Origin of the sequence: Pseudomonas sp. TKO26, assembly GCF_003225665.1 — a bacterium.
GTDB lineage: Bacteria > Pseudomonadota > Gammaproteobacteria > Pseudomonadales > Pseudomonadaceae > Aquipseudomonas > Aquipseudomonas saponiphila.
On the sequence record NZ_QKLN01000021.1, the window covers coordinates 1 to 108,412 of the forward strand.

At 64.6% G+C, this 108,412-nt stretch carries 84 protein-coding genes and 4 pseudogenes; 46 read left to right on the forward strand and 42 right to left on the reverse strand.

Annotated features, from left to right (window positions below):
* A partial coding sequence (locus tag DNK59_RS22815) for an MFS transporter (RefSeq protein ID WP_110724720.1) occupies positions 1-1,021 on the reverse strand: 1,021 nt, incomplete at its 3' end.
* A gap of 319 nt (positions 1,022-1,340) precedes the next feature.
* Between DNK59_RS22815 and sstT the strand changes: the two genes are divergently transcribed.
* Positions 1,341-2,573 (forward strand): serine/threonine transporter SstT, encoded by a 1,233-nt coding sequence (gene sstT, locus DNK59_RS22820; protein ID WP_110724721.1) that lies wholly within the window; start codon positions 1,341-1,343, stop codon positions 2,571-2,573.
* Positions 2,574-2,638: 65 nt separating this feature from the next.
* Here sstT and DNK59_RS22825 read toward each other — a convergent pair whose 3' ends face one another.
* Together DNK59_RS22825 and DNK59_RS22830 are read right to left on the reverse strand one after the other, a co-directional pair.
* Positions 2,639-3,148 carry a DUF1993 family protein gene (locus tag DNK59_RS22825; RefSeq protein ID WP_092312759.1) on the reverse strand — a complete coding sequence of 170 codons (510 nt, stop codon included), beginning with the start codon at positions 3,146-3,148 and terminating at the stop codon, positions 2,639-2,641.
* 71 nt (positions 3,149-3,219) lie between these two features.
* Entirely contained in the window at positions 3,220-4,248 is a 1,029-nt protein-coding gene (locus tag DNK59_RS22830; RefSeq protein ID WP_110724722.1) for an AraC family transcriptional regulator, read from the reverse strand.
* A gap of 175 nt (positions 4,249-4,423) precedes the next feature.
* On the opposite strand from DNK59_RS22830, the gene DNK59_RS22835 reads away from it, so the two are divergent.
* Together DNK59_RS22835 and DNK59_RS22840 are read left to right on the forward strand one after the other, a co-directional pair.
* Positions 4,424-6,943 (forward strand): alpha/beta hydrolase fold domain-containing protein, encoded by a 2,520-nt coding sequence (locus DNK59_RS22835; protein WP_110724723.1) that lies wholly within the window; start codon positions 4,424-4,426, stop codon positions 6,941-6,943.
* A 217-nt stretch (positions 6,944-7,160) separates the two neighbouring features.
* Positions 7,161-7,811 (forward strand): YceH family protein, encoded by a 651-nt coding sequence (locus DNK59_RS22840; RefSeq protein ID WP_110724724.1) that lies wholly within the window; start codon positions 7,161-7,163, stop codon positions 7,809-7,811.
* A gap of 120 nt (positions 7,812-7,931) precedes the next feature.
* On the opposite strand, the gene DNK59_RS22845 is transcribed toward DNK59_RS22840, so the two are convergent.
* Positions 7,932-8,750 carry a shikimate 5-dehydrogenase gene (locus tag DNK59_RS22845; protein WP_110724725.1) on the reverse strand — a complete coding sequence of 273 codons (819 nt, stop codon included), beginning with the start codon at positions 8,748-8,750 and terminating at the stop codon, positions 7,932-7,934.
* A gap of 254 nt (positions 8,751-9,004) precedes the next feature.
* Between DNK59_RS22845 and DNK59_RS22850 the strand changes: the two genes are divergently transcribed.
* Entirely contained in the window at positions 9,005-9,364 is a 360-nt protein-coding gene (locus DNK59_RS22850) for a hypothetical protein (protein WP_060840205.1), read from the forward strand.
* A gap of 276 nt (positions 9,365-9,640) precedes the next feature.
* Positions 9,641-9,835: a hypothetical protein gene (locus DNK59_RS22855; protein ID WP_016965586.1), complete on the forward strand. Its 195-nt coding sequence runs from the start codon at positions 9,641-9,643 to the stop codon at positions 9,833-9,835.
* A 78-nt stretch (positions 9,836-9,913) separates the two neighbouring features.
* On the opposite strand, the gene DNK59_RS22860 is transcribed toward DNK59_RS22855, so the two are convergent.
* Positions 9,914-10,975, reverse strand: coding sequence for an AI-2E family transporter (locus DNK59_RS22860; protein WP_110724726.1), 1,062 nt, complete (start codon positions 10,973-10,975; stop codon positions 9,914-9,916).
* A 159-nt stretch (positions 10,976-11,134) separates the two neighbouring features.
* Here DNK59_RS22860 and yegQ point away from each other — a divergent pair, with 159 nt between their 5' ends.
* Positions 11,135-12,460, forward strand: coding sequence for a tRNA 5-hydroxyuridine modification protein YegQ (gene yegQ / locus DNK59_RS22865; RefSeq protein ID WP_110724727.1), 1,326 nt, complete (start codon positions 11,135-11,137; stop codon positions 12,458-12,460).
* A gap of 48 nt (positions 12,461-12,508) precedes the next feature.
* Here the strand turns inward: yegQ and DNK59_RS32560 are convergent, their stop codons facing one another.
* The 3 genes and pseudogenes from DNK59_RS32560 to DNK59_RS22875 form a co-directional block, all read right to left on the reverse strand.
* On the reverse strand, positions 12,509-13,330 hold the full coding sequence (locus DNK59_RS32560; protein ID WP_371920316.1) for a methyl-accepting chemotaxis protein: 822 nt from the start codon (positions 13,328-13,330) through the stop codon (positions 12,509-12,511).
* Between the two features lie 36 nt (positions 13,331-13,366).
* Positions 13,367-14,188, reverse strand: a pseudogene (locus DNK59_RS32565) (cache domain-containing protein); the annotation flags it as partial.
* A 169-nt stretch (positions 14,189-14,357) separates the two neighbouring features.
* Positions 14,358-15,674 carry a Na+/H+ antiporter family protein gene (locus DNK59_RS22875; RefSeq protein WP_167365689.1) on the reverse strand — a complete coding sequence of 439 codons (1,317 nt, stop codon included), beginning with the start codon at positions 15,672-15,674 and terminating at the stop codon, positions 14,358-14,360.
* Positions 15,675-16,239: 565 nt separating this feature from the next.
* On the opposite strand from DNK59_RS22875, the pseudogene DNK59_RS32570 reads away from it, so the two are divergent.
* Together DNK59_RS32570 and DNK59_RS32575 are read left to right on the forward strand one after the other, a co-directional pair.
* Positions 16,240-17,310, forward strand: a pseudogene (locus tag DNK59_RS32570) (HAMP domain-containing protein); the annotation flags it as partial.
* A 267-nt stretch (positions 17,311-17,577) separates the two neighbouring features.
* Positions 17,578-18,168 (forward strand): annotated as a pseudogene (locus tag DNK59_RS32575) (methyl-accepting chemotaxis protein); the annotation flags it as partial.
* A 170-nt stretch (positions 18,169-18,338) separates the two neighbouring features.
* On the opposite strand, the gene DNK59_RS22885 reads toward DNK59_RS32575, so the two are convergent.
* From DNK59_RS22885 to DNK59_RS22900, 4 genes are read right to left on the reverse strand one after another with little or no spacing between them, the layout of a single operon-like run.
* A complete protein-coding gene (locus DNK59_RS22885; RefSeq protein WP_110724730.1) occupies positions 18,339-19,652 on the reverse strand; it encodes a sensor histidine kinase in 1,314 nt (437 codons plus the stop codon).
* Entirely contained in the window at positions 19,649-20,317 is a 669-nt protein-coding gene (locus DNK59_RS22890) for a response regulator transcription factor (protein ID WP_092312729.1), read from the reverse strand. The genes DNK59_RS22885 and DNK59_RS22890 overlap by 4 nt, the downstream gene beginning before the upstream one ends.
* Complete coding sequence (locus DNK59_RS22895) at positions 20,317-20,631, reverse strand: PepSY domain-containing protein (protein ID WP_110724731.1); 315 nt, start codon at positions 20,629-20,631, stop codon at positions 20,317-20,319. The genes DNK59_RS22890 and DNK59_RS22895 overlap by 1 nt, the downstream gene beginning before the upstream one ends.
* Positions 20,631-20,951, reverse strand: a complete 321-nt coding sequence (locus DNK59_RS22900; protein ID WP_110724732.1) for a PepSY domain-containing protein — start codon at positions 20,949-20,951, stop codon at positions 20,631-20,633. Before DNK59_RS22900 ends, DNK59_RS22895 begins: the two co-directional genes overlap by 1 nt.
* A gap of 162 nt (positions 20,952-21,113) precedes the next feature.
* On the opposite strand from DNK59_RS22900, the gene DNK59_RS22905 reads away from it, so the two are divergent.
* The 13 genes from DNK59_RS22905 (at position 21,114) to codA (ending at position 34,241) form a co-directional block, all read left to right on the forward strand.
* Positions 21,114-22,193 carry a patatin-like phospholipase family protein gene (locus DNK59_RS22905; RefSeq protein ID WP_110724733.1) on the forward strand — a complete coding sequence of 360 codons (1,080 nt, stop codon included), beginning with the start codon at positions 21,114-21,116 and terminating at the stop codon, positions 22,191-22,193.
* A 129-nt stretch (positions 22,194-22,322) separates the two neighbouring features.
* Positions 22,323-22,679 (forward strand): 6-carboxytetrahydropterin synthase QueD, encoded by a 357-nt coding sequence (gene queD / locus DNK59_RS22910; protein WP_011062303.1) that lies wholly within the window; start codon positions 22,323-22,325, stop codon positions 22,677-22,679.
* Positions 22,680-22,812: 133 nt separating this feature from the next.
* Positions 22,813-23,319: a nucleoside 2-deoxyribosyltransferase gene (locus DNK59_RS22915; protein ID WP_110724734.1), complete on the forward strand. Its 507-nt coding sequence runs from the start codon at positions 22,813-22,815 to the stop codon at positions 23,317-23,319.
* Between the two features lie 141 nt (positions 23,320-23,460).
* Positions 23,461-24,321 carry a MurR/RpiR family transcriptional regulator gene (locus DNK59_RS22920; RefSeq protein ID WP_110724735.1) on the forward strand — a complete coding sequence of 287 codons (861 nt, stop codon included), beginning with the start codon at positions 23,461-23,463 and terminating at the stop codon, positions 24,319-24,321.
* A gap of 32 nt (positions 24,322-24,353) precedes the next feature.
* Positions 24,354-24,911, forward strand: coding sequence for a D-alanyl-D-alanine dipeptidase (gene ddpX, locus DNK59_RS22925; protein ID WP_110724736.1), 558 nt, complete (start codon positions 24,354-24,356; stop codon positions 24,909-24,911).
* A gap of 149 nt (positions 24,912-25,060) precedes the next feature.
* Positions 25,061-26,635, forward strand: coding sequence for an ABC transporter substrate-binding protein (locus DNK59_RS22930; protein ID WP_092312704.1), 1,575 nt, complete (start codon positions 25,061-25,063; stop codon positions 26,633-26,635).
* A gap of 118 nt (positions 26,636-26,753) precedes the next feature.
* Positions 26,754-27,770, forward strand: a complete 1,017-nt coding sequence (locus DNK59_RS22935; RefSeq protein ID WP_092312701.1) for an ABC transporter permease — start codon at positions 26,754-26,756, stop codon at positions 27,768-27,770.
* 1 nt (position 27,771) lies between these two features.
* On the forward strand, positions 27,772-28,668 hold the full coding sequence (gene ddpC, locus DNK59_RS22940) for a D,D-dipeptide ABC transporter permease (RefSeq protein ID WP_092312699.1): 897 nt from the start codon (positions 27,772-27,774) through the stop codon (positions 28,666-28,668).
* Positions 28,665-29,660: an ABC transporter ATP-binding protein gene (locus DNK59_RS22945; RefSeq protein ID WP_110724737.1), complete on the forward strand. Its 996-nt coding sequence runs from the start codon at positions 28,665-28,667 to the stop codon at positions 29,658-29,660. Before ddpC ends, DNK59_RS22945 begins: the two co-directional genes overlap by 4 nt.
* Positions 29,657-30,628 (forward strand): oligopeptide/dipeptide ABC transporter ATP-binding protein, encoded by a 972-nt coding sequence (locus DNK59_RS22950; RefSeq protein WP_110724738.1) that lies wholly within the window; start codon positions 29,657-29,659, stop codon positions 30,626-30,628. The genes DNK59_RS22945 and DNK59_RS22950 overlap by 4 nt, the downstream gene beginning before the upstream one ends.
* Before the next feature lie 101 nt (positions 30,629-30,729).
* A complete protein-coding gene (locus DNK59_RS22955; RefSeq protein ID WP_110724739.1) occupies positions 30,730-31,353 on the forward strand; it encodes an NUDIX hydrolase in 624 nt (207 codons plus the stop codon).
* A 178-nt stretch (positions 31,354-31,531) separates the two neighbouring features.
* Positions 31,532-32,803, forward strand: a complete 1,272-nt coding sequence (codB, locus tag DNK59_RS22960) for a cytosine permease (protein WP_110724740.1) — start codon at positions 31,532-31,534, stop codon at positions 32,801-32,803.
* 181 nt (positions 32,804-32,984) lie between these two features.
* Positions 32,985-34,241 carry a cytosine deaminase gene (codA, locus tag DNK59_RS22965; protein ID WP_110724741.1) on the forward strand — a complete coding sequence of 419 codons (1,257 nt, stop codon included), beginning with the start codon at positions 32,985-32,987 and terminating at the stop codon, positions 34,239-34,241.
* A gap of 13 nt (positions 34,242-34,254) precedes the next feature.
* On the opposite strand, the gene DNK59_RS22970 is transcribed toward codA, so the two are convergent.
* The 3 genes from DNK59_RS22970 to DNK59_RS22980 all read right to left on the reverse strand — a co-directional run bounded on the left by DNK59_RS22970 (position 34,255) and on the right by DNK59_RS22980 (position 37,216).
* Entirely contained in the window at positions 34,255-34,914 is a 660-nt protein-coding gene (locus DNK59_RS22970) for a hypothetical protein (protein ID WP_110724742.1), read from the reverse strand.
* Positions 34,915-35,023: 109 nt separating this feature from the next.
* On the reverse strand, positions 35,024-36,019 hold the full coding sequence (locus tag DNK59_RS22975) for a diaminopimelate epimerase (RefSeq protein ID WP_110724743.1): 996 nt from the start codon (positions 36,017-36,019) through the stop codon (positions 35,024-35,026).
* A gap of 198 nt (positions 36,020-36,217) precedes the next feature.
* Positions 36,218-37,216 carry a cyclase family protein gene (locus DNK59_RS22980; protein WP_110724744.1) on the reverse strand — a complete coding sequence of 333 codons (999 nt, stop codon included), beginning with the start codon at positions 37,214-37,216 and terminating at the stop codon, positions 36,218-36,220.
* Between the two features lie 98 nt (positions 37,217-37,314).
* Between DNK59_RS22980 and DNK59_RS22985 the strand changes: the two genes are divergently transcribed.
* Positions 37,315-38,205, forward strand: coding sequence for a LysR family transcriptional regulator (locus DNK59_RS22985; protein ID WP_110724745.1), 891 nt, complete (start codon positions 37,315-37,317; stop codon positions 38,203-38,205).
* A 3-nt stretch (positions 38,206-38,208) separates the two neighbouring features.
* Here DNK59_RS22985 and DNK59_RS22990 read toward each other — a convergent pair whose 3' ends face one another.
* Positions 38,209-38,679, reverse strand: coding sequence for an Lrp/AsnC family transcriptional regulator (locus tag DNK59_RS22990; protein WP_110724746.1), 471 nt, complete (start codon positions 38,677-38,679; stop codon positions 38,209-38,211).
* A gap of 351 nt (positions 38,680-39,030) precedes the next feature.
* Here DNK59_RS22990 and DNK59_RS22995 point away from each other — a divergent pair, with 351 nt between their 5' ends.
* The 3 genes from DNK59_RS22995 to DNK59_RS23010 all read left to right on the forward strand — a co-directional run bounded on the left by DNK59_RS22995 (position 39,031) and on the right by DNK59_RS23010 (position 41,956).
* Positions 39,031-40,182: an MFS transporter gene (locus DNK59_RS22995; RefSeq protein WP_110724747.1), complete on the forward strand. Its 1,152-nt coding sequence runs from the start codon at positions 39,031-39,033 to the stop codon at positions 40,180-40,182.
* A gap of 823 nt (positions 40,183-41,005) precedes the next feature.
* Positions 41,006-41,455 carry a hypothetical protein gene (locus DNK59_RS23005; RefSeq protein WP_110724748.1) on the forward strand — a complete coding sequence of 150 codons (450 nt, stop codon included), beginning with the start codon at positions 41,006-41,008 and terminating at the stop codon, positions 41,453-41,455.
* Positions 41,456-41,509: 54 nt separating this feature from the next.
* The gene (locus DNK59_RS23010) at positions 41,510-41,956 is read left to right on the forward strand and encodes a GNAT family acetyltransferase (protein ID WP_110724749.1); all 447 of its coding nucleotides are present in this window, start codon (positions 41,510-41,512) and stop codon (positions 41,954-41,956) included.
* An 11-nt stretch (positions 41,957-41,967) separates the two neighbouring features.
* Here the strand turns inward: DNK59_RS23010 and DNK59_RS23015 are convergent, their stop codons facing one another.
* Positions 41,968-42,384, reverse strand: coding sequence for a hypothetical protein (locus tag DNK59_RS23015; RefSeq protein ID WP_092312649.1), 417 nt, complete (start codon positions 42,382-42,384; stop codon positions 41,968-41,970).
* 141 nt (positions 42,385-42,525) lie between these two features.
* Positions 42,526-43,341 carry a helix-turn-helix domain-containing protein gene (locus DNK59_RS23020; protein WP_110724750.1) on the reverse strand — a complete coding sequence of 272 codons (816 nt, stop codon included), beginning with the start codon at positions 43,339-43,341 and terminating at the stop codon, positions 42,526-42,528.
* A gap of 537 nt (positions 43,342-43,878) precedes the next feature.
* Between DNK59_RS23020 and DNK59_RS23025 the strand changes: the two genes are divergently transcribed.
* The 5 genes and pseudogenes from DNK59_RS23025 (at position 43,879) to DNK59_RS23045 (ending at position 46,045) form a co-directional block, all read left to right on the forward strand.
* Positions 43,879-44,196, forward strand: a complete 318-nt coding sequence (locus DNK59_RS23025) for a YXWGXW repeat-containing protein (protein WP_110724751.1) — start codon at positions 43,879-43,881, stop codon at positions 44,194-44,196.
* A 36-nt stretch (positions 44,197-44,232) separates the two neighbouring features.
* A pseudogene (locus tag DNK59_RS23030) lies at positions 44,233-44,826 on the forward strand (RNA polymerase sigma factor); the annotation flags it as partial.
* A complete protein-coding gene (locus DNK59_RS23035; RefSeq protein ID WP_110724753.1) occupies positions 44,823-45,260 on the forward strand; it encodes a hypothetical protein in 438 nt (145 codons plus the stop codon). The pseudogene DNK59_RS23030 and the gene DNK59_RS23035, both read left to right, overlap by 4 nt.
* A complete protein-coding gene (locus DNK59_RS23040) occupies positions 45,257-45,736 on the forward strand; it encodes a periplasmic heavy metal sensor (RefSeq protein WP_110724754.1) in 480 nt (159 codons plus the stop codon). Before DNK59_RS23035 ends, DNK59_RS23040 begins: the two co-directional genes overlap by 4 nt.
* Before the next feature lie 93 nt (positions 45,737-45,829).
* Positions 45,830-46,045 carry a YXWGXW repeat-containing protein gene (locus DNK59_RS23045; protein WP_092312631.1) on the forward strand — a complete coding sequence of 72 codons (216 nt, stop codon included), beginning with the start codon at positions 45,830-45,832 and terminating at the stop codon, positions 46,043-46,045.
* A 7-nt stretch (positions 46,046-46,052) separates the two neighbouring features.
* On the opposite strand, the gene gcvA is transcribed toward DNK59_RS23045, so the two are convergent.
* On the reverse strand, positions 46,053-46,928 hold the full coding sequence (gene gcvA / locus DNK59_RS23050; protein WP_092312628.1) for a transcriptional regulator GcvA: 876 nt from the start codon (positions 46,926-46,928) through the stop codon (positions 46,053-46,055).
* A gap of 196 nt (positions 46,929-47,124) precedes the next feature.
* Between gcvA and ampC the strand changes: the two genes are divergently transcribed.
* From ampC to DNK59_RS23065, 3 genes are all read left to right on the forward strand, one after another.
* Positions 47,125-48,294: a class C beta-lactamase gene (gene ampC, locus DNK59_RS23055; RefSeq protein ID WP_110724755.1), complete on the forward strand. Its 1,170-nt coding sequence runs from the start codon at positions 47,125-47,127 to the stop codon at positions 48,292-48,294.
* 326 nt (positions 48,295-48,620) lie between these two features.
* On the forward strand, positions 48,621-49,343 hold the full coding sequence (gene pcsA / locus DNK59_RS23060) for a phosphatidylcholine synthase (protein WP_110724756.1): 723 nt from the start codon (positions 48,621-48,623) through the stop codon (positions 49,341-49,343).
* Positions 49,344-49,391: 48 nt separating this feature from the next.
* On the forward strand, positions 49,392-50,054 hold the full coding sequence (locus DNK59_RS23065) for a LysE family translocator (RefSeq protein ID WP_256596589.1): 663 nt from the start codon (positions 49,392-49,394) through the stop codon (positions 50,052-50,054).
* 40 nt (positions 50,055-50,094) lie between these two features.
* On the opposite strand, the gene DNK59_RS23070 is transcribed toward DNK59_RS23065, so the two are convergent.
* Positions 50,095-50,877, reverse strand: coding sequence for a sulfite exporter TauE/SafE family protein (locus DNK59_RS23070; RefSeq protein ID WP_110724758.1), 783 nt, complete (start codon positions 50,875-50,877; stop codon positions 50,095-50,097).
* A 322-nt stretch (positions 50,878-51,199) separates the two neighbouring features.
* Between DNK59_RS23070 and DNK59_RS23075 the strand changes: the two genes are divergently transcribed.
* Entirely contained in the window at positions 51,200-53,821 is a 2,622-nt protein-coding gene (locus DNK59_RS23075; protein ID WP_110724759.1) for a hypothetical protein, read from the forward strand.
* Between the two features lie 105 nt (positions 53,822-53,926).
* Here the strand turns inward: DNK59_RS23075 and DNK59_RS23080 are convergent, their stop codons facing one another.
* The 11 genes from DNK59_RS23080 to DNK59_RS23130 all read right to left on the reverse strand — a co-directional run bounded on the left by DNK59_RS23080 (position 53,927) and on the right by DNK59_RS23130 (position 68,667).
* The gene (locus DNK59_RS23080; RefSeq protein ID WP_110724760.1) at positions 53,927-54,457 is read right to left on the reverse strand and encodes a DUF3087 domain-containing protein; all 531 of its coding nucleotides are present in this window, start codon (positions 54,455-54,457) and stop codon (positions 53,927-53,929) included.
* A gap of 565 nt (positions 54,458-55,022) precedes the next feature.
* Complete coding sequence (locus DNK59_RS31715) at positions 55,023-55,583, reverse strand: hypothetical protein (protein ID WP_146249932.1); 561 nt, start codon at positions 55,581-55,583, stop codon at positions 55,023-55,025.
* The gene (locus tag DNK59_RS31720) at positions 55,570-57,747 is read right to left on the reverse strand and encodes a M23 family metallopeptidase (protein WP_146249933.1); all 2,178 of its coding nucleotides are present in this window, start codon (positions 57,745-57,747) and stop codon (positions 55,570-55,572) included. Before DNK59_RS31720 ends, DNK59_RS31715 begins: the two co-directional genes overlap by 14 nt.
* 46 nt (positions 57,748-57,793) lie before the next feature.
* Positions 57,794-59,824 carry a type VI secretion system tip protein TssI/VgrG gene (tssI, locus tag DNK59_RS23095; protein WP_110724763.1) on the reverse strand — a complete coding sequence of 677 codons (2,031 nt, stop codon included), beginning with the start codon at positions 59,822-59,824 and terminating at the stop codon, positions 57,794-57,796.
* Between the two features lie 193 nt (positions 59,825-60,017).
* Positions 60,018-61,502, reverse strand: a complete 1,485-nt coding sequence (locus DNK59_RS23100) for a PepSY domain-containing protein (protein WP_110724764.1) — start codon at positions 61,500-61,502, stop codon at positions 60,018-60,020.
* A gap of 86 nt (positions 61,503-61,588) precedes the next feature.
* Positions 61,589-63,757, reverse strand: coding sequence for a TonB-dependent siderophore receptor (locus DNK59_RS23105; protein WP_110724765.1), 2,169 nt, complete (start codon positions 63,755-63,757; stop codon positions 61,589-61,591).
* Positions 63,758-63,874: 117 nt separating this feature from the next.
* Entirely contained in the window at positions 63,875-64,261 is a 387-nt protein-coding gene (locus DNK59_RS23110) for a DUF2946 domain-containing protein (protein ID WP_110724766.1), read from the reverse strand.
* Between the two features lie 316 nt (positions 64,262-64,577).
* On the reverse strand, positions 64,578-64,973 hold the full coding sequence (locus DNK59_RS23115; protein WP_110724767.1) for a DUF6124 family protein: 396 nt from the start codon (positions 64,971-64,973) through the stop codon (positions 64,578-64,580).
* Positions 64,974-65,313: 340 nt separating this feature from the next.
* On the reverse strand, positions 65,314-66,225 hold the full coding sequence (locus DNK59_RS23120) for a universal stress protein (protein ID WP_110724768.1): 912 nt from the start codon (positions 66,223-66,225) through the stop codon (positions 65,314-65,316).
* A gap of 89 nt (positions 66,226-66,314) precedes the next feature.
* On the reverse strand, positions 66,315-67,388 hold the full coding sequence (locus tag DNK59_RS23125; protein WP_110724789.1) for an NAD(P)-dependent alcohol dehydrogenase: 1,074 nt from the start codon (positions 67,386-67,388) through the stop codon (positions 66,315-66,317).
* Positions 67,389-67,536: 148 nt separating this feature from the next.
* A complete protein-coding gene (locus DNK59_RS23130; RefSeq protein ID WP_110724769.1) occupies positions 67,537-68,667 on the reverse strand; it encodes an MFS transporter in 1,131 nt (376 codons plus the stop codon).
* Positions 68,668-68,766: 99 nt separating this feature from the next.
* Here DNK59_RS23130 and DNK59_RS23135 point away from each other — a divergent pair, with 99 nt between their 5' ends.
* Positions 68,767-69,531 (forward strand): helix-turn-helix transcriptional regulator, encoded by a 765-nt coding sequence (locus DNK59_RS23135; RefSeq protein WP_110724770.1) that lies wholly within the window; start codon positions 68,767-68,769, stop codon positions 69,529-69,531.
* A 19-nt stretch (positions 69,532-69,550) separates the two neighbouring features.
* Here DNK59_RS23135 and DNK59_RS23140 read toward each other — a convergent pair whose 3' ends face one another.
* The 3 genes from DNK59_RS23140 to DNK59_RS23150 form a co-directional block, all read right to left on the reverse strand.
* Positions 69,551-70,993, reverse strand: coding sequence for a mechanosensitive ion channel family protein (locus DNK59_RS23140; protein ID WP_110724771.1), 1,443 nt, complete (start codon positions 70,991-70,993; stop codon positions 69,551-69,553).
* Between the two features lie 210 nt (positions 70,994-71,203).
* Entirely contained in the window at positions 71,204-71,830 is a 627-nt protein-coding gene (gene ycaC / locus DNK59_RS23145) for an isochorismate family cysteine hydrolase YcaC (protein ID WP_092312576.1), read from the reverse strand.
* A 146-nt stretch (positions 71,831-71,976) separates the two neighbouring features.
* Positions 71,977-72,852, reverse strand: coding sequence for a pirin family protein (locus tag DNK59_RS23150; RefSeq protein ID WP_110724772.1), 876 nt, complete (start codon positions 72,850-72,852; stop codon positions 71,977-71,979).
* A 97-nt stretch (positions 72,853-72,949) separates the two neighbouring features.
* Between DNK59_RS23150 and DNK59_RS23155 the strand changes: the two genes are divergently transcribed.
* On the forward strand, positions 72,950-73,858 hold the full coding sequence (locus DNK59_RS23155; protein WP_092312570.1) for a LysR family transcriptional regulator: 909 nt from the start codon (positions 72,950-72,952) through the stop codon (positions 73,856-73,858).
* A 91-nt stretch (positions 73,859-73,949) separates the two neighbouring features.
* On the opposite strand, the gene DNK59_RS23160 is transcribed toward DNK59_RS23155, so the two are convergent.
* The 5 genes from DNK59_RS23160 to DNK59_RS23185 all read right to left on the reverse strand — a co-directional run bounded on the left by DNK59_RS23160 (position 73,950) and on the right by DNK59_RS23185 (position 80,985).
* Complete coding sequence (locus tag DNK59_RS23160) at positions 73,950-74,402, reverse strand: response regulator (RefSeq protein ID WP_092312567.1); 453 nt, start codon at positions 74,400-74,402, stop codon at positions 73,950-73,952.
* 327 nt (positions 74,403-74,729) lie between these two features.
* Positions 74,730-75,446, reverse strand: coding sequence for an MgtC/SapB family protein (locus DNK59_RS23165; RefSeq protein ID WP_092312564.1), 717 nt, complete (start codon positions 75,444-75,446; stop codon positions 74,730-74,732).
* Positions 75,447-75,569: 123 nt separating this feature from the next.
* Complete coding sequence (gene mgtA, locus DNK59_RS23170; protein ID WP_110724773.1) at positions 75,570-78,335, reverse strand: magnesium-translocating P-type ATPase; 2,766 nt, start codon at positions 78,333-78,335, stop codon at positions 75,570-75,572.
* 680 nt (positions 78,336-79,015) lie between these two features.
* Complete coding sequence (locus DNK59_RS23180) at positions 79,016-80,353, reverse strand: lysine N(6)-hydroxylase/L-ornithine N(5)-oxygenase family protein (RefSeq protein WP_110724775.1); 1,338 nt, start codon at positions 80,351-80,353, stop codon at positions 79,016-79,018.
* Positions 80,354-80,502: 149 nt separating this feature from the next.
* Positions 80,503-80,985 carry a sigma-70 family RNA polymerase sigma factor gene (locus tag DNK59_RS23185; RefSeq protein ID WP_110724790.1) on the reverse strand — a complete coding sequence of 161 codons (483 nt, stop codon included), beginning with the start codon at positions 80,983-80,985 and terminating at the stop codon, positions 80,503-80,505.
* 315 nt (positions 80,986-81,300) lie between these two features.
* On the opposite strand from DNK59_RS23185, the gene DNK59_RS23190 reads away from it, so the two are divergent.
* The 5 genes from DNK59_RS23190 (at position 81,301) to DNK59_RS23210 (ending at position 86,701) form a co-directional block, all read left to right on the forward strand.
* A complete protein-coding gene (locus DNK59_RS23190) occupies positions 81,301-82,473 on the forward strand; it encodes an efflux RND transporter periplasmic adaptor subunit (RefSeq protein WP_110724776.1) in 1,173 nt (390 codons plus the stop codon).
* On the forward strand, positions 82,474-84,447 hold the full coding sequence (locus DNK59_RS23195; protein WP_110724777.1) for a MacB family efflux pump subunit: 1,974 nt from the start codon (positions 82,474-82,476) through the stop codon (positions 84,445-84,447).
* A gap of 7 nt (positions 84,448-84,454) precedes the next feature.
* Positions 84,455-85,846: an efflux transporter outer membrane subunit gene (locus DNK59_RS23200; protein WP_110724778.1), complete on the forward strand. Its 1,392-nt coding sequence runs from the start codon at positions 84,455-84,457 to the stop codon at positions 85,844-85,846.
* Positions 85,847-85,945: 99 nt separating this feature from the next.
* Positions 85,946-86,245, forward strand: coding sequence for a DUF3349 domain-containing protein (locus tag DNK59_RS23205; RefSeq protein WP_110724779.1), 300 nt, complete (start codon positions 85,946-85,948; stop codon positions 86,243-86,245).
* Between the two features lie 18 nt (positions 86,246-86,263).
* A complete protein-coding gene (locus DNK59_RS23210) occupies positions 86,264-86,701 on the forward strand; it encodes an SMI1/KNR4 family protein (RefSeq protein WP_110724780.1) in 438 nt (145 codons plus the stop codon).
* Positions 86,702-86,711: 10 nt separating this feature from the next.
* On the opposite strand, the gene DNK59_RS23215 is transcribed toward DNK59_RS23210, so the two are convergent.
* On the reverse strand, positions 86,712-88,340 hold the full coding sequence (locus DNK59_RS23215) for a twin-arginine translocation signal domain-containing protein (protein ID WP_110724781.1): 1,629 nt from the start codon (positions 88,338-88,340) through the stop codon (positions 86,712-86,714).
* Positions 88,341-88,547: 207 nt separating this feature from the next.
* Here DNK59_RS23215 and pvdM point away from each other — a divergent pair, with 207 nt between their 5' ends.
* From pvdM to DNK59_RS23230, 3 genes are read left to right on the forward strand one after another with little or no spacing between them, the layout of a single operon-like run.
* Positions 88,548-89,921, forward strand: a complete 1,374-nt coding sequence (pvdM, locus tag DNK59_RS23220; protein ID WP_110724782.1) for a pyoverdine-tailoring dipeptidase-like protein PvdM — start codon at positions 88,548-88,550, stop codon at positions 89,919-89,921.
* A 21-nt stretch (positions 89,922-89,942) separates the two neighbouring features.
* Positions 89,943-91,253 carry an aminotransferase class V-fold PLP-dependent enzyme gene (locus DNK59_RS23225; RefSeq protein ID WP_110724783.1) on the forward strand — a complete coding sequence of 437 codons (1,311 nt, stop codon included), beginning with the start codon at positions 89,943-89,945 and terminating at the stop codon, positions 91,251-91,253.
* A gap of 48 nt (positions 91,254-91,301) precedes the next feature.
* Positions 91,302-92,195: a formylglycine-generating enzyme family protein gene (locus DNK59_RS23230; RefSeq protein ID WP_110724784.1), complete on the forward strand. Its 894-nt coding sequence runs from the start codon at positions 91,302-91,304 to the stop codon at positions 92,193-92,195.
* A 56-nt stretch (positions 92,196-92,251) separates the two neighbouring features.
* Here DNK59_RS23230 and DNK59_RS23235 read toward each other — a convergent pair whose 3' ends face one another.
* Positions 92,252-93,085, reverse strand: a complete 834-nt coding sequence (locus DNK59_RS23235) for a formyltransferase family protein (RefSeq protein ID WP_110724785.1) — start codon at positions 93,083-93,085, stop codon at positions 92,252-92,254.
* Between the two features lie 200 nt (positions 93,086-93,285).
* Here DNK59_RS23235 and DNK59_RS23240 point away from each other — a divergent pair, with 200 nt between their 5' ends.
* Positions 93,286-94,938: a cyclic peptide export ABC transporter gene (locus DNK59_RS23240; RefSeq protein WP_110724786.1), complete on the forward strand. Its 1,653-nt coding sequence runs from the start codon at positions 93,286-93,288 to the stop codon at positions 94,936-94,938.
* Positions 94,939-95,033: 95 nt separating this feature from the next.
* Positions 95,034-97,508 carry a TonB-dependent receptor gene (locus DNK59_RS23245; protein WP_110724787.1) on the forward strand — a complete coding sequence of 825 codons (2,475 nt, stop codon included), beginning with the start codon at positions 95,034-95,036 and terminating at the stop codon, positions 97,506-97,508.
* Between the two features lie 381 nt (positions 97,509-97,889).
* Here the strand turns inward: DNK59_RS23245 and DNK59_RS23250 are convergent.
* Positions 97,890-108,412, reverse strand: a 10,523-nt coding sequence (locus DNK59_RS23250; RefSeq protein WP_110724788.1) for a non-ribosomal peptide synthetase, incomplete at its 5' end; no start/stop codon positions are given.

The following is a 108,412-nucleotide window of genomic DNA, read 5'->3' on the forward strand; positions in this document are numbered from 1 at the left end:
CCCCCAGGCCGATCCCCAGGTTGGCCCCGGCGATGTTCAGCGACGCGGCGAATGCCGGCGCTTGCGGCGCGGCCTTGATCAGGCGCACATGGCTGACCAGGAACATCGCGGCCTGGGTCACGCCCCAGACGCCCATGGCCGCCGCCAGCCCCAGGGTCGAATCAATGCTCGGCACCAGGGCCAGCATGCCGCCGATCATCAAGGCGCAGAACACCATGGAGGCGATCAGCGGATGGCGGTCCACGGCCCGGCCGCCCAGGGAATTGCCGATCAGCCCCACCGCGCCAAAACCCATCAGGCACCAGCCCACCAGGGTGCCGTCGAAACCGGCCAGGCGTTCGAGGATGTCCGCCAGGTAGGTATAGGCGGTGAACATGCCGCTGAACACCAGGATCGACAGCAGCACATGCCCCTGCATCAGCGGGCTGCGCAGGATGCGAAACTGCGCCCGCAGGCTCGCTTGCGGGTTGTGCGGCCTGGTTTTCGGCAGATAGACCCACAGCAGCAGGGCCTTGGCGAAGGCCACCAGGGCCAGGATGCCAAAGGCGCTGCGCCAGCCGAACGCATCGGCAATCAGGGTGCCCACGGGAATCCCGAACACCGTGGCACAGACGATGCCGAAGCCGATCTTGGCGATGGCGCGCCCGGCATGATCCGGGCCGACGATATCCACCGCCGTTTCACTGGCCAGGGCCCAGAACACCGGCAACCCCAGGGCCGGCACCAGGCGTGCCAGGGCCATTACCCAGATGTTCGGCGCCAGGGCCGCCAGGGTGTTGGCCAGGCCAAACATCAGCAGCACGCTGATAAACAGCTGCTTGCGCGGAAAACGCGCGAAATACGCCGTGAGGAAGGGCCCGAACGCCGCGACGGTAAAGGCGAACAGGGTCACCAGCAAGCCGGCCTGCGACACGCTGACCTGCAAGTCCCGGGCTATCGACGGCAACAGGCCGACGATGACGAACTCCGTGGTCAACACGGTAAAACCCGCGGCGGACAACAGCAGGATGGGCAACAACATCGAAAACTCCAGAAACAACGACAGCAGCGACAGCCCGAAGGGCCCGCTGACTGGATAGAAAAAGGGGTGGCGAATCTTAACAGAGTGGGTACGGGTCAGGGCAACCGCGCCGGCACCGGGCGTCGCAGGTGGCAGATCGTCACATCGACGCAGGAAGCCCGGGCGCCTGTGATAAAGTCCGCCCCCTGCCAAAAACAGTGGTTGTCGTACTGGCTTGCCCGTCAGGCCAACCGATCGCCCGTTGCCCTTTGCCACCGCATCCCTGGATGCCGGCTCAGCCCCGGCATGCACTGCACATTAAAAAAACAGAGATACCGCTATGAGCGCTGCACCTCCTTCCTTCCTCCACACCCTCAAACGCCTGAGCCTGGTGACCCAGATCGTCATCGGCCTGATCGCCGGGATCGCCCTGGCCCTGCTGGCCCCCGAAGTGGCGAAGTCCACCACCTTCATCGGCAAGGTCTTCGTCTCGGCGCTCAAGGCCGTGGCACCGATCCTGGTGTTCGTGCTGGTCATGGCCTCCATCGCCAACCACAAGCACGGCCAGGAAACCCATATCCGGCCGATCCTGGTGCTCTACCTGCTGGGCACCTTCGCCGCGGCGGTGGTCGCGGTGATCGCCAGCAGCCTGTTCCCCTCGTCCCTGGTCCTGGCCTCCCACGACGTCGCCGTGAGTGCCCCCGGCGGTATCAGCGAAGTGCTGCAAAGCCTGCTGCTGAGCGTGGTGGACAACCCGGTCAGTGCCCTGATGAACGCCAACTTCATCGGCATCCTGGCCTGGGCCATCGGCATGGGCGTGGCCATCCGGCATGCCGGCGAGACCACCCGCGCCGTACTCGATGACCTGTCCAACGGCGTGACCGTCATCGTGCGCGTGGTGATCCGCTTCGCCCCCCTGGGGATCTTCGGCCTGGTGGCCTCGACCCTGGCCACTTCCGGCTTCGACGCCCTGCTCGGCTACCTGCACCTGCTGGCGGTACTGATCGGCTGCATGCTGTTCGTGGCCCTGGTGATGAACCCGCTGATCGTGTTCTGGAAGATCCGCCGCAACCCCTTCCCGCTGGTGCTGACCTGCCTGCGCGAGAGCGGCATCACCGCCTTCTTCACCCGCAGCTCGGCCGCCAACATTCCGGTCAACCTGGAACTGAGCAAGCGCCTGGGCCTGCATGAAGACACCTACTCGGTGTCCATCCCCCTGGGGGCCACCATCAACATGGCTGGCGCGGCGATCACCATCACCGTGCTGACCCTGGCCGCCGTGCACACCCTGGGCATAGCCGTGGACCTGCCTACTGCCGTGCTGCTCAGCGTGGTCGCGGCGATCTGCGCTTGCGGCGCTTCGGGTGTCGCCGGCGGCTCGCTGCTGCTGATTCCCCTGGCCTGCAGCCTGTTCGGCATCCCCAGCGAAATCGCCATGCAGGTGGTCGCGGTGGGCTTCATCATCGGCGTGCTGCAGGACTCGGCGGAAACCGCGCTGAACTCATCCACCGACGTACTCTTCACTGCCGCGGCGTGCATGGCCCAGGAAGACAAGGCGCAAGCCACCGCCTGATCCAACGCCCACTAAAAAGCCCGACCAGGGTCAACCTGGCCGGGCTTTTTTTATCGCCTGGTGTTTTAGAACGCGCCCATGTAATCGCGCTTGCCCACTTCCACACCGTTGTGACGCAGGATCGCGTAGGTGGTGGTGACGTGGAAGAAGAACTGCGGCAGGCCGTAAGTCAGCAGGTAGGACTGGCCACTGAAGCGTTTCTCTTTCGGGGTGCCCGGACGGGTAACGATCTCGATGCCTTCCTTGCCATCGATCTGCGAAGGCTGGATGCCGTCGATGAAGGCCAGCACCTTGGCAATCAGCGCCTGCAGGTCGGCGAAGGTGGTTTCGCTGTCGTCGTACTTGGGCAGCTCGACCTCGGCCAGGCGGGCCGACACGCCCTTGGCGAAGTCCACGGCGATCTGCACCTGACGCACCAGCGGGAACATGTCCGGGTACAGGCGCGCCTGAAGCAGGGCATTGGGCTCGATGTTCTTCGCCGTGGCGTGAGCTTCGGCCTTGTGCAGGACATCGCTCAGGGCATTGAGCATTTGCTTGAAGACGGGAACGGAAGCAGCGTACAGGGAAATAGTCATGACAGTCTCGACACAGATGGCGGGAATACAACGAGCAGCGATTATAGCCACTGCGGCCCGGAGCGGGGCCTTTATCCCGGAGGTCCCCGGCGATAGGCGCTGGGGGCGACGCCGAACCAGCGCTTGAAGCTCTGGGAAAAACTCGACAGATCGCTGAAGCCCAACTCTTCGGCGATCCGGGTCAGACTCAAGGCGCGATTGCCCAACAGCTCAAGGGCCCGGGCACCACGCTGTTCGGCCAGCACCTGGCGATAGCTGGTGCCCTCTTCCTGCAGACGCCGTTTCAAGGTGCGCACACTGGTCCGAGCCAGACGCGCCATGTCCGGCAGATCCGCGACCCTGCCGGCCGGCAGGGCCTCAAGATGCTGGCGGACCAGGGCCGCCGTGCTCTGATGGGCCTGTCGGCGCTCAAGCAACTGCCGGCACAACTGCTCGCACATCGCCACTGTCAGCGGATTGGCCTGGGGCAAGGCGCGATCCAGGAACCGCCGGTCGAATGCCAGGCTGTCCTGCGCCGCCCGGTACTCGGGCACCCGGCCCAGCACCCGCGACACATCGCTGGCCGCGCGATCCGCGGGCGGGGCAGCACGACGGGTCAGGCGCGCCAGAGAAAAATCCTCACCGACAATCTCCTTCATCAAGACCGCGGCAGCGGCCATGTCCCGTTCCAGCAGAAACCCGGCCATCTGCGGATCGGCTACCGGCGGCGCACCGAACACCAGCACGCCCAGATCCCGCTCCAGTCGGTAGTCGATGGACGCGAAGGCATAGGTCAGCGGCAGAAAGCGCAGGGCCAGATTCAGAGCATCCGCCGGCGTCGCGCTGCTGATCAGGCCATAGCCGAACAGGCCGTAGGTGGAGAAGTGGTAACGCGCGCCCACCTCATAGCCCAGCCCGGGAGGATGGCCCAGGAGCTGCAGCAGATTGCTCACCAACCGCAGCTCCTGAGCCGCCAGCAGCAGCGTGTTGGGGTCTTGCAATACCTCCAGGGACACCGCGCAACCGGCCAGCAGGCGCGTCGGCGACAGGCCCCTTTCAAGCGCAAAATTCACCAGCAGCAAGGCGCTGGACGGTCCCCGGGTGAATGCTTGAACGTTCATGGCCTGACTCATGGGCGGCGGATTTGGCCCAAATACTAAAACACTTGTCCCGTTGCAGCATGGGGTCCACGGATATTTACCTCCATGCTTGACTCAACGGGGCCACGCCACCATCGGCAGAACACGGTCCCGAATCGATCCATCCAGCGTCCACAACAATAACAACGAGGTCGTCATGCCCGAATCCACCGCCCCGCAAAACCTCTGCTCCAGCCCCTGCGCGCCCCTGGAAGCCCTGATCATCGGCGCCGGCTTCGGCGGCCTGGGCATGGCCATCGCCCTGCGCAAGGCCGGGGTCAGCCGGTTCCTCCTGCTTGAGAAGGGCCAGGACGTCGGCGGCGTCTGGCGCGACAACACCTACCCCGGCGCCGCCTGCGACGTACCTTCGCACCTGTACTCATTTTCCTTCGAGCCCAACCCGCGCTGGTCCCGGGTATTCGCGCCCCAGGCCGAGATCCACGACTACCTGCAGCATTGCGCCCGCACCTACGACCTGCTGCGACACATTCACTTCGGCAGCGAAGTCCGCCACGCCCGATTCGATGAAACCGGCCATTACTGGCAGGTCATCTGCAACGATGGCCAGGAGCATTTCACCCGCTTGCTGATCAGCGCCGTCGGCCAACTGAGCCGTCCCGCCCTGCCCAAACTGCCGGGCATGGACACCTTTCGCGGCAAGGTCTTTCACTCCGCCCACTGGGACCACCACTACCCCCTGGCCGACAAACGGGTGGCGGTGATCGGCACCGGCGCCTCGGCCATCCAGTTCGTGCCGCAGATTGCCGATCAGGTGGCGGCGCTCAAGGTCTTCCAGCGCTCGCCGGCCTACATCATGCCCAAGGCCGACCGGGCCTACAGCGAACAGGAAAAACAGCGCCTGGCCCAACAGCCCTGGCGGCTGAAACTGCTGCGCGCGGCCCACTACCTGCATTTCGAATCCCGGGCCCTGGGCTTCACTCGCCTCAAGGGCCTGACCCAGTGGGTGGTCGGCATCCCCTTTCGCCAACTGCTGGAGGCCTCGGTGCCCGACCCCGAGCTGCGCCGCCAGATGACCCCGGACTACCCCATCGGCTGCAAGCGCATCCTGCTGTCCAACGACTACCTCAAGACCTTTGCCCGCCCCCATGTCGAGCTGCTGACCCAGGGCATCGCCCGCATCACCGAGCACGGCATCGAAACCCTCGACGGCCAGCAGCACCCGGTGGACGCGATCATCTACGGCACCGGCTTCGCCGCCACCGAGTTCCTTGCGCCCATGCGCATCAGCGGCCGCAACGGCCTCGAACTGAACCAGGCCTGGCAAGCAGGCGCCAGCGCCTACCTGGGGCTCAGTGTCCCCGGCTTCCCCAACTTCTTCATGCTCTACGGGCCCAACACCAACCTGGGCCACAACTCCATCATCCACATGCTGGAAAGCCAGATCAGCCACGTGCTCAAGGCCCGCCAGGCACTGCTGGCCAGCGGCGCGCAAACCCTGGAAGTCGAGGAGGCCCCGCACCAGCGCCTGCAACAGCGGATCCAGCGGCGTCTGGCCGATTCGGTCTGGAGCGGCTGCACCAGCTGGTACGTCGACGCCCGCGGCCACAACAGCACCAACTGGCCCGGATTCACCTGGACCTACAGATGGCTGACCCGCTATGCCGGGCTTGCCGCCTATCGTTTCGCCGGCTCCCTGGAACGGCACTCGGCGGCGGCCGACGGGCAGCGCGTGGCGTCGCCGCGGGATTGGCTGGAACGGGGTAGCGCGGCCTGGCTGCGGCTGTTCCTGCGGGCCAGCTTCCGCGCCCTGATCGGCCCGCCCCGGGAGCTGGTGCGCCAACGCCAGATCGTCAACGCCCTGGCCTGGCTGATGCCCGGCTGCGCCGGGGTTCGCCGCCGGTGGCACTGGCTGGGCAGCTTGCCGGTGCAGAAAGTCGAAGCCGCCGCCACGCCCGGCAAAGGCGCGATCCTCTACCTGCACGGCGGCGCCTTCTGCCTGGGCAGCCCTCACAGCCACTTCAGTATCACCAGCCGTCTGGCCCGGGATAGCGGCTGCAGCGTCTGGGTGCCCGACTACCGACTGGCACCGGAGCATCCCTACCCCGCCGCGCTGGAGGATTGCCTGGCCTGTTACGACGCCATCCGCGCCCAGGGCTGCCCGGCCGAACAACTGCTGATTGCCGGCGACTCCGCCGGGGGCGCCCTGGTCCTGGCCTTGGCCCTGGCTCTGAAACAGCGCGGCGAGGCGATTGCCGCCGGGCTGATACTGCTGTCGCCAGTCACTGATCCGGATCTGCGCGGCGCCAGTCTGCAATCGCGCCAGACGGTCGACCCGATGATTCGCCGCGACTGGCTGGAGCAAGCCCTCAAGGCCTACGCGGCGCCGGCGCCAACCCTGACCCATCGCCCCCTGGAGGCGGACCTGCGTGGCCTGCCGCCCATGCTGATCCAGGTGGGCGACCAGGAGCTGCTGCTGTCGGACTCAGTGCGCCTGGCCAAGCGCGCCCGGCAGGCTGGGGTGAGCTGCCGCCTGGAAATCTTTGAGGAGCGCTGGCACGTCTTCCAGTTGCAGGCGTTCTACCTGCGTTCCGCGAGAAACGCCCTGCTCGCCGTCGCCCGCTTCAGCCGCCAGTGCCTGGAAGCATCGGGGGAGCCCGCAGCCGCCGCGGACTCGACGCCGGCGACACAGCCGGCAACAGATCCGCAACCGAGCTGAGCGGGTCGCCCTCGCCCACAGCGCAAGGGCGGGGGCACTCCGGCAAACCCGGAATCTGTCCGGGTCCGACCAAGTTCTGATGGCAAGATCCGGGTTCTGAAGGTAAAACAGAGCCCCTCCAAGGTGGCCCACCCGGCCACGGAACAACCGCGGTGCCGATCAAGGCCCTGTTGCGGTTTTTCACGACCCACCATCAGTGACCAAGGGACCAGCACTTATGAGCAACGAGCACGACACTCCCGGCGAAGAACTGCGCTTGAGCAGCAGCGATATCCGCATCCTGGGTTCGTTGATCGAAAAGCAGGCCACCAACCCGGAAACCTACCCCCTGACCCTCAACGCCCTGGTGCTGGCCTGCAATCAGAAAACCAGCCGCGAACCGGTGATGAACCTGACCCCGGGCCAGGTTGGCCAAAGCCTGCGCGCCCTCGAAGCCCGGGGGTTCACCCGGCTGGTCATGGGCAGCCGCGCCGATCGCTGGGAACAGCGCCTGGACAAGGCCCTGGAACTGGTGCCGGCGCAGTTGATCCTCTGCGGCCTGATGTTTCTGCGCGGGCCGCAAACCGTCAACGAGCTGCTGACCCGCAGCGGCCGCATGCATGATTTCGAAGACAGCGAGCAAGTCCTGCACCAGCTCGAACGCCTGATCGCCCGGGGCCTGGCCCTGCACATTCCGCGTCAGGCCGGTCAGCGCGAAGACCGCTACACCCATGCCCTGGGCGACCCGGCGGACATCGAGGCGATTCTCGCCGCCCGCGGCAACCCGGTGGAACGCGGCACGGGCAGCGGCGTTTCAGTGGAACGCATCGAAGAACTGGAAGCACGGATTGCCGCCCTGGAACAGCGCCTGGCCCAGCTCGAAGGCTGATACTCATAGCCGCTGCCGAAAGCTGCGATTGCCCTCCAAAAACGGCGCGGCGCCCTTGCGGGCGCCGAAGGCCGTCAGGACCCGATCACAGCCTGCGGCAGCGGCTACAGGGTTTCGGTTTCAGGCCCGGGCGAAGGCCACGGCCTTCTGGAACTGCTCCTCGCTCGGGCGCACCCCGGTATACAGCACGAACTGCTCCAGAGCCTGGATGGCAATCACTTCCAGGCCGGTGATGACCTGCTTGCCCTCGGCCTGGGCCCGCAGGATCAAAGGCGTCTGCGGCGGCACCGCCACCACATCGAACACCCTGTCCGCCGCCGCGATCGCCTCGGCGTCGAACGCCAGTTGCTGCGCCTCAGGCCCGCCGCTCATGCCGATCGGGGTCACGTTGATCAGCATCTGCGGCCGCAGGCTGCCCAACTCGGCCTGCCACTCATAGCCCAGGGAACTGGCCAGAGCACGCCCGGCCACTTCGTTGCGGGCCACGATTACCCCGCGGGCATATCCGCCATCACGCAAGGCGCTGGCCACGGCCTTGGCCATGCCGCCGCTGCCGCGCAGGGCGAAGGTCGACTCCCGGGGCACGGCGTGTTCGGCCAGCAAGCGGGCCACGGCGATGTAATCAGTGTTGTAGGCCTTCAGATGGCCGTCGGTATTGACGATGGTATTGATCGAGGCAATGGCCCGGGCCGAGGCATCCAGCTCATCCACCAGGGCGATGCAGTCTTCCTTGAACGGCATGGACACGCCGCAGCCACGAATACCCAACGCGCGAATCCCTCGCACCGCGCCGGGCAGGTCCCGGCTGCTGAAAGCCTTGTAATAGAAGTTGAGCCCCAACTGCTCATACAGGTGATTGTGAAAGCGCAGGCCGAAATTCCCCGGACGCCCAGACAGCGACATGCACAGCTGGGTGTCTTTGTCGGGATTCATTTGCATGTTCATCTCCTTGCTGGGCACTTTCGGATAGACGGGATTGGTCAGCCAAGCCCTTGTGCCCGATCATATCGCCGCGGGTTCACAGGCCTCTTCGACGCCCAGGGATGACGGTAAAGAGGCCGGTACAGACCTTACACAATATTTACTCAGCGGCTGTGCAGATTTTGCAGAAACCGCTGTCTTAGAAGTATCCCCGCGTCAGTTCTTGAGTCTGGTGCAGACCATGAACGCGGAGGTTGAACCGAGGAACAACCATGATTTCCAAAATCCCCAAGATAGCCTTGCTCATTGGCGCACTCGCTGTCGCAGGCCAGGCATCCGCCCACGGCGGTGGCTGGGCCGGGCCCGCCGCACTGGGTGCTGTTGTCGGCGCAGCCGTAGTGGGTTCGGTGATCGCCAACCAGGATCGTCCGGTCTATGTGCAGCAGGCGCCGGTGTATGTCCAGCCGCAGCCGGTGTACGCCGCGCCACCGCCGCCGGTCTACTACCAGCCAGCCCCGGTCTATGTACAGCAACCGGTCTACTACCGCCCGGCACCGGTGTACTACGGCCCGCCCCGCGGCTACTACGGCCACCCTCATTACTACTACGGCCCGGGTCCCGGCCGCTGGTAACACAGCACTGAAACAACCACAGGCCCCGCCCATCCAGCGGGGCTTGTTGCATTTTGCCATCACCCAAATGTCTGAATAGCTCAGCATCATGTCGCGATTGGAACAGTATTTGCCTGAAAATCCGGCAATAGTGTGCCCATCCCAGCGACGCGTCGGGCGACATGGGACTGTCACGCATGTGTCATTCAGGGACTGCAAGATCAATCGGGTCCGCTCGCCCCGCGCCTGTCATAGCAGCCCCGCCACAACAGGCCCATAACAACAAGGACGAACCCCATGCCCACGCAAAACCCGCACCGCGTCGAAGGCCTCTGCACCTCCAGCCGGGTGTACGACGCCCTGACCGAACTCAAGCATCTGGAAGGCCATCGCAGCGCCAAGTTCCTTTCGCTGCTGACCCAGAACCTGGTGCGCAAGGGCCTGCTCAACGAGCAGGAAGTGCTGCACATGCTCGATCAGGTGGTGGACTGAAGCGTCCATACCAGTAGCACCGGTAGCAATCTCCGACAACACAATAGGTGATGTTTCGTAGCACCGGGCCATCCAGTACTAGGGCAATCGCACCCGGGGCCGGGTTTCGCCGAACAGCGCCCAGCTCGACATGAACAATGCAGCGATCAACGGCCCGATGACAAAACCGTTGAGGCCGAAAACCGCCAGCCCGCCCAGGGTCGAGATCAGGATCAGGTAATCCGGCATCCGCGTGTCCTTGCCCACCAGGATTGGGCGCAGCAGGTTGTCCACCAGACCGATCACCAGCACCCCGAACAGCACCAGCAGCACCCCTTGCCAGATCGCGCCGCTGACCAGGAAATACACCGCCACCGGCCCCCAGACAATCCCCGCCCCCACTGCCGGCAACAGCGACAGAAAGGCCATCAACACCGCCCAGAGCAAGGCGCTGGGAATGTCGAGAAACCAGAAGATCAGCCCGCCCAGGGCGCCCTGGGTCACCGCCACCAGCACATTGCCCTTGACCGTGGCCCGCACCACCCGATTGAACTTCAATTGCAGACGGCGCTTCTGGTACTCGGCCAGGGGCACGGCGCTGCGGATCTTGCGCACCAGCTCGGCGCCATCGCGCAGAAAGAAAAACAGCAGGTACAGCATGATGCAGAAACTCACCACGAACTCGAAGGTGCCCTGGCCGAAGCTGAAGGCCTGGGTCGCCAGGTACTGGCTGCCCTGCATCGCGCCCTTGACCGCCTTGTCCTGCAAACCCTTGAGTTCGCCCAGGCCCAGGCGGTCCAGCCAGTGCTGCAGGTACGGCGGCAGGCCGTGCTTGAACTGGGCCAGGTAGCCGGCGATATCCAACTGGCCGCTTTCAATCTTCTGGTACAAGTCGGCGCCTTCCTGAACCAACAGCACACCGGTGATGATCACCGGCAGGATGGCGATCAACAGACAGATCAACAGCGTGCACAGGGCCGCGAGATTGCGCGGCCAGCCAAACTTCGACTGCAGGCTGCGCTGCAGGGGAGCGAAGACGATGCCCAGGATCACCGCCCAGAACAGCGCCCCGTAGAACGGCAGCAAGATCCAGATAAACGCCACCGTCACCAGGGCCAGCAACAGCAGCAGGCTTTTGTTTTGCAGGTTGCTTTGATTCATGTCCGATCCAGGTCAGCCGACGCCCGATCGCGGCGTCCTGGGGGTTAGTCCGCAGCCGCGAGGCCGAGTGCGTTTTTTCTGCGCCAGACATAGACCCAGATCAATGAATGCCCCGGCGCACTGGCTTACCCTCGCGACCTTTTGCGACCGACAAGCCCCATGACGCTCCTCGCCAAACCCGAACTCCTGGCCCCCGCCGGCACCCTGAAGAACATGCGCTACGCCTTCGCCTACGGCGCCGATGCGGTGTACGCCGGCCAGCCGCGCTACAGCCTGCGGGTACGCAACAACGAATTCGACCACGCCAACCTGGCCCTTGGCATTCGCGAGGCCCAGGCCCAGGGCAAGCGTTTCTACGTGGTGGTCAACATCGCCCCGCACAATGCCAAGCTCAAGACCTTCCTCAAGGACCTGCAACCGGTCATCGACATGGCCCCGGATGCGCTGATCATGTCCGACCCGGGCCTGATCATGCTGGTGCGCCGGCACTTCCCGCACATGCCGATCCACCTCTCGGTGCAGGCCAACACGGTGAACTGGGCCAGCGTCGAGTTCTGGCAGCAACAGGGGCTGACGCGGATCATCCTGTCCCGGGAGCTGTCGCTCGAAGAGATCGAGGAAATCCGCCAGCAAGTACCGGCCATGGAGCTGGAAGTCTTCGTCCACGGCGCGCTGTGCATGGCCTACTCCGGACGCTGCCTGCTCTCGGGCTACATGAACAAGCGCGACGCCAACCAGGGCACCTGCACCAACGCCTGCCGCTGGAAATACAAGGCTGAAGAGGCCACCGAGAACGACCTCGGGGAAATCGTCCAGACCTTCCAGCCAGAGCCGACCCTGGGCCTGGGCGCGCCCACCGAGCAGGTGTTCCTGCTGCAGGAAGCCAATCGCCCGGACGAACTGATGCCGGCCTTCGAGGACGAGCACGGCACCTACATCATGAACGCCAAGGACCTGCGGGCGGTGCAGCATGTGGAGCGCCTGACCCGCATGGGCGTGCACTCGCTGAAGATCGAAGGCCGGACCAAGTCGCACTTCTACTGCGCGCGCACCACCCAGGTGTACCGCCGGGCCATCGACGACGCGGCGGCCGGACGCGAGTTCGACCGCAGCCTGATGAACGACCTGGAATCCCTGGCCCAGCGCGGCTACACCGAAGGCTTCCTGCGCCGCCATGTGCATGACGAATACCAGAACTACCAGAACGGCAGCTCGGTGTCGGAGCGCCAGCAGTTCGTCGGCGAACTCACCGGCGAGCGCCGTGACCGCCTGGCCGAAGTCAAGGTCAAGAACCGATTCACCGTGGGCGATCACATGGAACTGATGACCCCCAAGGGCAACTTCCACTTCGATCTGCACGAACTGCAAAACGCCAAGGGCGAAGCCATCGAAGTCGCCCCCGGTGACGGTCACACCGTGTACCTGCCAATTCCGGATCAGGTCGACCTGCGCTTCGCCCTGTTGATGCGTGACATCGGCGCCTGAACCGCCTCCCCCCGGCCAGCCGCCCCGATGGGCGGCAATGGCGCCCGATCAGATACGGAACTGCCCCACCAGCCGACCCAGGCGCTGGCCCAGGTCCGCCAGGCTGCGGGAGGTCTGGGCCCCGCGCTGGGTTTCATCGGCCACGCTGTCCACCGCCACGGCGATCTGGTGCACGCTGCGGTTGATCTCCTCGGCTACCGCGGTCTGCTCCTCGGCGGCGCTGGCAATCTGCGCGTTCATCGAATTGATGGTGCCAATCAGCTGGGCCATGGTGTCCAGCGAAGCCCCGGCCTCGTTGGCCTTCACCGAGGTGCCGTCGCCGGCGTCGCTGGAGCGGCGCATGGCGTCCACCGCCACCCGGGTGCCCTGCTGCAGACGGTCGATCATGCCCTGGATTTCCTGGGTGCTCTGCTGGGTGCGGCTGGCCAGGGCGCGGACTTCGTCGGCGACCACGGCAAAACCACGCCCGGCCTCCCCGGCCCGAGCCGCTTCGATGGCGGCGTTGAGCGCCAGCAGGTTGGTCTGTTCGGCAATCGAGCGGATCACGTCCAGCACGCTGACAATCGACGACACGTCCTGCTGCAGGCTGTCCAGGGAGGTGCCGCTGTTGCGGATATCGCTGACCAGGGAGTGGATCTGCTGGATGCTGCCATCGACCACACGCTTGGCCGCCTGGCCTTCTTCATCGGTCTGCTGCGCAGCCACCGCCGCGCCCTGGGCACTGCGCGCCACTTCCTGGGCCGCGGAAGACATTTCATTGATCGCCGTGGCCACCTGATCGGTCTCGTGGCGCTGACGCTCCATGGCCTGCTCGGAGCGGTGCGCCTGATCCGAGACCTGGGTCACCAGCTCGGTGAGCTGCCCGGTCATCTCGGTGATCTGCCGCACCAGGCTGTGGATCTTGTCGACAAAGCGGTTGAACGAACCGGCCAACTGCCCCAGTTCGTCCTGGCTGGTGATCGCCAGGCGCCGGGTCAGGTCGCCTTCGCCGGCGGCGATGTCATCCAGATTGGCCTTCATCAGGTTCAGCGGCCGCAGCATGGTGTTGGCCACCAGCAGCCCCAGGCCCGCGATCACCAGCAGCACCACCGCGGCGATCCCGAGAATGCTCAGGACCATGCCTTCCATGCGCTGGTTGACGCTGTTCTCCACCGCCGCCACCTGGGCGTCGATGCCGTCGAGGTTGACCGAGGTGCCCAGCACCATGTCCCACTTGGGCAGGTATTCGGTGTAGCCCAGCTTGGGCACCAACACATCGCTGCCCGGCTGGGTCGAGCTGTATTGCACGTAATGACTGCCGTCCTTGCCGACCCGCACCAGTTCGCGGTTGACGTAGACCCCATTGGGGTCGCGGTTGTCCTTGAAGCTCTTGCCCACGCCGTCGGCGCTATTGCCCTTGAACAGGCGCACAGTCTCGGAGTCGTAGCCGAAGAAGTAGCCGTCCTTGCCATAGGTGATGTTCGACAGCAGCTTGAGCACCTCGGCCCGAACCGCCTGATCCCCGGGAGCTGCCGCGTCGTACAGCGGCTTGACCGTGTTCAAGGCCACTTCGACATAGCTTTGCAGCGTGGCCTTGGCCTCGCCCAACAGGCGCTGACGGGTTTCCTCGACTTCTTTCTGGGCCTGCTGACGCAGCATGAATACCGTGCTCAGGCTGATCACCAGCGCAAACAACAGTACCGGGAGGACTGCCAGGGACAGGACTTTGGCCTTCAGGCTCAAGCGCATAGGGGGGCTCACTCTGTTTTTTATTGGCGTGATAACCGCGTTAGCGGCACGTTCATCCAAAAGTTGAGCCTAGCCTCCCGAGCGCCGGCGTGTTGGCCAACAGGCCTGAAAACCATGCCGCGCCTAGGAGACCGCCTTCGCCGGCAAGCCGGCTCCAGCCTGTAAGGAGTCAGAGAACCATCGCCGCCACCCAGCCGAAGGCCAGCAGCGGCAGGTTGTAGTGCAGGAAGGTCGGGACCACGGTGTCCCAGATATGGTGGTGCTGGCCATCAATGTTCAAGCCCGAGGTCGGCCCCAGGGTCGAGTCCGAGGCCGGCGAGCCGGCATCCCCCAAAGCCCCGGCGGTGCCGACGATGCAGACGATCGCCAGCGGACTGAAGCCCAGTTGCACGCACAGCGGCACAAAGATCGCCGCAAGGATCGGCACCGTGGAAAACGACGAGCCGATGCCCATGGTCACCAGCAGTCCCACCAGCAGCATCAGCAAGGCGCCCACGCCCTTGCTGTGGCCGATCCACGCCGCCGAGGCCTGGACCAGGGAATTGACCTCGCCGGTGGCCTTCATCACTTCGGCAAAGCCCGATGCGGCAATCATGATGAAGCCGATCATGGCCATCATCTTCATGCCTTCGGTGAACAGCTCGTCAGTCTCGCGCCAGCGCACGATGCCCGACGCCGAGAAAATCAGAAACCCGCACAAAGCACCGATAATCATCGAGTCCAGCAGCAACTGGATCACGAAGGCTGCGACAATCGCCAAACCCGCCACCAGCAGGGTCCGCGGGTTGTACTGCACCGCCACCTGCTCGACCTTCTCGATCCGCTCCAGATCATACACGCGCTTCTTGCGGTAGCTGACAAAGGCCAGCAGCAAGCCACAGAGCATGCCCAGGGCAGGAATGCCCATGGCGTGGGTGACATTCACCTGGCTGATGTCCACCCCGCTGCGGGCCACGTTGGCCAGGAGGATCTCGTTGAGGAAGATATTGCCGAAGCCCACCGGCAGGAACATGTAGGGGGTGATCAGGCCGAAGGTGATGACGCAGGCGATCAGCCGCCGGTCAAGCTGCAACTTGGTCAGCACATACAGCAGCGGCGGCACCAGCAGCGGAATAAAGGCAATGTGGATCGGCAGGATGTTCTGCGAGGCAATCGCCACCACCCACAGCAGGCCGATCAGCAGCCATTTGACCTGACCACCGCCCTGGGCGTCCTGGCGATCCACCAGCACCAGGATCTTGTCCGCCAGGGCGTGGGCCAGGCCGGATTTGGCGATGGCCACGGCGAACGCGCCGAGCAAGGCGTAAGACATGGCCACGGTGGCGCCACCGCCCAGGCCACTGTTGAACGCCTTGAGCGTGGCCTCGATGCCCAGGCCGCCGGTCAGGCCGCCCACCAGCGCGCCAACGATCAGGGCGATCACTACATGCACGCGGGACAGGCTGAGCACCAGCATCACGCCAACCGCGGCAATTACTGCGTTAATCATCGTTACCTCATTACTGCGCCGGCAAAAATGGCGCAAAAGCCTGTGACCGACCGGAAGGCAGCGGGCTGCCGACATCGAAATGAAAGTGGGTCTTATTAGAGGGCGCGCACTTTGCAGCAGCGCAACCGGCTTGTCAAAACCCCGCCCCCGCCCCTGTAGGAGCGAGCTTGCTCGCGAAGCTCCCAAGACCGAGCCCGTACCCGTGACCAGGGAGCTTGCTCGCGTCGGGCAGCGCAGCAGCCCCAGCGCCTCGCGGTTTATTTCGAACAAGCGTTTAAAGAACACCGTTCGTCGGCCGTTACAGTGCGATGTCTCAGATATTTATCGAATAAAGGACGCCTCCATGCCACTCAGACAACTCTCCATCCAATGGAAGATCACCTTGCTGGCCGGACTCTGCCTGTTGGGCATCGTCTCGCTGTTGGTGGGGCTTTCGCTGTATCGCATGGAGCACAGCTCCGAGCTGGTCAAGGCGTCGAGCATGGAGATGCTCAACGAAGCCGCCCAGGCGCGGATCGAGGCCCAGGGCGAAGTCCAGGCGCTGGGCATTCGCCAGCAGTTCATGGACGCCTACCAATATGGCCACGGTTTTTCGCGCCAGGTGCTGTTCCTGCGGGAACAGGCCGAGAAGCGTTTTCTCGACGCCTTCGACCTGCGCGAGGACCTGACCCGCCAGGTCAAGTCGGCGCTGCAGGCCAACCCCGACCTGCTGGGCCTGTCCCTGGTGTTCGAAGCCAACGCCCTGGATGGCAAGGACGAACTGTTCAGCGGCCAGGGCGAGCTGGGCAGCAACGAAAAGGGCCGCTTCGCCCTGTACTGGTCCCAGCCCACCCCGGGCCAGCTGACCGCCATGGCGCTGCCGGAAAGCGACATGAGCGACACCCGCACCGGCCCCAGCGGCCAGCCGGCCAACGCCTGGTTCACCTGCCCGCGCAGCACCCTCAAGCCCTGCGTGATCGAACCCTACTTCTATGACATCGCCGGCCAGAAGGTGCTGATGACCAGCATCGTCTTCCCGCTGCTGGTCAACGGCAAAGTCATCGCCTCGCTGTCGGTGGACATCAACCTCAACAGCCTGCAGGCCATCAGCCGCAACGCCAGCCAGAAGCTCTACGCCGGCCAGACCAACGTCAGCATCCTGAGCCCGGTGGGCCTGCTGGCCGGCTACAGTCCGGACGCCAGCAAGCTCAGCCAGCGCCTGGACAGCGTCGACAGCCTTAACGGCGCCGATCTGATTCGCCAATTGGCCGGCAGCACCCAGACCCACAGCCTGCACAGCAACCATGAACTCAAGGTGCTCGCCCCCTTCACCCCGATTCCCGGTGGCAAACCCTGGGGCGTGCTGCTGGACGTGCCGGAAAAGGTCCTGGTGGGCCCGGCCGAAGCCCTGAAAAACCAGCTCGACGCCGGTAACCGCAGCGGCACCCTGATCGAACTCGGCCTGGGCCTGCTGGCCGCCGTGGTCGGCCTGCTGCTGGTGTGGCTGATGGCCCGCAGCGTGACCCGGCCGATCCTCGGCGTGGCCCACATGCTCGAAGACATCGCCAGCGGCGAAGGCGACCTGACCCGGCGCCTGGCCTACGACAAGCAGGACGAGCTGGGCCAGCTGGCCGGCTGGTTCAACCGTTTCCTCGACAAGCTGCAACCGATCATTGCCGAAGTGAAACGCTCGGTGCAGGACGCCCGCGGCACCGCCGACCAGTCATCGGCCATCGCCACCCAGACCAGCGCCGGCATGGAACAGCAGTATCGCCAGGTGGATCAGGTGGCCACCGCCTCCCACGAAATGAGCGCCACCGCCCAGGACGTCGCCCGCAGCGCGGCCCAGGCCGCCCAGGCGGCGCGGGATGCCGACCAGGCCACGCAACAGGGCCTGAGCGTAATCGACCGCACCACCCGCAGCATCGACCAGTTGGCCGCCGACATGAGCGCCGCCATGACTCAGGTCGAAGGCCTGGCCGCCAACAGCGAACAGATCGGCACGGTACTGGAAGTGATCCGCTCGATTGCCGAGCAGACCAACCTGCTGGCGTTGAACGCCGCCATCGAAGCGGCCCGGGCCGGGGAAGCCGGGCGCGGCTTCGCGGTGGTGGCCGACGAAGTGCGCAACCTGGCCCAGCGCACCCAGGAATCGGTAGAGGAAACCCGCCAGGTGATCGAGCAACTGCAAACCGGCACCCGGGACGTGGTGGGCTCCATGAACAGCAGCCATCGCCAGGCCCAGGGCAGCGTCGAACAAGTGGGCCAGGCCGTGACCGCCCTGCGCCAGATCGGCGACGCGGTGACGGTGATCAGCGACATGAACCTGCAGATCGCCAGCGCTGCCGAACAGCAGAGCGCGGTGGCCGAGGAGATCAACAGCAACGTGGCGACCATTCGCGACGTCACCGAATCGCTGTCGGAACAGGCCAATGAATCGGCGCGAGTCAGCCAGTCCCTCAACAGCCTGGCCAACCAGCAACAGAGCCTGATGGACCAGTTCCGCGCCTGAGCCTGTAGCCCTTGAGGACGCCAAAGGCCCCATGGGCCTTTGCGCAGCTTCGCACCCTCAGCAGCGCCTACAGGGCCAATGCCGATCCGAGATGGGGGGAGCCGCAACGGCCCACAGGGACGCAAAGATCCACCGGCTGCCAGCGCTCGCCGGTCGATCACCCGGTGCGCTCAGCGCCTGGGCAGCTCGATCTCCACCCGCAAGCCGCCCCACTCGCTTTGCCCCAGGCTCAGGCGGCCGCCACAGGCATCGACGATGTCGCGCACGATGCCCAGGCCCAAGCCATGGCCATCGGTCCGTTCATCCAGCCGGGCGCCACGACCAAGCACCTCTGCCCGCCGTGCTTCGGGAATACCCGGGCCGTCGTCCTCCACCCGCAGGCAAAAGCCCTGCGGCCGCTCCTCGACGCTCAGGCGCACCTGGGCATCGGCCCACTTGCAGGCGTTGTCCAGCAGGTTGCCCAAGAGCTCCAGCAGGTCTTCCCGGTCCCAGGGCAGGCGCAGCCCCGATGGCGCCTGGTAGCTCAGGTCCAGGTGCTCGCCATGGATCATGTTCAAGGTCGCCAGCAAGCCCGGCAGTTCGGCATCGCATTCGAACAGCACCCCGGGCAATGCATCCCCCGCCAGCCGCGCGCGGTTGAGTTCGCGGTTGAGGCGTTGCTGCACTTGCTGCAATTGCTCCAGCAGCACCTTGCGCACCTCGGGGTGGTCATCGAGCCTGGGCCCCGAAGCCAGGCTCAGGAGTACCGCCAGCGGGGTTTTCAGGGCGTGACCCAGGTTGCCCAGGGCATTGCGCGAGCGGTTCAGGCTGTCTTCGGTGTGGGCCAGCAAATGGTTGATCTGCGCCACCAACGGCTCCAGTTCCAGCGGCACCCGGGCATCCAGTTGCGAGCGCTGGCCCTGTTGCAACTGGGCGATCTGCTCGCGGGCGGTTTCCAGGGGACGCAGGGCCCGGCGCACGGTCATGCGCTGCAGCAGCAGGATCAGCAGCAACCCCGCCAGCCCCAGGCCAAGACCGACCTGACGCATGCGCTGGAAGCTCTCGCGCACCGGGGTGTAGTCCTGGGCCACGCTGATGGAAATGGACTGGCCCAGACGCTTGTAGTCGCTGCGCAACACCAGCAGTTGCTGGCCCTCGGGCCCCAGTTGCAGGTCGCTTTGCAGGCCGGCGCGCGGCAACTGCGGCAGCTCCTGGTCCCACAGGGAGCGGGAACGCCAGTGCACGTCGGCAAAATCGATCCGGAAGTAATGCCCGGAAAAGGGCCGCTGATAGGCCGGCGACAGGCGCCGCTCGTCCAGCTGCAAGCCTTGCGGGCCGCGCACCAGGGCCAGCAGCAGGCTCTCGCTGTCTTCCCGCAGCCCGGCCTCCAGGTAACGCTGCAGGCCCACTTCAAACAGCCAGAGGCTGGTCTGGGCCAGCACCAGGCCGACCACCAGCATCACCGTGATCAGGCCCAGGCTCAGACGCCGCTGGATCGACCTCACGAAGCACTTGCGCCGAACAGATAGCCCTGGCCGCGGCGGGTTTCGATCACTTCGCGGCCGAGCTTGCGTCGCAGGTGGTTGACGTGGACTTCGAGCACATTGGAGTCGCGCTCGGTTTCACCGTCGTAGAGGTGTTCGGCCAGGTGGCTTTTGGACAGGATCTGCTGCGGGTGCAGCATGAAGTAGCGCAGCAGGCGGAACTCGGCGGCGGTCAGCAGCACGTCCTGGCCATCGCGGACCACGCACTGGCGGCCCTCGTCCAGGTGCAGCCCGGCGGCTTGCAAGGTCTGCTGGTTGGCCTGGCCGTGGGAACGCCGCAGCAGGGCCTGGACCCGCAGGTGCAGCTCCTCGGGATGAAAGGGCTTGCTCAGGTAATCGTCGGCGCCGGCCTTGAGCCCCTCGATGCGCTCGGCCCAGGAACCGCGGGCGGTGAGCACCAGCACCGGGGTCGCCAGCCCGTCCGCGCGCCACTGGCGCAACACGTCCAGGCCCGGCACCCCGGGCAAGCCGAGGTCGAGAATGATCAGGTCGTAGGGTTCGCTGGCGCCCTGGTACAGCGCGTCGCGGCCGTCCGCCAGCCAATCCACGGCGTAGCCCTGGAGCTTCAGGCCTTCAAGCAGCTCATCGGCCAGGGATACATGGTCTTCCACCACAAGCAGGCGCATCAGTCGTCTTCCTCATCTTTCAACAGGCGCCCGGTGGCGGCGTCCAGGTCCAGCTCGCGGACCACGCCGTCCACGGTCAACAGCTCGACCTCATAAATGTACAGATCATGTTTTTCCTCCAGCTCGGCTTCCAGCAGCCGGGCCCCGGGGTAACGGTCCAGGGCCTGCTTGAGCAGTTGCTCCAGGGGCAGGATCACCCCCCGCTGGCGCAGGCGCAGGGCCTCGTCCTGGTCCAGGTCGCGGGCCTGAGCCAGGGAGCAGAACAGCAGCGCCAGGGCGGCGCAGCTGCCGGCGATGCGCAGAGTCCGGTTCATTAGGTGTCCTGATGATCCTTGAGTACCTGGCCGCTCACCGCGTCCAGTTCCAGGTCCCATTCCAGTCCCTGCGGGTCGCGCAGCTCAACCTGGTAGATGTACTTGCCGTACTCCTCTTCCAGCTCGGTTTCACTGATGCTCGCCCCAGGATGCCGGGACAGGGCCGTGGCATTGAGTTTTTCAAAGGACACAATGGTACCAGCGTCGCGCAGCCGCAGGGCTTCGTCAGGGCCCAGGTCGCGGGCGTGGGTCAGGCTGGCGACCAGGCCGGTGCTCAGGGCAATCAGGCTGGCGCTGAACAGCGCGGTCAGGGTTTTCATGGCGGTTCTCCAAGGTCAGGGGCCAAAAAGCCGATGCCGCAGACGATACCCAAGGCAACTTAATTGAAACTGAATCGCCAGCATGGCCCTGACAGAACTTTCACTCGGCCCCCGGCGCCCGGGTTCTCTATACTCGGCGGCTGATTCAAGAGTGAGCCCGGTATGACCGCCATCCATATCAAGTTTCCCGCCCTGACCCTCAAGGCCGGCCCTCGCGCCCTGGCGCGCATCCGCCGCCAAGGCCTGCACGCCGGCGAAGTCGGCACCTTGCCGGGCGCCGCCGGCGGCCCCAAGGCCTTGGGCATTCAGGGCCTGGACCTGGCGCTGTTCGGTGAATGGCTGCCCGCCGCGCCCCGCGAACGCTCGCTGATCGGCGCCTCGGTGGGCTCCTGGCGCTTCGCCAGCGCCTGCCTTCCGGACGCCGCCGAAGGCATCCGCCGCCTGGGCCAGCTGTACAACGCCCAGAGCTTCGCCAAGGGCGTGAGCATGGCGCAGATCAGCCACAGCTCGCAGCGCATGCTCGACGACCTGCTCGATGGTCGCGATGCGACAATCCTCGACAACCCTCACTACCGCCTCAACATCATGGTGGTCAAAAGCCACGGCCTGCTCGCCGACGATCACCGCGGGCGCCTGGGCCTGGGGCTGTCCTCGGTGATCGCCGACAACCTGCGCGGCCGCGCGCGCCTGTCCCGGCACTTCGAGCGCCTGGTGCTGCACGACCCGCGCCTGGCCCCGCCGCTGCAGGCCCTGGAGGACTTCCCCTCGCGCTTCGTGCCCCTGGATCGCGGCAACCTGCGCCAGGCGCTGCTGGCCTCAGGCTCGATCCCCATGGTCATGCAGGGCGTGCGCGAACTGCCCGGTGCCGGCGCCGGCACCTTCCGCGACGGCGGCCTGCTGGACTACCACCTGGACCTGCCCTACAGCGGCAGCGACATCGTGCTCTACCCGCACTTCACCGACCGGGTGATCCCTGGCTGGTTCGACAAGACCCTGCCCTGGCGCCGGGCCAGCCCGGAACGCCTGCGCGACGTCCTGCTGCTGGCGCCGTCGAAGGAGTACCTGGCGCACCTGCCCTACGGCAAGCTGCCGGACCGCAACGATTTCAAGCGCTTCATGGGCGACGACGCCAGCCGGCAGAAATACTGGCGCAGCGCCATGGACGAAAGCCGGCGCCTGGGCGACGAATTCCTCGAACTGGCGGCGCAGAACCGCCTGGGCGAACGCCTGCAAAGCCTCTAGAAACCCACCGGCGCGGCGGACTGACCCTTTAGTCAGGGTTTTTCCGCAGCCCGGGAGCCAAGCTGATAAACTCGCCGCCTGCCTCAACTCGCCCGCGGGCGACGCCACCTGACAGAGCTGACCGACACTGTGGAAATCTTCAAAGAATTTACCTTCGAATCCGCCCATCGCCTGCCCTTCGTGCCTGAAGGCCACAAGTGCGGCCGCCTGCATGGCCACTCGTTCAAGGTGGCGATCCACCTCAGTGGCGAGGTCGACGCGCACACCGGCTGGATCCGCGACTTCTCGGAAATCAAGGCGATCTTCAAGCCGCTCTACGAGCGCCTGGACCACAACTACCTGAACGACATCCCCGGCCTGGAAAACCCCACCAGCGAAGTCCTGGCCAAGTGGATCTGGAACGAGCTCAAGCCATTGCTGCCGGAGCTGAGCGCGATCCGCATCCACGAAACCTGCACCAGCGGCTGCATCTATCGCGGCGAATAAGCCGTGACCTGCGCGGCTGGGCTGATGACGCCGAATCAGTGATCGGCCTGGAGCACCGCGTTTAGCGCCTTTGGGGTGGCGCTGCCACCCAGCGGGAGCAAGCTCCCTCGCCACAGAAGAGATCGAGCTGCCCATGAGCCCACGTATCTACCTCGCTGGCTTCGATGTGTTTCGCGCCGACGCCCTGGCCCATGGCGAGTACCTCAAGCAACTGTGCAGCGCCCAGGGCCTGCACGGCCTGTTCCCTCTGGATAACCAGGCGCCGCAGCACCTCTCGCCAGAAGCCTGCGCGCAGTGGATCTGCCAGCAGAACCTGGCCATGATCCGCGACAGCGACGCCCTGCTGGCCAACCTCAACGACTTTCGCGGCCTGGAACCGGATTCCGGCACCGCCTTTGAAGTGGGCGTGGCCATCGCCCTGGGCAAGCCGGTGTGGGCCTACTTCAGCGGCCCCGCAACCCTGCGCCAGCAGGTGTCCCATGACGCCTTAGGCCGCGATGCCCAGGGGTTTGCGGTGGAAGACTTCAATCTGCCGCGCAACCTGATGCTGGCCTGTTCCTGGAGCGGTCGCAGCCGCACCGCGGAAAGCGCCATCATCGACCTCGGCCAGTGGCTGAGCAGCCCCGCCCCTCCTCGCTGAAAAGAGCCTCCCGCGACACTTCTTGCGGAAAACGACACGGCACCACAAAAGCCTTGTTTTGCCGCGAAGGCCGATGTTATGTTTCTAACACGATCTACAAAAATGAAATTTCAATAACATTTTCCGCGAACGCCTGGCGAGATGGTCATGGACAAGAACAGTTTCCAAGTCACCCTGGAACAGCAGTTTGCAAGCCTGACGCCCACCGGCAAGCGCATCGCCACCTACCTGCTGGCCAACCTCCAGCAGTTGCCCTTCGAGACCGCCGACAGCATCGCCCAGCAAGCCGGCACCACGGGCATATCCGTGGGGCGCTTCCTGCGTTCCCTGGGCTACCGCAACCTGGATGACGTCAAGCAAGGCCTGCGCGGCGATGCCCCGGCCTCCTGGCTGATCACCGACCGGCTCGGCGCGTTTCGCAGTGAAGCCCATCAGGACGATGCCCTGGAGCGCTCGATGCACCGCGAGATCGAGGCCATCCAGCATGTCTATGGCCTGGCCCGCAGCCCGGCCTTCGCCGCCATCGTGCGGCAGATCGTCGAGGCCGACGCGGTGTTCATCATCGGTATCCAGTCGACCCGGGGCATTCTCAACGCCTTCCACAGCCACCTGGAATACATCCGGCCCAAGGTCTATTACGTCGACGGCCTGTCGGGCATCTACGCGGAAACCCTGAACTCGGGCTTCGCCAAGCCCTACGCGATCATTTCCGACTTTCGCGCCTACTCCGCCATCACCCAGACCTTCTGCGAAGTGGCCAACGCCAACGCCCTGCCCCTGGCCCTGGTCACCGACCTGCAATGCCCCTGGGCCCGGGACTACCCGCTGGACCTGCTGCAACTGAAAACCGATGTCGGCCAGTTCTGGGATTCCCTGGCGCCGCTGACCTGCCTGTTCAACCTGATGGTGTCCGCGGTGGCCGAGGGCTATGGCGAGCGCCTGGATGAGCGCCTGGCGAAAAACCGCAAGCTGCAGGAAGCCTTCGGCCAGTTCGAATCCTGACCTTCAAGCGTGCCCCAAGATGGAGTGAGTGAGTGAACAACAGCCCCCTTGTCGAAATCGACGCCCAGCGCCACCAACTGGAAATCGACCTGGTCTACGCCAGCGCCGACAACCTGGCCGGCCAGGTGATCTACCGCAACGCCCGCTGCCTGCTGCACAAGGACGCCGCGGCCTGCCTGTACAAGGCCAGCCAGCTGGCGCGCATGGCCGGCCTGGGCCTGCGCATCTACGACGCCTATCGCCCGGCCTACGCCCAGCAGCTGCTGTGGCAGGCCCTGCCCGACCCGGACTACGTGCGCGACCCGCGCCTGGGCTCGCATCACACCCGTGGCGTGGCCGTGGACCTGACCCTGGTGGATGAAAGCGGCCAGGCGCTGGACATGGGCACCGCCTTCGATGCCATGGAGCCCAAGTCGCACCAGTTCTACAGCGACCTGCCGCCCCAGGTGCAGCGCAATCGCCTGATGCTGCTGGGGATCATGCTCAGCGCCGGCTTCGAGGCGATCCCCACCGAGTGGTGGCACTACGAGCTGCCCAACGCCGAGGACTTCCCCCTGATCCAGGAGCACGACCAGCCCTTCGAACACTGATTTCCCGTTCCCCAGCCGGCCACAACAACAGGCAGCCCACTGCCCCAAGCCGGTCGTACTGCAACACCGCTTCAGCAACAACTGCCCGGTTATAGCTTTTATAAAAAACCTGACGAACTTCCATTAATCGAATGATCAAGGAAACCGGCATGACCCCTAACCGCAATCACCCTGATGTGCGTCTGTCCACCCGTGTCGCCCTGTCGCTGCTGTGCGCCGCCCTGAGCCTGGGCGCCTGGCAGGCGGCCAGCGCCGCCGCGCCCAAGGACACCCTGATGATCGGCAAGGCCGCCGACCCGCAGACCCTCGACCCGGCCGTGACCATCGACAACAACGACTGGGCCGTGACCTACCCGGCCTACCAGAAGCTGGTGACCTACAAGGTCGAGAACGGCAAGGGCAGCACCGAAGTCCAAGGCGACCTGGCCGAGAGCTGGAGCACCTCCGCCGACAACCTGACCTGGGACTTCAAGCTCAAGCCCGGCAATAAATTCGACGACGGCAAACCGGTGGACGCCGCGGCGGTGAAGTTCTCCTTCGAGCGCCTGATGCAGCTCAAGCAAGGCCCGTCCGGAGCCTTCCCGGATGACATGAGCGTGGCGGTGGTCGACCCGCTGACCGTGCGCTTCACCCTGAAGAAGCCCTATGCGCCCTTCCTCTACACCCTGGCCCACAACGGCGGCGGCATCATCAACCCGGACGTGGCCAACAAGGGCGAGGACGTCAACGCCTACCTGTCGACCCACACCGCCGGCTCCGGGGCCTTCCGCCTGAGCAACTGGCAGAAGGGCCAGTCGCTGACGCTGGAGCCCAACAGCTACTACGCCGGGCCCAAGCCGAGCCTGAACAAGGTGGTGATCAAGATCATCAGCGAGGCTTCGGTGCGCCGCCTGCAACTGGAGCGCGGCGACCTGGACATCATCGAGGACATGCCCGAGGACCAGCTCGGCACCCTGGCCGGCAAGTCCGGAGTGGTGATCCAGACCTTCCCCTCGCTGCGGGTCAACTACCTGTACCTGAACAACCAGCGCGCGCCCCTGAACAATGTCGAGGCACGTCAGGCGCTGGTCCAGGCCATCGACTACAAAGGCATCGTCGACGGCATCCTCAAGGGCCAGGCCAAGCTGATGAACGGGCCGATCCCCGACGGCATGTGGGCCCACGACCCGAGCCTGCCGCTGATGCAGCAGAACCTCGACGGCGCCAAGGCCAGCCTGGCCAAGGCCCCGCAGAAGATCAGCAACCTGACCTACCTGTACTCGGACAAGGACGCCAACTGGGAATCCATCGGCCTGACCCTGCAAGCGGGCCTGGCGCCCCTGGGGATCAACCTGAAGATGGAAAAGCTGGCCAACGCCACCATGCGTGAACGGGTCGGCAAGGGTGACTACGACGTGGCCATCGGCTCCTGGAGCCCGGACTTCGCCGACCCCTACATGTTCATGAACTTCTGGTTCGACTCCAGCCTGCAGGGCTTGCCGGGCAACCGCTCGTTCTACAGCAACCCCGAGGTCGACAGCCTGATCCGCGAAGCGGCCGCCACCAACGACACCGCCCAGCGCATCGAGCTGTACCAGAAGGCGCAGAAGATCGTCCTCAAGGACAACGTCTACGCCTACCTGTATCAGAAGAACTACAGCCTGCCGATGCGTGATTCGGTGAAGGGCTACGTGTTCCATCCGATGCTGGAACAGGTGTTCAACATCGCTGAAATCAGCAAGTAGGACCGCGCCCGTAGTCCCGGTCGCCGCCCTCTGAACCGGGTCGGCGCCGGGTTGCCGTGTTCCCGGCTGGACGCCGTCGTGCGCCCTGCCGTTCGTCAAGCGTTAACGAGGTTGCCTCATGGCCTTCCTGAATATGTTGCGCAAACGCCTGCTCGGCCTGTTGCTGGTCGTGGTCGGGGTTTCGCTGATTACCTTCACCATCTCGCACCTGATTCCCGGTGACCCGGCGCGGCTGATCGCCGGCGACCGGGCCAGCGATGCCATCGTGCAGAACATCCGCCACCAGCTGGGCCTGGACCTGCCGCTGTACCAGCAATATGGGCGCTACATGCTCGACCTGCTGCACGGCGACCTGGGCACCTCGATCCGCACCAGCCGCCCGGTGCTGGAAGACCTGCAGACCTTCTTCCCGGCGACCCTTGAACTGGCCCTGGCCGCCCTGCTGCTGTCGGTGCTGGTGGGGGTGCCGCTGGGGGTGCTGTCGGCGGTCTATCACAACCGCTTTATCGACCAGATCGCCCGCACCCTGGCGGTCACCGGGATTTCCACCCCGGCGTTCTGGCTGGGTCTGGGGCTGATCCTGCTGTTCTACGGCCACCTGGGCTGGCTGCCCGGTAGCGGGCGCCTGGACGAAGGCCTGGAGCCGCCGCCAACCATCAGCGGCTTCTACCTGATCGACTCGCTGCTGGCCGGCGACATTCCGCTGTTTTTCAATGCCCTGCAGCACCTGATCCTGCCGGCGGTGACCCTGGGCTTCGTCAACCTCGGGGTGGTGGCGCGGCAGATCCGCTCGGCCATGCTCGACCAGCTCGGCGAGGACTACATCCGCACCGCCCGGGCCTACGGCCTGTCGCGCTGGGCGGTGATTTTGCGCCACGCCCTGCCCAACGCGCTGATTCCTTCGGTGACGGTGCTCGGCCTGACCCTGGGCGACCTGCTGTACGGCGCGGTGCTGACCGAAACCGTGTTCGCCTGGCCGGGCATGGGCGCCTACGTGGTGAAGTCGATCCAGGCCCTGGATTTCCCGGCGGTGATGGGCTTCGCGATTCTGGTGTCGTTCATTTATGTGCTGCTGAACATGGCGATCGACCTGTTGTACCGGGTGATCGACCCGCGCATTGGCGAGGTAAATTGAGATGTCCGCTCCCTTGAACATTCCCCTGCCGGTGCCCGCGCAAGCCAATGACTGGCGCGCGCGCCTGGCCTACCTGGGCTACCGCGTGCGGCAGAGCCCGCTGACCATCGCCGGGCTGGGCATGACCCTGCTGGTGCTGCTGTGCATGGCCTTCGCTCCCTGGCTGTCGAGCCATGACCCCAATGCCCTGAACCTGGCCCAGCGCCTGGCCGCCCCCAGCGCCGCCCATTGGTTCGGCACCGACGAAGTCGGCCGCGACCTGTTCAGCCGTGTGCTCCATGGCAGCCGCCAGTCGGTGGGCGTGGGCCTGTTCGTGGCCTTCGCCTCGTGCCTGGCCGGTGGCCTGTTGGGCTGCCTGTCGGGGATCATCGGCGGGCGCTTCGACAGCCTGATCATGCGCCTGATGGACATCATGCTGTCGGTGCCGTCGCTGGTGCTGATCATGGCCCTGGCCGCCGCCCTGGGCCCGAGCCTGTTCAACGCCATGCTGGCGATCACCCTGGTGCGCATTCCGTTCTACGTGCGCCTGGCCCGGGGCCAGGCCCTGAGCATCCGCCAGATGGGCTACGTCAAGGCGGCGCAGACCTACGGCGCTGGGCGCTGGCACATCGTCAGCTGGCACGTGGGGCGCAACGCCATGCCGCCGTTGCTGGTGCAACTGAGCCTGGACATCGGCAGCGCCATCCTCATGGCCTCGGCCCTGGGCTTCATTGGCCTGGGGGCGCAGCAGCCCACCGCCGAATGGGGGGCGATGGTGGCCACCGGGCGCAACTTCATCCTCGACAACTGGTGGTACTCGACCTTTCCCGGGCTGGCGATCCTGTTCACCGCCACCGGTTTCAACCTGCTGGGTGACGGCATCCGTGACCTGCTCGACCCACGGCAACAGGGGAAATGACCATGAGCTCATCCGCCGTTCTCAACATCGATAACCTGAGCCTGGAATTCCCCGCCTACCGCAGCAATGTGCAGGCCCTCAACGGCGTGTCGCTGCACGTCAACCCGGGGGAGATCGTCGGCGTGGTCGGCGAGTCCGGCTCCGGCAAGTCGGTGACCGCCATGCTCAGCCTGCGCCTGCTGCCCGAGCGCAGCTACCGCATTACCTCCGGCAGCCTGTCGCTGCTGGGCCGGGACATGCTCGCCACCCCGGAAAAACAGCTGCTGCAGATCCGTGGCCGCGATGCGGCGATGATCTTCCAGGAGCCGATGACCGCCCTCAACCCGACCCGGCGCATCGGCCGGCAGATGCTCGATGTGATCATCCATCACCAGCGCCTGAGCCAGGACCAGGCCCGGGCCAAGGCCATCGCCCTGCTGCGCGACATGCACATCGCCGACCCCGAGCAGGTGCTGCAGGCCTACCCCTTCGAGCTGTCCGGCGGCATGCGCCAGCGGGTGATGATCGCCTTGGCGTTTTCCTGTGACCCGCAGTTGCTGATCGCCGACGAACCGACCACCGCCCTGGACGTCACCGTGCAGCGCCAGGTGCTGCTGTTGCTGCGCGAGAAGGCCCGGCAACGGGGCACCGCGATCCTCTTGATCACCCACGACATGGCGGTGGTCTCGCAGTTCTGCGACCGGGTCTACGTGATGTACACCGGCGCCGTGGTCGAGCAAGGCAGCACCGCCCAGGTCATGCTCGACCCGCAGCATCCCTACACCCGTGGCCTGCTCAGCGGCCTGCCGGAGCAAGTGCGCCCCGGCGAGCCGCTGCTGACCATTGCCGGGCAGGTGCCCAACCTCGCCCACCTGCCCGCTGGCTGCACCTTCCGCGAACGTTGCCCGCAGGCCATGGCGATATGTGCGCAACGGCCGCCGCTGCATTCGATCAACGCCAGCCAGCAGCACAAGAGCGCCTGCTGGCTGGCTGCCCCGGAGTCCGCCCAATGACTGCCACCGCCTCGTACACCGGCAACGCGCCGCTGCTGCGCCTCAACGACGTGCAAGTCCGCTTCCCCCTGAGCCATGACTGGCTGGGCCGGCCCCGGGCCTTCGCCCACGCGCTGAACGGCATCGACCTGGAACTGCGCCCCGGGGAAACCCTGGGCATCGTCGGCGAGTCCGGCTGCGGCAAGAGCACCCTGGCGCAATTGCTGATGGGCCTGGTCAAGCCCAGCAGCGGCGACCTGCGCTGGGCCTACGCCAGCGACCGCGAGCGCCACAGCCACGTGCAGATCGTGTTCCAGGACCCGCAATCGTCCCTCGACCCGCGCCTGCCGATCTGGAAGATCATCACCGAGCCGCTGTTCGCCCTGGGCAACACCCCGGCCGCACAGATGCGCGAGATCGCCGCCAAGGTGGCGCAGCAGGTGGGCATCCGCGGCGAATACCTGGAGCGCTACCCGCACCAGTTCTCCGGCGGCCAGCGCCAGCGCATCGCCATTGCCCGGGCCCTGGCGTCGAACCCGGACATCATCGTCCTCGACGAGCCGACCTCGGCCCTGGACATTTCGGTGCAGGCGCAGATCCTCAACCTGCTGGCGGACCTGCAACGCAGCCGCGGCCTGACCTTCGTGCTGATCTCCCACAACGTCTCGGTGGTGCGGCACATGGCCGACCGGGTGGCGGTGATGTACCTGGGGCAGATCGTCGAACTGGGCAGCGCCGAGCAAGTGCTGGAGCGACCGCGCCATCCCTACACCCAACTGCTGCTGGAGGCGGTGCCACGCCTGGGTGCGCCGCTGGCGGACAGCCAGGTATCGGCCCCCACCGAACTGCCGGGCAACCGCAAGCTGCCCAGCGGCTGTTTCTTCTTCGACCGCTGCAGCCGTCGCGGCCCGGGTTGCGAACAGCCGCAACAGCTGCTGGGCAACGCGACGCAACAAGTGCGTTGCCATCTGCAAGACCTCGGGGGGTGATCCCACCGCGTCACGCCGCCGGCCACGGCGTGGCGCTTGCTCCCTGGCCGCCAAGGGCTTAAAACAGGCGCCTTCTTTCTGACGTCGCAGGAACCCCTCTCATGGAAAGCCACTGGCTGACCCACGCCAAACGCCTGCAAGCCATCGCCTCCACCGGCCTGCATTTTTGCAAGGACGTGCACGACCGCGAGCGCTACCAGGAAATCGCCGATATCGCCCACGACATGCTGGCGCAACTGGGCAACGTGCCCCTGGAACGCATCACCGACCTGGTGTCGGACTTCGCCCAGCGCTACTCGACACCGATGGTCGAAGTGCGCGGCGCGCTGATCGAGGACGGCAAGATCCTCCTGGTGCGCGAACAGCACGACGGTCTCTGGGCCCTGCCCGGGGGTTATGCCGATGTGGGCCTGTCGGCCAGCGAAAACGTGATCAAGGAAATCCACGAAGAAGCCGGGCTTGAGGTGTCGGTGCGCGCCTTGTACGGCGTCCGGCACAAGGCCAAGGGCCCCTACAAAGCCGATCACCGCGACTTCTACAAGCTGTACTTTCTCTGCGAGCGCCACGGCGGCCCGGCCCCGGTGGCCGGCAGCGAAGCCACCGACGCCGGTTTCTTTGCCCTCGACCAATTGCCGCCGCTGTCCCTGGGCCGCACCGTGGAACGGGATATCCAGGAAGCCTTCGACTTTCATCAAGGCAAGACCACCCAGGTGCTGTTCGACTGATCCACAGCGGCGTGACTCAAGATGACGCCGCCTGCACCGCTTTCGTGCCTCTGCAGGCGCGCACCCGTGGCTGAATGCCCGCCATCGTCTATACCTGCCGGGCAGCTCCCCGGTTGTCAGGCCGCTTGGCACGCCGGCTGCAGCAACCGGCTATCACTCAGCGACCAGGGACAGGCCCATGACCCAGCACGAACCCGGCAACGACTACCCCCTGAGCGAAGTTCCGCCGCACGCCCGCAAGGGTCTGGCCTCCATGGCCATGGTGCTGCTGGGCTTCACCTTCTTCACCGCCACCATGTTCGCCGGCGGCAAGCTGGGGGTGGCGTTCGACTTCACCACCCTGCTGCTGGTGATCCTGGTCGGCAACCTGCTGCTGGGGGTGTACGCCGCGAGCCTGGGCTACATCGCCTTCAGGAGCGGGCTGAACACGGTGCTGATGGGGCGCTTCTGCTTCGGTGAGCGGGGCAGCAAGCTCAGCGACCTGATCCTCGGCTTGACCCAGGTCGGCTGGTACGCCTGGGGCACCGCAACCGCCGCGGTGGTGCTGGGCAAGTACTTCCAGCTGGATGCGGGCGCGGTGCTGGGGTTGATGCTGCTGTTCGGCATGGCCTTCTGCGCCACCGCCTATATCGGGTATCGCGGCCTGGAGATCCTGTCGTGGATCGCCGTGCCGGCCATGGGGCTGCTGCTGGTGCTGTCGATGGCGGTGGCGACCACCCAGGTCGGCGGTCTCGACGGCCTGCTGGCCCTCACCCCGAGCGCCAGCCTGGACCTGTCCACCGCCCTGACCCTGGTGTTCGGCACCTTTGTCAGCGGCGCGACCCAGGCCACCAACTGGACCCGCTTCTCGCGCTCGGCGCGGGTGGCGGTGAGCGCCAGCCTGATCGGCTTCTGCCTCGGCAATGGCCTGATGGTGCTGATCGGCGCCTACGGCGCCATCGTCTACCAGCAGCCGGACGTGGTCGAGGTGCTGTTGCTGCAAGGTTTTGCCACCGCTGCCATGGCCATGCTGCTGTTGAACATCTGGAGCACCCAGGACAACACCATCTACAACTTCGCCGTGGCCGGCTGCAACCTGCTGCGCACCGACCGGCGCAAAACCGTGACCCTGGTGGGCGCACTGATCGGCACCCTCTTGGCGATGCTCGGCATGTATGACTTGCTGGTGCCTTATCTGGTGCTGCTGGGGACGGTGATTCCGCCAATTGGCGGGGTGATCATGGCGGATTTCTTCTATCGCTGGCGCGGCCGCTATCCGCGCCTGGCCGACAGCCAGTTGCCAGACTGGAACTGGCCGGGCCTGGCCGCCTACGGCCTGGGCACCCTGGCGGCGTTCTGCTCGCCCTGGGTCGCACCGCTGGTGGGGATCGCCGTCGCCAGCCTGAGTCATGTCCTGTTCAGCGCCTGGCTGGGCGCCCGCTCCGCCGCTGGCGCCGAGGCTCGGAGCTGAACCCGCGCCTTGCTCATTCAAGGCGTTCCGGGTCTATCATGGCCCGGTCACGCAACACCCTGTACCTGCCCAGCGGCCTTGTCGCGGCTGGCGCAAGGACAGTCCAATGACCGTGGGGCAAGGGCCAGCGCCCGGATCTCACGGCGCAACCACTGATTGCCCGACTCGAGGAATTGCCCCGATGCTGATCACCAACGCCCGCCTGCGCCACCGTGAAGGTCTGCACCAACTGCACCTGGAAAACGGCCGCATCGCCCGCATTGTCCTGCAAGGCGCCGACACCTCTGGCGCCGTCCCGGCCTTCGGCCCCGAGCACCTAGATGCCGGCGGCAACCTGGTGGTGCCGCCCTTCGTCGAACCGCACATTCACCTGGACGCCACCCTCACCGCCGGCGAACCACGCTGGAACATGAGCGGCACCCTGTTCGAAGGCATCGAGTGCTGGGGCGAACGCAAGGCCAGCATCACCGCCGAAGACACCCGCGCCCGCGCCCACAAGACCATTCGCGCCCTGGCCGCCCACGGCATCCAGCACGTGCGCACCCACATCGACGTCACCGACCCGGACCTCACCGCCCTCAAGGCCATGCTTGAGGTGCGCGAGCAGACCGGGCACCTGATCGACATGCAGATCGTCGCCTTCCCCCAGGAAGGCATCGAATCGTTCCGCAATGGCCGCGAGCTGATGGAAGAAGCCATCCGCCTGGGCGCCGATGTGGTGGGCGGCATTCCGCACTTCGAGTACACCCGCGACCAGGGCGTAAGCTCGGTGAAATTCCTCATGGACCTGGCCGAACGCACCGGTTGCCTGGTGGACGTGCACTGCGACGAAACCGACGACCCGCACTCGCGCTTTCTCGAAGTGCTGGCCGAAGAAGCCCGCAGCCGCGACATGGGTTCGCGGGTCAGCGCCAGCCACACCACCGCCATGGGCTCCTACGACAATGCCTACTGCGCCAAGCTGTTCCGCCTGCTGGGGCACTCGGGTATCAGCTTCGTCTCCTGCCCCACCGAAAGCATCCACCTGCAGGGGCGTTTCGACACCTTCCCGAAACGCCGTGGCGTGACCCGGGTCAACGAGCTGCTGGAAGCCGGGATGAACGTGTGTTTTGGCCAGGATTCAATCGTCGATCCCTGGTATCCCCTGGGTAACGGCAACATCCTGCGAGTGCTGGAAGCCGGCCTGCACATCTGCCACATGCTCGGCTACCGCAACCTGCAGAACGCCCTGGACCTGGTCACCGACAACAGCGCCAAGGCCCTGGCCCTGGGCGAGGGTTACGGGATTGAAGAGGGTCGCCCGGCAAACCTGCTGATCCTCTCGGCCGACAGCGATTACGAAATGCTCCGCAGCCAGGGCCTGCCGCTGTATTCGATCCGCCATGGCAAGGTGCTGATGCAACGGCAGATGGCCCAGGTGCAACTGGCCGGCGACTGATCCGAGGCGATGCCTACTTGACCCGAAACGGCTGGGCCGCCATGAACGCCACCGGCAACAGCGGCAAGGCGAGGATCGTCAACACGCCATCTGCGGTGAGGGTCACCGGCGTCAGCAGCACCTGGCCGACCTTGCTCTTCTCCCGGTACGCCGAGAAATTCAGGGTGTAGGTGCTGTTCAGCGCGTTGGCCTGGTAGGCGCTGATATCCCGTTTGGACTTAAAGCGGCTGCCGCGAATGGCATAGCGGTGCAACAAGGCGTTTTGCGACGTCGCCACGACGAAGCCCAACGCCTTGGCTTCATCGACCTGCCGGGCGTCGAGCTGGTCCAGCCCGGGAATTCTCAGGAGCAGGTTACCGTCCAGGTTCTGCCCCGCATTGACGAGGATCTGCGAAAACTCGGCCTGCATTTTTCCGTGCAGGTCCGACTGGATAGCCTTGAGCAACTCGGGATCGACCCTCACGAAGTAGTGGTACTTCTTGCCCAGGATGACAAAGCTCTGCGCGTCCGCCGTGATATAGAACTGGCTCACGGTTTCCGTATAGACCTCATTGCTGGCGCGGCTTTCGTACAGCTGGCTGGTCAGGCAACCGCCAAGACTGCCAGCGACTAAAGCCCCCAGGGCCATGACCGAGCCTTTGAGCAAGGCTCGGCGGGGCATTCCTTTTTGCATGTCGAATCCTTTCCAGAGATGTGGGCCGTAGCGGGAGATGAGCCAAGGCGGACGCCACGCTATAGGAACTCCGGCCGTTTTGCACTACGCCACCGCAACTCCAGCGTCCTCACTCAGCCAGCGCCAGCGCCGTGCCGAACAGGCTCACCCGGGTCAACACCCCGTCGCGCTCTTGCAACATCAAGGGCGCCGTGCCGCCGGGCATCACCACCTGCACCTCGCCAGCCTTGACCCAACCCACCCGCCACGCCGCACAAGCCACGGCGCTGGCGCTGGTGCCCGACGACGCGGTCGGCCCTTCGCCGCGCTCGAACACCCGGGCAACGATGCGCTGCGCCGACTCGCGCAGTGCCCATTGTAGGTTGACCCCCGCCGGGCACGGCTCGCCGCTGCCCTGGGGCAAGGCAAAAGCCGTAGCGGTCAGCCCTTGCGCCAGCGGCGCCGCAAGCATCTGCGGGTTGCTCGGCAAGGCGTCGGCTTCTTCCCCCAGGGTCACACAATGGGGGTTGCCGATACGCACGAACTGACTGTGCTCCCACGCCGGGTTCAGCGCCTGCAGCGGCGCCACCCGGCTCAGCTCGCGACCGTTGAATGTCACCGCCTCGACGCCCATCGCCGCGCCCGCCTCGGGCCCGAAGGCCGGTTGGCCCAGACCCAGCCAGAAGCCCTGCTGCCCCGCCACTTGCGCCGGCTCCACCACAGTGGCCAGCGGCGAGGCGCCCGTGGCTTGGTCGTGATGCACCTGCAGCAGCGTCGGTCCCTGGGTGGCCAGCAGGCCCTGGTCGGCCAGGGCCTGGGAAAAGATCGTCAGGCCATTGCCGCTGCGCTCGGCCAGGGTGCCGTCGGTGTTGACGATCAACAGGTCGAACGGCGCCTGAGCCTGGAACGGCCCCACCAGCAGACCGTCGCTGCGGTGGGCCTTGGCCCCGGGTGGCCGGGTGCCCGGTGCCCAGTCGCAGAGCGCGGCGATCGCCTGTTCCGCCCACAGGCGCCGGTCCCGGGCCGCCTGGGCCGCACTGCCGGGCAAGGCAATTCCCAGGCCACGCAGCGCGGCGGGCGTCACCACCCGATAAATATTGCCCCGTGCATCGTAGAACCCCGCCATGACACCGCCTCCGGAAAAACGAGCCGCTGACATTACGCAGAATGCAGCGGCTCCACCAGAGGCCAGCTCAGGCTCGGGACGGCAAGGCGGCAATCGCCTCGATTTCGAACAGCATGCCGTCCAGGGACAAGCGCAGCACCGGGTTTGAAAAAAGCGCGGTAGACATGTTCATCTCCTGAGCAAAAGCCTTTCGCCCATTCAACGAATGGGCAAGGCCATGGGCCGGATCGGCGCGGCATCGGCACCGCGCAGCTTGAGTGAAGCACCGATAAAGGCGAACTGGTACACCTTGTCCCGGGACAGGCCTTCCAGGTTCACCAGCTCCATGATCGGCGCGCCCTGCATCGCCAACAGGTAAGTGTGCAACGGCAGGTAATTGCCCTCGACCTCGGAAGGGAAGGTTTCAAAGCTGAGGTTGTCCGCCCCCACCACCATGGCGCCGCCCTCTTCCACCAGGAACTTCGCCGCATCCAGGCTCAGCCCCGGCGGGTTGGCCATATAGCGCTGGGCATTGTCGTAGTCGCGCATGCGCCCGGTGCGGATCAGCACCACATCGCCCTTCTCCAGCGCCACCTTCTGTTTGGCCAGGGCCTGTTGCAGGTCGGCGCGGGTCACCCGGTAGCTGTCCGCCAGCTGTTCCAGGCCCTTGGCCGCAGCCACATCGATCAGCACCCCGCGGGCAATGATCGGCGGCAGCTTTTCCGCGCCGGTGACGTTCCAGCCACGGTCCCCCAGGTGCTGATCGGCGCGGTAGCCGTTCCAGATCTTGCCGTTGAGGCCGAAGTGGTTGAGGGCGTCGATATGGGTGCCCATGTGGGCGTACATCGATACTGCCGAACCGCTGTAACTGACGTGCTGGTTCATCGGTTCGCCGACCTGCATCGGATCGGCGACCACATTGCCGTGGGGGGTGTGGGTCATCCACATCTGGTACGGCGGGTCGCCGGCGGCCTGCCAGCTGGGCATGCCAATGAAGTAGTCCACTGCCAGGTCGTAGGCCTGTTCGCCACTGACCCGAGCCATGATCGCCGCCCGGGATTCAGGGGTGATCAGGTTCAAGCGACCGATCTCATCCTTGGGCCCCCAAGGGCTGATCCCCACCTCGGCGCGGGCCGCAGTGGCGGCGCTGCAAGCACCGCTGAACAGGGCCAGGGCGAGCACCCCGGGGAGGATCTTCGAGATTGTGTGATGGGCCATGACAACACTCCTGTGAAATGAAGTGCTCATGGTATTGAGGGATCAATCAGAGATAATCAGCCGATTCGTGGATAGATATTCAACCCTGGGGAAACAATATGGATGTACTGATGGCCATGCGCACCTTTCGCCGGGTGGTGGAACGGGCCAGCTTCAGCCAGGCCGCCGCCGACCTCGGACACTCCACCGCCGCCGTCAGCAAGCAGGTGCGGCAACTGGAAGAGCGCCTGGGCAGTCTGCTGATCCTGCGCACCACCCGGCGCATGAGCCTCTCGCAAGCCGGGCAGAGTTACTTCAATGAATGCTGTCATCTGCTGGATGAGCTGGACGCCCTGGAGCGCGCCACCCAGGCAGGCAGCCACGAACCCGGCGGCCGCCTGCGGGTCAACGCGCCCATGTCGTTCGGGCTCAAGGTGCTGTCGCCGATCCTGGTGGCGTTCATGCAGCGCTACCCGCAATTGCAGGTGGACCTGACCCTCAACGATCAGGTGCTGGATGTGGTGGGCGAAGGCTTCGATGTGTCCCTGCGGATTCGCCGGCAACTGGAGGACTCGACCCTGATCGCGCGCCACCTGGGACAGGTTGAGCAGGTGATCTGCGCCGCACCGGCCTATCTCCAGGCCCAGGGCACACCACGCGCGATTGCCGACCTGCGGCGCCACCGCTGCCTGGCCTACCGGCTGGCGGAGCATCCCGGACACTGGCAACTGGAGGGCCCGCGAGGCCAGACCCGGCTGGAGCTGCCGGTGCACTTTGCCGTGGACAACAGCCTGCTGCTCGGCGACATGCTGGTGGCCGGCCTGGGCATCGGCGCCCTGCCCGGCTTTGTCGCCCAACCGCTGCTGGACAGTGGCCAACTGCTGCGAGTGTTGCCGGAACAACGCCTGCCCAGCCGCCAGATCTACGCGCTGTACCCCAGCCAGCGCCACCTGTCACAGAAAGTCCGGGTGTTCATCGACTTCCTGGTGCAGGCACTGCACACCCCCTGAGCCTCAACCGTCGGTGGGCACCTGGAGTCCGACCTTGACCCGGTTCATCGCCACCAGGGTCTTGAAGCGCTTGACGTTGGCATTGTCGAAGAACAGCTCGCGGGTCAGCTGGGTGTACTGGGCCATGTTGCGCACGCAGAAAATCAGCACGAAATCACATTCACCGGCCACGTAGTAACACTGCTGGACCTGGGGACAGGCCTGGAAACTGCGCTTGAGCGCGTCGATCTGGTCGATGCGCTCACTCTCCACTTCCACCTCGACGATGATGCTCAGCTCATGGCCGAGGGCATCCGGGGCAACTTGCGCGGTGTAGCGCTCGATCACGCCCTCGTCCATCAGGCGCTTGAGCCGCCGGTTGACCGCCGCCGTGGACAGGTTGACCCGCAGGCCAAGCTCGCTCTGCGCGGTACTGGCATCGCGTTGCAGCTCGGCGAGCAGCTTCAGGTCATAGGCATCGAGACTGGTGTTCATGAACGGCGCAACTCCGGAAACCAACGGCGCACAGTGGAATGATTTTGTGCAAAAGCCGCCGATTATGCGCAATAGACGTCTCACCTGCGCACTATTATTTGTTCCTGCGGCCCCCGGCCGTGAAATGCCCGCAACGATTGCCGGCGCGACCATGGGCCGGCCAATCACTGGCCCGGTTGGGTTTTTCTGCAACCTTCAACCGATAGTTTTGTCACAATCCCCCTCGGCCACCCTCGAAGCCTCCTGAAGGCGCCACCGATACCAGGCTGCACGAACAAAGGATCGGTGCGACAGCACAACCGGTCAGCCAGCGTTGCCCCCCTCGCTGGCACCTGATCGCCAAGGATTTTTATGACTGCCAGCAACACCCATTTCCAGGCCACCCCCGGCCGCCTCGAACAGATGTCCACGCGCATCGCCTTTTTCATCGCCGGTTTCGGTATTGCCGCCTGGGCCCCGCTGGTGCCCTACGCCAAAGCCCGGGCCGAGCTCGACGAAGGCACCCTGGGCCTGCTGCTGTTGTGCCTGGGGGTGGGTTCGATCCTGGCGATGCCGATCGCCGGGGCCTTGGCCGGGCGTTTCGGTTGCCGTCGGGTGATGGCCGGCGGCACTTTACTGATCTGCCTGGCCCTGCCACTGCTGGCGACCCTGAGCTCGATACCGCTGCTGATGGCCGCGCTGTTCATGTTCGGCGCCGGCCTGGGTGGTGTGGATTCCACGGTCAACCTGCAAGCGGTGATCGTCGAGCGCGCCAGCGGCAAAACCATGATGTCGGGCTTCCACGGGCTGTTCAGCCTGGGCGGGATTGTCGGTGCCGCCGGGGTCAGCGCCCTGCTGGGCCTGGGCCTGTCGCCGCTGGGCGCGACCCTGGTGGTGATTGCCCTGATGCTGCTGGCCCTGCTCAAGGCCGCGCCGCACATGCTGCCCTATGGCAGCCAGAGTTCGGGCCCGGCCTTTGCCGTGCCCCACGGCGTGGTGCTGTTCATTGGCTGCCTGTGCTTCGTGGTGTTCCTCGCCGAGGGCGCGGTGCTGGACTGGAGCGCAGTCTTCCTCACCGCCGAGCGCAACCTGGATGCCGCCTACGCCGGCCTCGGCTACGCCGCCTTCGCCCTGACCATGACCCTGGGTCGCCTGACCGGGGATGCCATCGTCCACCGCCTGGGCGCACGCCGGGTGATCATCATCGGCGGCAGCACCGCGGCCGCCGGCCTGCTGCTGGCGACCCTGGCCCCGGCCTGGGAAGCAGCGCTGCTGGGCTATGCCCTGGTGGGCGCGGGTTGCTCGAACATCGTGCCGGTGCTGTACACCGCCGTGGGCAAGCAGCAGGTCATGCCGGAAAGCATCGCCGTCCCGGCCATCACCACCCTGGGCTATGCCGGCATCCTGGCCGGCCCTGCGGTGATCGGCTTCATCGCCCATGGCAGCAGCCTGAGTGCGGCCTTCGGCCTGATCGCGGTCATGCTGCTGGCGGTGGCGGCCAGCGGCAAGGTGCTCAAGCTATAAGGCCAAGCCATAAGCTCCAAGCTCCAAGCTGCAAGCTGCAAGCTGCAAGCTTGCGGCTTGGTGATTTCATCACTGACCTCCTCGGCGCATTTAAGCAGCAACGCCACATGCACCAGCGCCTCCTCGGCGCCCACGCCCGGGCGCACGCTGAACAGCGAGTCAGGTGCAACGGCCTGGGCCGTGGTCTTGAACTGGAACATCGCAGGGTCCAATGAATGCCGGATCAGCGCTTCACGCAACGAAGCATTGGCGGCCTTGAGCTGGGGATCGCGATAGGAAGTAGGTGGATCGGGAACGATCTTTTTCATGGTCAAACTCCTTACAGATAAAAGGAGCCGACACCGTTCGCTTGCACACGAATAAGGGTGGCAGCCGTACGCAGGTGTGCAAGACCGAGTCTGCAAGGACACCCGGCAGATCCGAAGATCTCCCGCGCACGGCCGCCATAACGCAGCGGACATGAAAACGACCAATCAGTGCTGATCGCTTGTGCGCCTTTGCAGAGTTCGGACTTGCACATCCGAGCCATCGATTTGGCGATGGCCCAGGCACCCTAGCCCGCCCACCAGGCGCATTCAAGCGGCCCGCAGTTTCTCGGATTTGCCTTACAAAAGAAAGCGACCAAACCCCGCCCCAACAACCTTTAAGCCCGACTCCGCTCCAAGCTCGCAACTTGTAGCTTGCTACTTGTAGCTTGCTACTTGCAGCTTGCTACTTGCAGCTTGCTACTTGCTACTTGCTGCTTATCACTAGCCGCCCGGGCATTTATCTGCCACGCCAAGTCTGGAATGATGGCCCCCCGCCTCAACAGGAGTGAGCACCAATGCCGCATTTCTCCCGCGCCGCCCTTCTCGGCCTGCTGCTGTCCAGCCTCGCGGCCCAGGCCGCGCAGAAGCAGGAACAAGATCAGGACCAGCACATCTACTACAGCATGGTGCCCGGCCAGTTCATGCTGATCGGCAAGGAGCCGGACGGCGGCCCGACCTACTCCGGCACTGCGCTGATCCGCTACGAGAACCAGGCCCTGACCCTGGTCAAGACCGTCAACGGCAAGACCACCACCGCCGTCGGCAAAGTGGAACGGGCCCGCATGGCCGAGGCCGATGTCTTGCGTTTCAACTGGCCGGGGCACGCCGCCACCTGCCTGGTCCGCGGTGACCTGGACAACTACTCGCGCCTGAGCTGCTACTGGACCCGGGACGGCGTGGACCACCACGAGCCGGGGCTGGAGGCCTACTTTCCCACCGAAACCTGGCCCGGCCATCAGGACTGAAACCTGCCAGCCGCCACCGCCCATCGCTGCCCTCCCCCTTGCCGAGCCCACGCCATGATCCAACTGATCGAGTACGACAACACCCGGCACCGCCAGCCCGTGATCGAGCTGTGGCAGCAGGTCTTCGGTTACGCCACCGCCCACAACGCCCCGGAGCTGGCCATCGAGCGCAAGCTTGCAGTGGATGACGGGCTGTTCTTCGTCGCCCTGGCCTCAGGGCAGGTCGTCGGCACCCTGATGGCCGGCTACGACGGCCACCGCGGCTGGCTGTACTCCCTGGCGGTAGACCCGCAACAGCGCCGGCTCGGCACCGGCCGGGCCCTGGTGCACCACGGCGAACAGGCCCTGGGCGCCCGCGGCTGCCTGAAGATCAACCTGCAGATCCTCAGCAGCAACGCCGCGGTGCAGGGCTTCTACCAGGCCCTGGGTTATCAGGTTGAACCCCGGATCAGCATGGGCAAGGTGCTCAGCGCCAACCTCCCAGAGCACCTGCGCACCTGAAGCGACTGGGACTACCAGTTGTGCTGGTTGACGCGCGGTGGGCTCAGCAGTTGCTGGGCCATGGCGGCAGCGGCCAGCGGCGAGGCACTGTGCAGCAGCGGATAGCCCCAGAACTTTTCATAGCTGTCGGCAAACGCCTCGACCCGGGCCTGTGACTCCGGCTGCGGGGCAATGACGATCATCGCCTTGATCCAGCGGCGGATCGCCGCCTTGTTACGCTTCATCCACAACGAGCCCTGCTTGAGCATCGCTTTGCTCTGAGCGCTGTTGCGCTGCTCGGGCTCAGGCAGCACATCACTCATCAGGACAAAGGCCTGGGCCCGCTGCATAAGCCCCTCCAACTGCTGGAAAGGATCGACTCCCGGCTGCCCTGCGCCTTCGGCGCGACGCATCCAGACCAGGGGAAAATGCTGATGATCGAAGTACATGGGAACACCTCAAGAAGCTGACAAACAAGAATGCTTATCATCTTCCTGGCTGCCATTGTCCGCATCAGCCGAGATCGACAAGTTATTGACCAATCCGGCCAGATCTGGCCACTGCCGCAAACTGCGAACGGGCACCTGCGGCTACAGAGCCTGGTCTCCCTCCAGGGCCTGGCGACGTTCGGCAAAAAATCGCCCCGGCGGCTGACCCACGGACTTCTTGAACATGCGGATAAAGGCGCTGGCGCTGTCATAGCCCAGGGTCAGCGCCACACACTCCACCGAGTCACCCCGAGCCAATTGCCTGAGCCCCAGGAGGATGTGCAACTGGCGCTGCCAGCGACCGAAACTCAGACCAGTCTCGGCCACGATCAAGCGGCTCAGGCTGCGTTCGCTGAAGCCGATCTGCTCGCCCCACTGCCCAAGGCTCAGGCGCCGTTGCGGCTGTTCAAGGATCTGCTGGGCCAGACGCCGCAGCTGTGCATGCTGGGGCATGGGCAGGTGGATCTGCTCGCGGGGCGCGACCGCCAGCTCATCCAGGGTCACCGCGACCAGGCGCCCGGCGGCGCCGTCCTGGTCATACAGGAACGGCAGTTGCGCACAGCGCTTGAGCAACTCCTGCAACAGCGGCGACATCACCAGGGTGCAGCAGGCCTGAGGCAGCGAACGCGCATGCTCGGGCTCGACCAACAGGCAATAACCCTGGGCGTTCTCCAGCCCCTGGACCCGGTGCTCGATCGCGCTGGGGATCCATACCGCGCACTGCGGCGGCGCCAGCCACAGGCCCTCGGCGCTCTCGCAACTGAGCACACCGCCCGCGGGAAACAGCAACTGGGCCTTGCGATGACTGTGCCATGGCCGTTCCCAGCGCTCCTCTTGCATCGAGATGCGCAGGGCGCACACCGGACGCGCAATCGCATCCGGGTCCTGAGCCTGGTCCTGCTGTTCCAAGACGGGCATCCACCTTCCTCCACACTCCCGGGGCATGCCGGCCATCGGCGCGACGCCGGTGCCGGCCCTGCAAGGTCGAGGATTGTGCCGGGCCCGCGGGGCTTAGCCAAGCAACTGGCCACACCGGCGTGCCGCCCCGTGCCCTAGCGGTAATAGCCATAGCGGTAGCAGCAGCCGTGATAGTGCCCGGGGTAAACCACGCAGCCCCCCAAAGACAGCATCGTGGCCATGACAATCAGCAGTGCAATACGACGGGACATGGTGCATTCCTCAAGGGTTCAGTGATGCAACCTCTGTGCGGCGCCGACCAACCTCGCCGCTGCTGCACAGGGTTACCGATTGAACGGCTCCCCCTGGCAACTTCCGTCGCCGCCGCCAAAATATTTCCCTCCGCCACGCCCCGTATCAGTCCTCTGGCCCGCTCGCTGAACCGCGGTTGAACCGGGCGCGGATAAACGTGCATTTCCCCGCGACGGATTCTTCGGCCACCTATCGTTAAACCCATCAGCTGCGTTCAATCGCGAACGCAGGCCTGAAGGAGCCATCATGAAGCTTGCCCGTTGCCTGCCACGTCTTCGCACCCTGCTGCTGATCCCCCTGGCCTTCACGGCCCTGGTCGGCAGCCCGGCCTTCGCCCAGACCGTGATCATTCAGCAGGCCCCGCCGCCCATGCGCTACGAAGCGCCGCCCATGGCCCGTCCCGGTTATGCCTGGGATCGCGGCCACTGGCGCTGGCACGCAGGCGGCTATGTCTGGGTGCCGGGCCACTGGCAGCCAGTGATGCGCCGCGGCCAGTGGGTGCCCGGGCACTGGCAGGCCCGCGGACCGAACTGGTACTGGATCGAAGGCCATTGGCTGCGCTGAGCACGCGCTCTTGCGAATCGCCCCTCCACTGCACCGAGAACCGCCGATTTGAACGACACCGACCCGGATCTGGAGTTGCTGGCCCGCATTGGCAACAACGAAGCCCAGGCCGTGAAAGAAATGGTCACCCGCAAGCTGCCGCGCCTGCTGGCCCTGGCCAGCCGCTTGCTGGGTGACGCCGACGAGGCCCGGGACATCGCCCAGGAGAGTTTCCTGCGGATCTGGAAACAGGCGGCGCACTGGCGCAGCGAACAGGCGCGCTTCGATACCTGGCTGCACCGGGTGGCGCTGAACCTGTGCTACGACCGCCTGCGCCGGCGCAAGGAGCACCTGCAGCTCGACAGCGAGCAAGCCTTCGAGGTGGTGGACCACGGCCCGACACCCGACGAACAACTGGAAGCCAGCGCGCAGAGCCGGCGCATGGCTGCGGCCCTGGACCGACTGCCGGATCGCCAGCGCGAGGCGATCGTCCTGCAGTACTACCAGGAACTGTCCAACACCGAGGCCGCGGCGCTGATGAACATCAGCGTCGAAGCGCTGGAGAGCCTGCTGTCACGGGCCCGGCGCAATCTGCGCAGCCACCTCGCCGAGGCCCAGGGTGCGGACCTCTCAGGAAGGAGAACACCATGACCCCCGAACGCTTTGCATACCTGGCCGATGCCTATGGCGCAGACCTGCAACGCTGGCCCGCCCGTGAGCGCGATGCCGCCCAGGCCCTGCTCCAGGAAGGCAATGCGCTGGCCAGCGAAGCCCTGCGCCAGGCGCGCTGGCTCGACAGCCAGCTGGACAGCTACCAGTTGGCCGCGCCTGAACCGGCCCTGGCGCAACGGATCATTGCCACGGCCGCCCCAGCGCCGCGCGGCGCCTCCTTCTGGCAACGCTACGCCGGCTGGCTGGCATCCCTGGGCTGGGTCGGGGTCGGCCTCACCGGAGTGGCCGCAGGCATGCTCGCGGTGGCCCTGAGCCTGCCCCTGTCGGCATCCAGCGAAGCCCTGCCCAGCGTGTTCGACCAGAGCGACGCGGAATTCATCCTGAGCATCAATACCGAGGAGGCCGAACAGTGAGCCTGTCCATCCGTCCCCTGAAAACCTGGCTGCTGCTGTCGCTGCTGCTCAACGTATTCCTGATCGGCGGCGTGGCCGGCGGCCTGTATCAGTGGCTCAGCCGTCCCCAGCCGCCCCAGGCCCTGGCGGTGCCCCAGCATGGCCTGCGCCAGGCCATGGCGCAGATGCCCGATGAGCGCCGACGCCAGTTGCGCCAACTGTTGCGCCAGGCCCGCAACGACAGCCAGCCACAGATCATTGCCGGGCGTGAGGCGCGCCAGGGGGTGGTGCGTGAACTGGGGGCCGAACAATTGAACCGCAGTGCCCTGGACGCCGAACTGGGTAGATCCCGCGAGGCCGACATCGCCCTGCGGGCCCGGGTGGATGAAGCCCTGGCCAATTTTGCCGGCAGTCTGTCGCTGACAGAACGCCAGCAACTGGTGGAATCCCTGTACCCGCGTGACCTGGGGGAAAAACGCGGGGCCAAGCGCAATTGAAATCCCGGCGACGGATTTCCCAGCCGACCACGTTCAACCATTCGGCACCCGCGATCACCGCGGGCCCACTGTCATTTCCCAAGGAAACCGCCCATGCGTCGTGTGATCCAAAGCCTGCTCATCGCCACCTTGCTTGGCACCACCCTGGCCGGCTGCGTGGTGGCCCCGGTCCATCCACGCCGGCCGCCGCCACCGCCCATCGTTGAAGTGATCCCCGTGGCGCCGGCCCCCAGCTACCACTGGGTGGCTGGACATTACAGCTGGCACGCCGGCCAGTGGCTGTGGACGCCGGGGCATTGGCGCTACTGATGAGGACCTAGGCGGCCACCGCCTGCAGCAGCCAGGCCTTGAAGGCGCTCATGGCGGAGGTTTCCGCCCGCGACTGCAAGCGCGTCAGCCAATAGCTGCCGGTGACGATGCCGATGTCGAACGGCTGCACCACCGCGCCGCTGGCCAACTGCCGCTCGAACATCAAGGGCGGTGCCAGGGCCACGCCCAGGCCCTGCAAGGCGGCTTCGAGCATGCCCAGGGAAGAGTCGAAGACCACGCTCTGGGGCAGCAGGCTGTGGCTGCCCAGCCCCGCCGCCTGGAACCACTGCGGCCACTCGTCGGTACGGTAGGAACGCAGCAGGGTCTGGCCCAGAAGGTCCGCCGGGGTGTGCAACTGGCGGGCAAGCTCCGGCACGCAGAGCACCGACAGCGGCGCCTGCAACAGTGGCAGGGCATCGATACCGTGCCAGGCACCGGTGCCGAAACGTATGGCGTAGTCCAGGCCCTCGGCGGCCACATCCACCCGGTTGTTGTTGGTGCTCAGGCGCAAGTCGATGAACGGATGGCGAGCCTGGAAGTCCCCCAGGCGCGGCAGCAACCAGCCCACCGCGAAGGTGCCCACGGCGCCTACCGTCAGCACCTCGCGATAGTGCCCGCCGTCGAACCGCCCGAGGGTCTGGGCGATGCGGTCGAAGCACTCGCGCAGCACCGGCAGCAGTGTCTCGCCTTCGCTGGTCAGCATCAGCCCCCGGGGCAGGCGCTTGAACAGGGTGACCTTGAGCTGGGCCTCCAGGCTCTTGACCTGATGGCTGACTGCCGCCTGGGTCACGCACAGCTCGATGGCCGCGCGGGTGAAGCTCAAATGACGTGCCGAGGCTTCGAAGGCGCGTAGCGCATTCAAGGGCAGATGAGGACGGAGCATGACTATTCCCTAATTTTTCTAATGTTTCGTGCGAGATATGGTCGTTTGTCGATCCGGCACCGACTGCCTACATTAAGCGGGCTCAGCGCAGGCTGCCTATGTCCTGCAGCGAGCCTTTTGCGAACAAGCTTCCGCTTGCAGAGCCGCGCTTGAAATTGCGGCCAAATTACTCAAAACACAGGGAAATACACCGATCATGCGGCATACAACCTTAACCGGATTCGCGCTTGGCAGTGCCTGCGCCCTGTTCCTGGCCAGCACCAGTGCCCTGGCCACGTCCCAGGACAACCACCTGAAGAACACCGTGGACGCCAGCATCCGCCCCTTGATGCAGCAGCAGAAGATCCCCGGCATGGCGGTAGCGATCATCGCCAAGGGCGAGCGACATTACTTTAACTACGGGGTTGCCTCCAAGGACAATCAGCAGCCGGTCGACAGCGACACCCTGTTCGAAGTGGGTTCGGTGAGCAAGACCTTCAGCGGCATCCTCGCCGCCCTGGCCCAAGCCGAGGGCAAGCTGCAGCTTTCCGACAACGCCAGCCAGTACCTGCCGGCCCTGCGCGGCAGCGCCTTCGACCACATCAGCCTGCTGCAACTGGGCACCTACACCGCCGGCGGCCTGCCACTGCAGTTTCCCGATGAGGTCCAGGGCGAAGACAAGATCCTGGACTACTACAACACCTGGAAACCCCGCTTCAGCCCCGGCGTCCAGCGCCAGTACTCCAACCCCAGCCTCGGCCTGTTCGGCTACCTCGCCGCCCGCAGCCTGGGCCAGAGCTACGAGCAGTTGCTGGAGCAGCGCCTGTTCCCAGGCTTCGGCCTCAAGCACAGCTACCTCAAGGTGCCGCAGGATCAGCAGCAGCACTACGCCATGGGCTATGACCAGCAGGACCAGCCGGTGCGGGTCGGTCCCGGCCCGATGGATGCCGAAGCCTACGCAATCAAGACCAGCGCCTCGGACCTGCTGCAATTCATTGCCGGCAACCTGCAACCTGACCAGCTCGACAAGCCGCTGCAACAAGCCGTCGCCAGCACCCAGAGCGGCTACTACCAGGTCGGCGACATGACCCAGGGCCTGGGCTGGGAACGCTACACTTACCCCGTCCCCCTGGCCCGCCTGGTGGCTGGCAACGCCCCGAAAATGGCCACCGAGCCCCACCCCGTGCAATGGCTGGCCACCCTCGAGGCGCCCAAGGCCGACGCCCTGTACAACAAGACCGGCGCCACCAGCGGCTTCGGTGCCTACGTGCTGTTCGTCCCGAGCAAGCAGATCGGCATTGTCCTGTTGGCCAACAAGAACTACCCCAACCAGGAGCGGGTCAAGGCCGCCCATGCCATCCTCAAGGAACTGGAGACTGCGAAGTAACAGGCCGCGCCGCACGGCACGGGCTATCGACACCACGGCCCGCCGTTGATTGCTGTCGTCAACGCCATGTGCCCTTGCAGGGCACATGGCGTTTTTTCATGCCAGGTTCGATGTGACGCCTAGACTCAACGCAGCCCTCTCGACCTTGCCCCAGCGCGCTTGAGCAGCAGCAAGCGCTAGCCTCAGGACGCTGCGCGCCGGGCCTGATTCAAGGTTCACGCTGAACCTTCTACCAGGCTCTCCGGTCGATAAATGCAACCTGGCAAGGGTTGCCGACGCTGTCGCGCCGGTGTTCGCCAGGAACCACAGCCGCTGGAGAAACGTCCGTGATATCGACCCTGCAAATCGCCAGAATCAAAGCCTGGGGCGCCCATGGCTTTACCGCCACCGGCGTGGTCAGTGCCTTGCTCGCCACCCTGGCGCTGTTCGACAACCAGCCCAAGGCCTGCCTGCTGTGGCTGGGGGTGGCGCTGCTGGTGGATGGGGTCGACGGCTCCCTGGCGCGCAAGGTCAATACCCGTTCGGTGCTGCCCAACATCGACGGCTCGGTGCTGGACCTGGTGATCGACTACCTGACCTATGTGTTCATTCCGGCGCTGTTCATCTACCGCTACATGCCCCTGCCGGACTACAGCGCGCTGCTGGCCACGTCGCTGATTCTGCTGTCGTCGCTGCTGTGTTTCTGCAACGTCAACATGAAGAGCCATGACTACTACTTCCAGGGCTTTCCCGCCGCCTGGAACGTGGTCGCCCTGTGCTTCTACCTGATCGAGCCCGGTCCCTGGCCGACCTTGCTGAGCATTTTTGTCCTGGCCCTGCTGACAGCGACCCGGGTGCAGTTCCTGCATCCGTTCCGGGTGCGCAAGTGGATGCCACTGAACATCATCGTGACCTTCATATGGCTGCTCAGCGGCGCATTGCTGATCCTCAGCCACCCGCTGCACAGCCCACCGATCATGGGCCTGTGGCTGGCGGCCTCGGCCTACTTCCTGGGGATCTGCCTGTGGCGTTCGGCGCAGGAATGGGTCAGGGGCGGCCCCCAGCCATAAGCAGTCAGCCCCCCGGCGAATCCCTTTAAACCTGCAGCGACCTGGGGCATGCTGCGTCGACTTCGCCACCTGCCCGACGAGAACACCGCAATGAACACCAGCACCCTGCTGCTCTACACCTCAAGCTGCTTTATCGGCGCGCTGATCCCCGGCCCGACCTCGCTCCTGGCCATGGCCAACGGCACCTCGCGCAATCGCCAGCTGGTGGCGGTGGGCATGGCCGGCGCGGCGCTCTCGGATGTGCTGATCATTGCCGCCGTGGGTCTCGGCCTGGGGGCGATGCTGATGGCTTCGCAGCAGTTGTTCATGGTCTTGAAATGGGTCGGCGTGTGTTACCTGGCTTGGCTCGGCATCCAGCTCTGGCGCAGCGCGCCCCAGGCCCTGGGCGCCCAGCAGGTGCGAGCCGGTTCGCGGCGTGGCGAGGTATTCCGGCGCAGCTTCTCGGTGGCCATGACCAACCCCAAGGTGCTGCTGTTTTTCACCGCCTTCCTGCCGCAATTCGTCGATCCCAGCCAACCGGTATTCATCCAGTACGCCACCCTGGCGCTGGTGACAGCGCTGGTCGAGGTGCTGGTGATGGGCCTGTATGCCGCCGGCGGGGTGCAGGCGGCGAAATTCCTCACCGCCAGCGGCATGCGCCGGCTCAATCAATGCTGCGGCGCGGCAATGCTGTCGCTGGCGGCTTTTTTGGCACTCTACCGCCGCAACTGACAGATGCTTTCTACTTGCCGCTTGAAGCTTGCCGCTGCTTCTAAAAGGCCAGCTTGTAGCCGATGGAGAACAGCATGACCGCCAGGCATGGCCGCAGGATCTCGTCAGACACCCGCCCGGTCATGTGGCTGCCAATCCAGATCCCCGGCAGCGATCCCATCAGCAGGAAGCCCAGCAGTTGCCAGTCCATGTTGCCCATGCTGGCGTGACCCAGGCCGGCCACCAGGGTCAGGGGCACGGCGTGGGCGATCTCGGTGCCCACCAGGCGCTTGGTGGCCAGGAACGGATAGAGAATGAACAGCGCCACGGTGCCCAGGGCGCCGGCGCCGATGGAGGTCAGGGCGACCATGGTGCCGAGGATCAGCCCGGTGACCACGGTCAGGCCGTTGAGGCCGCCGGGGCTGGGTTGGTAATCGCTGCCGTGGCGCTGGGCGAAGGCCATGAGCTTCTTCTTGAAGACGATGGCCAGGGCCGTGAGCAACAGGACAAAACCCAGCCCCTGCTTGATCACCGCGTTCAACGCATGGGGATCGGAGTCCAGGTTCTTCAAAAACCACAGGGTGACCAGCACCGCCGGAACACTGCCCAGGGTCAGCCAGCCGGTGATGCGCCAGTCGATGTTGCGGTGCTTCTGGTGCACCAGCACCCCACCGGATTTGGTGATGGCGGCGTACAGCAGGTCAGTGCCCACCGCCGTGGCCGGATTGATGCCGAACCAAAGCAGGATCGGGGTCATCAGCGAGCCGCCTCCGACCCCGGTCATGCCCACGATAAATCCCACTACCAGGCCTGCGATTACAAAACCGAAATTACCCACATCCATCGATAAAAACCCTACAGATCACGCGGCCAGGTCAAAAACTGGCGGCAGCATAGCGGCTAAAGCTTATGTCCATTTATATAAATAAAATCTAACGTTATAACCAATGTCGTTTTTTCCATGCGTCCGGCGCATCAAGCGCCCTTTTCACTTGCGGCCCGCACAAGCCCGATGCCCCTGGCACCCCGAAGCCGAGCCCCGCGCTGTCGCGCCCGCCCCAAGGCACTCGGCGCTTGCACAGCGGCCCCCGGCATCCGCTATCCTGCCGTGCGCTTTGCCGGGGCGCGGCCCGGACCGCAGCCCCTCCGTCCCCCAAGGAAGGTCCATGACACCCGACGAGAACCCGTACCAGATCGAGCACCAACGCATCCGCTTTCGACGCCTGAGCCTGGGCCAGGAAGCCCCCGGGCAAACCGCAGCCGCCCGTGGCAACTGGGGCCTGGCCCTGTCCGGTGGCGGCATCCGCAGCGCAACCTTCTGCCTGGGCGTGCTGCAAGCCTTGGCCCGGGCCCCGGCGCCCAGCGTCAGCAGCCGGCCAGTGCCACCGGCCGACGCCGACGCCGACGCCGACGCCGAACACAGCCTGCTGTCGCGCATCGACTACCTGTCCACGGTCAGTGGCGGCGGCTACATCGGCAGCTTCTTTTCCAGCCTGTTTCTCCCCGGGCGCTTGCGCCAGCCAGCGCCCCAAGACCCAGTGGGCCAGGCCGCTCGCGATGCCTACCAGGCCCTGCGCTTCGAACCGCCAGGACGCATCAGCACCGGCGTCAACTACAGCACCCGGCCACCGGGCCAGGGCCCCGCGGCCTGGCTGCGGGAAAACGGCCGCTACCTGACGCCCACCGGTTCTGGCGACATGCTCTATGCCCTGGCCATGACCTGGCGCAACTGGCTGTCGCTGCAAGTCATGATCGGTTTGCCGATCGTGCTGCTGCTCAGCCTCTTGAGCCTGTTCCAGGTGCTGAGCCAGGCCAGCCTGCTGCTCTGGCCGCTGATGGCTGGCGTACTGTTCGCCCTGCCCTGCGCCGTGGCGTACTGGCTGATCATTCCCCAGGGCGATCTGGACCAGCCACCGAGCACGGGCAATGCGGCGTACCGCAGCATGCTCGGTGTGGTCGGCGGCCTCTGGCTCAGTAGCGCCCTGGCCTACTGGCTGATGCAGTGGCAAGCGGTGGGCGCCCTGACCCTGGCCGCGGCCCTGGTGGGCACTTGCGCCTTGCTGATCACCCGGCAACTGGTGACCCGCCTGGCCGACAACCGCGACCCGGCCAAGGACAACGCCTGTGCCAACAGCGTGCGCAACTATCGGGTACAGATCACCCGGGCCCTGGGACGGGCCATGGCCGCGGTGGCCGTGCTGGGATTTCTCGCCCTGCTGGTGACCGCCGCCCAGGCGTTGTACCACTACCTGCATGACCTGCGGGCCCTGGGCAGCCTGCTGCTGCTGATCGGCGCGGTCTGGCTGGTGCGGCGCCTGGCCCTGCTCAAGGATGAAAAGAGCCTGCCGGGCTGGATGCGCAAGCTACCACTCCAGGTGCTCGCGCTGATTGCCGGCGGCCTGCTGCTGAGCCTGCTGTGCCTGTGCTGGGGCTTGCTGGTGCAATGGATCGCCTACGACGGCGGGGTGATTTCCGGCGATCACGCCGTGGCCTGGCGGCTGGCGGCACTGAGCCTGGTGGCGGCCGTGCTGACCCACCTCAGCGGGCGCTTCATCGGCTTTCTCAATACCTCGTCGCTGCAGGCCTTCTACTCGGCGCGCCTGACCCGCGCCTACCTCGGCGCCTCCAATGGCCGGCGCTTCAACGGCCCGCCGCAGCAGCGCCGCACCTACATGAGCGTGGCCGAGCCCATGTCCAGCGACGACCTGTCGCTGCAGCAGTACTACGCCACCCCCAGCGCCGGCCCGGTGCACCTGATCAACGTCACCATGAACCTCACCGTCGACCCGGCGGAACAGCTGGTGCAGCGCGACCGCAAGGGCAAGCCGCTGTGCATCGCGCCGAACTGGGCGCCCGAGCGCCCGGCGCCAACCAAAGACTGCCCAGCGGAGCGCTACCTCCTCGACGGCCAGGCCTACCGCCGCGACCTCGACCATGGCCCGGCCTCGGAGATCATGAGCCCGCTGACCCTGGGCCAGTGGATCGGCGTTTCCGGTGCCGCCTTCAGCACCGGCCTGGGCCGCGCCAGCAGCCTTGGCATGTCGCTGGTCCTGGGGCTGGCCAACGTGCGCCTGGGCATCTGGTGGCCCAGCCACTTCCTCGACCCTGGGCAAGCACAGTGGGTACCCCGGGATCTCAAACCCTGGACCCGCTACAGCACCCAGGCCTACCTGTTCTATGAACTGACTGCGCGCTTTCACGGCTACCGCCGCGACTACCAGTACCTGTCCGACGGCGGGCACTTCGAAAACACCGGCGCCTACGAACTGCTGCGCCGCGGGCGCCAGGTGGAATTGATCATCACCTGCGACGCCGGCTGCGACCCCGACTACCAGTTCGACGACCTGGCCAACTTGGTGCGCCTGGCACGCATCGACCAGGCCCTGGAGATTCGCCAAGACCCGGGGGTACTGGGACACCCGCAGCTGAAGACGGTATTTGCCAGCCTGGAAGAGTTCCGCCAGCCGCCGAGCGCCGACAACCGGAAGTGCGCCCTGCTGCTCAATGTCCATGCCCACTCCCCGGGCAGTGACGATGACCTGTGCCAGACACCCCACTGCCGGATCCTGGTGCTCAAGCCGCGGCTGATCGCCGGGCTGACCCCGGACCTGCTGAACTACGCCCGGGCCAACCCGAGCTTTCCCAACCAGAGCACCGTGGACCAGTTCTTCGACGAAGCGCAGTTCGAGAGTTACCGGCAACTGGGCCTGAGCATTGGCCAGCAACTGTTCGGCACCCAGTGCCAGCCCAGCGCGATGGCCCAGGCGTTGTGGCGGTATCTGCAATAGCGCCGAATGGGGCTGCTACGCAGCTCGGCGCGAGCACGCCCGCCACAGGCTACCGATCGCTCGGGCTATCGCTGAACTTTGCGGCATGAGGTTGCCAAACGGCGCTCAAGGGGTCTTGTGCCGCTTCACCGCTTCCAGCCATGACGCCTCAAGGCGCTCCTGCTGCGGGTCGATACCCTGTTCGGCCAGCAGCGCCAGATGCCGCTCCACCTCGCCCAGCATCTGCCCGTGGGCGCTGGAGTTGGCGTCCAGCTGGTGCATCTGGATCAACCCCAAGTGATAGAAACGCAGCAGCTTGAGCGCCGCCGGATCACCGGCCGCGACCCCGGCGGTGACCTGATGCATGACATTGGTCACCCGCATCAGGCTGCGCTTGAGGCGCCAGCCATAGACCGCCGCGGCCATCCACGGCTGGGTCCAGAACACACTGCGCAGCAGCGCCGCGCAGATCACCAGGCCGGTGAACACCCCCGCCGCGTTCCACACCAGGTTATCGCCTCCGGGCTGACCGAACAGCGCCACCGCGGCGCTGGAAAACAGCATGGCCAGGGCGACGAACACCAGCGCGATGATCAAAGTGCTGCGACGGGTTTGCCGCCGGTAAGTCTCGGGGTCCTGCGGGGTGATGACGAACATGGGCGCGACGGGCTCCGTTGGCGGTGGGTCAATTTTCAGGCGGGCATTATCACCGCTGGGGGCGGTGCCGGTGGGTAAATTTGCCCTTAGGAAGCAAAAGCATGATCCGGGTCATGGCTCTGGGGGTGAATGAAGTAAGAAAGCATACTGAACGTTAGCAAGACACTGGGTGTTTCTGGCAATACAGGCAAATGCTGACTAGCTGTTGGCCGCTTTCGGTGAAAGCGTGGTAACGCACTGCTTTGGAATCTTGTCTTCATAGCGAGTACTGTTCGGGCTTTTATTTATCAATTATGAGATTGGTAAATTCATCACCACAGCTTGGAAAGTCCTCTATGAACACTCCACTTTTAGCGTCATAAATGAATACTCTAAAAATCGCGCAAACTCCTCTCGCCAAGTCTCGCCAGCTCGGCATTCGGTGCGACCAGCCCCAGTTCCGAGTCGGTGTGCATGCTGCGCGTATTGATATTAGCCATTCTCAGCAAGCTGAACACTTTGTCCACCACCAGTAGTCTGTGGCTTGATCACATATAATGCCGACAAGGAACGGGCTAGAGTATTTTTACTTGCCGACTGAACCCATAATACCCTGCAGCTCTGATATATCGTTCTCATAGAAAGAGCTGCACTGTGAGACGACTACAAATACGCCACCTGAATTACTTATAGAAGTACTACAAACCAAACCCGCCCCTTCCGCCCCATCTGCTTTCCCGTATATGAAGTCTTTCATATCCACCAACCGCCATCCTTCTCTAAGCAACTTAAGCCTTGCGGCTTTGGGTGCCTCAGCAACGCGAACAATTGAATTGGGATAAGGAAGCTTTATCAGATCGTTATAAGGTAGATGTACTCCTTTGCCGAGCACGCGCAGGACCTCATCAAGCTCTTTTCCCACCACAATAAATGTCGGCAAATTTTCCAGGTTTGTGTCATAAGCCGGTTGATCCTTAGGAGCCAGCTTGAGTATGGTTATATTACCCTCCTGAAAACAGCCGAAAACCTCAAGCTTGGTCTTTGGCATATTGGGTAAGCATTGCTGTTCGCTAGAGCAAGCCAGCAACGAACAAAAAGCAGCATAAATCAACGCTAACAATCTAAGTAAAAAATTACACCTCATCATTTAATACACTCCAGATGACTTCAAACGCCTGTCGCCTTTCATTCTCATGACTAGGCATACCATTTGGATTCCCCCTATTAATTATCGCACCCACAACTCTAGAGTTTGCTTGGGTCGAACCTTCATCCGCACGCCTACTGATTCTCTCCCTGACCCAATAGAATCCAGATGCATCACAAGCATTATAATCATCTATAGCAAGCAGGTTCGGATTAGGATCCAGTGTGAAATTTCGAGACCTATACTTTTCATAATTTTTATAGTTTCGTCGCCCAGTAATTTGTAGAAAGCCTCGACCGTGAAACCTATCCCCATCTCCTGCCATCCCCCCGGCCAATGAGTTGGCAGCGCCGTTGTCCATGCCAGCAGCCTTTGCTGCTATTTGATTTGGGCGACTCGCCATATAGCTTTCGCGATTAATTGTTGGCCTAGGGTTAGGGCCGGGATTGGGCAGTTCGATCGGGCGACGACCCGTTGGCAAGTTTCGCTCTCTAACGATCGCTGTATCGTAATCTTCACCAGCCTCAGCTGGTGTGATGACCTCATACATTGTTCGAAAATACCGTGGCCCACCAATTTCCTGCCTGTACTCCCACCACCCGGTTTCTATGCCTACTTGTGCGAGAAAGTGAGACATTCGAATAGTTGAGGTATTTATCATGTACTTAGAGAGCATTTTATTCATTGAAACCCTCAACTCTTCTGCTCTTTGCCTCCCAAGTTCAGGCGCTTTCTTCAAAGCTCTTTTTAACTCATTGCTACTGAACCATCCGCACTGTCTGAAAATTCGAATGAACTCCTTCGGTGGAAAATGCCAGTGCTCTGAAGTGATATCTTTCAGGCCCGCATCTTCCCAGAAGGCCAGCGCCTCGTAGTGTAACTTTAGTCTTTCTTGAGACTGCATCGATATAATCGGCTCATCACCTTTACTCAGCCAGCCGTATCTACTGGTAAAGTTTGATCTTTTCCACTCACTGGGGAATTTGCAAATCAGTCTTTTCAATCTGTCCTGATGTTCAGCTGCACCTATCATCGCGTTACAATCAGCGCGTTGTTGTGGCGTCACTGGAATCTCGGAAATTCCAAGTAACTCCATGACTTGTTCAGATTGGCAACGACCATCGCCATCGGTGTCATCGTCAATCAACTTCCACCCCTGCCAATGGGGAAAGTCGGCGTCGCTATAGACAGTAACGGTAGGACTTTTCAGGTTGACCCAACCGACGCCTGCCGGATGGGCACCGCTCGCCGGATAGGCTACTTGTCGCCAGTGCGCCGCATCATGTGGCTGTAGTAAATCCGGGCCCAGTATCCGACCAAATCGCAGTAATTCATAACCTGCACTCGGTGAGCTGGGATACAGCGTACTGGCAGTCGTATAGAGGTTGTATTCGTAATCTTGCGTTTCCTGCCGTTCTCCCAGTCGAGTGCCGGCTTCATTGAAAGTGGTTAATGTGCACTGTCCTTTTCCATATTTCATAGAAACAAAATAGGCATCGACATGCCGATGGACAATGGCCGATTCATTCACCAAGCCTCTCGGATTTGCCGGCCGCTTAGCGTAGAACAGCACTTCCGGCGGGACATAAAAATGAACATCCCCCCAACAACTATCTGTTCGCCCATTCTTGGTGGTGGTCAGGCGCCCGGTACTCCTGCCTAGAAAATGGCCAAGTTGCTCCTGAGAGCAGATGACTTCAAAGTGAATTTTATGTGGCGCACCATAAATTCTGCCCGCCGTACCTAATTCGTCTTTTCTATAGACCTGCATATCAATTGCAATATCGGCGGATTTAATAGCGGACAAGTGCATGTAGATTGAATAAAAAACAACCTTGGCATGGGCACCTTCGCCTATATCCGTTTCGTGTTTCAGAATCAGACAGCCGTCATCGGTCCAGCCATTTCGATAATTCAAAGGATGACTGGCAGCGGTGTTGGTTGCCGTAGGCTGACGAACATAAGCCACGGTTCCATCGGCGATGGCGCGAACTGGCAAGTGAGTGTTCCCTTCCCTCGGTGCGGTGAGATGGATACCGCCGTGCCAGATCATGTTCTGACCGAGAGGAAAGGCTCCTTCAGTACTGTTCATCGCTCGATTCACATACTCCTCATCGCTTTCGTTTGGGGCGGCTAACGGGAGAAAAGGCGGGCTGATCAACATAGTCGGACTCCATATCCATCAATCGGCATATCCATGAAAACGAGCGTTACAACGAGAACGGATAATCTTCTTCAGGTTTGGTTGTCTGCTCGGGATTCACCAAGGCCTTCTCCATCAAGCCCCCCGCCTTCTCCTTATCCGCCACGCCGGGCAGCACCGGCGGCTGGATTCCAATGCCCGAGCCAGCACCCGCCGCGCCCCCCGCATTCACTTTGAGCAGCGCCCCACTCACGCTGATGCCGCTGGCGTCGAGCTTGATAAAGCTGCCCCCGGCCTGCACCGTCAGTTCACTGGCCGCTTCGATCACCATCTTCTGGCCTGCTTGCAGGTGGATCTCACGGCCGGCCTCTAGCAGTTGTGCGGTGCCCAGCTTGATGTGCTGGTCATGCGCCACGCTCAGGTGATCGTCGGCCTTGACCTCGACTTTGCGTTCGCCGTGGGTTGTGCGGTGTTCCTCTGCCTTGAATTCGCTGTAACTGTTTTGCTCGACGCTGTCGTGGCGCTCGTGGCCAACGCGAATCTTCTGGTCGTTCTGGATGTTTTCATCCCAGTCGCGCTGGGCGTGGACGAAGATCTGTTCGGCGCCTTGCTTGTCTTCGATGCGCACTTCGTTGAAGCCCGCGCCGCCCGGTGAACTCAGGGTTTTGAAGGTGCTGCGGGTCTTGCTGGCCGGTAGTTCGTAGGGGACGGGGTGTTCCTGGTGATAGAGGCAACCGCTGATCAGCGGCTGATCAGGGTCGCCTTCGAGGAAGTCCACCAGCACTTCCATGCCGATACGCGGGATGGCGATGGCGCCGTAGCGGTCGCCGGCCCAGATGGAGGCTACCCGCAGCCAGCAGCTGGTGCGGTCATCGCCCTGGCCTTCGCGGTCCCAGTGGAACTGCACCTTGACCCGGCCGTACCGGTCGGTGTGGATTTCCTCTCCTGCCGGGCCGGTGACCACCGCGGTCTGGCTGCCCAGGACCCGGGGCTTGGGATGGTCCAGCGGCGGGCGAAAGAATACGTCCCAGGGGGTGGCGAGGAAGCGGTTGCGGTAGCCCTGCTGGAAGCCGTCTTCAGCCTTGCTGTCGCTGGTGATCGATTCCTCCAGCACCTGGGGCTGCTGGCCTTCGTGGGTGACCTGGGTCAGCAGCCAGAGGTCGTTCCACTCCTGGCGCGGGTGATCGGACAGTTCCAGGAAATGCCCGCTGGCCAGTCGCGGTTCATCGCCCCAGCCTGCGGCTTGCAGGTAGTCGGCGCGGTGGCGTTCCAGGGCCCGCTGGCTGAGCAACTTGCCACGCTCACGGTCGGTGAAGCGCCCGGGATAGTCGTAGTCCTCCAGGTCCGGCTCTGCGCTTTTGGCTTCGGGCTTGTAGGCGGATTCCATTTGCAGGCGCGGCTTTTCGAAGTCGTAGTCGCGCCGGGTGACGCGGCTGGTGCGGGATTCCAGGCGCACGTTGAAGCCCTTGATCACCGGTTCATCGGCCACCAGCCCGCTGCCGCGCACATAGGCGGTGGGCCGGCCCAGCTTGCGGAACACGCTCTGGTTGTCGCTGAACACCAGCAAATGTGCTTCGCGGCTGTGCTGGAAGTGGTAGTGCAGGCCTTCCTCTTCGCACAGGCGCTGGATGAAGTGCAGGTCGCTCTCGGCGTACTGCACGCAGTAGTCGCGCGCAGGGCAAAGCTGCTGGATCTGGAACTGGTAGGCATCGCCGAGAATGCCGTGCTCTTCGAGGATCAGGGCGATGATCTGCGGCGCCGAGAGCTGCTGGAAGATCCGCTGGTTGCTGCGATGGCGCAGGTAGTCCAGCTGCGGCAGCAGCGACAGGCTGTAGCGGCTCAGGCGCTTGCCGGCGTCGCCCTGGGCGATGCGCTGGATCAGCCCGTGGACGCCGTGGCCCTGGGGGTCGAAGGCGAGAAAGGCCGGTTGGTGCAGCAGCGGTTCAAGGTCGATGAAGGGGCGTTCGCTGACCAGTTGCAGGTCGAAGCGATACGGCTGGCTGATGGCTTCGGTGCCCTTGAACGCAAGCACCTGGAAGTCGTGCTGGATGCCTTGGATGTCCAGGCTGAAGTGGGTCTGGTCGGCCGGGCTGAACATGGGTCGCTCCTTGACGTGTTGCGGCTGATTCCATCAACCGAAACGCTCCAAGGCGACGAGAAAATCGTCGACTGTGGAGCGATTGCGCAAAATGGGCCCTGCAACTTAACAAGCAGCGACACATGAGGCTCATAGGACCTATCTGAAATTCCGCTCAGATACATGACCCCCATCAGGCTCCGGGGCCGAGCACTTACCTCCTGCCCCGCTTCAGCGAGCGTCCCAATCGCCGCCAGCCCAGCACCACCCCGGTGCCGCTGATCAGCAGGCCACCAGCGCTGAACAGGATCATCCACAGATCCCACAACGGCCGGTTGGCCAGCAGGGGCAGCCAGTCCCAGCTGTGCAGCAGACCGAACAACCAGCGCGAGGCGCGGCGTGGTTGATCCAGTTGGCTGACCACCGCGCCGGTGTGCAGGTCCAGGTGCAGCCAGGTCTGGGCCGGGTCGTCGAAGCGCACCCGCAGCACCGGCAGGCGCTGCTCCAGGTGGCCCATCATGCTGTGGGGTTCGCGGGCGTAGTAATAGAAGTCGTAGGCCGCCAGTTGCTGGACGATCATCGGCCGCTCGGGGCGGATGACCCAGGCCGCTTGTTGCAGAGTGCCCGGGTTGAACTGGAGCAGTACCCGCCCATCGGCCATGGACAGAATCCGCGTGCGCCCGGCGCCGTCGTAACCGATGACATAGCCCTTGCCGCCGATCATCCGCCACTCCAGTTCCCGGGCCCGCAGGCCATCCTCGGCAAAGCGCCGCAGGGCTTCATCGGCCCCGAGGGGAAAGGCCGCCGCGTTCAGCGGGCCGCCCTGGTAGGCCGCCACCGACAGGGGCTGGGCGCTGCTGAAGAGCTTCCACGGGTTCATCGACATCAGGCCGCTGAAGATCCAGGTGATCAGCAGCACGCCGAACAACAGGCCACCCACATGATGCCAACGGGCAACGCCCTGGTAAGGCGAGTGCGAGCCGCTGCGGTAAGTGCGCGTGAAGCGCCAGCGCAGCAGGCCCACGGCCAGGCCGAGCACGGCCATCAGGGTCGCGGCCAGGGATAGATAGGTCACGATCGGCCCCCAGGCGCCGTCGATGCCGATGCCCCGCAGCGGGTACAGCCAGTGCAGCCAGGCCCCGATCCAGTTCCAGCCGCGCTCGGTGGCGGTGGCGTCGCGCACCACCTCGCCGGTGCTGCCGGAGACATACAACAGGCGCCGCTCGGCATCGGCGATGGCCACCCGGTACAAGGGCCGGTCGGCGTCCAGGGCCCGAGACTGGCTCCACATGTCGCCCTGCACCGCGCCACGATCGCGCACCGCCACACCCGGAGCGAACTGCCGGGCCGCGGCCAGGGCCTCGACCTGATCAGTAGGCAGCGCCTGCAGGCCACTGTCGGCCTCGATCGCCACCTTGCGCAGCCCCGGGTATTCGAGGATGTAACGCGGCGCGCCGGCCACCGTGGTCAGGCGGATGCTCGTCGGCGCCTGCTCGGGATCGGCGGCGTGCAGCACCTGCTCCAGGTCGACGCTCCCCTTCTCCAGGGCCAGCACCGGCAAATGCGCCAGACGCTCGGCGGGGGTCAGCTTGGGGTAGCCGACATACAGCATCACCACCCCGGAAATAAACCACAGGGCCATGAACAGGCAGGCAACAATGCCCAGCCAGCGGTGCCAGAGGTACAGATAACGCTTCATCGCAGGCATCTCACAAAAACAGGCATCTCACGGAACAGGCCTCTCACAGAGGCGCGGGGCGCTGTCGGGCGCCCCGCTGGCTCAGGTTAAAAGCGCGTTTGCAGCGCCAGCTCGAAGGTCCGTGGCGCCCCCAGGTACAGCTGGGTTGGCCCCGTGGTGCGGGCGTAGACCTGATCGGTGAGGTTACGCACCCGACCGGTGATCCGCGTATCGGCATTGAGCTGGTAGCCGACGAATGCGCCGAAGATCGTGTAGGCCGGCGCATAGCGGGTGTTGGCCGCATTGGCGTACATCGACGACACGTAGCGCGCATCGCCGCCCACCTGCCAGGACGGGGCAATGTCGTAGCTCAGCCACAGGTTGGCCACCTTGTCCGGGGTATTGGTGGGGCTGTTGCCCTTGCGCGACACCGGTCGGCCGCCGACGTTTTCATAGAACTCGTCGTACTGGGCATCGACATAGGCCAGGTTGCCCTCGGCCAACAGCTTGGGCGTGACCCGCAACGAAGCCGCCAGATCCACACCCCGGGACGATTGCTGGCCCACCGGCTGGCTACTGCCGGGGTTGCTCGGGTCGGCGGTGGACAGGTTCTTGCGTTCGATGCGGTAGGCGGCCAGGGTCGCCGAGCCACGGCCGTCGAGGAAGTCGAACTTGCTGCCGATCTCCCACTGGTTGCCCGTGCTGAGGTCAAAGTCGCGCACCTGCCCGTAGCTGGCGGTGGTCAGGATGCCCGACGGCGGGTCGGCGGCGGTGCTGTATTGCACGTAGACGTTGGCCGCCGGAGTCAGCTCGTACACCAGCCCCAGGCGCCCGGTGGTCGGGCGGTATTTGCGCTGGAAGAACGCCGGGTTGGCCTCGGTGACGGCGCGGTAGTTGGTCACTTGCAGGTCGATCTGGTCATGGCGCAGGCCGCTGAGCAGGGACAGGCGATCGGTCAGTTGCAGGCGGTTTTCCAGGAACAGGGCCCAGGTGTCCACCTGGTTGCGGCGGTTCTTCTCGAAGCCGCGCTGCATGCCCGGCAAGTCCCAGAAACTGCCCGGATCGAAGTCGCCCGGCGCAACGCCAGGCAGCGTGCCCGACACCGAGCGCGGGTAGTTGCTCATCACGTTGTGGCTGTAGTCGAGGCCCGCCGACCACTGGCTGTCGAGGCCGAACAGCGAGTTGTGGTGCATCAGCTCGAAACGGTTGCCGTTGAGTTCCTGGGCATGGCGCTGGAGCAGGATGCCGGAACGCAGCACCTGGCTGTTATCGCTGTTGTAGGCGTAGTTTTCCAGGTTGCGGTATTCGCGATCGGCGTTGTAGTGGTACAGGGTGTTGCGCAGCGACGTGCGCTCATCGAGCTGATAATCGATGATCGAGCGCAGCCACTGCACCCGCTGTTCATAGCGGCCGTCGCTGACGTTGTAGTTCTCGAAGCGCCGGCTCTTGTCCACCTCCATCTTGCCGCCCAGCGGGTTCAGCGCCGGGGTGCCCCAGTAAGGGCTGTCGACGCGTTCGTCCTGGTACTCGTAGGCCAGGGTGTGGGACAGCTGGTCGTTGAAATCCGTCAACAGGGAAAACGCCGTGGTCCAGGCATCGCGCTGCTCGCGGTCGACATAACCGTTGCTGCTGGTGTGGCTGACATCGAAGCGCGCGTAGTGGCGCGGCCCGGCGCCGTCGTTCAGCGCATGGTTGAAGCCAAAGGCGGTTTCGCGGCTGTCGAAGGAGCCATAGCTGACCCGCCCTTCATTGAACGACTCGGTGCGCGATGGCAGCTTGGTGATGTAGTTGATCGAACCGCCCACCGCGCCGGTGCCATAGAGAAAGCTCGACGGCCCGCCCACCGCCTCGACCCGGTCGTAGATCCAGCTGTCCACGGGACGCGCGGCGATGGAGTCGTATTGCACGCTGATGCCGTTGAACAGCTGGGTGATCTGCGGCCCGGAAAAACCGCGATAGGAAACGAACCCCGGAATGCCCGGCGATGACGCCGCGTTCATCCCCGGCACGCTGGCCAGGATGTCCTGGGTGTTGGCGGCGCCACGCTGCTCGATCTGCTGGCGGTTGACCACATTGACCGTCGCCGGGGTTTCCCGCGGGGTCAGGCCCAGGCGCGAGCCGGTGCTGGTCTGGGTATCGAGTTGCAGGCCGGGTTGCGGCTGCTCGTCGGCGCTGATGCGCATCTGCGGCAATTGCAGCGGAGCATCGGCCAGGGCATTGAACGACAGGACGCAGCACAGCGCCGCGCAACTGGAGGAGCGATAGGAGTACTTCATGGACTCGGACTCGAAAAAATCATCGAACAGCCCCCGGCCGCCATCGCCAGCGCGACGGCGGATTCAGGATCGGGAGCAGAAAAAAGGCGCGGCACCCAGGGCCGTCGCCAAGCAGCGCTAGGCGCTCAGCGGGGGAGCTCGAGGATTGAGCGGAGGCCAGGAACAACGCGGCGGCGCCTTGCTGCGCCGCTCGATCTTGAGCCGCGCCCGGCGCCGGTCCAGCAGCAGCCAGGCCAGGCAGAACAACAGCCCCAGGCCCAGGCTCACCGCCGAACACAGGGGACAGACAAAAGCCCCCAGGGTGCCGGGGCGGGTGTTGTCGCTGGGGCCTTCACCCAGGGTCGATGCCGATTCGCCCAAGGCGTGACAGAACTGCCCGCCTACACCGGTGATTTCCAGCGCGGCCATCTGTCCATGACCCAGACCGCAGACAAACACGTTGAACAGCACGCAGAAATACAGCGTCCAGGCAATGTGAGGGCGATGTGAGGGGGCTTGGGTCATGGCGGCAAGATTAACAGTGAAAAAAGCACTGGAAAATCACCCAATCATGGCGAGCCAAACGCAAGGAGCCGCCAGCGGTGAGGTTGTGGCGAGCTTTATAACCGAGGCCCGAAGGGCCGAGGATCGGACCAGAACTAAAGTGCGGGCGCTTGGTTTTTGCAGCGGGTTGACGATGCAGGCCGATCAAGCGCGACGGCGACCTTGCGGCCGGCCCGCCGCTGAAGCGGTGTCTCCCTCCGTAGGAGCTGGCTTGCCAGCGAAGGCATCAGCCCAGGCGATGCAAGCCTTGCGGGCCTCTTCGCCGGCAAGCCGGCTCCTACAACCGGCCGGTTTGTTCCGATATCGCGTGCTCCAGAGCGCCTCGCGGGCGGGCGTCCAGCAACGCCTCCACCACCGCCCGGGCCATCTCCACCGAATGCACCATGGACCAGATCAGCCCGCGCTCGATGCCGCTGCCCTGCTGGGTGATCTCATCGCAGACCTCTTCGGCGCATTTGAGCAACAACGCCACATGCACCAGCGCCTCTTCGGCGCTGACGCCTTCGCGCACGCTGAACAGCGAGTCGGGGGTAACGGCTTTGGCTTGGGTGTTGCGCTGGAACAGCGCGGGGTCCTGCGGTTGCCGGGCCAGAGCCACGCGCAAGGTGGCGTTGGCGGCCTTGAGTTCGGGGTCGCGATAGGACGTGGGTGGATCGGGGACAATCTTTTTCATGGTCAAACTCCGATATGAAACTCATGGGAGCCGCCACCGTTCGCTTGCACACGAATAAGGTGGCAGCCGTACGCAGGTGTGCAAGACCGGGCATATCGGAACCCGGCAGACTCGAAAGTCTCCCACGCACGGCTGCCATAACGCAGAAACGAAGGGCAAGAAAACCCGGAAACTGCTTTTGACAACGATGCGCCGACATGACCGGACTTGCACATCCGAGCCATCGATTGGGCGATGGCTCCAGCACCCTAGCCCGCTCACCCGGCGCATTCAAGCGGCCGGCAGTTTCTCGGATTTGCCTTACAAAAGAAAGCGAATCGGCGTAGTTACTTCCCCCTGTTCAGGAGGCCCCACCGCCTTTCACCGCCAGGACGCTGCCCGGCATCGAGTACAGGGCACGTTCGGTGGTGCTGCCGATCAGCCGGCCAAAGCCGGTGCGGTGTACGGTGCCCATGACCACCACGTCCACCAGGTATTCGTCGACGAACTGGGCGATGCCCGGCACCGGCGGGCCCATGATGAAGTGGCGAAATTCCTGGGGCACGTTGTACTCATCGCCCAGGCGTTCGAACTCCTTGTGCAGGGACTCGCGCAGCTCGTCCAGGCAGTTGACGCTCCAGGCAGTGGACGCCACTGGCGCCACGCCATCGAGCATCGGCATCAGGTCGTAGGCATACAGCAGGTGCAGTTGGGCATCGCATTGCAGGGCCAGGGCGTTGGCGGCCCGGATGATCAGGCCGTTGAGGCCGCTGATCTGGGTGTCGGACTGGGCCGGGTCGACGGCGGCGACGATGCGCCGGGGCAGTTTGTGCGGAGCGTCGTTGACCAGGTGCACCGGCACCGGCGCCTCGCGCAGCAGGTGGCAGTCCAGCGGGGTGACGAAGACCCGCTTGAGGGCCGACTCCAGGGTCACGTCCTTGATCAGCAGGTCGGGCTGGAACTCGTCGATGTAGGCCAGCATGTCCTTGAGCACCTGGGTGCTCCAGATCACCTGGGTGGTGACCTCAACGCCCTGCTCGCGCATCCATTCGGCTTCCACCTGCAACCAGCGCTCATGGCGCTGCAGGTAGGCCTGGCGTTCGCTGTCTTCCAGGTGCTCTTCCCACAGGTAGGTGCGCGCCGGCGGTTCGACGAACACCAGGGCATGCAGCGCGGCGCCACTGGCCTGGGCCAGGGCGGCGGCGCGACGGGCTGCGGGGGATTGGTGCTGCTGGGGGTCGGCAATCAGCAACAGGCGCTGGTACTGGCTCATGGTGAACCTCCTTGGACGGTAATGAGCAGAGTGTCGAGGCAGGCGCGACCGGGCGCCTTGATATGCATCAAGGCCACCCGGTGCGCGGGTCATGGCGTGATGGCGATCTTCATCACGCCGTCGCGCTGGCTGGCGAACAGCTCATAGGCGGCTTCGATGTCATCGAGCTTGAAGCGGTGAGTGACCAGCGGCTTGAGGTCGACCTGGCCACTGGCGACCACCGCCATCAGCCGGCGCATGCGCTCCTTGCCGCCGGGGCACAGGGTGCTGAGGATGCTCAGGTCGCCGAGGCCGGCGGCGTAGGCATCGACGGGGATGCGCAGGTCGCTGGAGTAGACCCCCAGGCTCGACAGCTTGCCCCCCGGACGCAGCACCCGCAGCGCCGATTCGAAGGTGCCCTGGGTGCCCAGGGCCTCGATCGCCACATCGACCCCGCGACCGTCGGTGAGGTCCATGATCTGCTTGACCACGTCGCCCTGCTTGAAGTCCACCACGTGGGTCGCACCCAGCCCGCGCGCCACGCTCAGGCGCGCGGCCACGGTGTCGACGCCAATGATGGTGGTGGCGCCCTTGAGCCGGGCCCCGGCCACCGCGCACAGGCCGATGGGCCCCAGGGCGAACACCGCCACGCTGTCGCCGATATTGACCTCGGCGCGCTCGGCCCCGGAGAAACCGGTGGACATGATGTCCGGGCACATCAGCACTGCTTCGTCGCTCAGGCCGTCGGGGATCGGGCACAGGTTGGCCAGGGCGTCCGGCACCCGCACGTATTCGGCCTGGCAACCGTCGATGGTGTTGCCGAACTTCCAGCCGCCGGTGGCACGGAAGCCGTGGCGGGTGTCCGGACCGTCCTGGGAGCCGCAGCCACACAGGCAGGCATAGCTCTGGCCGCTGGGGGTGATGGCCCCGGCGATCACCCGCTGGCCCTCATGGAAACCGCGGACCTGGGAGCCCAGGCGCTCGATCACGCCCACCGGCTCGTGACCGATGGTCAGGCCCTTGGCCACCGGGTATTCACCGCGCAGGATGTGCACGTCGGTGCCGCAGATCGTGGTGGTGGTGATGCGCACCAGGGCGTCCAGCGGGCCGATTTCGGGGATGTCCTTGTCTTCCAGGACGATGCGGTTCTTTTCCACGAATACCGCGGCTTTCATCTTGGCCATGTTGCCGATCTCCATTTGCGGGAAGGGGGTGCGCCATTGCACGGATCAGCCGACAGGCTGCGCGGATGCGCTGGGCAGCGGCTTGATCATGGTCAAACAATGGTCCCTTCGCGGCATCCGGGGCGACCGTGTGTCGCAAACCCCGGATTCATCGGCAACGGCCCGCGCACAGGCACAGCAGCAAGGCCGCCACACCGCACAGGGCAAGGCTCGGACCCAGGGCCTGCCCCCAGCCCACCAGCAGCAGCCCGGCACCGATCAACAGGTAATAGAACAGGCCGAACCAGGCCCCGGCACTGCCCAACCGGTCGCTGTAGGCCGCCAGGGCCGAGCCGAGAATGTTCGGGATCGCCAGGCCAAAGCCCAGCACCACCCCGAGCATCGGCAGCACCAGCCACAGGCTGTGCTGCAAGGCCGTCACCCCGAGGCCGCCGACGGTCACCGCCAGGGCCGCCAGCCGCAGCAGGGTTGCACTGTTCCAGCCACGGCCCAACAGCCGGCGGTTGAGCCAGGCGCCCAACCCGGAAGCCAGGGCCAGGGCCACGCCGCTGTAGCCGAACCCTTGCTCGTCCTGCCCCAGATCGCGAAACAGGAATGGCCCGAGGCTGTAGTAGCTGAGCAGCGCAATATTGAACAGCGCCACCAGCAGCGCCGACCGCCATATGCCCGGATCGCCGAGCATTTGCCACAGGGTCGCGACCAGGGGCACCCGGGGCTGCGCCGGCGGACGGGTTTCCGGCAGGGCCCGGGCGCACCAGCCGAGCAAGGCCAGGGCCAGCAGCAACAAGCCGACCAGGGCGCCGCGGTAACCCCAGGCGTGCACCAGGGCGGAGCCACTGAACAGGCCAATCGCCGGGCTCGCCGCCAGCAGCATGCCCACCAGGGAAAACACCCGCACCAGTTCGCTGCCGCGAAACAGGTCGCGCAGCAGGGTCTGGGTCACCACCGAGCCCGCCGCCGCGCCCAGGGCCGCCAGGGCCTGGCACAGCAACAGCGCGCTGAAACCCTGCACCTGCAACTCCAGCCCCAGCGCCAGGGCATACAGCACCAGACCGCCGAGCAAGGCCGGGCGCCGGCCCCAACGATCACTCACCCGGCCCCACAGCAACACCCCCGGGGCAAAGCCCAGGACAAACACCGAAAGGCTCTGGGCTGCCTGTGCGGGGGCCACGCCAAAGGCCCGGCCAAGATCGTTCAAGGCCGGGCTGTAGAGGGTCTGGGCGATCTGCGGAAACATCAGCAGGGCCATGGCCAGGGGCAATAGGGAACGGCGGTTCATCAGGCGGGACTCGGCAAAAAAAACATGCCGGCGATTCTAGGCAGGCGAGGCTGGCGTATTATCGCAATCCCGCCAACAAACAGTGGAAATCGGACAAAGATGGCATGGCTCGATCCCCAGGCACGCTTCGACCCGGACCCCTTCAGCGCGCCAGTGATCGGCATTGCCGCCACCCTCGGCGATCATGATTCCGGCCTGCACCGGCACCGACGCGGGCAACTGCTGTACACCCGCCAGGGCTGCACCCGGATCACCCTGGCCGACCGCCTGTGCCTGCTGCCGCCCTCGCGGGCGGCCTGGATTCCCGGCGGCGTGCAGCACCGGGCGCAGATGCAGCAGAGCGTGGATTACCGCTCGCTGTATTTCAGCGTCGAACTCAGTCCGCGCCTGCCGGCGGACGTGGCGGTGATCGATGTCAGTCCCCTGCTGCGCGCCGTGCTGGAACCCATGGCCCTGGCGGCGTTCGATTGCGACTGGAGCCAGGGCCGCTACCCGCACCTGCTGGGCCTGTGCCTCGAAGAAATCGGTGCCGCGCTGCACCAGCCACTGTCCTTGCCCCTGCCCCGGGATAAACGCCTGCAACCGCTGCTGGACGACCTGCAACGCCTGCCACCGGAGCTGCAAGTGCTGGCCACCCGGGTCGGCGCCAGCAGCCGCACCATCGGTCGCATCTTCCAACGCGAAACCGGCCTGGGTTACCAGCAGTGGCGTCAGCAATGGCGGCTGATGCGGGCCATCGAACTGCTCGCCACCGGCCGCAGCATCGGCTACACCGCCTTCGAACTGGGCTTTGCCAGTGACAGCATCTTTATCGCCTTCTTCAAGGCCATGACCGGGACCACGCCCCGGGCCTACTTCAAATGAGAAACCGCGCCGGGACGCCTCAGGCGCGGCTGCGCAACCACTGCAGAAAGCCCTTTTTCGCCACCGGCACGGGCGGTGCCTGAACCAGGCTCTGGGCGATGTGCTGGCGGAAATCCAGCAGGTTCTTCATGGCGTCGCCGATGTCGTGGCGGGCATCCAGGCAGGGTTTGAGGAACTCGTTGTCGATGCGGTACAGGCTGCAGAAGGTCTTGGCCGAGAACTGCGCGACCGTGGCCTGTTCGGCCACCACGCCCGCTTCGCCGATCACTTCGCCCGGGCCCATGCGTCCGGCTTCAAAGGGTTTGCCGTCGCGCTGCATGGTCACCGACACCACGCCGGATTCGATGATAAACAGGTGATCGCTGACCGCCCCCGCCGGCAGGATGACTTCGCCGGCACGGAAGGTCTGCAACTGCATGTTCTGGCTGAAGGTGTCCTTCTCTTCCTGGCGCAAGGTGGAAAAGATGCTGGAGGCGTCCAGCAGCGCCCGGGGTCGGGACAGCGCCTGGTTCTGCACCGGCTCGTCGCTGGACAGCAGGCTGATGCCGCTGGCCTGCAGATGACGGAAGGCCAGGTCGAACAGCTGGTTACGCACTTCGCGCTTCTGCCCCATGGTGGCGACGAAGCCGCTGATCTCGTATTCCGCGCCGCTGCTGGCGGAGCTTTTCAGGGCCACGCTGGGGGCCGGGGTGGCAAGCAGGAAACGGCAGCCGAGCATGGCCCGCTCCAGGGCCTCGATAACCTTTTGCGGGCGAGCGTGGGGGCTGACCTGCACGCTGATGGACAACCCATAGATATCGCTGGGGCGGCTGAAGTTGGTGATCTTGGCCTTGGACGCCAGGGAGTTGGGGATCACCACCATGCTGCCCTGGGAGGTCTGCAGCCGGGTCGCCCGCCAGTCGATGTCCACCACCCGGCCCTCGGTGCCGTCGATGGCGATCCAGTCATCGATCTGGTAGGGCTTGGTGGTATTGAGCACCAGCCCGGAAAACAGGTCGCTGAGGGTGCTTTGAAGGGCCAGGCCGACGATGATCGCCAAGGCTCCGGAGGTGGCCAGCACGCCCTTGACCGGCAGGTCCAGCACGTAGGCCAGGGCGGCGATGATGGCGATCAGGAAGATCAGGGCGCCCATCAGGTCCTGCAACAGCCGCCCGGTGTGGCCGACCCGCTGCATCATCAGGGTGCCCAGCAGCACCGTCAGGGTCCGCGCGCCAAACAGCCACCAACCGATCTGCAAACCGGTGGCCGCCAGGTGCAGCGGTACATCGTCCGGCCAGGGCGCGGTCTGCATCGGGCTCAGGCCCTGGTTGAACAGCATCAGGCTGTACAGGCAAAAGATCAGCACCCGCACCGCCAGCTTCCAGCGATCGCCCTGGCGGCCGATCAGGTGCCAAAGGGCCAGATCCAAGAGCAACAGCGCCAGCGCGGCCAACAGCAAGTGATCGGCAAAGGGGGCAAGCATCGGGTAACTCCAGCAGGACAATGGCGGCACGATCTCACGAAAGGCACAGGAGCAGGTATAGCTGCAAAGGCCCAGGGCGCGGCGCCTGCCGCCAGTGCCAGGCTGTGCCGCGCATGGCCAACGCACAACCGGCGGTGAGGGCATGCACGCCCTCACCGCCGATTAGTTTTCGCAGGCTCCGGCTGGGCTGCGATCCGCCGCGCCAGGCGCTTATTTGCCCTGGGTCAGGGTGTTGTAGCTGGTCATCAGGTTGCGGTAGTCCGGGATGTGGTTGGAGAACAGGGTCGCCAGGCCTTCGACGTCGTTGCGCCAGTCGCGATGCAGCTCGCAGGCCAGGCCGAACCAGGTCATCAGTTGCGCGCCGGCATTGGACATGCGGTTCCAGGCCGAGTCGCGGGTCAGGGCATTGAAGGTGCCGGAAGCGTCGGTGACCACGAACACTTCAAACCCCTCCTCCAGGGCCGAGAGCGCCGGGAACGCCACGCACACCTCGGTCACCACCCCGGCAATGATCAGTTGCTTCTTGCCAGTGGCCTTGATCGCCTTGACGAAGTCTTCGTTGTCCCAGGCATTGATCTGACCAGGGCGGGCAATGTACGGCGCCTCGGGAAACAGCGCCTTGAGCTCCGGCACCAGCGGGCCGTTGGGGCCGGTTTCGAAACTGGTGGTGAGGATGGTCGGCAGCTTGAAGTACTTGGCCAGGTCGGCCAGGGCCAGCACGTTGTTCTTGAAACGATCAGGCTCGATATCGCGGACCAGCGACAGCAGGCCGGCCTGGTGGTCTACCAGCAGAACGGCGGCGTTATCCTTGTCCAAACGCTTGTATGCAGTGGTCATGTGAACTCCTCGCTAATGATCGATGCCGGAAGACCCGGCTTGAATGAAACCCGTGGCACGCCCCACCGGGGTAACGGTGGGCGTCGGGGTGTTGCGCGCAACTGACAAAGCCTAGTTAGCGTTGCCAGCCGCGCCAGCGCAGCCGGTCATTGACCGTTTGCGTCCATCCGGCCGAAGCGTCCGGATTGAAAATCGACGAAGGCCTGATGAATCTCCTCCTCGCTGTTCATCACGAACGGGCCGTGGCCGACGATGGGTTCGTCGATGGGCTCGCCGCTGAGCAACAGCACAATGGCGTCGTTGCCGGCCTCCAGGCTGATCAGGTCGCCGTCGCGCTCCAGCAGCGCCAGTTGTCCTTGCTCAACCCGCTCCCGGCCATTGACCTGCAAGGTGCCGCGCAACACTACCAAGGCCGTGTTACGTCCCGAATGCAGGGGCAGTTCCAGGTGCTTGCCGGCTTGCAGGCGGATGTCCCAGACGTCGATCGGGGTGAAGGTCCGGGCCGGGCCGCGCTGGCCGTCGAACTCGCCAGCGATCAGGCGCAGGCTGCCGGCATTGCCCGGTAGCGGGATCTGCGCAATATCCGCCGCGACGATGGTCTGGTAACCGGGGTCCGCGAGCTTGTCCTTGGCCGGCAGGTTGACCCACAACTGGACCATTTCCAGGTTGCCGCCGCGCCGGGCGAAGTCGGCGGAATGGAACTCCTCGTGGAGGATCCCCGAGGCCGCGGTCATCCACTGCACGTCGCCGGGACCGATCTTGCCGCCGCTGCCGGTGGAATCGCGGTGTTCCACTTCACCGTCGTAGACGATGGTCACGGTTTCGAAACCGCGATGGGGGTGCTCGCCGACACCACGGCGAGCGCTGGTAGGGCTGAACTGCGCCGGCCCGGCATGATCCAGCAGCAGGAACGGGCTGATGTGCTGGCCCAGGTTGTCGTAGGAAAACAGGGTGCGGACCGGGAAGCCGTCGCCGACCCAATGGGGCCGGGGAGCGGTGTAGATGCCAATGATGTTTTTCATGTTGCCCTCCAGAACTTTCTGATGGACACACCTTAAAACCCACACCTTTGCCGCGCTAGACTGCGAAAATTGCCCTTAGCGTTCTATCTGGAGAACGATCTTGGAAGACCTGAACACCCTCTACTACTTCACCCAGGTGGTGGAGCACCGCGGATTCGCCGCCGCCGGACGGGCCCTGGACATGCCCAAGTCCAAGCTCAGCCGGCGGATCGCCCAGTTGGAGGAGCGCCTGGGCGTGCGCCTGATCCAACGCACCAGCCGCCACTGTTCGCTGACCGAAATCGGCCAGGAGTACTACCAGCGCTGCCTGGCCATGCGGGTGGAAGCCGAGGGCGCGGCGGAAGTCATTGAGCGCAACCGCTCCGAACCCCAGGGGCTGGTGCGGGTGGCCTGCCCCACGGCCCTGCTCAATTCCTGGGTCGGGCCGATGCTCACCCGCTTCATGCTCAAGTACCCCCTGGTGGAGCTGTTCATCGAGAGCACCAACCGCCGGGTCGACTTGATCCACGAAGGTTTCGACATTGCCCTGCGAGTGCGTTTCCCGCCCCTGGAAAACACCGACCTGGTGATGAAGGTACTGGGCAACAGCACCCAGTGCCTGGTGGGGCATCCGGATTTTCTCCAGCGTCTGCCGAGCCCGACGACACCGGCCGATCTCAGCGGCCTGCCCAGCCTGCACTGGGGAGCGGCACAACGGGATTACCAATGGCAACTGCTGGGGCCCAACGGCGCCGAGGCGTTGATTCGCCACCGGCCGCGGATGGTCACCGACGATCTGCTGGCGTTGCGGCATGCGGTACTGGCGGGCATCGGTATCGTCCACCTGCCCAAGGTGGTGGTCCGTGAAGACCTGGACGCCGGACGCCTGCAGGAACTGGTGCCCGGCTGGGCGCCGCGCTGCGGGATCGTGCATGCGATCTTCCCGTCGCGCCGCGGCCTGCTGCCTTCGGTGCGCAGCCTGATCGACTTTCTCGGCGAGGAATTCAGCCACAGCGACATGGCCTGAACCGACGCCGGCTCGATCAGCGACGCCTTGCCCGCAGCGCAACGTAAAACGGCATCCCTAGGGATGCCGTTTTGCATAGAGCGCGATTCAATCAATTGGCGCTGGCGCGCCAGCCACCGTGCTGCAGTTCCGGCAGCCACTGAATGCCCGACCTGGGGCTCCTGAACACCGGCGGATCGATCTGCTGCATCAGGCGCCGGATCGCCTCGCTGTCCGGCAACTCGGCGCGGCTGGCCTGGATCCGGTGCCGCAGGCTGCTGGGGATGGGTGGAAAGCGCTGGCTGTCATAGATCAGGGCGTGACCGAGCTGGGGATTGTCCAGGCAGAAGTCCAGCAGATCGAAACCGCTGTGGGTCGCCAGGGTGCCGTTGATGATCAGCAGATCAAACGGATCGCAGGAGTACTCCACCAGCGAAAGCAGCTCCTCCAGTGTGTGCACGGGGGCAATGCGGTAGTAATTGAGTTGATTCAAGGTTCGTTCGATCTGCATCCGATGAAAATGTTGATCATCGGCAATGAGTATGCGCAGCGCTCTATTGGACATTTCTGGATCCTGCTTTTGAGACTACGACCGGCGACTGCCGGCCTTTCCTCCTAGATCGGTGGAAGGCTAAGGAAGTGTCGGAGGGTTTTCTCTAGGATTAATCTGAAAACCACACCCAGAATGCGCTTGCCGCCATATTTTTCGGACAAGTCAGCTGTCACACAGATCCGCTCGCCATCTCTGAAAAAAGTCGTCCACTACCTTAGATCGCCACCCGTTTTTTTGCAGACGGGCACAGTCTTGTTTTGATGTAAGGCTTTTCCTGGAAACCTGCACGCCCCACTGAGAACCGAGCAAGACCACCCAATCGCCATCAGCGGGCCACGCTCACTCGGTGGTGCTCGGGCTCCAGAACGCCTGCTGCACCAGGGCCGAGGTGGACAGCCGCGCCACCAGCGCATCCAGCTCCTCACCGTCCACCGAGGTGGTGGCCAGGGTCGCCTCAATCTCCACTTCATCGTTGCCAAAAGCGTGCACGTCGACATCGCTGGCCGGGTAGTTGCTGCGTTCCAGCTCGGCTTCCAGCAGGGCGAACACCGCCTTCTGCTTCGAACGCTGGGCAATCACATAGACGATGTTGGTGACCTCGGCGGAGATCACGTCCAGCGGCTGGCGGTTGATGTTGTTGACGATGGGCCGCAGCAGGGTATTGGCGGCCAGCACGAACAGGGTGCCCAGCAACGCTTCGAGGATCAGGTCGGCACCGGCGCAGGCCCCCACCGCCGCCGAAGCCCAGAGGGTGGCGGCGGTGTTCAGACCGCGGACGTTGCCCTCCTCGCGCATGATCACCCCGGCCCCGAGAAAGCCGATGCCCGACACTACGTAAGCCACCACCCGCACCGCGCCGTCGGCTCCCCCCAGGCGGTTGGCCATGTCGACGAAAATCGCCGCGCCCACCGCCACCAGCACATTGGTGCGCAAGCCCGCAGTGCGCTGCCGGTACTGGCGTTCGAAACCGATCAGGCCACCGAGGATGAAGGCCGCGCTGAGGCTGACCAGGGTGTCGATCAGCGAATCCAGGTTGATGTTGTGCAGGGCCTGCATGGAAAAGATCCTCTTGGTGACTAGCGGCAAGCTACAAGCAGCAAGTTACAAGCAATACGCCGCACACTCGAAACTTGCCGCTTGCCGCTTGCCGCTTGCCGCTCAAAGCTTGCCACTACTCCGCTATTGCCAGCCGAAGCGGCGCACGTAGAAGCCCTTCACCGCCTGGGTCAGGATCATGTAGGCCAGCAGGATCAACGGCAGAAACACGAAGTACAGCGACGGCAGCGCCTGTAGCTTGAAGTAGTGCGCCAAAGGGCCCATCGGCAGGAAGATCCCCACCGCCATGATGATCCCGGTCATCACCAGCAACGGCGTGGCCGCGCGGCTCTGCAGGAACGGAATCTTCGGCGTGCGGATCATGTGCACGATCAGGGTCTGGGTCAGCAGCCCAACCACGAACCAGCCGGACTGGAACAGGGTCTGGTGGTCCGGGGTGTTGGCGTCGAACACGTACCACATCAAGGCAAAGGTGGTGATGTCGAAGATCGAGCTGATCGGCCCGAAGAACACCATGAAGCGCCCGACATCCGCCGGCTGCCAGCGCTGGGGTTGCTTGAGCATGTCCTCGTCGACGTTGTCGAAAGGGATGGCGATCTGCGAAATGTCATAGAGCAGGTTCTGTACCAGCAGGTGCATGGGCAGCATCGGCAGGAACGGGATGAAGGCGCTGGCCACCAGCACCGAGAACACGTTGCCGAAGTTCGAGCTGGCGGTCATCTTGATGTACTTGAGCATGTTGGCGAAGGTGCGGCGCCCTTCCAGCACGCCCTCTTCCAGTACCATCAGGCTCTTTTCCAGCAGGATGATGTCCGCCGCTTCCTTGGCGATGTCCACCGCGCTGTCCACCGAAATGCCGATGTCGGCGGTGCGCAACGCCGGCGCGTCGTTGATCCCGTCGCCCATGAAACCCACCACGTGGCCGTTGGCCTTGAGCAGGCGGACAATCCGCTCCTTGTGGGTCGGGGTCAGCTTGGCGAAGACGTTGGTGGTTTCCACCGCCTTGGCCAGTTGCTCGTCGCTCATGCGCTCGATGTCGTTGCCCATCAGCAGGCCCTGCTGCTCCAGGCCCACTTCACGGCAGATCTTGGCCGTCACCAGCTCGTTGTCGCCGGTCAGCACCTTGACCGCCACGCCATGCTCGGCCAGGGCCTTGAGGGCCGGTGCGGTGCTTTCCTTGGGCGGATCGAGGAACGCCACGTAGCCGATCAGGGTCAGCTCGCGCTCGTCCGCCAGGCTGTAGGTGTCGCGCCCTTCGAGCATTGGCCGGGCCGCCACCGCCACCACCCGCAGGCCCTCCTCGTTGAGGTCGGCGGTAACCTGGCGAATCCGCGCCAGCAGGCTGTCGGTCAAGGCTTCCTCAGCCTCGCCATGACGCACGTTGCGGCATACCGCCAGCACTTCTTCCACCGCCCCCTTGCAGATCAGCAGGTGCGGCCGATCCTGTTCCGCCACCACCACCGACATGCGCCGCCGGGTGAAGTCGAAGGGAATTTCATCGACCTTCTGGAACGCCGTCGCAACCTTGAGCTCGCGGTGCACCTCGACGTGCTCCAGCACCGCCACGTCCAGCAGGTTCTTCAGCCCGGTCTGGTAGTAGCTGTTGAGGTAGGCCATTTCCAGCACGTCGTCGGAGTCCTCGCCCCAGACGTCCACGTGCCGCGAGAGGAAGATCTTGTCCTGGGTCAGGGTGCCGGTCTTGTCGGTGCACAGCACGTCCATGGCGCCGAAGTTCTGGATCGCGTCCAGGCGCTTGACGATGACCTTCTTGCGCGAGAGGAACACCGCGCCCTTGGCCAGGGTCGAGGTGACGATCATCGGCAGCATTTCCGGGGTCAGGCCGACGGCGATCGACAGCGCGAACAGCAGCGCCTCCATCCAGTCGCCCTTGGTGAAGCCGTTGATGAACAGCACCAGCGGCGCCATGACGAACATGAAGCGGATCAGCAGCCAGCTGACCTTGTTGACCCCGTTCTGGAACGAAGTCGGGGCGCGGTCGGTGGCGCTGACCCGCAGGGCCAGGGCACCGAAATAGGTGCTGTTGCCGGTGGTCAGGATCACCGCGGTGGCCGAGCCCGAGACTACGTTGGTGCCCATGAACAGGATGTTGTCCAGATCCAGGGGATTGCTGGTGTCGGCGTCCTGCTGGCGCGGGAACTTCTCCACCGGCATGGATTCACCGGTCATCGCCGCCTGGCTGACGAACAGGTCCTTGGCGCTGAGCACCCGGCAGTCGGCGGGAATCATGTCGCCGGCCGAGAGCACGATCAGGTCGCCGGGCACCAGTTGCTTGATCGGCAATTCGATGCGCTGGGCCCCCGTGGCCTCGGCAGCGGCCCCCAGCAAACGCCCGAGCATCGGCGCCGCCTGGGGCGCCGAACCGGGACGCATCACCGTGGCGGTGTTGCTGACCATGGCCTTGAGGGCATCGGCGGCCTTGTTCGACTTCGCCTCCTGCCAGAAGCGCAGCAGGGTCGAGAGCACCACCATGGAGAAAATCACCGTGGCCGCCTTCATGTCCTCGGTCAGCCAGGAGATCACCGCCAGCAGGGTCAGCAGCAGGTTGAAGGGGTTCTTGTAGCAGTGCCACAGGTGGGTCCACCAGGGCAGCGCCTGCTCGTGCTCCACCTCGTTGAGGCCATAGCGCTCACGCTGGGCTTCGGCCTCCTCGGTGCTCAGGCCATCGGTGTGGCTGCCAAGCTGGTCCAGCAGTTGCGCGGCGTCGCTGTTGGCCGCGGCCACCAGGGTCTGCCCCAGGGTCGGCGGCACCTCGCGGCTGACGCTGGCGTCGCGGATACTGTCGAGCAGCGCCAGGCGGCGAAAATGCCGGGAAAAGTGCCGGGTACGGAGAAATCCGGCGAAAAATTCTTTCAACAGGCTGAGCTTCATGGTGATGACTCCTGCACAGACGTCCGGCCAGCGGCACGGGGGCGTCAGTGATGCAACTGAACAGTCAGGGTAGTAGGCAAAGGCACGGGACAGGGCTCACGCCCGGGGCAATCGCACCGAGAGTGAAGGACGATGTTGCTGGCGATGTTGACGCTGGCTGATGTAACCCATGACGGCTCCCCCGCAAGGACGACACAGGACAACCACAGGCAGGTACGGCCTGACCTGGCGGAGCGCTTCGAGCATCCACGCACAGCTGGCCCGCAGGTCGCAGGACCCACGCGTCGATGCCACCACCCTGCGGCGCAAGGCCGGGCCGGGGCAAAACAGAGTCATCAGGAAGGGACGTCGGGAAGCGAGCCACAAAGGGACCGCAATCGGGATGCCGCTTCTCGCTGTACGGCGAGACAGCGGCAGGAAAAAGGCTGCGCGCTATCTTGCCGGGACTGCGCCGGCACTCAAGACCGGCCGACTCCTGTCACTCGAACAAGTACCCACACTGGGCCTCCAATGGTTGAAAACGCGCGCAGCTTACGCCGCGCCCTATGCAGAGTAAACCGGGGAAAAACCCTGGCCCGGGGAATTGAAAAGTTCTTCAGCCAAGGTTCAGGAACAGGCAGAAAATGACGTTTTTGTGACCGCGGCCGCCACTGCCGCAACGCGGCGGCAGTGGCGCGCCATCAGCTGGCGGTAGCCAGCAGCATGTCCCGTAGCGAACGGCTGTGGCCGCGGCTCTTGCCGTGTTCGTACAGCGAGTCGGCGATCTCCTGTGCACGGATCGGCAGCACCGACAGCAGGGTATCGCTCAGGCCGTGGCTGGCCTGGCTAAAGCCCTGCATATAGATGCCGGCCTGGCAGCGTTCGTCGGTGATCAGTCGATAGTTGCGGTCCACTTCGAAGTCGCCCAGGTATTCCTGCAGCGGTGCCAGCAGTTGGCGATGCATCTGCCGCTCGTAGCCGGTCGCCAGGACCACGGCATCGTAATGCCGCACTTCGCGCTCGCCGGTGGCGTTGTTGCGCAGGATCAGCTCGATGCCCAGGTCCGTGGCCGTGGCCTTCTCCACCGTGGTCATGGTGCGCAAGCTGTGGCGCGCAACGCCGGAGACTTTCTGCCGGTAGAAAATGCCGTAGATGCGCTCGATCAGGTCGATGTCCACCACCGAGTAATTGGTGTTGTGGTACTCGCTGACCAGACGCTCGCGCTCGTCGCGGGTCTGCTGGAATACCAGGTCGGTGAAGGCCGGGGCGAACACTTCGTTGACGAACGGACTGTCATCCGCCGGCTTGAGGGCCGAGCCACGCATGATGATGTCGGCCTGCGCCGAGGGAAAACTGTCATTGAGGTCGATGAAGGCTTCCGCCGCGCTCTGCCCACCGCCAATGATCGCGATGCTCATCGGCTGGCCATTGACACAGGGCTGGCTGGCCATGCGCTGCAGATACTGGGAATGGTGGAACACCCGGGCATCGTCCTTGAGCCCCTTGAAGGTTTCTGGAACCCGCGCCGTGCCGCCGGCGCTGACCACTACCGAACGACTGGTGCGCACCAGCTCGGCGCCCTGGGCATCCCGGGAGATCACCCGCAACGCCTCGACCTGCTGGTTGTGCAACACCGGCTCGATGGCCAGCACCTCTTCACCGTAGCGACTGTGCTCCTGGAAGTGGCCGGCGACCCAGCGCAGGTAGTCGTTGAACTCCATGCGGCACGGATAGAAGGTGCCCAGGTTGATGAAGTCCACCAGGCGCCCGTGATGCTTGAGGTAGTTGACGAAGGAATAGGGGCTGGTGGGATTGCGCAGGGTCACCAGGTCCTTGAGGAAGGAAATCTGCAGTTCGCTCTGGGTCACCAGGGTGTTGCCATGCCAGCGATAGTCCGCCTGCTTGTCGAGAAACAGCGCATCCAGCGGACCGTGCTCCTGCCCGCGCTCTTCCAGCGCAATGGCCAGCGCCAGGTTCGAGGGGCCGAAACCGATACCGATCAAATCATGAACGTGGGCCGATGCAATTGCCTGTGTCATTTCCAGTGTCCTCTGGATAAACCGCCTCAACGCGGGAGATAAAGTGTCACGGTGACCCGACTGGCCCATGCAGGACAGCGGATCGTCTGTTGAGTAGGGACGAGGACAATGAAAAAAAATTTAACTAAATGCGTCTCAGCGGCAACGCCTCAATGGCCATCCCACTGCCGCAACCGCACCCGGCAATGCTTCATGGCATTGACGATGTGCTTCTCCACCAGACTGCGGGAAATCCCCAACTGCTCGGCGATCTGCGGATGGGACAAGCCTTCGAGCTTGCGCAACAGAAAACTCTCGCGACACAGCCGCGGCAGTTCCGCCAGGGCTCGCTGCAGCATCTCCAGGCGCTGGCCGTGGTCGAGGCTGGTCTGCGGTGAAGGGTTGAAATAGCGCTCCTCGCTGTCCAGCACTTCCAGGGGCTCGGACTGGCGCAGGGCATTGCGCCGATGGCCGTCGATCACCAGGTTCAGCGCCGTGCGATAGAGAAACGCCCGCGGCTGCTCGATGGGCGTATCGCTGGAGCGCTCCAGGACCCGCACATAAGCGTCGTGCACCACGTCCTCGGCCACCTGGCGATTGCCCAGCTTGGCGTTGAGGAAGCACATCAGCTCGCGATAGTAGTTTTCCAACAGGGCTCCCGACCGCCCGCAGGGGCGATTCTGTCCTTGAACAAGGCCGGCAATGGCCGCTTGCACCGGGTGATTCGTGATGGCTGTTTAGCAGCGGCGTAATTTATAGTAATTCTCATATAGATTTAAAGTGGCGCAGCGCCACAGCGGTTCATTTATCCGCCTTGAGACAGCTGTAACTCCATGTGTCGGCAGTTAAATTCACCCTGTGGCCGCTCGTTTACCTGACAGCTCCCCGTCTTCGCCGTTCCCGCGGTGGCCGCCAGCCCCGCGGCCGGCTGCTGTGACGGGCCGATTTCCCCCTGGCCGGAACCCTGCATGAAACGTCCCCGACATACCCGGCGCGCCCTGCTGGCAGCGCTGTGCTTGATTCCCGTTGTCGCCATCAGCGCCTGGAGCTTCATCCCCCCCGGACGCGACCAGCTCGCCACGGTGCAAGTCAGCCGGGGCGACATAGAGAGCAGCGTCACCGCCCTGGGCACCCTGCAACCCAGGCGCTATGTGGATGTCGGCGCCCAGGCCTCCGGGCAGATCCGCAAGATCCACGTCGAAGCCGGCGACACGGTCAAGGAAGGCCAGTTGCTGGTGGAGATCGACCCCGCCACCCAGCAGGCCAAGCTCGACGCCAGCCGTTTTTCCATCGAGAACCTGCAGGCGCAGTTGCAGGAGCAATACGCGCAGAACCAGTTGGCCCGACAGAAATACCAGCGCCAGCAGAACCTCAAGGCCGGCGGCGCCACCCGCGAAGAAGACGTGCAGACCGCCCAGGCCGAACTCAAGGCTACCCAGGCGCGGATCGACATGTACAAGGCACAGATCCGCCAGGCCCAGGCCAGCCTGCGCAGCGACCAGGCCGAGCTGGGCTATACGCGCATCTACGCGCCGATGTCCGGCACCGTGGTGGCGGTGGACGCCCGCGAAGGCCAGACCCTCAACGCCCAGCAGCAGACGCCGCTGATCCTGCGCATCGCCAAGCTCTCGCCGATGACCGTCTGGGCCGAAGTCTCGGAGGCCGACATCGGCCACGTCAAACCCGGCATGCAGGCCTACTTCACCACCTTGAGCGGCGGCAACCGGCGCTGGACCAGCACCGTGCGCCAGATCCTGCCGATCCCGCCCAAGCCGCTCAACGAAACCAGCCAGGGCGGTGGCAGCCCCGCCAGCACCAGCAAGAGCGGCAGCGGCCGGGTGGTGCTGTACACCGTGCTGCTGGACGTGGACAACGCCGACAACGCGCTGATGGCGGAAATGACCACCCAGGTGTTCTTCGTCGCCAGCCAGGCAAAAAACGTCCTCACCGCACCCATCGCCGCCCTCCAGGGCAGCAGCGAGCCGGACCGGCAGATTGCCCGGGTGGTGGCCAAGAACGGCTCGATCGAGACGCGCAAGGTCCGGGTCGGCATCAGCGACCGCCTGCGCATCCAGGTCCTGGATGGCCTGAGCGAGGGCGAGCACCTGCTGATCGGCCCGACCAACAGCAGCGGGGGTTGAATGCAGACGCCGCTGATCGACCTCAGAGACATCCGCAAATCCTACGGTGGCGGCGACAGCCCGCAAGTCGACGTGCTGCGCGGCATCGACCTGTCGATCCACGCCGGGGAATTCGTCGCCATCGTCGGCGCCTCGGGCTCCGGCAAATCGACCCTGATGAACATCCTCGGCTGCCTGGACCGCCCCACCTCCGGCGAGTACCTGTTTGCCGGGGAGAACGTCGCCCAGCTCGACAGCGACGAACTGGCCTGGCTGCGCCGCGAAGCCTTTGGCTTCGTGTTCCAGGGCTACCACCTGATCCCCTCGGCCTCAGCCCAGGAAAACGTCGAGATGCCGGCCATCTATGCCGGCACCCCGGGCGCCGCACGCCACGCCCGCGCCGCCGCCCTGCTGCAGCGCCTGGGCCTGGCCAGCCGCAGCGGCAACCGCCCGCACCAATTGTCCGGCGGCCAGCAGCAACGGGTGTCCATCGCCCGCGCACTGATGAACGGTGGGCACATCATCCTCGCCGACGAACCCACCGGCGCCCTGGACAGCCACAGCGGCGCCGAAGTCATGACCCTGCTGGACGAACTGGCCGGCCAGGGTCACGTGGTGATCCTCATCACCCACGACCGCGAAGTGGCGGCCCGGGCCAAGCGCATCATCGAAATCCGCGACGGCGAAATCATCAGCGACACCGCCCAGCAGGAGCCGTCGGTACAGACCAGCAGCAACCCCGGCGCCCTGCAAGCGGTGGACCTGCGCCAGCGCCTGGCCGACGGCGGCGACGCCAGCGGCGCCTGGAAAGGCGAACTGCTGGATGCGGTGCAGGCCGCCTGGCGAGTGATGTGGATCAACCGCTTCCGCACCGCCCTGACCCTGCTGGGGATCGTCATCGGCGTAGCCTCGGTGGTGGTGATGCTGGCCGTGGGTGAAGGCAGCAAGCGCCAGGTGATGGCGCAGATGGGGGCGTTCGGGTCGAACATCATTTACCTGAGCGGCTACTCGCCCAACCCACGGACCCCGGAAGGCATCGTCACCCTGGATGACGTCGCCGCCCTGGCCAACCTGCCCCAGGTAAAACGGATCATGCCGGTCAACGGCGCCAAGGCCGGGGTGCGCTTCGGCAACGCCGACTACATGAGCTACGTGGGCGGCAACGACACCAACTTCCCGGAAATCTTCAACTGGCCCGTGGCCCAGGGCAGCTACTTCAGCGAAGCCGACGAACGCTCGGCGGCCGCGGTGGCGGTGATCGGCCATAAGGTTCGGGAGAAACTGCTCAAGGACGTGGCCAACCCCATCGGCCAGTACATCCTCATCGAGAACGTGCCGTTCCAGGTAGTCGGCGTGCTCTCGGAAAAAGGCGCCAGCTCCGGCGACAGCGACAGTGACGACCGCATCGCGGTGCCCTACTCCGCCGCCAGCATCCGCCTGTTCGGCGACCACAACCCACAGTACGTAGCGATTGCCGCCGCCGATGCCAGTCGGGTCAAACAGACCGAACAGGAGATTGATGAACTGATGCTGCGCATGCACGGCGGCAAGCGTGACTTCGAACTGACCAACAACGCCGCGATGATCCAGGCCGAGGCCCGGACCCAGAACACCCTGTCGCTGATGCTTGGCGCCATTGCCGCGATCTCGCTGCTGGTGGGCGGTATCGGGGTGATGAACATCATGCTCATGACCGTGCGCGAACGCACCCGGGAGATCGGCATCCGCATGGCCACCGGCGCTCGCCAGAGCGACATCCTGCGCCAGTTCCTCACCGAGGCGGTGATGCTCTCGGTGGTCGGCGGCCTGACCGGCATCGCCCTGGCCCTGCTGATCGGTGGCGTGCTGATCCTCAGTGAAGTGGCGGTCGCCTTCTCCCTGGTCGCCGTTCTCGGGGCCTTCGGCTGCGCCCTGATCACCGGCGTCATCTTCGGCTTCATGCCGGCCCGCAACGCTGCCCGGCTCGACCCGGTCACGGCCCTTACCAGTGAATGATCGATCTATGAAAGTGCACCTGACCCTCCTGGCCGCCAGCCTCTTGCTGGCGGCCTGCAGCAGCCCGGCACCGCGCCCGGACAGCGGGCTGCAAGCACCGGCGGCCTGGCACTCGCCCGCCAGCCAGGGCGAGCGGCAGCAAGACCTGCGTTGGTGGAGCCGTTTCGGCAGCTCGGAGCTCGACCGCCTGATCAGCCAAGCCCGGGCCGGCAGCCACGACCTGGCGGCCGCCATGGCCCGGGTCCGCCAGGCCCAGGCCAGTGCCATCGTGGCCGGTGCGCCATTGCTGCCCAGCGTCACCGGCTCCTTCAACACCAGCCACCGAAAACAGTTGCGAGGCAACAACGCCAGCCAGCTCGATTCCACGAGCACCAGCAAGACCGTGGACGCTTTCGACACAGGCCTGAGCGCCAGCTATGAAGTCGACTTCTGGGGCGGCCGCCGCGCCGCCCATGACAGCGCTCTACTGGGGCTCCAGGCCAGCGAGTTCGACCAGGCCACCGTGGAAGTGACCCTGCTCAGCGGCGTGGCCAACAGCTATGCCCAGGTCCTGTCCCTGCGCGAACAACTGCGCATCGCCGAACTCAACCTGGCCAATGCGCAGAACGTGCTGCAACTGGTGCAGACCCGCTACGACGCCGGCTCGGCCACCGCCCTGGAACTGGCCCAGCAGAAAAGCCTGGTGGCCGCCCAGCAACGCCAACTGCCCCTGGTGCAACAACAGGCCGAAGAGGCGCTGATCACCCTCGCCACCCTGCTGGGTCGGCCGGTGCAGAGCCTGACCCTGAGCGACCAGCCTTTTGCCCAATTGAACTGGCCGACCATCGACGCCGGAGTGCCCAGCGAGCTGCTGACCCGCCGCCCCGATATCGCCGCTGCCGAGGCCCGGCTGGCAGCGGCCCAGGCCGACGTCAGCGTGGCGCGGGCGGCGATGCTGCCGACCCTGACCCTGACCGCCAACCTGGGCTCGGATGCCGACAAGCTGGGCAACGTGTTGCGCAACCCCTTCTACAGCCTCACCTCCGGACTGATGGCGCCGATCTTCAACGCCGGGCGCCTGAGCGCCGAACGGGACAAGGCCACGGCGCGCCAGGAAGAGCTGCTGGAGAACTATCGCGGGGCGATCATCAATGGTTTTGCCGATGTGGAAAAAGCCCTCAACAGCATTCGCGGCCTGGACCAGCAGCGCCAGTGGCAGAGCGAAGAGCTGAATCAGGCGCAGCGCGCCTTCGAGATCGCCCAGAGCCGCTATCAGGCCGGCGCCGAAGACCTGCTGACCGTGCTGGAAACCCAACGCACCCTGTACACCGCCCAGGACCAGAACGTGCAACTGCGGCTGTCACGGCTGCAATCGAGCATCGCCCTGTACAAGGCCCTGGGGGGCGGCTGGAGCCAATGACAAGGCGGGAGTGGCCAGCCCGGCCCCTCCCGCGCCCAGCGCAGCGGCCGAGCGTGCAATCGCTTAGAATCCCCTCCCGCCCCACCGCGAACAGAGCCCATGCCCCTCGAAAAAGCGCCGCACGAGCCACTGGCAGGCCTGCTGACCCTACTGCGCAAGGTCTACCCCAACGGGCTCGACAGCCGCGACTACAAGCGTCTTCTGGTGCTGCTGTACCCGCACTGGTGCGACCGCAATCTGGCACAGCTGATGGCGCAGCTCACCCACAGGGACGCAGACCTCATTCTCAACGACCTCCACGCCGCCGTGACCGGCCAGCCGCCGCCCGCCGCAGAGCTGGAGGCGCTGCAGGACTTACTGGAGCAACACGGCGCCTGGTCCATCCTGACGGACGACTGACTGCACAAGGCGCAAAAAATGAACGTCGAGGACTTCAAGCAACTGCTGGACGAACGCAAGCGCAGCCATCCGATCTGGTTCGAACTGCCGTCGGACCGCCCTGCCAGCCAAGCCCAGATCCTGGAGGCGCAGCAGGCCTTGGGGCTGCAACTGCCGGCCGATCACACCTGGTTCCTCAGGGAGTACGGTGGCGGCTACTTTGCCCTGAGCACGCTCTACTCGCTGGACAGCAGCAGTGATTTCCATCTGGTCGAGATCAACCGGGCGCACCCGACCATCGCCAAGGATCACCTGCTGTTTTCAGAGAACGGCTGCGGTGACTTCTACGGGTTCAGGATCGAGAACCGACAATGCCTGGCGCCGGTCGAGTTATTCGACCACAGCACCGGGCAATGGCAGGCCAGCCGATACAGCGGACTCTTGAGCTTTCTCGCCGAAGTGGCCCTGAGCAACTGAATCCCCCGCCTCACAGCTTCAAGTGCTGGGCATACCAGGGCCGACGCGGCGCCCGCTTGAGCAGCTCAGGCACCTCTTCGTCGCGGCTCAGGGCGATGCGCAGGGCCAGCTTCATGACCTCCTGATCCATCTCCAGGGACATGTCCCCCGGGGCATTGCCCAAGGGGCCGCAGCCATGGGTCGAGGCCCCCAGCCACGGGTCGTCGATCTCGACCCAGCGCCCAGGGGCGAACCAGGGCACGCCATTGACCTCGCGGCGCAGCACTTCGCCGGGGTGATAGCGTTCATGGGCGCGGAACCAGTCGTCGATCCGGTCATCGATCCAGCCATGGAACTTCCAGAACATGGGATGCACGTGGGACGAGAAGGGATCGCCGAGAAAGTCGTTCTCGGGCTGGTACCAGCGCCCGGCGAAATCCGAGGACACGCGCGCCTGCATCACCGGCATGCCATTGGCAGGATCACGGGCGACATCGGCCCAGCGCATGTGCAGCCAGTCGTGCATGCCCAACTCGATCTCCGAGCCAAACTGGCCAAGGGTCATGCGACTGAGGTACTCCGGGTCCTGGTACTGCGATTCCCATACCTGGAAGTTGCCGTAGAACGCCGCATCGCTTTTCAGCCCGTGCAGCCATTGGGTGAACTCTTCATCGTCGTCCGCCACCCAGGCCGGCGGCACCGAACAGCCGTCATGGTTTTCGTAATAGCGGATAAAGGCCTGCCGATCATGCTCCAGGCGGGCGCAAGGCAACGGCAGTTGCGGCCAGGACACTAGGTCCGGCTGCAATGAGCGGGCATGCAGCAGCATGTGCCGGTGCATGAACAGAAAGTCGACGCCCGAGGCATTGCGATGCTTGCGCCGCCCCCGGGCGTCACGCTCATGCTTGACCGGCCCCGGCTGCCAGCCGAGCCCGCGCAGGCTGTTGCGCTTGTCCTTGGGCAGGGAATGCCAGCGGTCCCGCGAGGCGTGCCAGAGTTGGTGGAACAGGCGGTGCTGCGGCGATACCAGCCACGCCAGCAAGGCCGGGCTCAGCCCGCTCTGGTCCCGGGCGGCCGGAAAGGCTCGCTTGCGCGCGACAAAACGCGCCGCGGATACCGGCGCCAGCGGCGACGCCTGCAACGACTGCAGGCTGCCACTGAGGGTGCCGCTACCGGCATTGCCCCAACTGGCCCAGACCTCGTCGAGCACCACCTGGCACTCATGGCTGGGGGCACCGGCTATCCGGCCACCGGCAAACAGACGCCAGCGCAGCTTGGCGGCATCCACCGACGCCAGGTCGCCCTGCACCAGGAACTCCGCCGAGCCATCACCTCGCAGGCTCTGCGCGCGTCCCAGGACACCGCGCAAGCCGCGCCCGGCGGGGCCGGCATCCAGCAGCAACTCACAGCCTTTACGAGGCAGGGATTGCGGTCCGTTGGCGTCAAGGAACTCGATATCCCAGATGCCCCGCAGGTGATCGGCCAGGCGCACGCCTGGGTCCTGGGCCACCTCCAGCGTGGCTTCCCCCGGGGTGATGGCCTGCTCTTCCTTGAGGCGGGCATCCTGACGCTGCAACGCCTTCTGGGTGTAGAACGCCACAGGGATAGCCGCTCCTGTCACCGCCAGACCGGTCAAAAATCCTCTTCTCGAAAACCTCATCGCTCTACCTTTATCCAGTGGCGCGTCACGCATCTAGCTAGAACGTTGGATTTGCAGGGAAATTTACCGGGCAGCGATTGGCGCAACGCTAAATTTGCCCGCGCCCAGCTCGTTTATCGCGGATAGATGTGCACAACAGGTCGGACCCGGCAGCACTGAGCCCAAGGGCCCGATCCCGTCATCAGCCCGCCTGCGACTGGGATAGCAATGATCAAAATATCTGGTACGAAAACCCTCTATCTGAGCCTGCTGATACTTATCGTCGCCACCCTTGGCGTAGGTGCCGGCGCGGCCTGGTACTACTACTGGAAGGACCGGCTGCCCTACCCCAACGAGATCGTCAAGCACGCCAACGACCTGCAGGAACGGATCATCTCCTTCGACAGCCACATCACTGTGCCTCTGGATTTCGGCACCGAAGGCAGCGAAGCGGACAAGGACACCGCGCGCCAGTTCGACCTGGTCAAGGCCGGTCGCGGCCGCCTGTCCGGCGCTGCCCTAAGCATCCTGGCCTGGCCGGAAATGTGGAACGGCGCCAATGCGCCGCACCGCCCCACCGCCGGCTTCGTCGAGGAAGCCCGCCACCAGCGCGAGACGCGCTACCGGATCATCCAGGGCATGGTGCGCGACTTCCCCAACCAGACCGCCATCGCCTACAGCCCCGCCGACCTGCGCCGCATCGCCTCCGAAGGCAAGGTGGCGGTGGTGATCAGCCTGCTCAACGCCTACGCCATGGGTGACGACCTGAACCAGCTGGACCAGTGGGCCGCCCGGGGCATGCGCCTGTTCGGCTTCAGCTATGTCGGCAACAACGACTGGGCCGACTCGTCGCGTCCGCTGCCCTTCTTCAACGACACCCGGGACGCCCTCGGCGGCCTCTCACCGATCGGCAAGCAGGCCGTGCAGCGCCTCAACGACCTAGGGGTGGTGATCGATGTCTCGCAGATGTCGAGCAAGGCCCTGGACGATGTCGCCAGCCTGACCCGGGCGCCGCTGGTGGCGTCCCACTCCGCCCCAAGGGCGCTGGTGGATATCCCGCGTAACCTCAGCGACCGGGAAATGCAACAGATCAAAGCCACCGGCGGGGTGATTCAGGTGGTGGGGTTTTCCACCTACCTGCGGCCCCTCAGCCAACCGACCCTGGACAAGCTCAATGCCCTGCGCCAACGCTTCGACCTGGGGCCGTTGCAAGGCCTGGAAAACGCCCTGATGCCCGGCGACGCGGTGATCACCATCTGGCCGGAACAGCGCTTTGGTGAATACGCCAGCTCCCTGTACGGGATCCTCGATGAAGAGCCCAAGGCCAGCCTCAAGGACTTCGTCGACGCCATCGACTACACGGTGAAGAAAGTCGGCATCGACCACGTCGGCATCAGCTCGGACTTCAACGAGGGCGGCGGCGTCTTGGGCTGGATGAGCGTGGCGGACAACCGCAACGTCACCGCCGAGCTGATCCAGCGCGGCTACAGCGATATCGAGATCGCCAAGCTGTGGGGCGAGAACTATCTGCGCGTCTGGGAACAGGTGCAGAAACTGGCCAAGCCTGCAAAACCCAACCCTGCCCCCGCCATCGCCGGCTAACCCATGACCACGAGCCTTCCTGTGACCTATCGTCGGACCTTCCTCAAACAAGCCGGCCTGTTGGCCGTCGCCCTGCCCCTGGGCAACCTTGCCATCGGCCAGGCCCGGGCCGGCACTGCCGCACCCGCCACCGCCGCCGCCAGCAGCACAACCTGGAGCCAACTGCGCCAGCTGTTCGACCTGGACCCGGACTACGTGCACCTGGCCAATTTCCTTATCACCTCGCACCCAAGGCCCGTGCGCGAAGCCATAGAAAAATACCGCGCCGTACTCGATCGCAACCCGGCCATGGCCATGGACTATGACACCCAGTACACCTGGCAGCGCGAGGCCCAGGTGCGCGAAAGCGTCGGCCGCTACCTGCAGATCAAGCCCGCCCAGGTGGCCCTGACCGGCAGCACTACCGAAGGCCTGGCGCTGATGTATGGCGGTATTCACGTGCGCCCCGGGCAGGAGATCCTGACCACGGTCCACGAGCACTACTCGACCCGCAACGCTCTGAAATACCGCACCCAGCGCGACGGCACCCAGGTGCGCACCATCGAGCTGTTCAAGTCGCCCCAGCGCCTGTCCACCGACGAAGTGCTGGGCAATATCGACCGCAACATCCGCGCCAATACCCGGGTACTGGGCATGACCTGGGTGCAGTCGGGTAGCGGCGTGAAACTGCCGATCGGTGAGATCGGCAAGCTGGTGGACCAGCACAACCGTAATCGCGATGAGCAGGAGCGAATTCTCTACTGCGTCGATGGCGTGCACGGGCTGGGAGTGGAAGATGTCACCTTCGCCGACCTGAACTGCGATTTCTTCGTTGCCGGCACCCACAAGTGGATGTTCGGCCCGCGCGGCACCGGGATCTTCTGCTCGCGCTCGGAACAACTCGAACACCTGACGCCGATGGTGGCGACCTTCTCCGAAAACCAGAACTTCGCCACCACCATGACCCCCGGCGGCTACCACAGCTTCGAACACCGCTGGGCCGTGGACCAGGCCTTCGACCTGCACATGCAGCTGGGCAAGGCCAACGTCCAGTCACGCATCCACGAACTCAACAGCTACCTCAAGCAGCGCCTGCAGGAACACCCAGGCATCGAGCTGGTCACGCCCCTGAGCCCGGAGCACTCCGCCGGTTTCACCTTCTTCCGCGGCCAGAACCTGGACACCGACGCCACCGCCGCCTGGCTGATCGAGAACCGCATCCTGGTGGACGCGGTGGACCGCGATGCCGGTCCGGTGGTGCGCATGGCCCCTGGCCTGCTCAACAGCGAGACGGATATCGACCGGGCCATGGACCTGCTGGGCCAGCGCCTGCGCCGCAGCAAGAGCGCCTGACCTGCAGCCCCGGCCTCCCGAACTCACATTGCACAAGGCTATTGACTGATGAAACCTCTCGCCTCTTCCTCGCTGGCCGCCCTGGTCAGCTGCCTGATCAGCCTCAACGCCCACGCCGCAGAGCCGCCCAAGCCCGGCAGCGTGTTCAAGGACTGCAAGAACTGCCCGGAAATGGTGGTGCTGCCGGCCGGCAGTTTTGTCATGGGCACTCCGGAAGACGAAGTGGGCCGCGAGCCCGATGAAGGCCCGCAGCACACCGTGACCTTCAAGAACGCCTTCGCCATGAGTCGCTTCCATGTGACCGCCGGCGAGCTGGATGCCTACATCCGCGAAACCGGCACCCGGATCAAGGACGGTGATGACCGCCCCGGCCGCCTGTGCCAGGCCAGCAAGCCACGCTATGAACAGGGGCCGCGCCAACCGGCGGTGTGCGTCGACTACGCCGACGTGCAGGCCTATGCCCAGTGGCTGTCGAAAAAGACCGGCAAGCACTACCGGATGGTCAGCGAGGCCGAGCGCGAATATGCCGCACGCGCCGGCAGCACCGGCTCCTTCCCCTTCCCGTTCGACGAGGAAGGCCAGTACCAGATCAGCCAGCACGCCAACACCTACGGTCCCAAGGACGGCTTCAGCTTCACCGCCCCGGTGGGCAGTTTTCCACCCAACGCCTTCGGCCTGTATGACATGCATGGCAACGTCTATGAGTGGGTCGCCGACTGCTGGCACCCGGACTACGTGGGCGCCCCCGCCGATGGCCGGGCCTGGATGGAGGAGTCCGAAGGGGTGTGCCTGGACGCGCAGATTCGCGGCAACGACTGGGGTGAAGCGCCGGTGTTCTCGCGGTCGGGCAACCGCAACAGCCGCAAGCGCGAAGTGCGTGGGGACTGGCTGAGCTTTCGGGTCGTGCGCGAGCTGGAACAGCCTGGCGCCAGCCACAAGTAACCTACGATGGCCGGCGGCCCAGCGCGATGACCGCCCTGGGCCGCTGCGCTAAACGCCTACGGGCGCAGTTTATCGACCATCAGCCACAGGCCCTGGCGCAAGGCCGGAAACAGGCTGTTGTTGAAGTTGTTCCAGCGCAGCTCAAGGATGGTGTCCTCGGGCCCGATCTCGGTATTGAGCACATCATGCAGCACCTCGCCGGAATCGATGCCGTTGTCCACGTAGTGGAACGAGGCGCCGGTCAGGTACAAGGGCTCGGTCGGCACGGTTTCTCGGGTGCTCCAGTCCACCACCTTCTGCCCACGGGCGCCGTACAGGGCATTCCAGGTGGCGTAGGCACCACGGCGCTCATAGGGCGATTCGATACGGGTGATGCCCGGGTGAATGTTCATGATCCGCCTTGCGAACGGCGCCCCCGGACGCACCAGCTCATCGAGGATCACCAGCAGGCCATCGAGCACCACGATATCCGCCTTGAGCTCCACCAGGGTGTCGTGCAGGCGACGCTCGAAATCCTGCTTGCCGGCAATGTGCTCGGCACTGCCGCGCGGATGGCGGCGGTAGGTGGACGGCACGCTCAGCAGCAGGTCGTTGACCAACCGGCCCTGGACCTTCAGGTCCGCCGGGTACAGCCACTGGCGACCAGGCTGATAGGCAAAGCCGTAATCGCTGACCAGCTGCTGGTCCCGCGGCGATTGCTCGTCATCGTCGTAGACCACACCCACCAGTTCATAGGCCTCGCCCAGGGGCGTCTGGTTCAGCGTCTCCACCAGAAACTCCAGCACCGATTTCATGTAGCGCTCATGGTCCTTGTAGGCCACCGGCTGACCCGCCTTGTCGGCGGCGGCGTTACGCAGGGACCAGACATACACCAGATTCTTCTTCGTCATTGACTCGCTCTCGCTGAATGGTTCAGGCACGGCGTCGATACACGTGCGCCCACAGCACAAGAACGAACCACGGGCCGGGCAATTTATCCGCAGCGTCCGCCAGGCTGGCAGGCCGAGCTAAATACTCGCGCCGACGCTTCGTTTGTCAGGGGTAAGGGTCTGCGTGCAACGACCCTCTATCCACTCTCCGGGAAGCACTTATGACCGACCCCAAGCGCGGCGCCTTCAACGGTCTGCTCGCATTGCTCAGGCCCTTTCGCACCATCGTGGTGATCTCCGTCGCCCTGGGCATGGCCGGCGGCCTGGCCATCACCCTGTTGCTGGCCACCATCAACAACGCCCTGCACTCGGCGACCGGCATGACCCAGGGCGTGGTCCTGACCTTCGCCGCCCTGTGTGTGCTGGCGCTGACCAGCTCCATCGTCTCGGATATCGGCACCAACTATGTGGGCCAGCGGATCATTGCCGCCCTGCGCAAGGACCTGGGGGAAAAGGTCCTCTCGGCGCCCATCACCCAGATCGAACGCTATCGTTCCCATCGCCTGATCCCGGTGCTGACCCATGACGTCGACACCATCAGCGACTTCTCCTTCGCCTTCACCCCCCTGGCCATCGCCACCACCGTGACCCTGGGCTGCCTGGGCTACCTGGCGTACCTCTCGGTACCGATGTTCCTGATGATGGTGGTGGCCATCATCATCGGCACCAGTGTGCAACTGGTGGCCGGTGGCAAGGGCATCAAGGGCTTCGATGAGGCCCGCGACCACGAGGACGAGCTGCAGCGCTACTACAACGCGATCGCCTCCGGCGCCAAGGAACTGCGTATCCACCGGCCGCGGCGCTTTCGCATGAACACCCAGCGTATCCAGAAAACCGCCGACCGCATCAGCGATATCCAGGTGCGCTCGGTGAACATCTACATCCTGGCCAAGAGCTTCGGCTCGATGCTGTTCTTCGTGGTCATCGGCCTGGCCCTGGCGATGCAGGCCTACTACCCCAACCCCGACCCGGCAGTGATCACCGGCTTCGTACTGGTGCTGCTGTACATGAAGGGCCCCCTGGAGCACGTGGTCGGCTACCTGCCCATCGTCGGCAAGGCCAGGATCGCCTTCACCCGGATCAGCGAACTGTCCGAGCGCTTCTCCTCGCCCGAGCCGCACCTTTTGATGGACGACAGCGAAGCCCCGCAAGCGCTGGTGCACAGCCTGGAGCTGCGCGAAGTGCGCTACAGCCCACCGCCGGTGGAAGGTAGCGAACCGTTCCACCTGGGTCCGATCAACCTGAACATCAAGCAGGGCGACATCGTCTTCATCGTCGGCGAGAACGGCTGTGGCAAGACCACCCTGATCAAGCTGCTGCTGGGCCTGTACCCGCCAGAATCCGGAGAAATCCGTCTCAATGGCCAGGCGGTCACCGACCAGGCTCGCGACGACTACCGCCAGTTGTTCACTACCGTGTTCGCCGACTACTTCCTGTTCGACGACCTGGTCCAGGGCAATGCGGGCAAGTCGCTGGACGTCGCCACTCAGTACCTGAACCGCCTGGAGATCGCCCACAAGGTCAGTGTCAGGGATGGCGCCTTCACCACCACCGACCTGTCCACCGGCCAGCGCAAGCGCCTGGCCCTGGTCAATGCCTGGCTGGAAGAGCGCCCGGTGCTGGTGTTCGACGAATGGGCCGCCGACCAGGATCCGGCCTTCCGGCGGATTTTCTATACCGAGCTGCTGCCCGATCTCAAGCGCCTGGGCAAGACCATCATCGTCATCAGCCACGACGATCGCTACTTCGACATTGCCGATCAATTGGTGCGCATGAAGGCCGGACGAGTCCTGAGCGAACTGCAACCGGCGTGATTGTTTCCGGTTTATGGCTGCTGATGCGTCATACAGACAGAATTGAGAATTACTAGCATTAACAATCATTACATCTGCCGGACCTAAAAGAGCACATGAGCATGCCCACACATCACCGACTGCCTCCCCTGACGAAAGCGCTGCTGCGTCAGGCGTTCTCGCCAAAACTGGCTTCGCGCTCCCTGGGCCTGGCCCTGACCCTGCCACTGATGGCGCAAGTCCAGGCCCAGGAGATCCACTTCAACATCGCCTCGCAGTCCATGGCGGCGGCCCTGCAGGAGTTCGGGCGTCAGGCCAATATGCAAGTGCTCTACAACCCGGACGACGTTCAGGGCAAGCGCAGCAACGCCCTCAGCGGCAACTATTCACCGGAGCGGGCGATCGCAGCCATGCTCAATGGCACCGGGGTGGCCTACACCCTCATGGACAACTCGCTCACCATCCGCAATCAGGGGAACAATGGCGCGCTGGAGCTGGGAACCACCACCATCAGCGGCCAGGGCCTGGACAGCACCACCGAGGACACCGGCTCCTACACCACCGGCGCCATGCAGACCGCCAGCAAGCTGGCCCTGACGGCCCGGGAAACCCCGCAGTCGGTCACGGTCATCACCCGCCAGCGCATGGACGACCAGAACATGAAATCCCTGGAGGACGTGCTCAAGGCCACCCCCGGGATTTCCATCACCAAGGACGGTCCGCAGCGACCGACCTTCTATTCCCGTGGCTTTGCCGTCGAAAACCTGATGACCGACGGCTTGCCCAACGACTTGTCCCACTACCTGAGCCGGGACATGAACTCCTCGGCCGACATGGCGATCTTCGACCATGTGGAAGTGGTGCGTGGCGCCACCGGGATGATGCAGGGCGCGGGTAACCCGTCGGCCGCGATCAACATGGTACGCAAGCGCCCGACCGCCACCCCGCGGGTCACCGTCACCGGCAGCGCCGGCAGCTGGGACAACTATCGCACCGAGATCGACGCCTCCAACGCCCTCAATGAAAGTGGCACCCTGCGCGGCCGGGTGGTCACCGCCTACCAGAGCAAGGGCAGCTTCCAGGACTTCGTCAGTTCCGAGCGTTCGGTGTTCTACGGCATCACCGAAGCCGATCTGAACGAAGACACCACCTTCACCTTTGGCGTCTCCAACCAGAGCGGCAAGAACAATACGTCATGGGGCGGCCTGCCGGTTGCCGCCGACGGCAGCGACCTGCACCTCAAGCGCTCAAGCTACCTGGGCAGCAAATGGGAATACTGGGATCAGAACAACACCACGGCATTCAGCCGCCTGGAGTACCGTTTCGCCAACAGCTGGAAGATGCTCCTGTCCGCCAGCAAGAGCTGGTCGGACCTGAACATGCTCGGCTCCATCCCGGAGCGCATGGGCGCCAACTACGATGAATTCGGCCAGAACATCGGTCGCTACGACTACGAAGACCAGCAAAACAGCTACGACGGCTACGTCACCGGTCCCTTCTCCCTGTTCGGGCGCACCCACGAACTGGTGGTGGGCGCCAGCCGGCGCGACCTGACGTTCAAGGGCAAAGGCCTGCCCATCGATCTCGAGACCCACACCAACATCTACAAGCCCAGCGGCATTCCCAAGCCGGACATGAGCGCCAACCCCTGGACACAACGCCGCACCAGCCAGCTGGAAGGTACCTACGTCACCACTCGCCTGAGCATCACCGACGACCTGAAGCTGATCCTTGGCGGACGCCTGGACTGGTACGACTACGACGTGACCACCACCTGGAACGGCAAGCCGTCGGCCTCCAGCCTGCCCAACAAGGTGACACGCCACCTGACCCGCTATGCCGGGGCCATCTATGACCTGGACCAGAACCACTCGGTCTATGTCAGCTACACCGACATCTTCAAGCCGCAGACCGAGCTCGACGCCTCCAATAGCGCTCTGAAGCCCATCGAAGGCAAGAACTACGAACTGGGCATCAAGGGCGAATACTTCGATGGCAGCCTGAACGCCAGCGCGGCGATCTTCCGTATCGACCAGGAAAACCGCGCCAAGGCACTCAACCCCAACCAGTGCACCCCAGTAGGAAGCACCTGTTACGAAGCTGCAGGCCAGGTCCGCAGCGAAGGTATCGAGCTGGAGATCAACGGCACCCTGGCCCCGGGCTGGGAACTGGGGGCGGGCTACACCTATGCCTCGGTCAAGTACACCAAGGACTCCAACCAGGCCAACGTCGGCCGCCTGTTCGACACCGACATCCCGCGTAGCGTGTTCAAGGCCTTCACCACCTACCAACTGCCCGGCGACCTGAACCGCTGGACCATCGGTGGCGGCGTCTATGGCCAGAACACCATCTACAACAAGGGCACCAACGACTACCTGAGCACCTTCGACTACCGCATCGAACAGAAGTCCTACGCCCTGGTGGACCTGATGACCAGCTACAAGGCCTCGGAAAACGTCAACGTCCGTCTCAACGTCAACAACCTGTTCGACAAGCGCTACTACCAGAGCATCGGCACCAACACCGACTACGGCACCAGCCTCTACGGCGACCCGCGCAACGCCATGGTCACGGTCAGCTGGTCTCTCTGAAACACCGTCCCCCCGTGTAGGAGCCGGCTTGCCGGCGAAGGCGTTCTCCGGGCCTGCCCACCTTCGCTATCAGGCCAGCTCCTGCAACCCAATGAATTACCCTCCTCTCCCACCTACAACTGCGCAGGAGCCGGCTTGCCGGCGAAAGCGTTCTCCGGGCCTGCCCACCTTCGCTGTCAGGCCCGCTCCTGCAACGCGATGAACTCCCCTCCTCTCCCGCCTACAGCTTGGCAGGAGCCCGCTTGCCGGCGAAAACGTTCTCCGAGCCTGCCGACCTTCGCTGGCAGGCCAGCTTCTACTGGGCAATGGCGGACGTTGTTTACCTTGTGACAAAAACGACAAAGGCCTGGACCGTTGCCGGTCCAGGCCTTTGCTGGCCACTCAGTTCAAGCAAGTCAGCAATTGCTCTCTGAAACTCTCCAGCAAGACAGTGCTGTCCACCATGGCTTCATGACGGACTTCGATGCGGCAGGAAGCAGCTATCTCGCCGCTCTGCACCTGGCGACCAATGTCCTGCTCCAGGACCTGGATCCGCTCCCGGGCATAATCGCTGGACCACCACAACCGCGGCGCTACCTGCAATGGACGATAGGCATAGGCCGCAGACAATGCGCTCAGGTCATTGAACACGGCGCTGACCAGCGAAGCGTCGAACTCGGCCTTGAACAGCCCCACCACCCGATCCAGTTCGCCGGGCGCCAGGGCGATATGCTCAGCCACCCAGTCATGGATGCTTTGCCAGTTCAGCTCGGCTTCCCGCCGCAAGCGGCTGTCGATCAGCCCGGCGCTGCCCGGGAATAGCAGGCAGAGCTTGTCGATGATCACCTGCCACTCGGACTCGGCCGTCACCGAAACCGGCGCCTCCTGTTGCTGTACCTGTTCATCCACGGCGCCCTGAGGCGGTGTCGGGTCGAGCAGGCCGAGGAATCGCACCGCCTCGCCCGCGGCCTCCAGTTCGCTGGCCACGTCCATGGCAATCGAGCCCCCCAAGGACCAGCCCGCCAGATAGTAAGGGCCGCTCGGCTGCACCTGACGGATGCCGGCGACATAGCGCTGAATCATCGCCAGCCATGAAGCCTCGCTCCAATCGGCTTGCAAGTAGGCATGGTGCAGCACGCCATACACCGCGCAATGCTCGCGCAACTGCGCGGCCAGCGGCAGATAGCCGTACACGCTGCCCCCCGCCGGGTGGAAGCAGAACAGCGGTTGGCCGGAGCCGCCCAGGGCGATGACGTTCTGCACGCTGTCGGCCTGACCGGCCGCGATCACGTCAGCCAGTTGCCCTACCGTCGGCGCCGTGAACAGGGCATTGATGCCCAGTTGCACAGCCAGTGCCTGATTCAGGGCGCCGATCAGGCGCAAGGCATCCAGGGAATGGCCGCCCAGTTCGAAGAAGTTGTCGTCCAGGCCCACCTGCTCGATACCCAGCACCTGGGCCCAGATCGCCGCGACCTGCCGTTGCAGCTCGCTCTGTGGGGCGATGTAGGCATGCTGCAACAGACTGGCATCGGCCTTGGGCAGGGCCTTGCGATCCAGCTTGCCGTTGGGACTCAACGGCAGGGCTTCGAGAAACAGCAGGTGCGCCGGCAGCATGTAGTCCGGCAGCGCCTGCTTGAGGGCCGCGGTCACCTGCTCGCGCAACGACGCCTGGGCTTGGGGGGTATCAGTCGGTACATCCGCGGCGGCCACCACATAAGCCACCAACTGCGGCCCGCTCGCCCCGTCCTGGGCCAGCACGATCGCCTCGCGCACCTGAGGCAGCTCCAGCAGACGCGCTTCGATCTCGCCCATTTCGATACGGAAACCGCGGATCTTCACCTGATGGTCGATGCGCCCGGCGTACTCGATCACGCCCTGGGCGTCATAATGGGCCAGGTCGCCGGAGCGGTACAGGCGCCCGCCGTCGCAGCTGAACGGGTCGGGTATGAAGCGCTCGGCGGTCAGGCCCGGACGGTTGTGGTAACCCCGGGCCAGCAGGTCGCCACCAATCATCAGCTCGCCAATCACCCCGTTGAGCGGCAGGTTGCCGCTGTTGTCCAGCAGGTAGATGGAACGACCCGGCAGGGCCTTGCCCAGCGGAATCACCGCTGGCATCGGCTCGGCACCCGTCAGGTAGGCGCCGCAGTCATGGGCGCTGACACTCACCGTGGCCTCGGTCGGCCCGTAGGTATTGAGCAGGCAGACCTGATCCAGACCGGCCTGTTTCCAGGCGGCCACGCCTTCGGCCGGCATGGCCTCGCCCCCCAGGTTGAGCTGGCGCAGGCGACCGAAGTCGCGGCGGCCCTTGGCGGCGAAGTCCTTGCCCAGCATGAACCAGTAGGCGGTGCTCAGGTCGACGATGCTGATGCCCTGCTCGATCAGCTCGCGGTAGAAGGTCTCGCTGTCCCACAGCTCCTTGCCGCGAATCACCACCGAGGCGCCACAGATCAGCGCCGGGTACAGCTGTTCGACAAAGGCATCGAAGTTGAAGGTGGAGAACTGCAGGCCGCGATCGGCAGCCGTCATGTTGAAGTAGCGAGCGGTGGCCCGGGCGTGCTGGCTCAGGGCGTTATGGGTGATGCCCACGCCCTTGGGCCGGCCGGTGGAGCCAGAGGTGTACATCACATACGCCAGGTTGTCTGTGGCAGCGCGCGCGGGCGGATTGCCCGGATCCGTGCCGGCCAGCCAGGCACAGTCCTGGTCCAGGCACAGGTACGGCACCGCGCGGCCATCCTGCAAACGCTCCAGCAGCGGCGCCTGGGTCAACAGCAGCTCAATGCCGCTGTCCTGCATCATGTAGTGCAGGCGCTCCTGAGGATATTCAGGGTCCAGCGGCACGTAGGCGCCGCCGGCCTTGAGCACCGCCAGCAGGCCCACGATCATGTCCAGCCCGCGCTCCACGGCGATGCCCACCCGCACATCCGGACCAACGCCCTGCTCGATCAGCTTATGGGCCAACTGGTTGGCCCGCTGGTTGAACTGGCCATAGCTCAGTTGTTCGCCGGCACACAGCAGCGCCACCGCATCCGGGGTACGTTCGGCCTGGGCTTCGATCAATTGGTGAATATTCAGGTCGCGGCCCACTTGCCCGGCCGCCTGGCGGCACTCCTGTTCAACCGCAGCCCTTTGCCCATCGCTGAGCAGCGATAGTTCCCCCAGGCACTGTTCGGGGTTGCCGATCATGGCCAACAGCAGCTGTTGCAGGCCCTCGGCCAGTTGCCGGATCACTGCGGCGCTGAAGTGCTGGCACGAATAGCCGTAGTCGAACGACAGCCGTTCAGCGACGAACACCGACAGGGTCAGCGGGTAGTTGGTCTGTTCATGATTGCCCACCGCGCCAAATTGCAGCTGCGCTGGCGAGCCTTTCTCCAGGGCTTCGGACACCGGGTAGTTCTCGAACACCAGGATGTTGTCGAACAACGCATCGGCTCCCAGACCGGCCCAACGTTGCACGTCATACAACGGGGTGTGTTCGAAGTCGCGCAGGGCCAGGTTGCGTTCCTGTACCACCTGCAGCCAATCGCCCAGCGCCAGTTCCGGACGTGGCGCGGCCACCACCGGCAAGGTGTTGATGAACAGCCCGATCTGCTGCTCCACGCCCTTGAGTTCCGCCGGGCGCCCGGACACGGTGGCACCGAACACCACGGTGTCCTGCCCGGTGCAGCGTTGCAGCAGTACAAGCCACGCAGCTTGCACCAGAGTGTTGACCGTGACTTTCTGCTGGCGGGCGAACTCGCTCAAGCGGCGGGTCTGCACCTCATCCAGGGTACAGCCATGACTGGCATGGCCCTTCTCCGACAGCGCCTGCGTGCCAGAGGCAATGGCCTGGGCCAGACGGGTCGGCTCCTCCAGTCCCTGCAGTTGCTGCTTCCAGAAATGCTCACTGAGGGTTGCATCCTGGCGTTGCAGCCAGGCGATGTAGTCGCGGTAGCGCCCAGTCAGGTGTTGCGGCAGTTGACCGGCATAACGTTGCAACACCTCGCCGAGTAGCTGCGCGTTACTCCAACCATCCATCAGGATGTGGTGGTTGGTGTAGATCAGGTGGTAGCGCTGTTCGCCGGTGCGCACCAGGGTCAGGCGCAACAGCGGTGCTGCGACCAGATCGAAGCCCCGTTGCCGCTCGGCCGCCGCCAGGGCATCCAGGGCGTGCGGGGACTGCTGCGTCGAACGCCAGTCATGCTCGACACACTCCAGGCTGACCTGCTTGTACACCACCTGGATGGGGGTCGGCAGTTCGCCCTGCCAGAGGAAACCGCTGCGCAGGATGTCATGGCGCTCGACAGTCGCCTGCCAGGCCTGGCGGAAGCGCTCGGGGTCGAGCCCATCCACGTCCACCCGCAACTGGTTGATGTAGTCGCTGCCCTCCTCCTGGTAGAGGGTATGGAACAGCATGCCCTGCTGCATCGGCGACAAGGGGTAGAGGTCTTCCACCGCAGCCAGCGACACCGGCAGGCGATCCAGCTGCTGCTGGCTCAGGCCGGCCAACAGGAAGTCCGACGGCGTGGCGCCACGCTGCTCGGGCTGGCTGCAGTGCTCGATCAGCGCCTGCAGCTCCCGGGCGTAGTCGTCCGCCAGGTGCTGGATGGTGGCGGTATCGAACATCGCTCGGCTGAAGTTCCAGCCCAGGCTCAGCTCACCGCCGTAGACCTGGCCATTGAGGGTCAGCCAGTTGCCCAGCGGGGCTTGCGGGCTCTGGTCGTCGCCCTTGGCCTCGTTGGCCGGGGCAAACAGGGCCTGCGGGTCATTGAAACTGCCGTCGAACTGCCCCAGGTAGTTGAAGGTGATGCGCGGCACGGCCAAGGCACCGAGGGTTGCCTGTGCATTCGCATCCCCCAGGTAACGCAGGGCACCAAAACCGATGCCCTTGTTCGGCACGGCCCGCAGCTGTTCCTTGATGTGCTTGATCGAATCGGCCAGGGCCGGCTGTGGCGTCAGCTTCACCGGGAACACGCTGGTGAACCAACCCACAGTGCGGCTCAGGTCGATGCTGTCGAACAGCTCTTCGCGGCCGTGGCCTTCCAGTTGCACCAGGGCGCTGCGTTCACCGGTCCAGCGGGTGATGACCCGGGCCAGGGCGGTGAGTAGCAGGTCGTTGATCTGGGTGCGATAGGCTGCCGGCGCATCCTGCAGCAAGCGCTGGGTATCGCGTTTGCTCAAGCGGGTCTCGACACTGCTGGCGTGCTGGTTCTGCAGCCCTTCGTGGCCATGGTCACAGGGCAGGTTCGACTCGACGCCCTGCAGTTGCGCCTGCCAGTACCCCAGTTCCTGCTGCAGCGCCGCACTGTTGGCATAGGCTTGCAACTGCCCGGCCCAGGCTTGGGTCGAGCTGGACTTGGCCGGCAGCGCCTGATTGCCCAGCAGGGCTTGCAGGTCCTCCAGGAGAATCCGCCAGGACACCCCATCCACCACCAGGTGATGAACGATCAGCAACAGGCGCTGGCTCTGGTCGGCCAGGGTGAACAGCACACCGCGCAACAACGGACCGTCCTGCAGGTTGAGGCTGCGCTGGGCCTGCTCGGCAAACTGCTGCAAGGCCTGGGTATCGGCCACGCTGGCCTGCCACAGCAATGGCGCCTGCTGCTCGGCGTCGGCAAAGGCTGCGCTCCAGGCGCCTTGATGTTCACTAAAGCGCAGGCGCAGGGCATCGTGCTGCACCGTCAGGGCCTGCAATGCATTTTCCAGGCTCAGCGCTTGCAGCGCCTGCAACGGCTTGAGCAGCACCGACTGGTTCCAGTGGTGACGCTCCGGCACCGGGGTGTCAAAGAACCACTGCTGGATCGGCAGCAGCGCCATTTCGCCACGCACCGGGCCCTGGTCGATCTGCAAGCCGCCCTCGCCCTGCTCCGCCACCGTCGCCAGCCCCTGCACCGTCTGGTGCTGAAACAGGTCCTTGGGGGTGAAACGGATACCGGCCTGACGGACGCGGCTGACCACCTGGATCGAGATGATCGAGTCGCCGCCCAGCTCGAAGAAGTTGTCGGTAACGCCCACCTGCTCAAGCTTCAGCACATCGGCCCAGATCGCGGCGATCCGTTGTTCCAGGTCGTTTTGCGGCGCCACGTAGGTCTGCTGCATCAACTGCGCATCGACTTTGGGCAGCGACTTGCGGTCCAGCTTGCCGTTGGGTGTCAGCGGCAGCGCTTCGAGGAACAGCAAATAAGTCGGCACCATGTAGTCCGGCAGGCTCTCGCGCAGGCGCGCCTTGATGCTTTCGCGCAACGGCGCCTGACGCTCGTTGCTCAACGCCACCTCGGCATCCACCGGCACGATATAGCCCACCAGCTGTTGGCCGCTCGGCCCGGGCTGGGCGATCACCGCCACTTCCAATACCGGGTCCTGCTCCAGCAAGCGCGCTTCGATTTCGCCCAGCTCGATACGGAAACCCCGCACCTTCACCTGATGGTCGACACGGCCCACGTACTCCACCAAGCCATCGGTGCGATAGCGGGTCAGGTCGCCGCTGCGGTACAGCCGCGCCCCGGTGGTGCTGTAGGGGTCAGGGATAAAACGCTCGGCCGTCAGCCCTGGACGATCCAGGTAACCCCGGGCCACGCCCAGGCCACCCAGGTACAGCTCGCCGGCCACGCCAACCGGCAACAGGTTGAGGTTGGCATCGGCCACGTAAGCGCTGCGATTGCCGACGATATTGCCGATGGGCGCATAGGCCGCATCGCACGGATCGCCGGCACGGGCCTTCCAGATCAACGGCGTAACCACCGTCTCGGTCGGGCCATAGCCGTTGAAGATGTACTTGGGCCGCAGCACTCGCCACGCCAGATCGTAACTGGCCTGGGGCACTGCATCGCCGCCGAAGCAATACACCCGCACCGCTGGCGGATTGCCGTCGCGCTCGGCGTGCACTGCCAGTTGTTGCAGATAAACCGGCGGGAACACCCCCACCGTGACGCCGTAGCGATGCATCTGCTCGTAGGTGAATTCCGGCGACCACAAACTATCGTCGCGGATCAGCACACTGGCGCCGTAGATCAGCGGGTGCATCCAGCCTTCGTGGGAGCCGTCGAAGGCGAAGGACATGAAGTGCAGCTCGCAATCCGCCGGGCTCATTTCATAGCGCTCGCCAGTGGCCAAACTGTGCATGGCCAGCGGGCCGTGGGACACCGCCACGCCCTTGGGCAGGCCGGTGGAACCGGAGGTGTAGATCACATAGGCGAGGTTTTCCTCGGCCAGTTCCACCTGCGGGCTGATCACCGGGTAAGCCGCAAAATCAGCCGCGCCTTCGACGCTGAGGGTCGGCAGACCTTCAGGAATCGGCAAGCGATCCAACAGATGGCTCTGGGTCAGCAGCAGCCACGCGCCGCTGTCTTGCATCATGTAGCGCAGACGGTCCTGGGGGTACTCGATATCCAGCGGCACATAAACCCCACCAGCCTTGAGCACGGCCAGGAAGGCCACCATGATTTCCGCGCAGCGCGGCATGGCGATGGCCACCCGCACTTCCGGGCCCACTCCCAGTTCGATCAGCTTGTGCGCCAGTTGGTTGGCTTGCGTATCCAGCTCGCGATAGCTCAGGCGCTGCTCGGCGAAAAACACCGCCGGCGCATCCGGGGCCTTGGCCACCTGATCGGCAAACAGCTGATGGACAAAACGCTGGGTCGGGTAGAGCACATCGGTGTGGTCCCAGTCCTGGCGAATGCGGCGCTGCTCGTCCTGGGTCAGCAATGGCAACTCACCCAGCCCGGTTTGCGCATGGTCCATCAGGCTCAGCAACAGGCCCTGCAAGTGCCCGCCCAACTGCACCATCGAAGGTTCAGAGAAGGATTCACGGGCATAGATGAACTCGAACGACAGGCTCGCCCCCAGGTTGACCGCGACCGTCAGGGGGTAGTTGGTCTGCTCGTGGTTACCCACAGCGCCAAAGCGCAGTTGCGCCGGAGCACCTTTTTCCAGGGCTTCGGACACCGGGTAGTTCTCGAACACCAGGATGTTGTCGAACAGCGCATCCCCGCCCAGCCCGGCCCAGCGCTGCACTTCGTACAGCGGCGTGTACTCATAGTCGCGCAGCGCCAGGTTGCGGTTCTGCACCGCCTGCAACCACTGGCTCACGGTCATGTCCGGGCGTGGCGTGGCCACCACCGGCAAGGTGTTGATGAACAAGCCCACCTGCTGCTCTATGCCCTTGAGCTCCGCCGGACGCCCCGCCACCGTGGCGCCGAACACCACGCTTTCCTGCCCGGTGCAACGTTGCAGCAATAGCAGCCACGCCGCCTGCACCAGGGTATTGACCGTGACCTTCTGCTGCCGGGCAAATTCGCCAAGGCGGGCCGTCTGTGCCAGATCCAGCTCGCGATGATGCTTGCCGTGACCGGTGCCGGCCGGAATGTCCGCGACCCGGGACAGCGCCTGGGTCAGGCGGGTCGGTTCATCCAGTGTCTGCAGTTGTTCTTTCCAGAAGCTTTCACAGGCCTGGGCATCCTGGCGTTGCAGCCAGGCGATGTAGTCCCGGTAGCGGCCCGGAGCGTGGCTGGGCAACTGACCGGCATAACGTTGCAGCACTTCGCCGAGCAACTGCGAGTTGCTCCAGCCGTCCATCAGGATGTGATGGTTGGTGTAGATCAGGTGGTAGCGCTGCTCGTCGATACGCACCAGGGTCAGGCGCAACAAGGGCACGGCATCCAGCTCGAAGCCACGCTGGCGCTCGGCGGTGGCCAGGGTATCCAGGGCTTCCTGCTGCTGCGGCAGGCCGCGCCAGTCATGTTCGGTGCAATCCAGGGCAATGTGCTTGTGCACCACTTGCAGCGGCGTCGACACCTCGCCCTGCCAGATAAAGCCGGTGCGCAGGATGTCATGCCGATCGATGGCCGCCTGCCAGGCCTGCTGGAAGCGCAGCGGATCAAGGCCGTCCACGTCTACCCGCAGTTGATTGATGTAGTCGCCCGCCGCCTGCTCGTAGAGGGTATGGAACAGCATGCCCTGCTGCATCGGCGACAGGGGGTAGAGGTCTTCGACAGAAGCCATCGCCACCGGCAGGCGATCCAGTTGCTGCTGGTCCAGGCCCGCCAGCGGGAAGTCCGAAGGCGTCGCGCCCGCCTGCTGCGGTGCACAGCAATGCGCCACCAGCGCCTTGAGTTCCTCGGCATAGTCGTCGGCCAAGCGCTGGATGGTGGCGACATCGAACATCTGTTGGCTGAAGGTCCAGCTCAGGCTCAGTTCGCCACCATAGACCTGGCCATCCAGGCTCAGCCAGTTGCTCAGCGGAGCCTGCGGGCTCTGGTCGTCGCCCTTGGCTTCACCGGTGGGCTTGAACAGGGAATCCTGCTCGTCGAAGCTGGCGTCGAACTGGCCCAGGTAGTTGAACGTGATGCGCGGCACGGCCAGGGCTGCAAGGGCCTGCTGGGCCTGGGCATCCCCCAGGTAACGCAAGGCACCGAAGCCGATGCCCTTGTTCGGCACCGCCCGCAGTTGTTCTTTGATGAACTTGATCGAATCGGCCAGGGAAGCCTGGGGCGTCAGCTTCACCGGGAACATGCTGGTGAACCAGCCCACGGTGCGGGTCAGATCGATGCTGTCAAACAGGTCTTCGCGGCCGTGCCCTTCCAGTTGCACCAGGGCACTGGCCTCGCCGGTCCAGCGGGTGATGACCCGGGCCAGGGCGGTCAGCAGCAAATCGTTGATCTGGGTGCGATAGGCCGCAGGGGCATCCTGCAGCAGGCGCTGGGTATGGGCCTTGTCCAGGCGGGTACTGAGGCTGCTGGCATGCTGGTTCTGCAACGCGGTGATCGGGTGATCGACCGGCAGGTTCGCCTCGACGCCCTGCAACTGGGACTGCCAGTAATGAAGTTCCTCCTGCAGCGCCGCTCCTTGGGCATAGGCCTGCATCTGCTCGGCCCAGGCCTGGGTCGAGCTGGTCTTGGCCGGCAACGCCAGGGGCTGGCCGGCGCTCAATTGAGCGTGGGCCTGCTGCAGGTCCTCAAGCAGGATCCGCCAGGACACGCCGTCCACCACCAGGTGGTGGATCACCAGCAACAGGCGCTGGCTGCCATCCTCCAGGCTGAACAGCACGGCCCGCAGCAGCGGCCCCTCCTGCAGGTTCAGGCTGCGCTGCGCCTCGCTCGCCGACGCCTCCATGGCCTGCGCGCTGTCCACCGTGACCTGCCAGAGCAGTTCCGGTCGCTGGCGGGCATCGGCAAAACGCGCCGACCAGCCGTCCGCCTCCTGGCTGAACTGCAAACGCAGGGCATCATGCTGCAGCCACAACGCCTGCAAGGCGTTTTCCACCACCTCGGCGTGCAGAGGCTGGGCCGGCTTGAGCAGTACCGACTGGTTCCAGTGATGACGTTCGCTCATGGACGACTCGAAGAACCACTGCTGCACCGGTAGCAGCGCCGTCGCGCCCCGCACCGGGCCCTGGTCGATCTGCACCCCGCCCTCGCCCTGCTCGGCCACAGCCGCCAGCCCCTGCACCGTCTGGTACTGGAACAGGTCCCGCGGGGTAAAGCGAATGCCCGCCTGCCGGGCGCGGCTGACCACCTGGATCGAGATGATCGAATCGCCACCCAGCTCAAAGAAGTTATCGGTCGCACCGACCTGCTCAAGCTTCAGCACATCGGCCCAGATCGTCGCGATCTGCTGCTCCAGTTCGCTCTGCGGCGCCACATAGACCTGCTGCATCTGCTGGGCGTCGACCTTGGGTAGGGCCTTGCGATCGAGCTTGCCGTTCGGTGTCAGCGGCAGCGCTTCGAGGAACAACAGGTAGGCCGGCACCATGTAGTCCGGCACATGCTCTTTCAGCGCCGTCTTGATGCTTTCGCGCAAGGCCGTCTGGGCCTCGCCGGCCACGGCCATCGCGGCGTCGCTGGGCACGATATAGGCCACCAGTTGCTGGCCGTTCTCGCCGTCATGGGCCATGACGAAGGCTTCTCGCACGGATGCCTGCTGCACCAGCCGCGCTTCGATTTCCCCCAGCT

Coding starts and splice junctions, on each gene's coding strand:
- DNK59_RS22975 (WP_110724743.1), bottom strand. CDS start 36,019: ATGGCGGGGTTCTACGATGCACGGGGCAATATTTATCGGGTGGTGACG.
- DNK59_RS23080 (WP_110724760.1), bottom strand. CDS start 54,457: ATGTTCGTCATCACCCCGCAGGACCCCGAGACTTACCGGCGGCAAACC.
- DNK59_RS22850 (WP_060840205.1), top strand. CDS start 9,005: ATGATTTCCAAAATCCCCAAGATAGCCTTGCTCATTGGCGCACTCGCT.
- DNK59_RS31720 (WP_146249933.1), bottom strand. CDS start 57,747: ATGTTGATCAGCCCGCCTTTTCTCCCGTTAGCCGCCCCAAACGAAAGC.
- DNK59_RS23140 (WP_110724771.1), bottom strand. CDS start 70,993: ATGCTTGCCCCCTTTGCCGATCACTTGCTGTTGGCCGCGCTGGCGCTG.
- DNK59_RS22980 (WP_110724744.1), bottom strand. CDS start 37,216: ATGGCCCATCACACAATCTCGAAGATCCTCCCCGGGGTGCTCGCCCTG.
- DNK59_RS23125 (WP_110724789.1), bottom strand. CDS start 67,388: ATGGCCAAGATGAAAGCCGCGGTATTCGTGGAAAAGAACCGCATCGTC.
- DNK59_RS23075 (WP_110724759.1), top strand. CDS start 51,200: ATGACACCCGACGAGAACCCGTACCAGATCGAGCACCAACGCATCCGC.
- DNK59_RS23205 (WP_110724779.1), top strand. CDS start 85,946: ATGCCCCTCGAAAAAGCGCCGCACGAGCCACTGGCAGGCCTGCTGACC.
- DNK59_RS22895 (WP_110724731.1), bottom strand. CDS start 20,631: ATGAACCGGACTCTGCGCATCGCCGGCAGCTGCGCCGCCCTGGCGCTG.
- DNK59_RS22905 (WP_110724733.1), top strand. CDS start 21,114: ATGACCGCCATCCATATCAAGTTTCCCGCCCTGACCCTCAAGGCCGGC.
- DNK59_RS23210 (WP_110724780.1), top strand. CDS start 86,264: ATGAACGTCGAGGACTTCAAGCAACTGCTGGACGAACGCAAGCGCAGC.
- DNK59_RS23120 (WP_110724768.1), bottom strand. CDS start 66,225: ATGAGCCAGTACCAGCGCCTGTTGCTGATTGCCGACCCCCAGCAGCAC.
- DNK59_RS23035 (WP_110724753.1), top strand. CDS start 44,823: ATGACCCCCGAACGCTTTGCATACCTGGCCGATGCCTATGGCGCAGAC.
- tssI (WP_110724763.1), bottom strand. CDS start 59,824: ATGTTCAGCCCGGCCGACCAGACCCACTTCAGCCTGGACATCCAAGGC.
- DNK59_RS23240 (WP_110724786.1), top strand. CDS start 93,286: ATGACCGACCCCAAGCGCGGCGCCTTCAACGGTCTGCTCGCATTGCTC.
- DNK59_RS23065 (WP_256596589.1), top strand. CDS start 49,392: ATGCTGCGTCGACTTCGCCACCTGCCCGACGAGAACACCGCAATGAAC.
- DNK59_RS31715 (WP_146249932.1), bottom strand. CDS start 55,583: ATGATGAGGTGTAATTTTTTACTTAGATTGTTAGCGTTGATTTATGCT.
- codB (WP_110724740.1), top strand. CDS start 31,532: ATGACCCAGCACGAACCCGGCAACGACTACCCCCTGAGCGAAGTTCCG.
- DNK59_RS23025 (WP_110724751.1), top strand. CDS start 43,879: ATGAAGCTTGCCCGTTGCCTGCCACGTCTTCGCACCCTGCTGCTGATC.
- DNK59_RS23130 (WP_110724769.1), bottom strand. CDS start 68,667: ATGAACCGCCGTTCCCTATTGCCCCTGGCCATGGCCCTGCTGATGTTT.
- DNK59_RS22990 (WP_110724746.1), bottom strand. CDS start 38,679: ATGAACACCAGTCTCGATGCCTATGACCTGAAGCTGCTCGCCGAGCTG.
- DNK59_RS23045 (WP_092312631.1), top strand. CDS start 45,830: ATGCGTCGTGTGATCCAAAGCCTGCTCATCGCCACCTTGCTTGGCACC.
- DNK59_RS23100 (WP_110724764.1), bottom strand. CDS start 61,502: ATGAAGCGTTATCTGTACCTCTGGCACCGCTGGCTGGGCATTGTTGCC.
- DNK59_RS22890 (WP_092312729.1), bottom strand. CDS start 20,317: ATGCGCCTGCTTGTGGTGGAAGACCATGTATCCCTGGCCGATGAGCTG.
- DNK59_RS23165 (WP_092312564.1), bottom strand. CDS start 75,446: ATGCAGGCCCTGCACAACATCAACCTGGATTCGCTGATCGACACCCTG.
- DNK59_RS23245 (WP_110724787.1), top strand. CDS start 95,034: ATGAGCATGCCCACACATCACCGACTGCCTCCCCTGACGAAAGCGCTG.
- DNK59_RS23110 (WP_110724766.1), bottom strand. CDS start 64,261: ATGACCCAAGCCCCCTCACATCGCCCTCACATTGCCTGGACGCTGTAT.
- codA (WP_110724741.1), top strand. CDS start 32,985: ATGCTGATCACCAACGCCCGCCTGCGCCACCGTGAAGGTCTGCACCAA.
- sstT (WP_110724721.1), top strand. CDS start 1,341: ATGAGCGCTGCACCTCCTTCCTTCCTCCACACCCTCAAACGCCTGAGC.
- DNK59_RS23235 (WP_110724785.1), bottom strand. CDS start 93,085: ATGACGAAGAAGAATCTGGTGTATGTCTGGTCCCTGCGTAACGCCGCC.
- DNK59_RS23215 (WP_110724781.1), bottom strand. CDS start 88,340: ATGAGGTTTTCGAGAAGAGGATTTTTGACCGGTCTGGCGGTGACAGGA.
- DNK59_RS23190 (WP_110724776.1), top strand. CDS start 81,301: ATGAAACGTCCCCGACATACCCGGCGCGCCCTGCTGGCAGCGCTGTGC.
- DNK59_RS23160 (WP_092312567.1), bottom strand. CDS start 74,402: ATGTCCAATAGAGCGCTGCGCATACTCATTGCCGATGATCAACATTTT.
- DNK59_RS22840 (WP_110724724.1), top strand. CDS start 7,161: ATGAGCAACGAGCACGACACTCCCGGCGAAGAACTGCGCTTGAGCAGC.
- ycaC (WP_092312576.1), bottom strand. CDS start 71,830: ATGACCACTGCATACAAGCGTTTGGACAAGGATAACGCCGCCGTTCTG.
- DNK59_RS22920 (WP_110724735.1), top strand. CDS start 23,461: ATGGTCATGGACAAGAACAGTTTCCAAGTCACCCTGGAACAGCAGTTT.
- DNK59_RS22900 (WP_110724732.1), bottom strand. CDS start 20,951: ATGAAAACCCTGACCGCGCTGTTCAGCGCCAGCCTGATTGCCCTGAGC.
- DNK59_RS23150 (WP_110724772.1), bottom strand. CDS start 72,852: ATGAAAAACATCATTGGCATCTACACCGCTCCCCGGCCCCATTGGGTC.
- DNK59_RS32560 (WP_371920316.1), bottom strand. CDS start 13,330: ATGACCGGGCAGCTCACCGAGCTGGTGACCCAGGTCTCGGATCAGGCG.
- DNK59_RS22985 (WP_110724745.1), top strand. CDS start 37,315: ATGGATGTACTGATGGCCATGCGCACCTTTCGCCGGGTGGTGGAACGG.
- DNK59_RS22855 (WP_016965586.1), top strand. CDS start 9,641: ATGCCCACGCAAAACCCGCACCGCGTCGAAGGCCTCTGCACCTCCAGC.
- DNK59_RS22830 (WP_110724722.1), bottom strand. CDS start 4,248: ATGAACGTTCAAGCATTCACCCGGGGACCGTCCAGCGCCTTGCTGCTG.
- pvdM (WP_110724782.1), top strand. CDS start 88,548: ATGATCAAAATATCTGGTACGAAAACCCTCTATCTGAGCCTGCTGATA.
- DNK59_RS23015 (WP_092312649.1), bottom strand. CDS start 42,384: ATGTACTTCGATCATCAGCATTTTCCCCTGGTCTGGATGCGTCGCGCC.
- DNK59_RS23070 (WP_110724758.1), bottom strand. CDS start 50,877: ATGGATGTGGGTAATTTCGGTTTTGTAATCGCAGGCCTGGTAGTGGGA.
- DNK59_RS22930 (WP_092312704.1), top strand. CDS start 25,061: ATGACCCCTAACCGCAATCACCCTGATGTGCGTCTGTCCACCCGTGTC.
- DNK59_RS22955 (WP_110724739.1), top strand. CDS start 30,730: ATGGAAAGCCACTGGCTGACCCACGCCAAACGCCTGCAAGCCATCGCC.
- DNK59_RS23230 (WP_110724784.1), top strand. CDS start 91,302: ATGAAACCTCTCGCCTCTTCCTCGCTGGCCGCCCTGGTCAGCTGCCTG.
- DNK59_RS23105 (WP_110724765.1), bottom strand. CDS start 63,757: ATGAAGTACTCCTATCGCTCCTCCAGTTGCGCGGCGCTGTGCTGCGTC.
- DNK59_RS22860 (WP_110724726.1), bottom strand. CDS start 10,975: ATGAATCAAAGCAACCTGCAAAACAAAAGCCTGCTGCTGTTGCTGGCC.
- DNK59_RS23005 (WP_110724748.1), top strand. CDS start 41,006: ATGCCGCATTTCTCCCGCGCCGCCCTTCTCGGCCTGCTGCTGTCCAGC.
- DNK59_RS22845 (WP_110724725.1), bottom strand. CDS start 8,750: ATGCAAATGAATCCCGACAAAGACACCCAGCTGTGCATGTCGCTGTCT.
- DNK59_RS23200 (WP_110724778.1), top strand. CDS start 84,455: ATGAAAGTGCACCTGACCCTCCTGGCCGCCAGCCTCTTGCTGGCGGCC.
- ddpC (WP_092312699.1), top strand. CDS start 27,772: ATGTCCGCTCCCTTGAACATTCCCCTGCCGGTGCCCGCGCAAGCCAAT.
- ampC (WP_110724755.1), top strand. CDS start 47,125: ATGCGGCATACAACCTTAACCGGATTCGCGCTTGGCAGTGCCTGCGCC.
- DNK59_RS23115 (WP_110724767.1), bottom strand. CDS start 64,973: ATGAAAAAGATTGTCCCCGATCCACCCACGTCCTATCGCGACCCCGAA.
- DNK59_RS22835 (WP_110724723.1), top strand. CDS start 4,424: ATGCCCGAATCCACCGCCCCGCAAAACCTCTGCTCCAGCCCCTGCGCG.
- DNK59_RS22970 (WP_110724742.1), bottom strand. CDS start 34,914: ATGCAAAAAGGAATGCCCCGCCGAGCCTTGCTCAAAGGCTCGGTCATG.
- DNK59_RS23010 (WP_110724749.1), top strand. CDS start 41,510: ATGATCCAACTGATCGAGTACGACAACACCCGGCACCGCCAGCCCGTG.
- DNK59_RS22915 (WP_110724734.1), top strand. CDS start 22,813: ATGAGCCCACGTATCTACCTCGCTGGCTTCGATGTGTTTCGCGCCGAC.
- DNK59_RS23195 (WP_110724777.1), top strand. CDS start 82,474: ATGCAGACGCCGCTGATCGACCTCAGAGACATCCGCAAATCCTACGGT.
- yegQ (WP_110724727.1), top strand. CDS start 11,135: ATGACGCTCCTCGCCAAACCCGAACTCCTGGCCCCCGCCGGCACCCTG.
- DNK59_RS22825 (WP_092312759.1), bottom strand. CDS start 3,148: ATGACTATTTCCCTGTACGCTGCTTCCGTTCCCGTCTTCAAGCAAATG.
- gcvA (WP_092312628.1), bottom strand. CDS start 46,928: ATGCTCCGTCCTCATCTGCCCTTGAATGCGCTACGCGCCTTCGAAGCC.
- DNK59_RS22950 (WP_110724738.1), top strand. CDS start 29,657: ATGACTGCCACCGCCTCGTACACCGGCAACGCGCCGCTGCTGCGCCTC.
- mgtA (WP_110724773.1), bottom strand. CDS start 78,335: ATGAAGCTCAGCCTGTTGAAAGAATTTTTCGCCGGATTTCTCCGTACC.
- DNK59_RS22935 (WP_092312701.1), top strand. CDS start 26,754: ATGGCCTTCCTGAATATGTTGCGCAAACGCCTGCTCGGCCTGTTGCTG.
- DNK59_RS23180 (WP_110724775.1), bottom strand. CDS start 80,353: ATGACACAGGCAATTGCATCGGCCCACGTTCATGATTTGATCGGTATC.
- DNK59_RS22945 (WP_110724737.1), top strand. CDS start 28,665: ATGACCATGAGCTCATCCGCCGTTCTCAACATCGATAACCTGAGCCTG.
- DNK59_RS23135 (WP_110724770.1), top strand. CDS start 68,767: ATGGCATGGCTCGATCCCCAGGCACGCTTCGACCCGGACCCCTTCAGC.
- DNK59_RS22995 (WP_110724747.1), top strand. CDS start 39,031: ATGACTGCCAGCAACACCCATTTCCAGGCCACCCCCGGCCGCCTCGAA.
- DNK59_RS23020 (WP_110724750.1), bottom strand. CDS start 43,341: ATGCCCGTCTTGGAACAGCAGGACCAGGCTCAGGACCCGGATGCGATT.